This is a genomic window from Afipia sp. GAS231 (assembly GCF_900103365.1).
Lineage (GTDB): Bacteria > Pseudomonadota > Alphaproteobacteria > Rhizobiales > Xanthobacteraceae > Bradyrhizobium.
The window spans coordinates 6,237,042-6,352,384 of the sequence record NZ_LT629703.1 but is presented as its reverse complement, the minus strand read 5'-3'; the positions used below and the strand labels follow the sequence as shown (position 1 = coordinate 6,352,384).

Sequence of the window (115,343 nt, the reverse complement as noted above, 5' to 3'; positions counted from 1 at the left end):
GGCGGCACCGCAAGCACCACGACATCGCCGGCGCCGACCGCGATGGTATCGCCACCGAATTTCAGTTCACCGACCTTGTCGCCGGTGATCGTGAACTCGCGCAGCTCATGCCCGAGCTGGACCGAGCCGCCCTTGTCCTGCAGCAGCTTGATCGCGGGATCGACCAAAACCGAACTAAGCCCATCGCGCGCAATCAGGGGACGGCAGGCCTGTCCGCCCGCCAGCAGCGTTTCGCGCACGATCGCGCCGGCGAGGCCCGCCGAGCCCTCGGGCGGATCGACATTGAGCGCGGCCAGCAGCAGCGGCTGCACCAGCCGCTGGTACAGCGTGCCTTCGCAGGGGATCGCCTTGCCGACCAGTTTGCCGGTCCCTGCCCAGATCAAAGGCATCAATGCCAGGTAATCGAGCAGGCCGGTGTCGGGGACGCGGCGTGCCTCGTCGAACACCCACAGCGGCAGCCGGCCCTCGCCGAGGTCGAGCTGCCAGCGCTGGCCGGTCGAAATGTCGACGAAGGGAAACTGCGCGCGCTTCGGTCCGACCAGGCCCGCCTCGGTGCCGATCGATCGCGCGTAAGCCCGGGCGTGATGGTTGCCCGACAGCAGCAGATGATTGCCGTTGTCGATGGTGAGGTTGGTGGCGGCGTCGAAATAGGACCGGCAGCGGCCACCGGCCTGCTGCGTGGCCTCGTGGACATGCACCGTGTAGCCAGCGTTCGCCAGCCGCACGGCCGCCGAGAGGCCGGAAATGCCGGCGCCGATGATGTGAGCGTTCTTTTGCATCAGATGATCGCGTAACGGAGAAGGATGGCGATCTTCGCCCATTTGTGGACGCGGACCGGCTCGCGCGGAACGGCAAAGCCCCTGATAATCAACAGCTCCAGTATCGCGCGATAATATTTCGACATGATCCGGGGCGCGCGCACGGCGCGTCGCGAATTGCGCTTCATGATCGCGTCGGACTGTTCGAAATGCGACTTCGCCCGCTCGACCAGCGGCACGCACACTTTTGGCAGCGCGCGTTCGGCAATCACCTTCACCGGATCATCGCTGGTGATGCCGGCATGCAGCAGGCCCTCGCGCGGCAAATAGAGACGGCCGAGACCGGCGTCTTCGTCGATGTCGCGCAGGATGTTGGTCAGTTGCAGCGCGCGGCCGAGGTGGTGGGCGAGCAGGATGCCGTCATTCTCGGGCAGACCGAACACGCGCACCGACAACCGCCCCACCGCGCTGGCGACGCGGTCGCAGTAGAGATCGAGGGTTGCCATGTCGGGCGCGCGGATGTCCTGCGGCACGTCCATTTCCATGCCGTCGATGATGGCGAGGAAATCCTCGCGCTTGAGACCAAAGCTCTTCACCGACGACACGTAATCCTTCAGCCGTTCCGGCGGATGGCCCTGGTACAGCGCGTCGATGTCGTCGCGCCATTGCTGGAGCGCCGCCAGCCGCTCCGGCCGCGGTCCGTCGGAGTCTGCAATATCGTCGACCTGCCGGCAGAAACTGTAGATCTGGAACATCGCATCGCGCTGCGCGCGCGGCAGGATGCGCATCGCCGCGTAGAACGAACTACCGGACGCGGTGGTGCCGTAGTCTGCGTTGGCCGCCGCCGTCTCCAGCGTCATGCGCCGGCCGCCGGGTTCGATACCGGCCGGCGACCGGTCGCGCGGCGCGCCATCTCGCCGGCGATGCCGGCAAAGCTCTGCCCCAGCAATTCGAGCGGGGAAAGATGCACCCGCTCGCTGAGGGGATCGCGCACCTTCAGCATGCCGACGATCTTGTCGGCAAAGGCCTGGATCACCGAAATCTCGAGCCCGAGCCGGAAATCCCGCACTTCGGCGCCGAGCGATTTGCTTTCGTCGAGCAGGGTTTCGGTGCGCACCGCGAGCGCCTGCAGGCAAGCCAGCAGCGCCGGCGGCGACTTCGCCTCGCCCAGCATCTCGACGGATGCGCCTGAAGCCGCCAGCGCATCGCGCGGCAGGTAGACGCGGTTCAGGTCTTTATAGTCCTTGGCGCAGTCCTGCAGATGATTGTTGATCTGCAGACCGGCACACAGCGCGTCCGACGCGGCCCAGGTCGAGGTGCTTTCACCGTGGACATCGAGCATGAAGCGGCCGACCGGCATCGCCGAATAGCGGCAATAGTGAATGACGTCGTCCCAGTTCTCGTAGCGCAGCTTGGTGACGTCCATCCGGAACGCGACCAGCACGTCGAGTGCATGGCGCGGCGGCATCGCGCGCTCGGCCAAAGCGCGGCGCAGGTTGACAGCTTCCGGCTGGGTGTCGCCGCCTCCGAGCAATTCCGCTTCCATCAAATCGAGATAGCGCAGCTTCTCGTCGGCCGCCAACGTCGCATGGTCGGCGATGTCGTCGGCGGTCCGGACGAAATTGTAGAAGCTGAGAATAAGCGCCCGGTGACGCGGATGAATGATCCACGACGCGACCGGAAAATTCTCGTCGCGGTGGGTCTTACCCGATCGCAGTTCGCTCGCGCTGGTCATCAAGAAACTGGCTACATTCGTCTGGCTTGGCGGCATGCACCGACGCTTGGCGCATGCGATGAGATCGCGCCCCCATATAGGGGAATACGCCGCCAAAACCAATGCTATCTGGGCCGATCAGCCCCGTCGGCCGCGCCTGCAATCGGGCCGAAATTGGCCCGACGCAACGGTTAACGGGTGTGAGGCGCCGCTTATTGCCCGTGGTTCTTGAGCACCTGATCGCAGGCAGGCGTAATCTTCGGACGATTCTGCTGCAGGCATGCCAAAATGGTGAAATCGCCCTGGTCGATAACCGGGCGGCAGAAACGCTGAACGTCGCGGGCACAGGCCTTCTGCTCGTCCGGCGTGCCGCTGCGCTGCGGCTGCTGGGCGAAGGCGTTCGACGTAACCGAGATCGACAACATGGCGAGTGCCAGGAGAAATTTACGCATCGTATTCCTTCATTTCGGCAGCAAAAATCCTGTTCCCGAATTGCGTTTCGGCAGTGCCGGGCGGATTTGGTGGGATGGCAGGCGCCGCGTAGCGCAGCAACGAACAAAGAACAAGCACTGCTAAATGCGGCCAAATTTACGACGATTTCGGCACATCTTATAACCGGCTGAAATCTAACGTGTATTTCAGCCTTTGCTTTCTTTTGCATTTGGCTGTTGCAGACACGCGCGGCGCAAAGCTAGATGCTGCCGGCGCGGCAGGGCCGGAATGCTTTTCGATTCCGTCCGATAAAGATGCCGTTACGCCTTGCGGTGATCGCCGGCAGTGGCGATTTGTCATTTGAACCTAACATTCCGCGGGAACACTAAACCTTCGATGCGGCGAGACGCGTCCCCCAGGGAACGTCTATTTTGATGGGAAAATTACGATGAAACTGTTCGGTTCCAGCTTGTTCGGTCAGGCACTCACAGCGGCTGGCGTGGGCGCCGCGCTCATGTTGTCGATCAGCGCAAGCCACGCCCAGGCGAGCGGCCCCTTTGCCGGTTTTGACGGAAATTGGAGCGGCGCGGGCACGGTCGCGCTTTCCAACGGCACCACCGAAAACATCCGCTGCAAGGCCGACTACAAGGTCAATGCCTCCGGCCTCGGCCTGAAGCAGAACCTGCATTGCGCCAGCGACAGCTACAAGTTCGATCTCTCCAGCGACGTTACCAGCCAGGGCGACCGTATCTCCGGCAACTGGAGCGAGAAGAGCCGCAATATCTTCGGCAACCTGCAGGGCACCGCGGGCGGCGGCCAGATCGACGTGTTCGTCGAGGCTTCCGGATTCGCAGCCAACCTGAATTTGCGGACCAGCGGCAACAAGCAGGTGGTCCAGATCGACTCGAAGGGCGAAATCCGCGGCGTCAAGATCACGATGACGAAGACCTGACGCACCGCCCGCGTCTGCTTCCAATCGCTTAAAGCGAAACGCCCTCGGATTGCTCCGAGGGCGTTTTCATTTGGGGCGTTTTCGCTGGCGATCCGATGCCGAGAGTCACTCCGCCGGCTTCGCCTGACCCGCGGTGCCGCGGATCTTTTCCGACAGGTTGATCAGGAACATCGAGGTCGGCCGCAGGATGAACAGGTCGGCGACCAGGGCCGCGATCATCGAGAACGCGCTGAGCCAGCCGAACAGGCGCAGCGACGGCAGGTCGGAGAACACCGTCACCACCAGGCCGCAGGCCAGCACCACCGTGGTCAGGATCAGCGCCGGACCGACCAGCACGGTCGCACGCTCCACCGCCAGATCCGCACTGACGCCAGGCTTTCGCTCCAGCCGCAGCCGGTTGAGGAAGTGGATCGTCGCACTGAGGCCGAGGCCGAACGACACCGTCAGCGCCACCACGCTGGCGAATTGCAAGCCCTCACCCATGATCGCCAGCACCGTCCCCGATGCCACCACCGGGAAAATGCCGGGCAGGATGCAGGAGAACATCACCACGACCGAGCGGAACGCCAGCCCGATGAAGACCGCGACCAGCAGGAATTCCACCGTCAGGCCGCGGTTGAGCTTCTCGATCATGTTGGAGCTGTTGCGCGCGGCGATCACAGAAAGGCCGGTGACCGCGATTTCATAGCCCGGATGTTCGGCGCGAACCTTGTCGAGCCCGGCATCGAGCTTGTTCACCACCGGAAGCAGCGCGCTGGAATCGATATCGGGGACGCGGCCCGACACCACCACCGCATCCTGATCGGCCGAGATGAAGCGCCGCACCAGATGTTCGGGGATCACGCTAACATATTCCTTCAGCGTCGCGACGTCATTGCTGCCCGCCTTCTCGGCAAGCCAGCGCCGCAGCGTTTCCAGCGACCAGACGTTGCCGACGCCGGCCGCGGTTTCGACCATGGAATGGACGTCGGCGATCGTCTTCAGCGTCTCCGGCGCGTAGAGCGAGGCACCCTTAGGGAATTCGATCAGGACGTCGACCGGATTGGCGCCGGTGAGCTTGGCATCGAGACGGCTCGACGCCGCCACCGCCTGCCGCTTGTCCGGCACCTGGTCGGCCAGCCGGTAGCGCGGCTGCAGGTTGGCGTAGACGAAACCCATGCTGGCGACGACGAGCACCGCGATCAGGCTGAACAGCCCGGGGCGGCCGACCATCCGCACCGCGATCCAGTAGCAGAAGTTGCGCAGCGCCTGCACGCCGGCGTCGGCGCCCTGGAACTTGACCGCCATGACCTTTTCATTGCGCACGAACAGCACGCCGAACACCGGCACCAGCGACAGCACCGCGACCAGCGCAATGATGGTGGCGGCAAGGCCCGCCTCGCCGAATTTGCGGATCAGTTCGGAATCGGAGAACTGCAGGGCGATGAACGAGATGCCGGCAGTGCCGTGGGTGAGCACGCAGGCCGGACCGACCACCAGCACGGCGTTCTTGAACGCGGTGTACTTGTCCTGGCCCGCGATCAGGCGGTCGCGCGCCGCGAATGTGAGCTGCATCGAATCGGAGAAGCTGATCACCATGATGAGCGGCGTCATCACGTTCAGGAACATGTTCAGATTGAAGTTGGCCCAGCCGAGGCCGCCGAGCGCGAGCAGGATCGCGATGATCGGCGGGAACGCGGCGACGACCATGAACGAGATCTTGCGGAAGAAGATGATCGCGATGATGCAGCCGGCCAGAATGCCGAGGATGTTGTAGGTCAGCCCGTCGCGCTTCACCGCGTTGCGAATTTCGAGCTGCATAACGGGGACGCCGGAGAGCTGGGCATTGAGCCCGCTGCCGGCGAGATCTTCCGCCATGATTTTTCTGATATCGCCGATCGCCTTGGTGAGGTCGTTGCTGGCGACGATGTTCGGCTCCAGCGACAGCACGATCAGCGCCAGCGTGCCGTCTTCCGACAACAGCTTGCCGCGGATGATCTCGTTTGCCTTCACGGTCTCGGCGAACTTGTCGTAGGCCGCGCCTTCCGGCAGTTCCGACGGGAACAGCGCCGCCGGCAGTTTGCCGGGTTCCGGCGCCTGGCGTGCCGAGAACAGCGAGACCAGACCGCGCACGCCGTCGACCAGTTGCAGGTCGGTGACCATGTCGCGGAGCTTTTCGAGGTTTTCGCGCGCCAGCAGCGTCTTGCCTTCGACCACGACGAGCACGTCGAATTCGGTCGCCGGGAAGCGCTTGGTCACGGCCTCGTATTGCTTGTAGTCCTTGGAATTGGAGCGAAACAGCTGGCTCAGCGAGTCGTCGATCTTGATCCGCTCGATCCCGAAGAACGCGGCAATCATCAGTGCGACGAGAACGACGCAGGACATGATCGGCGCCTTGACCGCGATCAGGCCGAGGCGCTCCAGCCCAAAGGCGATGCTCGTACCCTTTACCGGCTCCTCGATCGCTGCGACGTGGACCTGACTTTCGGAATTCTTGTCGAGCATACCCTGTCCAGTTCTCACGTCGGTGTCGGTTGTGAAGCTTGCTTGGGTCGGTGGCGCAATAGCGGCTTTTTCAGCCGTGTCTGATCGGCGCTAGCCCTTGAAATCACGCGGTAAATTAACGTCGCCGTTTTACAGGTCCGAACCCGATCCGGCAAGCGCGCGAGGTGGTGCAAATCGGCACGCAGATGACGAAAATCCGCGTTAAGTCTCTGATTTGTCACACCCGGGCCACTCACAGGGCCGGATCGGCCGCGATCTGCACCGGCAGTCCTGCGCTTTCGTCCTTTAACGCGACGCCGGTGAGTTGCCGCGCGAGCCCTTCACGAACCAGCCACGCGATTTTGAACGCGGCTTCATCGTAACTCAGGCCGGCGCCGTGGATGTTGGAGATGCAATTGCGTTCGGCGTCGGTCAGGCCGATGCGCGGTCCGAACGTCAGATAGGCCCCGAGACTGTCCGGCGCCGACATGCCTGGCCGCTCGCCGATCAACATCACCACCATGCGCGCGCCGAGCACAGCACCGATCTCGTCGCCCAGCGCCACGCGCGCGCCCGACGCAACCACGACCGCGCCTACTCCGATGCCGGCCTCCGCCAGCCGTGCAGCAAGATTGCGAACCAGTTCGACCGCGTGAAGGTTGACCGCAGCCGGCGACAGGCCGTCGCCGATGACGACGGCAAGCTCGCAGCGAGCGCCGCTACGGTCGGCCAGCGAACGCCGCGATCCGGCATCGAGCATGCGGCCGAGGTCGGGACGGCGCAGATAGTCGCGCCGGTCGCGCGCCTGGCTCGAGACCTCAAGCGCGTTCAGGCCAAGGCCGGCCAGTTCCGCCATCAGGCGCGAGGCATCGAAGGCGGCATGGACGGCATCGCGGGCGCGTGCGTGGTCGAGCGTGAAAGCGAGCAACGCCTCGGTCGGCATGCTCGCCCCTGCCCGTCCGAGCGCGACGCGGGCCGGCGTCAACTCGCGCAAACGTTCAATCGAAACTGGTTCAATCGAAACGGGCGCAATCGAACCGGAAGGCGGCGCCGGCGTTTTCATGACGGTTTCCAGGGTTTGCTACTCGGCCGGGACCGAGGCCTCGCGCAGCCGGATCGAATAGTTCGATGCGCTCTGCTGACCGACCGACGCCGCGCGTGCGAACATGATCAGGTGATGCGCGATCATGGACGACGCGATCAGCCCCTCGATGTCGCCGTGCCGCAGCCGTCCCAGCGCGAATTTCCAGAACACCTTCCTGTAATCGCCGAGCACACCGACCTTCCAGAAAATGTTCCGGAGCATGATTAAGGCGCGCTTGATGTTGGCCCAGCTCTTCTGCTCGGGGGTTACCGGCACCTTCAACCGCCGCGCATAGGTGTAGTCGCACTGATACTGGTAGCGCGCGAACAGCTTCTCCGGCGCATAGGCGACTGCCATGCATTTACGCCACGAATCGACCACCTGATCATAGGGCAACAGGAACGCGACATTGGAGTCGCGGCTTTCGTCTTCCTCGAGCAGACGGCCTTCGCGCTCCAGCCGATCCCACAGCGGCGTCTTCGGCAGCGCCTGCAGCAGATTGATCGTCAACAGCGGGATCTGCGATTCGTCGACGAACGCCAGCAGCGCGTCGCCGGTTTCCGGCTTGTCGGTGTCGAGCCCCATGATGATGCCGGAGACGACTTCCATGCCGTAGGAATTGATGGTGTGAACGCCTTCCAGGATCGGGACCATCATGTTGTGGTCCTTGTGCATCGCCTTCAGTGCCTCGGGATCCGGCGTCTCGATGCCGCAAAAGATCGTGACGAAGAAGGCATCGCGCATCTTTTCCAGAATCTCGGGCCGCTTGGCGATGTTAAGCGTCGCCTCGCAGGCGAGCCGCATCACGTAACCGGTCCGCTTCTGCCATTCGACCAGGTGCGGCAGCAGATCCAGCGCCGCCTTGCGGTTGCCGATGAAATTGTCGTCGACGAAATACACCGAGCCAGTGACGCCGCATTCGCGCAACTTGTCGAGCTCGGCGATGATCTGTTCCGGCGATTTCAGCCGCGGGTTGCGGCCATAGAGGCCGGGGATGTCGCAGAACTCGCACTGGTAGGGACAGCCGCTCGAATACTGGATGCTGCCGAGGAAGTATTTCTTGACCTCGGCGAGTTCGTACGCGGGAATCGGGAAATCCGTCATCGCCACGCGATCGACGGTTTTCAGCACCACCTGCTGTTCGGGGCGCGACGGATCGTGCGCCAGCCGCGCGAACAGCTCATTGGTGGCATCGCCGAGTTCGCCGACATGGAGATAATCGAACGAGGGGTAGTAATCCGGGCATGCGCTCACCGACGGCCCGCCGATCGCAACCGAAAGATCGAACGCATGTGCGCGGCGGCAGATGTCGTTCATCTGCTGGCGCTGGATGTGCATGCCGCTGACGAACACCGCCTCCGCCCATTCGAAGTCTTCTTTCGTCGCCGGGCGAATGTTCTCGTCGATGAAACGCACCGGCCAGTTGGCCGGCAGATAGGCCGCGATCAGCAGCAGCCCCTGCGGCGGCATGAACGCCTGGACGCCGTCTGTCAGGGGATAGGCGTGTTCGAACGTACCAAAAGAAGACGTATAGCGCGGAAAGACACACAGGATGCGCCGAACCGTCTCAATGCCTTCAGCTCTCATTCAAACTTCCTCAGCCAACGCCTTAGCAAACCAGAGCTTTGGCAAATCTAAGCACGACATTGAAAGTTGGGCCAGAAATTCTTCAACATTGTGGCAGTCGTCTCAAACGCGCCGGCGGTTCAAAGGTTGCATGAAAACCCGCCGTTCGTTGCCCCCAGGCGGCCCTCAAGCGATCAGCCGTGAGGCAAATTCGGGCAGCAGACCCGCATTGCCCGCAATTCGGAAGTCAGCGCCAGCCAGGCCGGTTCGATGCAGCCAGTCGTCGAACTCCGGCGCCCGTTTCAGGCCAAAGAGGTCGCGGACATAGAGCGCATCATGGAACGAGGTGGACTGATAGTTCAGCATGACGTCGTCGGCGCCCGGCACCCCCATGATGAAGGTCACGCCGGCGGCGGCCAATAGCGTCAGCAGATTGTCCATGTCGTCCTGGTCGGCCTCGGCATGGTTGGTGTAGCAGACATCGACACCGAGCGGCAGCCCGAGCAACTTGCCGCAAAAGTGATCCTCCAGCCCGGCCCGGATGATCTCCTTGCCGTCGTAGAGATATTCGGGGCCGATGAAGCCGACGACGCTGTTGACCAGCAACGGATCGAAGGCGCGCGCCACCGCATAGGCCCGCGCTTCGCAGGTCTGCTGATCGACCCCGTGGTGGGCATTGGCTGACAGCGCCGAGCCCTGCCCGGTTTCGAAATACATGACGTTGTTGCCGACGGTGCCGCGGCGGAGCGACAGCCCGGCCTCCCGCGCCTCCTTCAGGAGTACGAGATCGACACCAAAGCTGCGGTTGGCGGCTTCCGTTCCCGCAATCGACTGGAACACCAGGTCGACCGGAAAACCTTGGCCGATCAGGCCGAGCGTGGTGGTGACATGGGTGAGAACGCAAGCCTGCGTCGGGATCTGCAGCCGCGAAATGACCCCGTCCAGCAGCCGCAACAGGCCGCCGATCACGGCCGGGTCGTCGCTCGCCGGATTGATCCCGATGCAGGCATCGCCCGATCCCAACAGGATGCCGTCGAGGATCGAGGCGGTAATGCCCTTGGTGTCGTCAAAGGGATGATTGGGCTGCAGCCGCACGCTCATCCGCCCGCGCAAGCCGATGGTGTTGCGAAAGGCGGATGTCACCGCGCATTTTTTGGCGACCAGGATCAGATCCTGGTTGCGCATCAGCTTCGAGACCGCCGCGGCCATTTCCGGCGTGACCCCGCGCGCGACTTTTTGTAACGCCTCAGCCGTGGCGGCATCGGACAACAGCCAGTTGCGGAAGCCCCCGACCGTCAGCGACGATATCGCGGCAAAGGCCTGGGCATCATGGCTATCCATGATCAGGCGGGTAACCTCGTCGTCCTCGTAAGGCACGACGGCCTCATTGAGAAATTGCTTGAGCGGAACATTGGCGAGTGCCATCCGCGCCGCGATCATCCGTTCGGCGCTGTCGGCCGCAATCCCCGCAAGGCGATCGCCGGAGCGCGGCGGCGTCGCCTTGGCAAGCAGGTCGCGCAAATCATCGAACAGATAAGAAGTGGCATCGATGGCTTGGCGGTAGACCATGGCGGCTCCGGGCCCGTTTTGGCGTCGATGGGCGGCTGGCAGCCTAGCATCCCGGACATTGCGCCGTGATGGCGCACCACAAATCGCGCCCGGCGGATTTACGCGCTCTGGCATGCCAGGTGCGCGTTCTGGTCGCAGATAGAACTGGCACCGCCATCCGTGGTTTCTGGTATGCCAGAGCAACCATTTGATTTTGTTATATAATAATAACTCAGTTGCAGATTCGTGAATTTCTCGTATTAAGAAATTCTCCACTAAAATTCAGCATAATTTTTATTGGCCGACGGTGCTCTCCGGCCCTCATTTGGAGTGCCGGTATGGTCGAAATTGCAAAATCCCCTCATTCTTTTTCTGGTGGCGCCATGTCATCCCGCCTTTCGCTCGCGGCCAAACTCTACGCAATCTTTGCGCTGTTCGCGGTGCTCGTCGCCGCCATAACCGCGCTGTCCGATTACAACACCCGCCAGAATGCCGCCCTCACCGAGGCGGTCGCGACCGCCAGCCGCGCCGCGCTCAACGTCGAGCGGGTCAATTCGCTGGTCTATGCGGTGGTGATGGAATCCCGCGGCGTCTACATGTCCACCGAACCGGCGGTCGTGAAAAAATACGGCGACGGGCTGCTAAAGTTCAACGAACGCATCCTCGACGTGGTCAAGAACTGGCAGGCGCTGGTCCAGGCCGACGACGCCGAGCAGTTCGCCGTCTTCAAGAAGCGCATCGAGCAGTTCATCGACTTCCGCAAGGAGCTGGTGCGCCGCGGCGTCGAGATCAATGCTGCGGCGGGCCGCGAATGGGGCGACAACGACGCCAACCGCGAAGTGCGCGCGGCGCTGAACAAGGATCTCGAGGCGCTGTCCAAGGTCTATGCCGAACGCAGCAAGAAGCTCGCGCAGCAGACCGATGCGAACCACACCATGGCCTTTGTGCTGACCTGCCTCGGCGGTCTGGCGCTGGTCGTGGTCATCATCGGCGTGCTGATCATCGCCCGTTCGGTCGCGCGGCCGCTCTCGGCCATTACCGACACCATCAAGCGCGTCGCCGAAGGCGCCGAGGGCGTCGAGGTCCCGCATACCGGCCGTGCCGACGAGATCGGCGCGCTGGCGCGCGCGATCCAGATCTTCAAGGAAGCGATGGACCGCAACCGCAACCTCAATTCGCAGGTGCTCGAGGATTCCAAGGCGCGTGACCAGCGCGCCCGCCAGATCGAGGCTTCGGTCGACGCGTTCCGCGAAGCCATCGGCGGCGTGTTGCGTGCCGTTACCGACAACGCGACCTCGATGCGCGGCACCGCCGAGACCATCGCCAGCGTCTCGTCGGATGCGAGCGGACGCGCGGTTGCCGCCTCCAGCGCGACCGAACAGGCATCGCACAATGTTTCCGCTGTGGCGGGAGCCGCCGAAGAACTCTCCACCTCCGTCGAGGAGATCGGCCGCCAGGTCCGGCAATCCGCCGGCGCGGTCGAACAAGCCGGCCTTCGCACCGAAAAATCGATTGCCGAGATCGAGGGGCTGGCGGCAGCTACCCAACGCATCGACGGCGTGCTCAGCCTGATCCAGGCGATCGCCGAACAAACCAACCTGCTGGCGCTGAATGCGACCATCGAGGCCGCGCGCGCCGGCGATGCCGGCCGCGGCTTTGCGGTCGTCGCCCACGAGGTCAAGGCGCTGGCCGAGCAGACCGCCAAGGCAACCGCCGAAATCGGCCAGAACGTCGGCCTGATTCAGACCTCGACCAAGAATTCCGTCGATGCGGTCCGCGAAATCGGCAACGCCGTACGCGAGATCAACGAGGTGACCTCGATCATCGCCAGCGCCATCGGGCAACAGGATGCGGCGACCCGCGAGATTTCCGCCAACGCCCAACTGGCGGCGCAGGGCAATGGCACGCTGGTCGTCAATATCGGCTCGCTCAGCGACGCCATCGGCACGACAAGCACGGCGGCAGCCTCCGTCCTGACCGCCTCCAGCGACCTCACCGCCACCGCCGAGACGCTCTCCCGCGAGGTCGAAAAGTTCTTCCGCGACCTGCGCGCTGAGTCAGCCGAAGCGCCGCGGCGGACGGGGACCTAGGGACCAATCCTACTTTGCATGGGGTTGTTTTCGATATTTTGCGGATTCACTCCACCAGCAGCACGTCCACGGCGACGCTAAGCTTCTGCTTGCGCGAACCGACGATGATGCCGTCGACCGGCGAGACGTCGGAAAAGTCGCGCCCGATCGCCAGAATGATGTGATCGTTCCCGACCAGGAGATCGTTGGTCGGATCGAAACCGATCCAGCCGATCTCGGCGCCGCACCACACCGACACCCAGGCGTGGGTGGCGTCGGCGCCCTGCAGACGCGGCTGGCCCGGCGGCGGGATGGTACGCAGATAGCCGCTGACATAGGCCGCCGGCAGTCCGAGCCCGCGCAGGCCCGCGATCATCACATGGGCAAAATCCTGGCAGACGCCGTGGCGTTTCTCGAACACTTCGGCCAGCGGCGTCGAGATCACGGTCGCCTTGGGGTCGTATCTGAACTCGGTGCGGATCCGGTGCATCAGGTCGACTGAGCCTGCGACGACCCCGCAGCCCGGCGGAAAGCTCGCCGCGGCATAGGCGGTGACCGGCGCCTGCACCGGCACCAGCGAACTGGCAAAGACATAGCCGACCGGCGAGGACGGGCCGAGGCTGGTGGCCTCGAACGCGACGTCGCGGACGTCCTCCCATGCCGGGCTCGGCGCGGTGCGTTCCAGCACCTGCCGCGCGACCTGTACCCGCGAACGGGAATCGATCCGCAGCGTGCGATGCGCGGTCTCGATCAGCACGCTCTCGGTGTGGGTGCCGAAAAAATCACGCCGCGCGGTGCGTTCCACCGGCCGCGGCCGGATCTCGACTGAGTGCGAGACCAGTTGCTGCCCGTCGCCGGTTCGCGGTTCCAGCCGCAGCGAGCAGCGCGCAAAGCTCACCGGGCTTTCGTAAGCGTAGGTCGTGACATGACGGATGTCGTAGATCACGCGAGGCCCGTGAGCTTCTCCGGCCGGCTCGCATTGGGTCCGTGCGGGAAATAGTGCAGGCCGATGGCGTCGGCGAGGTTGAGCAGGTCCTGCTCCAGCGCGAACAGCGCCTTGATATCGAGCGCCGAGGCTTCCGACGTCGTCAGCATGGCCTGCAGCGCCACCGCAAGGCGTTGCGGCCGCTCGATCAGGCCGTGCTCCTTGAGGCTCGGAAGGCTCGCAATGTGCTCGTTGAGCGCCGCGACCTGAAACGCCACCGAGCGCGGGTTATAAGGGTCGAGCACCGCGAGATCGCGCACCGGCGCCAGCGCCGGACCGACCAGGTAGCGCGAGCGATAGGTGATCTGGCAGTCCACCAGCGTCAGCAGCACGTCGAGATCCTCGTCGCCAGCCTCGTCATAACCGAACTGCCGGGCGAACCGCGCGGTATTGATGGCGCGCTCGATGCGGCGGCCCATTTCGAGGAAGCGCCAGCCGGCGGCGCGGTTCATGTTCTCCTGGGCCAGACCGGCAAAGCTCGCCAGCTCCTGCAACGTCAGTTCAGCAGCGCTGACCACCGCGTCGTCGTCATCGACCTGCAAGGCAAGACGTTCCGTCATCTCGGTGATGACCTGCCAGGCGTCCGGCGAAAGCCGCTCCCGCAACGAGGTCGCGGTGCGCTGCGCCGATTTGAGCAACGACAACGCCGAGCCGAATTTCTCCGGATTTTGCAAGGCCTCGGCGACGACCTTTGCAGGGTTCGCGCGCGTCGCCTGCGAGGTCGCGCCCCAGGTCACCAGCAGCCGTTGAATGCGCTCGACCGAAGGCAGCGCCGTGGCCGGCCCGCCCGACGTTCCGGTTGACGTTCCTTTGGCCGGATCACGCGTCGGCACGCCGAGCGCGCGGATCAGCCGCAGCGTCGCCTCGGCGCGCTCGAGATAGCGGCCGAGCCAGAACAGGTTGTCGGCGGCGCGGCTGGGAACGACGCCGGCGATCCGCTTGATCCGCACGGTGTCTGCCGCCGGCAACAGCGTCGAGGTGGCAACCGCCTTGTCGGACACAACCCAGACATCCGCGGAACGCGCGCCGTCGCCCATCGACACGGCGCGGGCATCGGGCTGCTCCGCGATCCGGCAGAAGCCGCCGGGCAGGATGGTCCAGCCTTGCGGGGTCGCCGCGGCAAACACCCGCAGCACGAACGGGCGCGGCGTGATCCGACCGTTTTCCCACACCGGCGTCGTCGACAGCCGCACCAGCTCCTGGCCGACATAATCGATGCCGCGGTCGGCGATCGCGCTTTTGAGCCGGTCGCGATCCGTCGGCGACAACTCGCCGGCCAGCACCGGACCGTGGCCCGGAAAGCCCGGAACCGAGCGGCTGTAGGCGCCTTCAATTGCGAAATCATCGAGCCGGTCCAGCACTTCCTCGCGCGCGGATTTCTGGCCGCACCACCAGGTCGCGATGTGCGGCATCTTGAGGTCTTCGCCGAGGAAACGCCGGCTGAGACTCGGCAGGAAGCCCAATAGCGCCCTCGCCTCCAGCACGCCCGAACCCGGCATGTTGGCGACGACCACGCCGTTTTTGCGCACCACGTCGATCAGGCCGGGCACGCCGAGATGCGAGGACGCATCGAGCTCGAGCGGATCGAGAAAGTTGGAATCGACCCGGCGCAGCAGCACGTCGAGCCGCTTCAAACCGGCGACGGTGCGAATATGGATGCGGTCGCCGCTGACGGCGAGATCGTCGCCTTCGACCAGCAGGAAGCCGAGATAACGCGCCAGCGTGGCATGCTCGAAATAGGTTTCGCTGAAGGCGCCCGGCGTCAGCAAACCGATCCGCGGCTCGTCGCGATCGGCGCCCGATCGAAGCGACTCGCGAAACGCCTCGAAGAACGGCGCCACGCGTTCGACGTTCATCGACTTGTAGAGGTTGGAAAAGGCGCGCGACAGCACCAGGCGATTTTCCAGCGCGTAGCCGGCGCCCGACGGCGCCTGCGTGCGGTCGCCCAGCACCCACCAGCGCCCGTCGGGGCCGCGGCCGACATCGGCGGCATAGAGATGCAGATAGCGGCCGCCCGGCGGTTTGACGCCGCACACCGCGCGCAGATATTCGTTGCTGCCGGCGATGGCGGCGGCGGGGATCGCACCGTCCGCGACCAGACGGCCTTCACCGTAGAGATCGCGCAATACCATTTCGAGAAGCTGCGCGCGTTGCGCGATGCCGGCACTCAACTGCTGCCAGTCGGTTTCGTCGATGATCAGCGGCAGGTGGCTGAGCGGCCACAACCGGTCGGCGGTCTCGCCCGGCGCGCGGTAGGTAACGCCGGCTTCGCGCAGATGCCGGTCGGCGGATGCAAAACGTTTTTCGATGTCGGCCGGCGCCAGCGCGGCAAAGGCATCGAAAAACCGGGTCCAGGCGGCGCGGGGCGCCCCGTCCTGGCCGATATATTCGTCAGGAATTCCGGGCAGCCGGGCATAGTCGCGGGTCCACTGCGCCATCCGGCGCTGGCCCGGACGTGCCTTGCTTTCCTGATTGTTGCCTTGATTGCTGCCTTGGCCGGCCTGTCCCGCCATTTCAATTCCCGCCCTCGCCTCTGACAAGATCAGATTCGAGGTCCCGATTTTATGTCTTTGACGCGTTTTCTTAAGCTCATCCCCGGATCTGTCCGGGGCGGGCGCCGTTGCCCGGAAACGCCAAGAAACCTCAAGAAAACGTCAAGCCAATCAATGCAGGAGCGGCGTCCTCAAGTCGAGGGTCAAAGGGAACTCAATTGTACGTTCCTCCGGCGGCGGATCGATCCTGCCCGGGCTATGGCCGTGATCCTGAAAGCGGGCCAGCCGCCTGGCTTCCGCCTCGTAGGAATTGACCGGCTTGGTGTCGTAGCTGCGGCCGCCGGGATGGGCGACGTGATAGACGCAGCCGCCGAGCGAACGGCCGTTCCAGGTGTCGATCAGGTCAAATGTCAGCGGTGCGTGCACCGGAATGGTCGGATGCAGGCCCGACGCCGGCTGCCAGGCCTTGAACCGGACGGCCGCCACCGCCTCGCCGGAGCGCCCGGTCGCGGTCATCGGCATCCGCCGGCCATTGCAGGTCACGACATGGCGGCCCTCGACGAAACCTTCCGCCTTGATCTGCAGCCGCTCCACCGAACTATCGACATAGCGCACCGTGCCGCCCGCCGAGCCCTCTTCGCCGAGCACATGCCAGGGCTCCAGCGCCTGACGCAGCTCCAGCGCCACGCCGCCATGATGGACGCGGCCGAACACCGGAAAACGAAATTCGAGCTGGGCCGCATACCATTCCGGCGAGAAATCGTAACCGGACTGCCGGAGCTCTGCGAGGACGCCGAGAAAATCCTCCCAGAGGAAATGCGGCAGCATGAAGCGGTCATGCAGCGTGGTGCCCCAGCGCACGAACTTGCCCTGTTGCGGTTCGCGCCAGAGCTTTGCAATCAGCGCGCGGATCAGCAATTGCTGCGCCAGCGACATCCTGGGATCGGGCGGCATTTCGAGCGCGCGGAATTCGACCAGCCCGAGACGGCCGGTCGGGCCGTCGGGCGAATAGAGCTTGTCGATGCAGATTTCGGCGCGGTGGGTATTGCCGGTGATGTCGACCAGGATGTGACGGAACAGCCGGTCGACCAGCCATAGCGGCGCCTGCAGCCCCGCCGGCGGCACATGGGTGAGCGCGACTTCCAGTTCATAGAGGCCGTCATGCCGCGCTTCGTCGAGGCGCGGCGCCTGGCTGGTCGGGCCGATGAACATGCCGGAGAATAGATAGGACAGCGACGGATGGCGCTGCCAGTACAGCACGAGACTCCTGAGCAAATCGGGACGGCGCAGGAACGGCGAAGCTTCCGGCGTACTGCCACCGACCACGACATGGTTGCCGCCGCCGGTGCCGGTGTGGCGGCCGTCGACCAGAAAGCGGTTGGCGCCGAGGCGCGTCTTCGCAGCGTCTTCATAGAGGCCGAAGGTGATATCGACCGCCTCGCGCCAGCTCTGCGCCGGCTGGACGTTGACCTCGATCACGCCGGGATCGGGCGTCACCTTGATCACCTCGACGCGCGGATCGTAAGGCGGCGAATAACCCTCGATGTTCACCCGGACCTGCATTTCCTCGGCGGTGGCTTCGACCACCGCGATCAGCGCCAGATAGTCCTCGACCTTCTCGACCGGCGGCATGAACACGCACAACACGCCGTCGCGGATTTCGACCGACATCGCGGTGCGCACCGGGGTGACCCTGCGCTTCGGCTGCAGCCGCTTCGGTGTCGCGTCGCCGATCTCGGCGTCCTTGTCCTCGACCGCGAGTTCCAGCCGCGGCTCCATCGGATCGCGCTCGACGATGTAGGGATAGTCTTCCGGCGCGATATACGGCAGCGAGCCGATCGGCAGCCGCAGGCCGAGCGGGGAATCGCCGGGCACCAGAAACAGATGGCTGCGCCGCAACTGCCAGTGCTCGCTCATCCAATCCGCGGCGGCTGCGTCCACGCGCTGTACCGGCAGCACAAACCCCCTCGGCGTCGTCAGCCCCCGGTCGAACTCCCGCGCCATGCGTGCGCGCTCTTCCGCGTCGGCAAGCCTGGAATCGCTGGGATCGACATTGACCGGCAGGGCTGCTTCCTTTTGCAGCCAGTGCACGGGATCTTCATAGGCCGGCATCACGTATTCAGGGCCGAGGCCGAGCCGTTTTGCGATGCCTTTCGTCAGCCATTCGGCGTCGTCGACGTCAGCCTCGCCCGGGCTATCAACTTTGGCGATCAGATCGGAATTCTTCCAGATCGGCACGCCGTCCTTGCGCCAGTAGAGCCCGAACGCCCAGCGCGGCAGGGTTTCGCCGGGATACCATTTGCCCTGGCCGTAATGCAGCAGTCCGCCCGGCGCGAAACGCGCGTGCAGTTTGCGAATGAGCTCGTCGGCCAAAGCCCGCTTGGTCGGACCGACGGCGGCGATATTCCACTCCGGCGATTCCAGATCGTCGATCGAGACGAACGTCGGCTCGCCGCCCATGGTCAGGCGGACGTCTTCGGCCTTGAGATCGGCATCGACCTGCTCGCCAAGACTGTCAAGGCGCGCCCAGGATTCGTCGGAGAACGGCCGGGTGATCCGCGGCGCCTCGCGGATGCGCTTGACGCTCATGTCGAACGCAAACTCGACCTCGGCAAAACCGGCGGTGCCCGAGATCGGCGCCGCCGAACGGTAGTGCGGCGTGGCGGCAACCGGAATGTGGCCCTCACCGGTCAGCATCCCCGAGGTGACGTCGAACCCGATCCAGCCCGCGCCCGGCAGGTAGACCTCGGCCCAGGCATGCAGGTCGGTGAAATCGCTTTCGACCTCGCGCGGACCTTCGACCGGATCGATGTCGGGCCGCAACTGGATCAGATAGCCTGAGACGAAACGCGCGGCGAGCCCGAGGTGACGGAAGATGTGGATCAACAGCCACGCCGAGTCGCGGCACGATCCGGAACCGCTGGACAGCGTCTCTTCCGGCGTCTGAATGCCCGGCTCCATCCGGATGACGTAACTGATCTTTTTCTGCAGTTGCGCGTTGAGCGCGACCAGGAAGTCGACGGTGCTGTCGGCCTCGCGCGGAATGTCCTTCAGGTAATCCGCGAACTTCGGCCCCTGGTCCGATGTCGCCAGATAGGGCGCCAGCTCGGTCTTGAGATCGCTGGTGTACTGGAATGGAAAGCTTGACGCGTAACCCTCGACAAAGAAGTCGAACGGATTGACCACGGTCATCTGCGCGGTGAAATCGACCTCGATCTTGAGCTCGGTGGCCTTCTCCGGAAACACGAACCGCGCCAGCCAGTTGCCTTGCGGGTCCTGCTGCCAGTTCACGAAATGGTTTGCCGGGGTGACCTTGAGCGAATAGCTCAGGATCGGTGTCCGCGTATGCGGCGCCGGGCGCAGGCGAATGGTTTGCGGGCCGAGATCGATCGGACGGTCGTATTTGTAGTGCGTAACGTGATGTAGCGCGACGAAGATCGACACAGACCGAACACTCCAGCAGCTTTTTTAAGCAGAACACTGGTTCCGGTACGGATCAAGCACTAACAACGGGCAGCCGTTGCCTACGGGAAGTGCGGCCGTGCTGTCGTTCCTGCGAACGCAGGAACCCATACCGCGTGATCTATCGAAAACGCGTGATGGCTGAGACCCTCCACCCCATTTAAGCCGGTGGCTATGGGTCCCTGCGTTCGCAGGGACGACATAGATCGCGCCCGGCCTACATCGTCGCGCCAAGCACCCAGGGCGCGAACTCGGCGCCACCGAAATCGAAACTCTCGCTCTTGGTCGGCTGGCCCGAGGCGGTCTTCAGCATCAGTTCGAAAATGCGCTGGCCGCATTGCTGCACGCTTTCCTCGCCGTCGAGGATGGTGCCGCAATTGACGTCCATGTCGTCTTCCATGCGCTTGTACATCGCCGTGTTGGTCGCAAGCTTGATCGAGGGCGCGGGCTTGCAGCCGAACACGCTGCCACGGCCGGTGGTGAAGCAGACGAGGTTGGCGCCGCCAGCCACCTGCCCGGTCGCCGCGACCGGGTCGTAGCCGGGCGTGTCCATGAACACGAAGCCTTTCTTGGTGACGGCTTCGGCATAGTTGAGCACGTCGACCAGATTGGTACTGCCGGCCTTGGCCATCGCGCCCAATGATTTCTCGAGAATCGTGGTGAGGCCGCCGGCCTTGTTGCCGGGGCTCGGATTGGCGTTCATCTCGGCGCCTTCGCGCTCGGTGTAGGCTTCCCACCAGCGCATCAGCCCGACCAGCTTTTCGCCGACCTCGCGGCTGACTGCGCGCCGCGTCAACAGATGTTCGGCGCCGTACGTCTCCGGTGTTTCCGACAGGATCACGGTGCCGCCATGACGCACCAAGAGATCACTCGCAGCACCCAGCGCCGGATTGGCCGATACGCCCGAATAACCATCGGAGCCACCGCATTGCAGGGCCACGGTCAACTCGCTCGCCGGCACCGGCTCGCGCTTCACCTTGTTGGCGTCCGTCAACGCCTCGCGCACAAAGGCGACGCCGGCTTCGACGGTTTTGCGGGTGCCGCCGACTTCCTGAATGTCCATCGCGCGCAAACGTCCGGCGAGTTTCTGCTCCTGCATCAGGCCGCCGATCTGGTTGACCTCACAGCCGAGCCCCAGCACGACGACGGCGGAAAAATTCGCATGCCGCGCATAGCCGCCGAGCGTGCGGCGAAGCAGCGCCAGCGGTTCGTCCTGCGTCATGCCGCAGCCGGTCTTGTGCGTCAGCGCCACCACGCCGTCGACGTTCGGAAAATCCGCCAGCGGATTGTCGCCGGTGAACGGGTTCTTCTTGAAGATATCGGCGACCATGCCGGCGACATGGGCGCTGCAATTCACCGAGGTGAGGATGCCGATATAGTTGCGGGTCGCGACACGGCCGTCGGCACGGCGAATGCCGTCGAAGGTCGCAGGCAAATCGAAGTTCGGCGTCGGCGTGACGTCGACGCCATACGCATAGTCCTTGGCGAAGTCGCCCATGCCGCAATTCTGGGTGTGCACATGCTGGCCCGGCGCAATCGGCACCGTCGCAAAGCCGATGATCTGGCCGTAGCGGCGGATCGGTTCGCCCACGGCAATCGGTTTGATCGCGACCTTGTGGCCCGCGGGAATCCGCTCGACGGTGGTGACCCCATCGGACACCACCATGCCCGGCGGCAGGCTCGAGCGCGCAATCAGCACGCCATCGTCAGGATGCAATCGAATGACGGGTGCCGGGGCCATGGGGATCTCCTGTTGGTTTTCTCTCGCCCCGCAGAGTGCGGAGCGAGAGAGATTATCGCTTACGCCTTGCCGGCCGATTCCTTGCGGGTCTGGTTGACCTGCATCTTGGCGTAGGTCTGCATCAGGCCGCTCTCGTTCGACAGCGTCACGAGCTTGAAGCCCATGTTGATCGCGCGCACCGCGCCCTCGGCGCCCGAGCAGTGGATGCCCGGATGCAGGCCGCGCTTGCCGCATTCCTTGACGATCTTCTCGTAGATCTTGAGAATTTCCGGCTCGTCGCGATCGAGCTTCGGCACCAGGCCGTAGGAGAAGCCGAGGTCGGAGGGGCCGACGTAAACGCCGTTGATGCCCTCGACGTCGAGGATCGATTCCATATTCTCGATCGCCGTCTTGGTCTCCATCATCGGCAGCAGCACGATCTCGTCGTTGGCCGTCTGCTGGTAGGCGCCGGCCGAGCCGTACATGCCGGAGCGGATCGGGCCGTTCGAGCGGGTGCCCTTTGGCGGATACTTGGCGTACTGGACCAGGTTTTCCGCTTCCTGCTTGGTGTTGATCATCGGGCAGATCACGCCATAGGCGCCGCCGTCGAGCACCTTGCCGATGATGCCGGGCTCGTTCCAGGGAACGCGGACCATCGGCGTCACCGGGTGGCCGTTCATCGCCTGGAAGCACTGCACCATCGAGAGGTAATCCTGCACGCCGTGCTGCATATCGACGGTGACGCTGTCGAAGCCGCATTGCGCAATCACTTCGGCCGAAAAGCCGGACGGAATCGCGAGCCAGGCATTCACCACGGCCTTGCCCGAGGCCCATACTTTCTTGACGTTGTTGGTAGTCATGGATCGCGTTTCCTCTGTCGTTTCTTTTGATGCCGGACCGGTCTAGCTGACGGCCGCTGGATGCGGGGGCGCACTATCGCCGCCCCGGTATCGTCAGGCAAGGGCAGCGTCTGCCACGCAGACCCGCATTTTCCGCACGATATCGCCCGGCATTGCCGCCTGATCGACGTCGCTTCAGGCGCTGACCTTGCCGTGCCCGCCGAGATAGGCAGCGGCGATGGCTTCATTGCCCCACAATTCGTCGGGCTTGCCGCCGAGCACGATCCGGCCGGTTTCCAGCACGAAGCCGTGGTCGGCGACCGAAAGCCCCATCCGCGCGTTCTGCTCGACCAGCAGCACCGTGGTGTCTTTCCTGATCTGCGAGATGATCCGGAACACCGCTTGCACGATGACGGGCGCCAGCCCCAGCGAGGGCTCGTCCAGCAGCAGCAGGCGCGGCTTCGCCATCAGGCCACGCGCGACCGCGACCATCTGCAACTGGCCGCCGGACAAGGTCCAGCCCAGCGCGTTGGCAAACGAGCGGATGTCCGGAAACAGGTCGAACATCGCGTCGGCTTCGCGCGACAATTGCGACGTCGCGACCCTGCGGTTCGACGCGCCGAGCATGATGTTTTCCTTCACCGTCAGGCCCGGGAATACCCGGCGTCCTTCCGGCACATGCGAAATGCCCATGCGGACGATCGCTTCGGGCCCGAGGCCGGCGATCGATTTGCCGTCGAACAGGATGTCGCCGGCTGCCGGTTTGGCGAGACCTGAAATGGCGCGCAGCGTGGTCGATTTGCCGGCGCCGTTGGCGCCGAGCAAGGTCACTACCTGCCCCTCGTCGACATTGAGGGAGATGCCGCGCAACGCTTCGATTTCGCCGTAGCGGACAACGAGATCGCGAATTTCGAGCAGCGCCATTATTCGGTTCCGAGATAGGCGGAGACGACGTCGGGATGGCGCAGCACCGCCATGGATTCGCCGTCCGCGATGCGGCGTCCGAAATTGAGCACGGTGATGTGCTGTGCCGCTTCGGAGACCAGCGTCATGTCGTGATCGATGATCAGGATGGTCAGCCCCTGCGCCGCGATCCGTTTCAGCAGCTCGTGCAGTTCAAGCTTTTCGGTCGAGTTCAGACCGGCGGCGGGCTCGTCGAGCAGCAGCAGGGTCGGATTGGCGGCCAGCGCGCGCGCGATCTCGATCAACCGCTGATGGCCGTAGGAGAAGCTCGAGATCAACTGGTTGGCGCGGGCACCTAGTCCGACGAAGGTCAACGCCTCCATCGCCCGTTCGGTCAGTGCTGCGTCGCCGCCCTGCCCGATCATGGTATTGCCGGGCCGCTCGGCGCCGATCTCGACATTCTCCAGCGCCGTCATCGAGCGGAACAGCCGGATGTTCTGGAACGTGCGTCCCAGCCCCGCCGCCGTGCGCTGATGCGGCGGCATCGTCGTGATGTCGGTGCCGTCGAGCAAAATCTTGCCTGATGTGGCCTTGTAGAGGCCGGACAGCACGTTGAGCGTCGTGGTCTTGCCGGAACCGTTCGGTCCGATCAGGGCGTGAACCCCGCCGCGCCTCACCTGGATATCGACACCGTCGACCGCCTTGAGGCCGCCGAAATATTTCGAGAGCCCGGTGACTTCGAGCACGATATCGCCGCCGACCTTCGCGGGCTTGAGCTGCAAAGCCGCCGCTGCCGGCGGCGCCTTGGTCTGCGCGCGCCAACGCTCGAAGGCGGTTGCGAAAAAGCCCCAGATACCGTCAGGCATGAAGCGGATGATCAGGATGACGGCGAGCCCGTAGATCGCGAGATACAATCCGGGGATGCTTTTCAGGAACCGCAGCCATTCCGGAATCAGGATCAGCAAACCCGTGCCGATGGCCGAACCGATCGGCGATGCCACGCCGCCGAGCAAGGACATGGTCAGGAACACCACCGACTCGGCGAACGAGAACTGGTCCGGGCTGACATAGGCAAACCCGCCGGCGAAGAGACCGCCGGCCAACCCGCCCAGAACGGCACTCAATGCAAAGGCGGAAACCTTGGTGCGGAACACGTCGACGCCGACGACGCCGGCGGCAAGTTCGTTGTCGCGCACCGCGCGCATCGCCCGCCCGAGCCGCGTATCCGACAGGTGCCAGACCGCGTAGCCGACGATTGCCAGCACCGCGACGCAGAACGCGAGATAACCTTGCGCCGACTGAAACAGATCTGGCCGGCCGATCCGCGAAACGCCGTCCGGACCGTGGGTGAGCCAGGTCGCATTGATCATGACCAGTGTGATGATCTGCTGGAACGAGATCGTCACCATGGCGAGGTAATGGCCGCCAAGCCGCAGCGTCGACATGCCCAATACCGCGCCTGCCGCGAGCGCGACCAGGCATCCCGCCAACAGGCAGAGCCAGTAGCTGATGTGGTAGTCCGCCGTTCCGATGCCGACGGCGTAGGCGCCGAAGCCGAAGAACGCAGCCTGCGCGAGATTGATCTGCCCGCACAGGCCGAGCACGACCGAGAGGCCGAACACCGCGATCGCAAACGTCGTGGCCTGCATCAGGATGTTGTGGACGTAGCCGTCGAACTGGATGTTGCCGGCAAGCGCCACCGCGATCGCCGCGCCGATGAAATACGGCAGGTGACGCAGCAGCAGCGGCTTTGAACGCGGCAACGACGCGGCGATCGGCATATTTTCGGAAGGCGCGCTCATGCTTTCTCCGCGACACGTTCGCCGAAGATGCCCTGCGGCCGGATGATCAAAAACAGCACCAGCGCCAGGAACGCGAAGGCGTCCTTGTAGGGCACGGAGATATAAGCCGCACCGAAAGTCTCGATAATGCCGAGCGAAAGTCCGCCGATGATGGCGCCGGCGACGTCACCGAAGCCGCCGATGATGGTGGCGGCAAAAGCCTTCAGCGCAATCGTCGAGCCCATCTGGATCGAGACGAACAGCACGGGCGCCACGAGGACGCCGGCAAGGCCGCCGAGCACGGCCGAATAGATGAAGGTGATCATGATCATGGCCGAGACGGAAATGCCGAGCAGCGAGGCCATCTCCTTGTCCTGCGACGTCGCCTGCAATTTCTTGCCGAGCATGGTCTTTTCGAAGAACCAGTAGTTGAAGAACACGAGCGCGACGGTCACTGCGATGATCAGCAGGTACTGGCTGTCGAGATAAACCGGCCCAAGCTGGATGCCGGGGGTTTCGAACCAGCCCGGCAGCACCTGCGGCTGCGGGCCGTAGATCGCAAGCACGGAGTTGGCGAGCAGGATCGAGGCGCCGATGGTCGCGATGATGACGGGGAGAAAGGATCGATGACGCAAGGGGTAGTAAACCCCGAGATTGAAGATCACGCCGAGCAGCGCCATGCCGGCCAGCGCGGCCAGAAACGCCAGCCAGTAAGGCGCGCCGAACTCGATGGCGACCACCATCAGATAGGCGGCGACCATCGAGAACTCGCCTTGCGCGAAATTCACTACGTTGGTGGCGCGGAAAATCAGGACGATGCCTAGCGCGACCAGCGCATAGACGGCGCCGATGCCGATGCCGGTAAAGAGCAGTTGTAGGACGAGATCCATGACACGCGATCGGTTGAGAGAAACAGTTCGACAAAAAGGCTCGACAAAAAAGCTTCGGCCTCCCCGGCGAAACCGGAGAGGCCGAACTCACATCAATCGTTGAACTCGATGTGCTTGTCGAAGACGATGTTGCCCTTTTCGTTCTTCACGATGTTGTAGCCGTGAAGCCCGTCGCCGTTCTGGTCGAAATTGTATTCGCCCTCGGCCCCCGGGAACTTCTTGGTGGCCAGGATCGCCTCGCGGATCTTGGTCGCATCGGTGGAGCCGGCCTTGTTGATCGCGGCCGCGAGCACGTTGATTGCGTCGTAGGGCCAGGAGCTCTGGTTGTCGGGCGCGACCTTGACGGCGTCGCGGTAGAGCTTGCCGAACGCCTTCGATCCCTCGCTGGAATCCTCGGCGTAGTCGGCCACGCCATAGGTGTTGTACAGCGCGGGACCGGCGAGCTTCAGCGCCGTGATGTTGACGATCGAGGGCGAACCGACCCAGGGAATATTGACGCCGAGCTGGCGCAACTGCCGGGCAAAGATGCCGAGATCGTTTTCGAAGGTGAAGTAGGAACCGAGAATTTCGGCGCCGGACTGCTTGATCGCGAGCACGACCGGGGTGAAGTCCTGGCTCTGGTTGGCGTAGCCCTGATCCAGAACCGCGGGTGCGCCGAGCTTTTCAAGGGCCGCCGTCAGCGCCTTGCCGCCGGCGGTGCCGAACGCATCGGTCGAATGCAGCACGGCCCACTTCTTCTTGCCCAGCGTGTTGACGCCGTAATCGGCGATCACGCGGCCCGAATAGCTGTCATTGGGGCGGAAACGGAACAGCCACTGATTGCCCATATGGGTCAGGTTCGGATCGGTACCGCCGATCATGACCGGCTTGCCGAGCTTGATGACGTCGGGCGCCATGGCGTGAACCTGGGTCGAGCGGATCGAACCGAGGAAGCCGACGATGTCGGACTGGGCCGCCAGCTTGGAGAACGCCAGCACGATGCCGGGATTGGTGGTCTGGTCGTCCTCGACGATCAGCTCGAGCTGTTTGCCGAGAACGCCGCCGGCCTTGTTGACGGCTTCGAGCGCGAGTTTGGCGCCCTTGATGGCATATCCGCCGGATTCAGCGGCCGGGCCGGTCACCGGCGCGCACATGCCGATCTTGATGGTGGCGCCCTGCGCCCGTGCGCTGGTCAAAATGTGGGGTGCAGCAATACCGGCAACAATGCCGGCCGCGAAATCGCGTCTCGTAAGCTTCATCCAATCCTCCCTGAGGCCGGGCTTCGTCGTCGGCCTTTCTTGGTTTTGGCAGTCCTCACCGGACGCTAACCGGATGCGTACTTACGGATTCTCGCGTCCCGAGTAAATTGATATCGCGGTGAGTACGACTAACAGCCGATATCCATCGCTCAATGCGAGCATCAAAGATGATGAACGCCGCCCGGGCCGGCTTATTCCCTGGTTTCTCTACGGTAGTGGCGGCTTTTACTGCTCAAAGACAGTGCAGCGGGGCAAGCTATGCATCCCGGGGCCCGGCATCATGCAAATTTGTCTTTACTCTTCTTCCTCGCCACCGCCCTCACCTGCGACTTCCATCGCAGCTAAGCTACGCTCCAGCACGCTCAGCATGTCCTGCAGTTCGGCAAGCTTACGGGCGCCAAAGCGATTGGTGATTTCGGCGTAGATCGCTTCGGAGTTCGGCGCCACCGCCTCGATCAACTTCAAACCCTTGGGCGAGATCGACACCACGCCGCGGCGCAGATCGTCCTTTGCGGTACGGCGCTCGATCAGGTGCCGCGCTTCGAGGTCGCGCAGGATTCGCGACAGGCTCGGCCCCAACAGGAAGGCGGTACGCGCGAGTTCGGTGACCTCGATGGTTTCCACCGCGGTCAAGGCGCGCAGGATCCGCCATTGCTGCTCGGTCAGACCATGGTTGCGCAGCGACGGCCGGAACTGCCGCATCACCGCTTCGCGTGCGCGCAGCAACGACATCGGCAGTGACCTGGAGAATTCCCGCATCGGCGCGCGGCGGCTCTCCGCTGCTTCGGTGGAATTCGAACGCGACCCGTTCCGCAATTTCTTGTCTGCCATTGCTAGTCGTCCACCATCGCAAACCGTTGGTCGAGAGAGAAAAAATTTTGCGGTGCAGCAAGCATCAAATCGGTTTGCCTGGATACCCTTAACATGTTAATCAAATTCCAGCACCCCTTTTTGCCGAACGCACGGCGGACGCACATGACCCTTTCCAGAGACCAAATCCGCAGCGCCGCCGAACGACTCGACCATGCCGAGAAGACCCGCACCCAGATCCGCCAGATTTCGCTCGAACACCCCGGCATAACGATCGAGGATTCCTACGCCATTCAGAAGGCGTGGGTCGACATGAAGATTGCCCAGGGCCGAACCGTCAAGGGCCACAAGATCGGCCTGACCTCGAAGGCGATGCAAAGCGCACTCAATATCGGCGAGCCGGATTCCGGCATCCTGCTCGACGACATGTTCTTTGCCGATGGCGGGCTGGTGCCATCAGAACGCTTCATCGCCACCCGCGTCGAGGCCGAACTGGCCTTCGTGATGAAGTCGCGGCTGTCCGGACCCGACTGCACGCTATTCGACGTGCTCAACGCCACCGACTTCGTGGTGCCCGCGCTGGAGATCCTCGACACCAGGGTCGAGCGGGTCGATCCGCAGACCAAGGCCACCCGAAAGATCTTCGATACCATCGCCGACAACGCCGCCAATGCCGGCATCGTGCTCGGCGGCCGCCCGATCCGCCCCGGGGATGCCGACCTGCGCTGGATCGGCGCGCTCTGCTATCGCAACGGCCAGTTGGAAGAAACCGGGCTGGCGGCCGGCGTGCTCAATCATCCTGCGACCGCCGTGGCCTGGCTCGCCAACAAGATCGCCCCCAATGGATTGGCGCTGGAGGCCGGCCAGGTGGTGCTGGCGGGATCGTTCATCCGCCCGATCGAGACCAAGAAGGGCGACACCATCCAGGCCGATTACGGCGCCTACGGCTCGGTGAGCTGCTACTTCGCCTGACACTTTAGCAATCGCGGGAGCACCCCCAACATGCCGCACTTCACGATTGAATATTCAGCCAATCTCGACGGCCGCGTCGACATGGGCGCGGTGGTGGAACTGGTGCGCAAGGAAGCGGTTGCGACCGGGATCTTCCCGCTCGGCGGCATCCGCGTCCGCGCCATCAGATGCGAGCACTATGCGATCGCCGATGGCCGCAGCAACTTCGGCTTTCTCGACATGGTGCTGCGGCTCGGCGAGGGCCGCGACCTCGCTACAAGGCAAAAGGCCGGCGAACATATTTTCAAGGCCTTGTCGGCCTATCTTGATCCGGTGTTTGCGAACTCGAAGTTCGCGCTGTCGTTCGACATGCAGATCAACGGCAAGGAAACCAGCTGGAAACGCAACAACATCCACGAAGCTCTGAAAGTGGAGACCGCCCATGGATAAAGTGACACCGAAGGACGCCTTCAAGGCCAACCGCGACCGCGTCGGCCCCCTGCTCGTCAAATTGGCGGCCGAGGGCATCAACCACATGATCGACGGCAAGAGCGTGCCGTCGGTTTCTGGCCAGACCTTCGAGACCAAGTCCCCGGTCGACGGCACCTCCGCGCTGGCGACCGTCGCCCGCGGCAACGCCGAGGACATCGACCGCGCCGCGACCGCCGCCAGCCGTGCCTTCAAGTCGTGGCGCGACATGCCCGCGACGGCGCGCAAGAAATTGCTGCACCGCGTCGCCGATGCGATCGAGGACAATGCCGACGACATCGCCGTGCTCGAATGCATCGACACCGGCCAGGCCCACCGCTTCATGGCCAAGGCCGCGATCCGGGCCGCCGAGAATTTCCGCTTCTTCGCCGACAAATGCGCCGAGGCGCGCGACGGCCTCAGCACGCCGAGCGACGAGCACTGGAACATCTCGACCCGGGTGCCGATCGGCCCGGTCGGCGTCATCACGCCGTGGAACACGCCGTTCATGCTGTCGACCTGGAAGATCGCCCCGGCGCTGGCGGCCGGTTGCACCGTCGTGCACAAGCCGGCGGAATGGTCGCCGGTGACCGCGGACCTGCTGACAAAGCTCGCCAAGCAGGCCGGCCTGCCCGATGGCGTGCTCAATACCGTGCACGGCTTCGGCGAGGAAGCCGGCAAGGCCTTGACCGAGCACCCCGCGATCAAGGCCATCGGCTTCGTCGGCGAGAGTTCGACGGGTTCGGCGATCATGGCGCAGGGCGCGCCGACCCTGAAGCGGGTGCATTTCGAGCTCGGCGGCAAGAATCCCGTCATCGTGTTCGACGACGCCGATCTCGATCGCGCGCTCGATGCGGTCGTCTTCATGATCTACTCGCTGAACGGCGAGCGCTGCACCTCGTCCAGCCGGTTGCTGGTCCAGCAGGGCATCGCCGACAAATTCATCGAAAAGCTCACCGCACGGGTGAAGGCGCTGAAGGTCGGGCATCCGCTGGATCCCGCCACCGAAATCGGACCGCTGATCCACGAGCGGCATCTGGCCAAGGTCTGCAGCTATTTCGACATCGCCCGCCAGGACGGCGCCACCATCGCCGTCGGCGGCCGACCGCATGACGGCCCCGGCGGCGGGCACTACGTAGAGCCGACGCTGGTCACCGGCGCACATCCGAACATGCGGGTAGCGCAGGAGGAAGTGTTCGGCCCGTTCCTGACCGTGATCCCGTTCAAGGACGAGAACGACGCGATCGAGATCGCCAATGGCGTGCAGTATGGCCTCACCGGTTACGTCTGGACCGGCGACATGGGCCGCGCGCTGCGCGTCGCCGACGCGCTGGAAGCCGGCATGATCTGGCTCAACTCGGAAAACGTCCGCCACCTGCCGACGCCGTTCGGCGGCATGAAATCATCAGGCATCGGCCGCGACGGCGGCGACTACTCGTTCGACTTCTACATGGAAACCAAACACGTCTCGCTGGCGCGCGGGACGCACAAGATTCAGAAACTGGGAATGTAAACGCATCGTCGTTCCGGGGCGCGAAGCGAACTACGATGCGCAATTGCGCATCTGAGAACCTCGAGATTCCGGGTTCGATGCTTCGCATCGCCCCGGAATGACGAAAGCCAAACAAGGGAACGCCTATGCCGGTGCCGACACACATCTTCGATCCCCCCTTCAACATCATCCGCTCGAGCCACGCCGTACTCGATGTCGTCGATCTGGACAAGAGCCGGGCGTTCTACGAGACCACCGTCGGTCTCCACGTCGAGGATCGCGACGACAACGCGGTCTACCTGCGCGGCAGCGAGGAACATCAGCATCACTCACTGGTGCTGCGGAAAGCGCCGGTCGCGGCCTGCAACCGCCTCGGCTTCAAGGTCGGCAACGACGGCGATCTCGACAAGGCCGCCAGCTTCTTCTCCGAGAACGGCATCGCCTACGCCTTCACCGAGCAGCCGTTCCAGGGCCGCACGCTGCAGTTCACCGATCCCTTGGGCTTCCAGCTCGAACTCTATGCCGCGATGGAAAAGCGCCCGCATCTGTTGCGCCGCTACGACCTCTACAAGGGCTGCCACCCGCAGCGGCTCGACCATTTCAACGTGTTCTCGCCTGAAGTGCAGAACACCGTCGACTTCTATGCGCGGCTCGGCTTCCGCTTGACCGAGTACGGCGAGGAAGACGGGCCGAACGGGCGCATCGCCGCCGCCTGGATGCACCGCAAGGGCAATGTGCACGACTTCGCCATCACCAACGGAAAAGGTCCTCGCCTGCACCACTTTGCCTATTGGGTGCCGACGGCGATGAACATCCTGCATCTCTGCGACGTCATGGCCTCCAGCGGCTTTCTGAAGAACATCGAGCGTGGCCCCGGCCGCCACGGCATTTCGAACGCGTTCTTTCTTTATGTCAGGGATCCCGACGGCCACCGCCTCGAGCTCTACACCAGCGATTACTTCACAGGCGATCACGACCACGAGCCGCTGCGCTGGTCGCTGAAGGACCCGCGCCGTCAAACACTGTGGGGCGCGCCCGCGCCGCGCTCCTGGTTCGAAGAGGGTTCGCCGTTCACGGGACAGGCGGTGCGCGAGCCGGCGTTTGTCGCCGATGTCACGATTGCGGACTAGGCTGGGTCTGACCAAAGGAAAAGCGCCGTGACCAGACTGTTGCTGAAACGACTATCTGTCGCACTCTCGGGGATTCTCGCTATGGCGCTCATATCTCCGTTGCAAGCTGCAGAACTCAAAGTGATCGCGGGCGGCTCGCTGACGGCTCTGCTCAACGAACTCACGCCGACTTTCGAGAAGGTCACCGGCCACACGCTTTCGATCCTTTTCGACTCCACGCCCAACATCGTCACGCGGATCAACGCGGGCACGCCGTTCGATGTCGTTGTCGTTCCCGTCGATGTCTTCAAGGATGTCCCCGAAGCCCGCTTCATGCTACCGACCATCGACTTCGCGCATGTCGGCTATGGCGTCGCCATCCGCGCCGGTGCGCCGAAACCCGATATCTCTACACCGGATGCGTTGAAGAAGACCCTGCTCGCCGCGTCTTCGATTGCGTCGGTGCCGGCGAGTGCCGCCGGCGCCTATGTAACAAAAGTGTTCGAGCGCCTCGGCATTGCCGACGAGATGAAGGCCAAGACCAAGGCGCAGGCCGGTCCGCCGCAGATTGCTCCAGCGGTCGCCAACGGCGAGGCCGAGCTCGGCGTATTCCTGACCAACGTCCTGATCGCACCCAGCGTCGAACTCGTGGGGCCGTTCCCGGCCGAATTGCAACAGGAACTGGTGTTCATCGCGGCCCTCGCCGCCGACGTCAAGGAATACGATGCCGCCTATGCCTTCATCGAGTATCTGGCAACTCCCACCGTCACGGCCGCGCTCAAGGCACGCGGCATGAAGCCGGGCTAACTGGACATCCCATGACCTCACATCGTCTCGCCACCTTCTCCGTCAATGGGTCGACCAAATACGGCGCTGTCGTCAAAGCCGGCATCGTCGATCTTTCCGCCCATTTCAGCCGCGACTATCCGACCCTGCGCGAAGCGATCGCGGCCAATGCCCTGCCAAAGTTGATCGAAGATGCCGAAAAGCGCGGGCCGGATTATTCCCTCGACGCGATCACCTGGCAGCCGCCGATCCCGGTGCCGGAAAAGATCATCTGCATCGGCGTCAACTACCCGGACCGCAATGCCGAATACAAGGACGGCCAGGACGCGCCGAGATACCCGAGCATGTTCATGCGCACGCCGCGCTCGTTTGTCGGCCACGAGACGCCGCTGGTCCGCCCGCGCGCGTCGTCGCAGCTCGACTACGAGGGCGAACTGGTGATCGTGATCGGCAAGGCCGGCCGCCACATCAAGGAAAGCGCCGCACTGGATCACATCGCCGCCATCACGCTGTGCAACGAAGGCACGCTCCGCGACTGGGTGCGGCACGCCAAGTTCAACGTCACCCAGGGCAAGAATTTCGACTCCACCGGCAGCCTTGGTCCGTGGCTGGTGCCCTACACCAACGAGGCGCAGATCGCCGACATTCACCTGACCACCAAGGTCAATGGCGAGACCCGGCAGGACGACCGCACCGGTCGCTTGATTTTTGGCTTCCGCTATCTCCTCAGCTACATCTCGACCTTCACCACGCTGGTGCCCGGCGACGTCATCGTGACGGGCACACCCACCGGCGCCGGCGCGCGGTTCGACCCGCCGCGCTACCTCAAGCCCGGCGACGTCATCGAGGTCGAGGCCGAAGGCGTCGGCGTGCTGAAGAACGGCGTCGTCGACGAAACCTGATAATTCCCGTGAGCGATTGGACAATACAATGACTTCAACTTCCGGCGGCGAAGCAATCGTCAATGGCCTCGTCGCGCATGGCGTCGAAACCGTGTTCGGCCTGCCCGGCGCACAGATCTACGGCCTGTTCGACGCCTTCCATCAGGCGCAGCTCAAGGTGATCGGCGCGCGGCATGAGCAGGCCTGCGGCTACATGGCCTATGGGTACGCGCGCTCGACCGGCAAGCCCGGCGTGTTCAGCGTCGTGCCCGGCCCCGGCGTGCTCAACGCCGGCGCCGCGCTGTTGACGGCGTTCGGAGCGAACGAGCCGGTGCTGTGCCTGACCGGCCAGGTGCCGACGCAATTTCTCGGCAAGGGCCGCGGCCATCTGCACGAAATGCCGGACCAGTTGGCAACGCTGAAGACGTTTGTGAAATGGGCCGACAGAATCGAATATCCGGATGTCGCGCCGGCGATGGTGTCGCGCGCGTTCCAGGAGATGCTGTCCGGGCGGCGCGGCCCGGTGTCGCTGGAAATGCCGTGGGACGTGTTCACCCAGCGCGCGGAAGTCGGCCCGGCAACGCCGTTCGACCTGTTTCCGGCGCCGAAGCCCGATCCCGATCGCATCAAGGCCGCCGCGGCGCTGGTCAAGGGAAGCAAGGCGCCGATGATCTTTGTCGGCAGCGGCGCCATTGACGCGGCCGAGGAAATCCTCGAACTGGCGGAAATGATCGACGCACCTGTCGTGGCGTTCCGCAGCGGTCGCGGCATCGTTTCCAATGCCCATGAACTCGGGTTGACCATGGCGGCAGCCTACAAACTGTGGCCGACCACCGATCTGATGATCGGCATCGGCACGCGGCTGGAACTGCCGACGATGTCGCGCTGGCCCTATCGCCCCGACGGCCTGAAATCTGTCCGCATCGACATCGATCCGGTCGAGATGCGGCGCTACACGCCGGATTGCGCCGTGATCGCCGATGCCAAGGCCGGCACGGCCGAGCTCGCCGCCGCCGTGACGAAGGCTGGCTACAGCAAGATCAGCGGCCGGCGCGCCGCGATCCGTGAGGCGACTGCTGCTTCGCATGTGGAGATTCAAAAAATCCAGCCGCAGATGGCGTATCTGAATATCCTGCGCGAAGTGCTGCCGGCCAATGCGATCGTCACCGACGAATTGTCGCAGGTCGGCTTCGCCTCCTGGTACGGCTTTCCGATCTACCAGCCGCGCACCTTCATCACCTCGGGCTATCAGGGCACGCTCGGCTCCGGCTTCCCTACCGCGCTCGGCGCCAAGGTCGCCAATCCGGAGCGGCCGGTGGTCGCGATAACCGGCGACGGCGGCTTCATGTTCGCGGTGCAGGAATTGGCGACCGCCGTGCAGTTCAAGATCGGCGTGGTGACGCTGATCTTCAACAACAACGCCTATGGCAATGTGCGCCGCGACCAGGTGCAGCGCTTCGAAGGCCGCGTGGTCGCCTCCGATCTCGTCAATCCCGATTTCGTCAAGCTGGCGGAATCCTTCGGCGTCGGTGCTGCGCGCGTCACCTCGCCCGATCATTTCCGCCCCGCGCTGGAAAAGGCGCTGGCCGATGGCGGGCCTTATGTGATCGCGATCGAGGTGCCGACGGATTCGGAAGTCACTCCGTGGGAGTTCATTCACCCGGCGAAGAACAACTAGACCGCCAACTTGCGCTGCGCCCGGGATGCTGCGATCACCAGCAACCCGGCGCCGGCGACCGACCAGCACGCTACCGGCGCCCACTGCAACAGCGGTGCGTATTCCGGTAGCTTCTGCAAGCCGCCGGCCACCGCCGCCATCCGCGCAAACGTCGCCAGCGCCAACGCTGAAAATACCAGCCCCACCAGCTTGCCTTCGGTGCCGTTTTCCCCGATCGCCAGCGCCGCCGAGACCGCGGCCATCAGCATGCAGCCCCACGCCGCACCCGCGACGAACTGGGCTGCGATCAGCATGTTCAGGTTGACGGCGAGCTCCGCGCCCAACGCTGCAATCGCGCCGAGCAAACCGGCAGCCCCAATCACGAACAGCCCGCCACGATGCTTGACGACGGTGCTGGCCGGAAACATCGCGATATTGAATCCGATCCAGAACACCGGCAGCAGCCACTGCAGCTGCTCGGGCTTGGCAAAGCGCAGGAAGAACGGCGCGCTGTTGATGCTGAAATGCAACTGGGAACCGAGCGAAAGAATCACCATCGAGGCGATGAACACGATCGGTATCCGGCCGAGCGGTTTGGCTGATACGGCCGGTTCAGACGCAACGGAATCCTGCGCCGCTCCGCGCTCGACCTTCGACAGCGCCAGCGTCGTGATCAGCAGCACCGCGCCGGAGATCAAAAACGGAAGCCGCGGATCCTGGTCGCGCAGCACCACGCCGAGATAGGGCGACACCGCGCCCGCAAGCCCGTAACCCAGCATCGCCAGCGCCGCCAGGAACGGAATCCGCGGCCGTGCGCCGTACTTTCCCAGCAGTGTCAGCGGCGGTGCGCGCAGCGCCGACGAGGTAACGGCCCAGATCACGATCAGAACGATGAGCCAGACCTGTCCGCCCGGACCGGTGCCGGCGACGAACGGCAGCGCGACGAACGCCGCGCAGGAAATCGCGGTCAGGACACCCACGAACAAGCCGATCCGGCCGAACAGCCCCGCGATCCTGTCGGCGGCAATGCCCATGGCGGTATCGCTGATGGTGAAAACCGCCTGATCCAGCATCAGGATCAGAATGACGGTGCCCGGCGCGATCCCGACCAAGCCAGCGAGTTTCGGCAGATAAATGACATAGGTGGTCCAGCCCAGCGTGAACACCAGTTGCAGCACGGCGAGATAGACGCCGGTGCGATTGGCGCTGGCGCTGATGTCGGCGTTGATGTCGGTGGTGGTCATTTCGGGCTCCCGGCGGAGGGAGTGTAGACCAGCGGGAACTTAGATGGAAAGGCACGCGTCCTTCCCTTCTCCCCTTGTGGGAGAAGGTGCCTTCGCGCAGCAAAGGCGGATGAGGGGTCTCTATCCACGGAGACAAACCCCTCACCCGTCTCGAATGAGCTGACGCTCATTCGATCCACCCTCTCCCACAAGGGGAGAGGGAAGTAAGAGCTCTCACCGGGCCTTGCGAAACGTCAGATTGATGCGCTGGCGGCCCATCGCGGCATGTTCGCCGTCGGCGAGCGGCGCCACCCCGTGAAAGAACAGCCGCGACGGCCCGCCCCAGACCACCACGTCGCCATGCTCCAGCCGGTAGCGCTGCGGCTTGTCGGCGCGCTTGGGGCCGCCGAACAGGAACGTCGCGGGCAGTCCCAGCGATACCGACACGATCGGCGCGCCGAAATCGTTTTCGTTGCGGTCCTGATGCAGCGACATCCGCGCGCCGGGCGCGTAGCGGTTGATCAGACAGGCATCAGGCGAAAATCCCTCGAAGCCGCCTTCCCTCGCCGCCGTCTCGGCCAGCGCGCGAAACACCGCCGGCATCGCCGGCCATGGCTGGCCGGAGACCGGATCGATGCCGTCGTAGCGATAGCCGGTGTGATCGGTGACCCAGCCGGCGTTGCCGCAGTTGGTCATCGCCACCGACATCTGGTGGCCGCCGGGCGTGAACATGCGCCGGAACGGCGCCTGCGCGACAATCTCGCGCAGGCTTGCGATCAATTCGCTCTCATAGGGCCTTACGAATCCGCGCAGCAGCACCGCGCCATCCGCCATCGCCTGGCGCGGCGGGCGCACGTCGGGAACGGCAGCGAATAAATCCGTGGTCAATGTTATCAGCACTCATTTCGCATCGTGGAAGATCACACCGACGGTGTGGCGATGGCCGGAGCGGATCCGGCTGACGCCATGGCGCAGATTAACCCGGTAGAACCCGTGCGTCCCCTGCACGGGCCGGTGATGCACAGCAAAGGCCACCGCATCGCCCTGCGCCAGCGGAACCACTTCGGGCCGGGACTGCATCCGCGGCCGTTGTTCGGTCAGCACAAACTCGCCGCCCGTAAAGTCACGACCGGGTTCCGAGAGCAGGATCGCGACCTGCAGCGGGAACACGTGTTCGCCGTACAGGTCCTGGTGCAGGCAATTGTAGTCGCCGGCGCCATATTGCAGCAGCAGCGGTGTCGGCCGGGTCTGACCGGCCTCATGGCAGCGCTTCAAAAACGCCTCGTGGCGATCGGGGTAACGGATATCGATCCCCATCGTCTCGTTCCAGCGATTGGCTGTGCCACACAGCCGCGCATAGAGCGCGGGCCGCAACTGCGCGATCAGGTCAGGCAGCGGATAGGTGAAATACTTGTATTCGCCGCGGCCGAAGCCATGGCGGCCCATCACGACCCGGCTGCGGAAGTTTGTGTCGTCGGGATAGAGCGCGGCGACGGCGGCGCACTCGCCCGGCGACAGCAATCCCTTCAGCACGGCGCAGCCTTGACCGTCGAGATCGGTGGTGGCTTGGGTCCAGTCGAGGCCATCAACGCGAGAGGCGATGTCGGCGGCGGGACGATCGATGGTTTTTGCGTGTGCTTTCATGGGCGGCAGTTTCGCAAAGCGCGCCGGCCGGCGCCACCCGATTTCCGGGCAAATTTCTCTCCGTCATGGCCGGGCTTGTCCCGGCCATCCACGTCTCGCTTTATTGACTGAAGGCGTGGATGCCCGGGACAAGCCCGGGCATGACGACTGAGATTGAATTCTATCCCAGCACCGGCAGCGCAATCACATCATAGCCGTGGCTGATCTTCCGCTTCAGCACGGGATCCTCCAGTTCGAACTCGAACCGGCTGGCCGCGCGGATACCGCCCTTGGCCGCGAAGGTTCCGCCGAACATCGCGCAGCCGTCCGGCAGGCCCTTGCCGCCAAAACCGCGCGCGATCAGGTCTTTCACCGGCAGCATGCCGTCGAGCGTGCCTTCCTGATAGAGCACGCGGACACCGTCGATCACGGCCCACGACCGCAAGATCATCTGGTCCCAGTGGCCGATGACCTCCTCGAGCTCCCACAGCTCGGAGGCGATCGGCTTGTCGCACATCTGCTTGGAAACGGTGACGCTGTAGGCCTCCACCTTGCGGTCGGTATGGTCGGAACCGCAGCCGACGAAGATGCGGCCCTGCCAGCCGATCAGCACGAACTCGACCTCGCCACTGGAATCGCCGCCGGATACCTCGATACGATCTGCCATGGTGATCCGGCACGCGGCGACGCGGTAATAGATCGGCGTCGATGCCGGGCGCGCGATACCGATCGCTTCGAGCTCGGCGATATGCTTGTCGCGCGCGACCGGATCGCGGCCGGTCCAGCCGGCGATGACGGCCTGGTCGATCGCGAGCGTCAGCGGCATGCCGGCGCCCTTGTCCTCGATGGTGAAGGTGAGATCAAACACGGATGATGTTCTCCATTCCCGCCGCAAGCTCGAAAATCCGCCGATCCGATCCGCCCGCGGCGGCCAGCATCAGCCCGACCGGCACCTCGCCGTCGCGATTCGCCGGCAGCGAGATCGCGCAACCGTCGAGCACGTTGATCAGCGTGCAGTTGCGCAGAGCGCGCAAGTTCTGGACCGTGAAGACCTTGTCGTCGGCGAGGTCAGCGATCTTTGGCGGCGTATTCGCCGTGGTCGGCAATACCAGCGCGTCGTAAGGCGCAATGCGTTTATCCGTCCGCGCGATGAACGACCGCCGCGCATTGAGGATATCGATATAGTCGGCGGCGCCGATGCCCTCGCCGCGCAGGATGCGGAGCGAAACGCGGGGATCGTAGACGTCGCCCTTGCTCGTGAGCAGATAACGATGCCAGGCATAGCTTTCGGCCGCGGCAAAGCCGCCCTTGGCATTCATCACGCCGACATCGTGAAATTCCGGCACCTCGATCCGTTCGATCAGGGCACCGGCGCGTGACAGGGTTTCCAGTGCCCGCTCGAATGTCTTCGCCACCACGTCATCAAGATCATCGAGCGCCACGGTCGTCGGCACCGCGAGCCGCATGCCCTTGACCGTGCGCGGCTGCAATGGCTGCACCGGCTCGTCGGCCAGCACGGCGTCCAGCACCGCGCAACAGGCGACGCTGCGCGCCAGCGGCCCAAAACTGTCGAGCGAGAGCGACAACGGCACGCCGCCATCGAGCGGCACGCGGCGTTGCGTCGGCTTGAAGCCGACGATGCCGTTGAAGGCGGCCGGAATCCGGCAGGAGCCGCCGGTGTCGGTGCCGAGCGCGCCGAACGCCATTTGATCGGCGATGGAAACCGCGGCACCGGAGGACGAGCCGCCGGGCACATGGCCGACGCTGCGGTTCCAGGCGCTTTTCGGCGTGCCATAATGCGGATTGATGCCGATGCCGGAATAAGCGAATTCGGTCATGTTGGTTCGGCCGATCACGATGAATCCGGCCCGGCGCAGCCGCGCCACCACGGTCGCGTCAGTTTCCGCGGGCGCGGAATCCTCCAGTGCACGCGAACCGGCGCGGGTCACCTGCCCCTTGATGTCGAAGAGGTCCTTGATCGACACCGGAATGCCCGCGAACGGCGACGGTGCTGCCTTGGCTTTGCGCAGCCGGTCCATGGCGTCGGCAGCGTCAAGGGCTGCGTCCTTGTCGACGCGAATAAAGACACGCTGGCCTTCGCCTGCGGGGTCGGCGATTTTGGCGAGGCACGCCTCGACCAGTCTGCGGGCGGTTGTCGCGCCGGAAGCAAGATCGGCGGCCAGGGAGGCGAGTGTCGGCTTGTCAGGCATGTGATCCCGGTGCTGTCGCGTTTGTTGGCATCACGTGTCTTTTTTTGGCGATGCGGATGACAAATACCCTAGCGCGGGAAATCGCTGGCATACAAGCGCTCTCGTTTGCCGGAATGCGGCCATGCGGCAGCAACGCTGGACCGTTGACGTGGAATGGTCAAATGTCGCATCAAGATCGCAACAATCGGGCGCAAGCCCAAATCCCACGGGGAGGAATTGCCGAATGGCGGAGCCAGCGCGCGCTAAACCGAAACCGACGCCGGAGACCCAGCATTTCTGGGATGGTACTGCGGCCGGTGAGTTGCGCCTGCAGCGCTGCGACGCCTGCGCCAATGTCTATTTCCCGCCGCGCCCGTTCTGTCCGTCCTGCGCCTCGCGCAAGGTCTCGGTGTTCAAGGCGAGCGGCAAGGGTACGCTCTACAGCTACGTCATCAACCACCGTCCCGCCGCGCCCGGCTTCACGCCGCCTTATGCGATCGCGATCGTCGAACTCGCCGAAGGCCCGCGCATGATGAGCAACATCATCGATTGTCCGCAGACACCGGAGGCGCTCGAGCTCGACATGAAGCTCGAAGTCGCGTTCGAGAAACTCGACGACAAGATCACCCTTCCCCAGTTCCGTCCGGCGAAGGGCTAAGCACCATGCGCAGAAACGCAGTCGCCGTCGTCGGCGCCGCCGAAACCACCGAACTCGGCGTCATCCCCAACATGTCGCAGATCCAGCTCCATGCGGATGCGGCGCTCAACGCCATTGCCGATGCCGGACTGAAACTGTCCGACATCGACGGTATCGCTACCGCGGTGGAAACCCCGCAGCAGATCGCGCACTATCTCGGCATTACCCCGACCTGGGTTGATGGCACCTCGGTCGGCGGCTGTTCGTTCATGCTGCACGTCCGCCACGCCGCGGCCGCGATCGAGGCCGGCCTCTGCAAGACCGTGCTGATCACGCATGCGGAAAGCGGCAAGTCGATGATCGGCAAGCAGCCGCGCTCGACGCCGGCAGACAGCCTCAACGGCCAATTCGAGTCACCGTTCGGCGTCTACGGCCCGCCGAGCATGTTTCCGATCCCGGTGCTGCGCTACATGAAGACGCATGGCATCACGCATGAACAAATTGCTTCAGTCGCGGTGGTGCAGCGGGAATGGGCCGCGAAGAATCCGCGCGCCACCATGAAGGACCCGATCACGGTCGCGGACGTCCTGAACTCGCGGATGATCGCCTACCCGTTCCGCATCCTGCAATGCTGCCTCGTCACCGACGGCGGCGGCGCGCTGATCCTGACCTCGGCGGACCGCGCCAAGGACTTTCCGAACAAGCCGGTCTATATCCTCGGCACCGGCGAGAGCGTGGAAACGCCGATGGTCAGCCAGATGAAGACGTTTGACTCATCGCGTGCCTTCAAGGTCGCAGGCCCGACCGCCTTCAGGGAAGCCGGCATCGCCCACAAGGACGTCGATCATCTCATGATCTACGACGCCTTTGCGCATTTGCCGCTCTATGGGCTTGGCGACCTCGGCTTCATGCCGCACGAGGAGACCGGCAAGTTCATCGCCGACGGCAACACCCGCCCCGGCGGCAAGCTGCCACTCAACACCAATGGCGGCGGCCTCAGCTACATGCATTCGGGCATGTACGGCATGTACGCGCTGCAGGAAAGCGTGCGGCAGATGCGCGGCATCGCACCGGCGCAAGTGCCGGGCGCGAAAATCTCGGTCTGCCACGGTGTCGGCGGCATGTTCGCCGCGTCAGGCACGATCATTTTTACGAACGAGAAGTAATCACTCTCGTCATTCCGGGATGGTCCGAAGGACCAGACCCGGAATCTCGAGATTCCGGGTTCGATGCTGCGCATCGCCCCGGAATGACAGACAACAACGGGAGAGCCCCATGGCCAAATCACTGCAAGACAAAGTCATCATCGTCACCGGCGCGGGCCGCGGCATCGGGCGCGAGATCGCGCTGCTGTGCGCCGCCGAAGGCGCCAAGGTCGTTGTCAACGATCCCGGCGGCTCGGCCGACGGCGCCGGCTCGTCGGCTTCGCCGGCCGAGGAAGTGGTCGAGGAGATCAAAAAGCGCGGCGGCACCGCGGTTCCGAACTTCGAGTCGGTGGCGGAAGCGATCCCCGCCAGCAAGATCGTCAAGACGGCGACCGACCATTTCGGACGGCTCGACGCCGTCGTCAACAATGCCGGCATCCTGCGTGACATGATCTTCCACAAGATGAGCGTCGAGGCGTTCGAGGCCGTCATCAAGGTGCACCTGATGGGCTCGTTCTATGTCAGCCACGCCGCAGCGCGGCTGTTCCGCGAACAGGAGAGCGGCTCCTTCGTCCACTTCACCTCGACCTCCGGCCTGATCGGCAATTACGGCCAGGCCAACTACGCCGCCGCCAAGCTCGGCATCGTCGGCCTGTCGAAGTCGATCGCGCTCGACATGGGGCGCTTCAACGTCCGTTCGAACTGCGTCTCGCCGTTCGCCTGGACCCGCATGATCGGCACCATCCCGACCGAGACCGAAGCGGAAAAGGCGCGGGTCGAGAAGATCAAGCAGATGGGCCCGGAAAAGATCGCGCCGATGTGCGCCTTCCTGCTGTCCGACGCCGCCAAGGACGTCACCGGTCAGATCTTCGGCGTCCGCATGAACGAGATTTTCCTGTTCAGCCAGAACCGCCCGCTGCGTTCGGTACAACGCAGCGAGGGCTGGACGCCGCAGACCATCGGCGAACATGCGATTCCGGCACTGAAGTCGTCGTTCCCCAAGCTGGATCGCTCGGGGGACATCTTCACCTGGGATCCGATCTGACGGTTTCATTGCCCGGAACACGGCGATGTCAGGGGCTTAGGCAGCGACGGTTCCGGATAGCGCTGCGCGCCATCCGGGCCCGAGCCTCGCCCGGCACCGGCATCCTCCGGTTGCTTTGTCAAAGCTTGCCCGCTTTATGCCGGATTGCTGGCACATGATTACCTCCCAACAAAAAAATATGGGAGGAAATCATGACAAACCCAGCCAACCACCTCGAACCGTCCGTCGACCCGCGACCCGCCGGGCTCGACCGCCGCAATTTGCTGCGCGGCGCAACGGCGCTTGCCGCAACCGCCGTGACAATGAAAACGGCCTCTGCGGCCTCGGTTGCGCCGCTCGGTCAAACAGGCGCCCCCACGTTATCAACGGAGCCGCTGCCCCTGGGCCCCCTTCCGGGAAGCCGCTATCCGGATTCCCATCTGGAGTCCGCCAAACCCAAGCTATCGTTCGGGCCATCGGATTTCCCGGCCTTCGCCGGCACTATGGCGGTTGAGCGCGTCGCTACCGGGTTTCGCTGGGCTGAAGGCCCGGTTTATTTCGCAGCCGGGCGGTACGTGCTGTTCTCCGACATTCCGAACAATCGCATCATGCGGTTTTCAGAGGACGACGGTCATCTCAGTGTCTATCGCCAGCCGTCGATGAACTCCAACGGCAACACGATCGACCGAGAAGGACGTCTGATCACGTGCGAACATTCCGGCCGGCGCATCACCCGGACCGAACTCGACGGCTCGATTACCATCATCGCCGACAAATATAATGGCAAGAAGCTGAACTCGCCGAACGACGCGGTTGTCGCTTCCGACGGTTCGATCTGGTTCACCGATCCAGTCTACGGTATCGGCGGCTATTACGAGGGCGTCAAAGCCGACCCTGAGCAGGAAAAGAAAAACGTCTATCGAGTAGATCCGAAATCCGGTGACATCAAGGTTGTCGTCGACGACTTCGTGGAGCCGAACGGCATTACCTTCGCGCCCGACGAAAAGAAGCTCTATGTCATCGATACCGGCTTCACGGACGGGCCAGACAACCCGTCGCATATCCGGGTGTTCGACGTCGATATCGGGTCCGGAAAAGTTTCGAGCGGCAAGGTCTTTGCGGAAATACCCAAGCCCAGCATTACCGACGGGATGCGCTGTGACAGCGCCGGGCGTATTTGGTGCTCCGTCGGTTGGGGCGATCCGAAAGAGGACGGCGTGCGCTGCTACACGCCTGACGGCGACCTGCTCGGCAAGATCCACATCCCGGAAACTGTCGCCAATCTGTGCTTCGGCGGCCAGCAACGAAACAGACTTTATATCTGCGGCTCGACGTCGCTTTATGCGGTCTATACCGGCGTGCAGGGCGCAATGAAGCCCTGATCAACTCCACGTCATGGCCGGGCTAGACCCGGCCATCCACGTCTTTGTCATTTGCAGAGAAGTAGTCGTGGATGCCCGGGTCATCTAGCGCGAAGACGCGCTTCGCGCTTTTGCCCGGGCATGACGAGTTACAATAGCCTTGCCCCGCTCCGCAACGCCTCACCCGCTATTGCGCAAGCCCGCCGAGATGCCGTTGATCGTGATCTGAATTCCGCGCAGCACCTGCTCGTCCGGGTTCTGCGCGCGGTGCTCCTTCAACAGCTCCACCTGCACGTGGTTGAGCGGATCGAGATAAGGGAAGCGGTTGCGGATCGAGCGTTCCAGCAGCGGATTGCTCTGCAAAAGCCGCTCCTGACCCATGATCTTCAGCAGCAAATCGATGCAGTCATGCCATTCGCGACGAATGCGCCCGAAGATTTTCTCGCGCAGCTCGACGTCAGGCACCAGCTCCGCGTAGCGCGAGGCGATCGCGATCGAGCTCTTGGCCAGCACCATGTCCATATTCGATAGCAGGGTGCGGAAGAACGGCCATTCGCGGTAAAGCTCCTGCAGGAACGGCATGCCCTTGTCGGGATGTTCCTTGATCCAGGCCTCGACCGCACTGGCGAACCCGTACCAGCCCGGCAACATCAGCCGGCATTGCGCCCAGCTGAACACCCAGGGGATGGCGCGAAGGTCTTCGATCTCGCGGGTCTTCTTGCGCGACGCCGGGCGGCTGCCGATGTTCAGCGTCGCGATCTCGTTGATGACGGTCGAGCCCCAGAAATAATCCGCAAACCCTTCGGTTTCATAGACCAGCCCGCGATAGGCTTTGAAGGCCAGCGCCGACAATTGCTCCATCGCCTTCAGATAGTCGTCCGATGGCGCGCTGTGCTTTGGCTGCAGCAGGCTTGCTTCCAGCGTCGCGGCGGCGAGAATTTCCAGATTGTTGCGGCCGACCTCGCTGTTGGAATATTTGCTGGAAATGATTTCGCCCTGCTCGGTGATGCGGATCTGGCCGTTCACGGCGCCGCCGGGCTGCGCGATGATGGCGTCATAGCTCGGCCCGCCGCCACGGCCGACCGAGCCGCCGCGGCCGTGGAACAGCCGCAGGCGAACATGGTGGCGGTCGAAGACTTCGATCAGGCCGATCTCTGCCTTGTAGAGCTCCCAGCCCGAGGTGACGAAGCCGCCGTCCTTGTTGCTGTCGGAATAGCCGAGCATGACCTCCTGCACCGCTCCGCAGCTATCCACCAGCTTGCGGTAATCGTGAATCGACAGGATCCGGTCCATGATGGCGCTGGAGGCCTGCAGATCCTCGATGGTCTCGAACAGCGGCACGATATTGATCGAACTGCGGCCGGAGGGATGGATCAGGCCGGCCTCTTTCAGAAGCAGCGCCACCTCCAGCATGTCGGAGATCCCCTTGCACATCGAGATGATGCATTGGGGAATCGAGTCCGAACCGAACTTCACATGCGCCTCGGCGGCGGCATGGAACAGCGCGAGTTCGCCGAGCGTCTCCTCGCTGTATTTCACGAACGGCGACGTCAGCGGCCGCGAATTACGCAGCTCGCTGGTGAGAAGCGCCACCCGCGCCTCTTCGTTCAGTGCCAGATAGGACATGCCGGGCGTGGCGGCGTCGATCAGCTCGGCGACGGTGCGTTCATGCACCGCGGAGTTCTGTCTGATGTCGAGGCTTGCGAGGTGAAAGCCGAAACAATCCACCGCGCGGCGCAACTGCCGCAGCCGGCCGCGCGCGATCACGCCGGAATTGTTCGAGACCAGCGAACGATAGAGAATGTCGAGATCGGCCTTGAAGTCCTTTGCGCCGTCATAGGGCGCGGCCTCTCCGACCGGCGGCCGCCTGGTTTCGACATCGAGCTTCAATGCGGTTGCCGCCAGTCGCGCGTAGATACCCGATACCGCGAGCCGATAGGGCTCGCCGATCCGGTGCGGCGACGTGTCGGGTGAACGCTCGGCTAGCGCGCGCAGGTCCTTCGAGACATCGGCAAGATGCGCCGCCATCGACAGTTCGCCGCCGAGCAGATGCAGTTCCTCGAGATAGAAGCGCAGTATGCGGCTCGACTGCAGCTTGAAGGTGCCGCGCATCACATCCGCGGTCACGAACGGGTTGCCGTCGCGATCGCCGCCGATCCAGCTTCCCATCCGCAGGAACGAGGCCAGGTCGCCGTGCGCGCCGCCATTGCCGTCGTTCAACCGATCTTCGAGCGCGCAGTGCAGCCGCGGCACCTCGCGCAGGAAGGTGTAGTCGTAGAACGACAGCCCGTTGCCGACTTCGTCGAGCACGGTCAGCTTGGTCCGGCGCAGCAGGTTGGTTTTCCACAGCGTCAGCACCTCACGGCGCAACTGCTCGTCGTCGGCCTCGATCTCCTGCGGCGTCAACTGGACGCGTTCGCGCCGGTCCAGCAATGCAGCGATCTCCATTTCGCGATCGATCGTGCTCTTGCGGCGAACTTCGGTCGGGTGCGCGGTCAGCACCGGACTGACCAGCGCTTCGGCAAAGAATTTCCGCAAGTCGGCGGCCTTTAAGCCGGCCGCCCGCGCATTCGCCAGCGTTCCCGCCAATGTTCCCTGCGGCGGTGCCCCGCCCGCGGTCGAGCGCGAGCGCATCTGCCGGATGTTGTTCTGGTCCTCGGCGATGTTGGCAAGGTGAGAGAAATAGCTGAAGGCGCGGACAATGCGCAGGGTCTGGCTGATCGACATGCTGTCGAGGATGGCTTCCAGCTCCTGCCGGGCCTGCTTGTCCTCGTCGCGATGGAACCGGATCGAGGTCTGCCGGATGCGCTCGACCAGGTCGAACACGTCGGCGCCTTCCTGATCCCGCACGGTATCGCCGAGAATGCGCCCCAGCAGGCGAATATCGGTCCGCAGCCGGGCATCCTCCGCGTCCTCGACGCGATTCGACCGGATTTCGATCTCGGAAGGCATGGTCTGGGAAGACACGATCTGGGAAGACATTGGGTGGCTACCTCAGAAAATGCCCGGCACTTCCGAGTGTGCAATTTTTTTGCCGCAGCGCAAGATAAAGATGGAGGCGGTGCGAAATCAGATTTGGACCTCATCCTGAGGAGCGGCTTCTTGGCCGCGTCTCGAAGGATGGCTGCACCCGGGCTCTCATGGTTCGAGACGCGCCAAGAGGCGCTCCTCACCATGAGGGTTCGGCTGTTCCGTCTAAATCCTCCGCCCTGCCCGCTCCCAATAGGGGTCACGCAGCCGGCGCTTGAAGATTTTTCCGGAATCCTCCCGCGGCAGGTTGCCCTGGATTTCGACGTGTTTCGGCACTTTGTAGTCGGCCAACGAGGTCTTGAGCTGGGCCCGGACCGAGGCAATATCGAGCGTCACCCCGGCTGCGGCTCGACCACCGCCATCAGCGCTTCGCCGAATTCCTCGTCGGGAATGCCGAATACCGCGCAATCATGAACCCCGGGAATCGCATGCAGCGCCGCCTCGATCTCTGCCGGGTAGATGTTGACGCCGCCCGAAATCACCATGTCGCGCTTGCGGTCGCAGATAAAGACGTAGCCGTCTTCGTCGATATAGCCGACGTCGCCCGAGGTGATGAACCCCTCACGGTCGATCTCGGAGCGCTTCTCCGGCTTGTTGTGATAGGTGAAGTCGGGATTACCAACGATGCGCGAATAGATCTCGCCGATCTCGCCCTGCGGAAGCTCGCGCCCGTCGTCGCCGATGAAGCGCAGCTCGGCGCCGGGCGATATCTTGCCGACGGTGCCGGGCTTCTTCAGCGCGTCCTCGGAATTGGCAAAGGTGACCGCGCCCGATTCGGTCGAGCCGTAGAATTCGTAGATCACCGGCCCCCACCATTCGATCATCGCGCGCTTGACGTCGGCCGGACAGGGCGCGGCGGCGTGGATGATATGGCGCAGCGACGACATGTCGTATTTTTTGCGGACTTCCTCGGGCAGCTTCATCAGCCGGATGAACATGGTCGGCACCATGAAGATGGTGTCGATCTTCTCACGCTCGACAATCCGCAAAAATTCCTCCGGCTCGAACCGCGGCAGGATCACCAGCGCGCCGCCGAGACGGCCGGCGCGCAGGCCGAACGAGTTCGGCGCGGAGTGGTAAAGCGGTCCCGGCAGCAGCGCGCGGGCATTCGGCTTGAGACCGTAAATCATCCCGCGCATCCGCTCGGCGTTGGCGGACTGCTCCGGCGTCGGCGCGTACCGGCGCACGCCCTTGGGGTGGCCCGTGGTGCCCGAGGTGTAGATCATGTTCTGCGGCTGCGGCACCGCCGGCCCGTCATAACGCGGGAATTGTGCCAGCCAGGGTTCGAAATCGAGTGCAAAATCCGCCGTACCGAGATGATCCGGATTTATCTTGTAGTTGGCGAGAATTTCCGGCGGCGTCGGCACAGAGAGCGCGGTGACACCAGACGGGATCGCATCGCGCAACTGATGCAGCATGTCGGCATGCGCGATCAGCACCGACGAGCCGGAATCCTTCAGCACATAATTGATCTCTTCCGGCTTGAAGTGCCAGTTGACCGGCACGCCATAGGCGCCAAGCCGCATCGCGGCATAGGCCGCCTCGATGAAAGCGATGTCGTTGCGCATCAGCACGCACACGCTGTCGCCCTGCTTGACGCCGAGCTTCTGCAGTCCGCTGGCGATGCGGTCGGCGCGCTCGGCGACCTCGTCATGACTGCGCCGGCGCGCGCCGCTGATGATGCCGTGGAACAGGGGTGAGGTTGTCATTGTCGTTTTCCGATCTCGTGCCGGGTATTGCTGTCATTCCGGGGCGCGCGCAGCGCGAACTACGATGCGCAATCGCGCATCTGAGAATCTCGAGATTCCGGGTCTGGTGCTAACGCACCATCCCGGAATGACGGAGTTCGTCACCCCGCTTCCGCAAACCGCGGCGCCCGCTTTTCCATATTGGCAAGGACGGCTTCGGTCTGGTTCGGACTGCCCAGCAGCTTCTGTTGCTCGACCGATTCGGCAAGCAACGCCGGACCGGGATCGACCGACAGCTTGTTCAGCATGCGCTTGTTAGCGCGGATCGCGTCCGGGCTCTTGCCGGCGATCTCGCGCGCCAGCTCCATCGCCGCAGCATGCGGATGGTCGCAGATGCGCGTCGCGAGGCCGTAGCTCATCGCTTCCTGCGCTGAGAAGATGCGCCCCGTGTAAGTCAGCTCACGCAGGATATCGTCACGCACCAGGCTGGCGAGGATCGGCGTGCCGGCCATGTCGGGCACCAGGCCCCATTTGATTTCCATGATCGACATCCGCGCATCCGGCGTCAGGATGCGCATGTCGGCGCCAAGCGCGAGCTGAAAACCGCCGCCGAACGCGACGCCCTGAATCGCGGCAATCACCGGCACCGGCAACTGACGCCAGCCCCATACCGCCTGCTGCGGGAAATTCGCCTGCCCGTGGGTGCGGATCGACAGGTCGCGCTTCTCGCCGCCGGCTACCCCGTTACCGCCGCTCTCCTTCATCGCGGCGAAGCGTCCCATGTCGAGGCCGGCGCAGAACGCGCGGCCCTCGCCGGACAATACTACCGCCCGCACGCCCTTTTCATGCGCCAGCCGCTCGGTCGCAGCCACCAGCGCCTCGAACATCGCGGCATCGAGCGCGTTCATCTTGTCCGCCCGCACCAGCCGCACGTCGGCGACGCCGTCCGCAATCGATATCGAGACGCGTTGCTCCATGAGAATTTTCCTCCGCAGTATTCTTGTTGCCGCTTTACAGAACGGCGTTGTCCGGATTTAGTCAATCGACCAATTAACAGACAATTCCTTTGGGTGGAAACGATGTTCAACGATCAGCTTCTCGCCGGGCGGCGCATTCTCGTCACCGGAGGTGGAACCGGCCTCGGCAAATCGATGGCCGAGCGCTTTCTCAGCCTCGGTGCCGAGGTTCATATCTGCGGCCGCCGCAAGAGCGTGTGCGACGAGACCGCGACCGAATTGATGGACCTGCACGGCGGCCGCGTGGTCAGCCACGGCGTCGACATCCGCAACGCCACGGCGGTCGACGAGATGGTCGAGCAGATCTGGACTGCCGCCGGTCCCCTCACCGATCTCATCAACAACGCCGCCGGCAACTTCATCTCGCGTTCTGAAGAACTCTCGCCGCGCGGCTTCGACGCGGTCGCCAATATCGTGATGCACGGCACCTTCTACGTGACGCATGCGGTGGGGCGGCGCTGGATCGCCGCGAAACTGCCCGGCAACGTGGTGTCGATCACCGTGACCTGGGTGCGCAACGGCTCGCCCTATGTGGTGCCGTCGGCGATGAGCAAGTCCGCGATCCATGCCATGACGATGTCGCTCGCAGTCGAATGGGGCAAATACGGCATCCGCCTCAACACCATCGCCCCGGGCGAAATCCCGACCGAGGGCATGAGCAAGCGCATCAAGCCCGGCGACGAGGCCGGCGCTCGCACCAAGGCGCAGAACCCGATGGGCCGGGTCGGCACCATGGAGGAGTTGCAGAATCTGGCGGTGTTCCTGATCTCCGGCGGCTGCGACTGGATCAACGGCGAGACCATCGCCATGGACGGCGCGCAGGCGCTGGCGATGGGCGGCAACTTCTATCAATTGCGCGACTGGAGCGACGCCGACTGGAACACGGCGCGCGATTCGATCAAGGCGCAGAACGAAAAGGACCGCGCCGCGCGGGGATGATCGCAGTCGTCCCTGCGAACGCAGGGACCCATAACCACCGTTGTTAGTTGTCACGAAGGCAGCTCGCTCCATCGTCTTGCCGATGGGCCGCGGCGTATGGGTCCCTGCGTTCGCAGGGACGACAACGTTAAACGCCGAGGACACGATCCCGTATTGTCTTTGTTGCCGGATGACGCCAAACTCCGCGCAACGAAAATACGACGTTACGGGAGAGACATGTCCACACAGCAACCGGCCAACCTGGCCGAGATGGTGCGCGAGCGCGCCTGCAGCCGCGGTAATGCGCTGGCCTTTGAGTTCGAGGGGCGCCACACTTCTTTCGCCGAATTCGACATCAAGACCAACCGCGTCGCCAACGCGCTTGTAGCGCTCGGCGTCAAACCGCGCGAGCGCATCGCCTATCTCGGCAAGAACAGCGACACCTATTTCGAGCTGCTGATGGGCGCGATCAAGGCCAATGTGGTGATGGCGCCGGTAAACTGGCGCCTCGCCGGACCGGAGGTCGCCTTCATCGTTAGCGACTGCAAGGCGCCGGTTCTGTTCGTCGGACCGGAATTCGTGACGCAAGCCCGTAACCTCAAGCCCCAATTGCCCGAGGTGCGGCATATCATCACCACCGAGGGCGGCGCGCCGGAATGGCAGGATTTTACGGCATGGCGGGATGCTGCGAGTCCGGACGATCCCAACGTCGCGATCAGCCCGAAGGAGATCGCGATCCAGCTCTATACCTCCGGCACGACAGGCAAGCCCAAGGGCGCGATGCTGTCGCACGCCAACTTCCTCAATCTGGTGCAGAGCGGCAACGAGGCCGAGAAGCCCGAATGGAACCGGTGGTCGACCGACGACGTCTCGCTGGTGGCGATGCCGATCTTCCACATCGGCGGCAGCGGCTGGGGCGTGATGGGCCTCTATCACGGCGCCAAGGGCGTGATCGCGCGCGAGTTCGACCCGACCAAGGTGCTGGATTTCTTCGAGCAGTCCGGGATTACGAAACTTTTCATGGTACCGGCCGCGATGCAGTTCGTGGTGCGGCAGCCCCGCGCGCGGCAGGTTGATTTCTCGCGGCTGAAATACATGCTGTACGGCGCTTCGCCGATCCCGGCAGCGCTGTTGAAGGAGTGCATTGAGGTTTTCAAATGCGGCTTCGTGCAGATGTACGGCATGACCGAGACCACAGGCACCATCGTCGCATTGCCGCCCGAGGACCATGTCGAGGGACTTGAACGCATGCGTTCCGCCGGCAAGGCCTTGCCCGGCATCGAGCTTGCGATTATCGACGCCGACGGCAAGCCGCTGCCGCCGCGCCAAGTCGGCGAGATCGCCACCCGCTCGGGCTCGAACATGGCCGGCTACTGGAACCTGCCGGAGGCGACCGCCAGGACGCTTGGTGCCGACGGCTGGCTGCGCACCGGCGATGCCGGCTACATGGACGAGGACGGCTACCTCTATATCCACGACCGCATCAAGGACATGATCATCTCCGGCGGTGAGAACATCTATCCCGCCGAAGTCGAGAGCGCGATCTGCGACCATCCCGATGTGGCCGAAGCCGCCGTGATCGGCATCCCCGACGACAAATGGGGCGAAGCGGTCAAGGCGGTGGTGGTGATGAAGCCGGGCAAGGCGGCGACCGCGACCGACATCATCAACTTCACCCGCGAACGCATCGCGGGGTTCAAGACGCCGAAGTCCGTCGACTTTCTCGAAGCGCTGCCGCGCAATCCGTCGGGGAAGATTTTGCGGCGAAATCTGCGCGATCCGTATTGGGCGGGCAAGGATCGTCAGGTGAATTAGTTCGTCATTGCGAGCGAAGCGACGAAGCAATCCAGGCTTCGTTGCAGCAAGACTGGATTGCTTCGCTGCGCTCGCAATGACGGCGGAGATATCAATGCTTCCCCGCTCCCATATACCCGAACAGGAATCCCGCGACTTTGCGCTTCTGGATTTCCTCGCTGCCTTCGGTGATGCGATAGCGGCGGTGGTGGCGGTAGATGTGCTCGAACGGCTTGTGGCGTGAGTAGCCCATGCCGCCATGCACCTGCATGGCGCGGTCGGCGGCTTCGCAGCACAGACGGTTGGCCCAGAAGTTACACATCGAGACCTTGTCGGACAGCGTGTGCTCGACCTCCGCCTGGGTCAGTTTGTCCATCTCCCATGCCGTCTTGCGGATCAAGAGCCGCAGCATCTCGGCCTGCGTCGCCAGCTCCACCAGCGGCCACTGGATCGCCTGGTTCTCGGCCAGCGCCTTGCCGAACGGTTTTCGCTCGCGCGCATACTTCACGCTTTCGTTGATGCAGTAGACCGCAGCGCCCAGCGAACTCGCCGCCTGCCGGATGCGGTTCTCGTGCACGAAGCACTGCGCCAGCGACAGGCCTCGGCCGACCTCGCCGAACAGCGCGTCATCGGGCACGAACACATCGGTGAAGCTGACGCGCGGGTGATCGGTGGGCATGTTGAAGGTCCACATGTACTCCTCGACCTTCACACCCTCGGCTTTCGCGGGCACCAGCAGGCAAGTGATGCCGCGGGCGTCGCCGCCTTCGCCCGACGTGCGGGCAAACAGCGCGCAATGGGTCGCGACATGCATGCCCGTCGTCCACATCTTCTGGCCGTTGACGATCCAGCCCTTGACGTTGTCGCGCGTCGCCGGGACGGCTCGGGTTTCCATATGGGTCGCATCGGAGCCGTGCTCGGGCTCGGTCAGGCCAAAGGTGATGCGGTACTTGCCGGTGATCGAGCCGTCGATCATCGCTTTCTGTTCGTCGGTGCCGTAGCGGTCGAGCATGGTGACGATCGGCAGGTTGCCGACGATCGAATGCTCGTTCTGCAGGTCGTTGTGCAGGCCAAGGCCTTGTGACGCAAAATGCTCGCGGATCACGGCCATCCAGAGGTTGGAACCGTCCTTGCCGCCGTAACGCTTCGGGATGGCAAAGCGCAGATGGCCGGCGGCGTCGGCGAGATTCTTGGCCTTCCGCAGCAGCGCTTCCCACTCATGCCGCGGCAACCCGCCATTGTCGAAATCGGTGCGCGCCCATTCGCGGCGGTGATCGAAGAAGCGGATGTTGTCATTGGCCGCTTCCAGCGGCTTGATCTCGCTGATGATGAAGCGGTCGAGTTCGTCGAGGTAGGCGACGAGGTCGGCGGGAAGTGCGAAATCCAAGGCGGTCTCTCCCGGAACTGTTGATTTTATGATTTGCGTTTAGGCGCTGCGAGGCGCCTTTGCCTGGATCGATTAAGGTTGGAATACCCGGTCCAAGTCAAGGACAAGTCAAGCGAGCGAATACCGCTTGGCACGCGCGGGCGCGTTGCGTAATTGGATGGTATCATCAGCCGAGCAGGCGCTAGTATCGCGCAATATTCTTCGACACAGAAAATCAACACGGGAGCGAACATGGATCTGAAATTCTCCAAGGTCACGCGCAAGGGACCGATCACGATCATCACGCTGTCGCGCCCGGAAGTGTACAACGCCCTGCATATCGAGGCGCATTTCGAACTCAACAAGGTATTCGACGATTTCTCTGATGATCCCGACCAGTGGGTCGCGATCGTCACCGGCGCCGGCGACAAGGCATTCTGCGCCGGCAACGACCTGAAATGGCAGGCGGCGGGCGGCAAGCGCGGCTGGGACAAGGGCGGCTTCGCCGGCCTCACCTCGCGCTTCGACTGCGACAAGCCGATCATCGCCGCCGTCAACGGGGTGGCGATGGGCGGCGGTTTTGAAATCGCGCTGGCCTGCGACCTCATCATCGCTTCCGACAACGCCACCTTCGCGCTGCCCGAACCGCGCGTCGGCCTCGCCGCTTTGGCCGGCGGCGTGCACCGCCTGCCGCGCCAGATCGGCCTCAAGCGCGCCATGGGCATGATCCTGACCGCGCGCCATGTTTCGGCCAAGGAAGGCCTCGAACTCGGCTTCGTCAACGAAGTGGTGCCGCTGAATGAACTGATGACAACCGCCGAGCGCTGGGCCGAGACCATAGCCAAGAACTCGCCGATGTCGATCCGCGCCTCCAAGCAGGCGATCCAGAAGGGCCTCGAAGTCTCGCTGGAACAGGCAATCGCCGAGCAGCGCGAGTACCCCGCGGTGAAGGCGATGGCGGCCTCGCAGGATTACATCGAGGGGCCGAAGGCGTTTTCAGAGAAGCGCCCGCCGAAGTGGCTGGGGAGGTAGTTTCTCGCCGTCATTGCGAGGAGCGAAGCGACGAAGCAATCCATCTTTCTTTGTGCTGAGAGATGGATTGCTTCGCTTCGCTCGCAATGACGGGGAGAGTTGGTTACCCGCCCTACTTATTCCCCAGCTCCCTTTTATACGACCCGTAGTTCGGCTGATCGACCGCGAGCTTGTCCATCGTGGTCTGCCACAGATGCTCCGACAGCCCCGGCGTCTGCAGATCGACCTCGCCCTTTGCAATTTTGTCGGACAGCGCGCGATTGAGTTCGAGCAGCGAGCCGTCGGCGCCGAGCAACTGCTTCAGTCGGGTGTGTTCCGCCGCGTCGCCATCATCAGCCAGCGTCAGTTGCCGCGTCACGAGATCGAGCGCGTTGATGCCGACGCGGAGCTTGAAGGCGTTGTGGCCCTTGATCGCGGGCGTGATTTCGTTGCGCAGGAAATCGGCGACTGCCTTGAGCAATTCGGTCGGTGTCGGTTCGTCCTGCATCATTTCCTCATCTTTTTTGGGCATGATCTGATCCGAAAACCGGTTCCCACTTTTCGGGATCATGCCCGCGGGGCTAACAGCCGCAACAAATCGATTTCGGTTTCCGACGAGCGCCGGCCGATCATGGCGCGCTCCATCGAATGATCCGGCCCCTGACGAAACCGCTGCATCATGCCGCAGCACATGATGCCCCAGCGCAGCGTGCCCATCACTTCCCAGAACATCACGCGATCGGGATCGCAGGTGCGCCCGGTTTCCTCGTAGCCCGCGAACAGATCCTCGCGCGAACCAAAACCGCCGACCGGCTTGTCGATCTCGCCGAAGCGCCAGGAGTTGACGCAGATCCAGCCCAAATCCTCCATCGGATCGCCGAAATGCGCGAGCTCCCAGTCCAGCACCGCGCGGACGCCGTCGGAGCCGATGATCAGGTTGCCGTGGCGAAAATCGCCATGCACCAGCGTCACTTCTTTTGACGGTCCGGGATCACGTTCCCGCAGCCAGCGTAACGCCAGCTCGAACACCGGCCGCGGCCAGTTGAAGCTGCGGTATTCGCGTTCGAGATCGGCGATCTCTTTGGTCGCCGTCATCTCGCGCAGCTTTGGCAGTTTCGCCGCCGGCAGACCGTGGATGCCGGCAACCACCCTGCCGAGCTGCCGCGCCAGCAGCGGGCGGGCCTTGGCAAATTCCTCATCGCGCAAAATCTTGCGGGCGATGGTCTCGCCTTCGATCCGCTGCATGATGAAGCCGGTGCCGAGTTCGTCTTCTGGGACAAGCACATGCATCACGCGCGGCGACGGCAGGCCCGCATCATGCGCGAGCTGCATCAGCGTCGCCTCGGCGTCGAGCCCGGCAGCGCGCCCCGGCGAGGCGCCATAGCCCGGTGGCGCGCGGCGCAGGATCGCGCCCGACGTGCCGCCGGCATGGACGATGTCGAAGCTCCAGGTCTCCTGGCTGGCGCCGCCGGAAAGTTTTGCGGCGCCAGTGACGCCGGTCGCTCCCGGATAGAACGAGGCGACACAGCGTCCGAGTTGCTGTTCGATCATGTGTCTTGAATCATTTTCCCTTGAATTTCGCGGGGCGCTTTTCGAGGAACGCCGTCACGCCTTCCTTGAAATCTTCCGCGGCGCCCGCGATGCGCTGCGATTCGAATTCGAGGTTAAGCTGCTCCTCGTAGGAATTTTCCGGGCTGTCCCAATAGAGCTTGCGGATCAGCGACAGCGCAATCGTCGGGCCGTTCGCCAGATCATGCGCCATCTTCATGGTTTCTTCCATCAGCGCTGCGTCGTCATGGACGCGGTTGACGAGGCCCCATTCCAGCGCCTTTTCGGCCGGCAGCCGCTCGCCCATCAGCGACAGTTCGACCGACCGCGCCTTGCCGATCATGCGCGGCAACAGCCAAGTCGAGCCGCAATCCGGCACCAGGCCGATGCGGCGGAACGCCTGCAGGAAATAGGACGAGCGTGCGCACAGGATCATGTCGCCCATCAGTGCAAAACTCATCCCGGCGCCGGCGGCGGGACCGTTGACCGCGGTCACGATCGGGCAATGCAGGTTGCGCAGGCGGCGCAGGAATGGGTGGAACGCGGTTTCCAGCGCGGCACCGGCATTGACCTTGCCGGGCTTGGCGTTGCTGCGGCCCTGAAGATTGGCGCCGGTGCAAAACGCGCGTCCGGCGCCTGTCATGACGAGGCAGCGGACTTCGCTGCGCTTCTCCTCGATCGCATCCAGCGCCTCGGCGAGGCCGCCGAGCATGTCGATCGAGACCGCGTTCATGACCTCCTGATGATCGAGTTTGAGGATGGCCACTGAACCATCGAAATCGAGCGTGACGTGCTTGAACTGCATTGTTTCCTCGCGAGTTGTGTTTACGCGCTATTTTTGTGCGCGATCGGCTTCGGCCCATATTTGATTTTCCGGACAGGCTTGTCCATGGTTGCCCCTGAACGTCTGTCCATCATCGGACGCGTATCTAAAGCGCGCCGTACCAAATGGAAACACCCAAAGGATACCGCTATGAGCATCTTCGACCTCACCGGCCGCACGGCGGTCATCACCGGCGGCAACGGCGGCATCGGCCTCGGCATCGCGCAGGCGCTGCACGCGGAAGGCTGCAACGTCTCGATCTGGGGCCGCAACGCCGACAAGAACAAGAACGCGGCGGCCACCATGAGCTCCGGCAAGGGCAAGGTCGCCACGCAAATCTGCGACGTCTCCGATCCGGCTTCGGTGAAGGCTGCGATGAAGGCGACGCTCGACACATTCGGCCGGGTCGACGGCTGCTTCGCCAATGCCGGCATCGGCGGCGGCGGACGGCGCGCCTTCATCGACCGCACCGAGGAAGAATGGCGAAAAATGTTCGCGACCAACCTCGACGGCGTGTTTCACGTGTTCCAAGTAGCCGCCCGCCACATGACCGAGCGCGCCGAAGCCGGCGACAAGTTCGGCCGGCTGGTCGCGACTTCCAGCCTCGCGTCCTTGTTCGGCACCGCGCGCAACGAGCACTACGCCGGCACCAAGGCGGCGCTGAATGCGCTGTGCCGCGCGCTCGCCGTCGAACTGGCGCGCTACGGTGTTACTGCGAACGCGATCCTGCCTGGCTGGATCAAGAGCGACATGACTGCCAACATCATGGCCAACGACAAGTTCGTCGCCAACGTGATGCCGCGCATTCCGGTGCGCCGCTTCGGCGAGCCCACCGATTTCGGCGGCATTGCGGTCTACATCATGAGCAAGGCATCGTCGTACCATACGGCGGATACGTTCGTGATCGACGGCGGCTACACGGCGTTTTGAGGATTGGTTGGAGCGCGGCGCCCTCTCCGCGTCATTGCGAGCGAAGCGAAGCAATCCATTCTTTCTTTGTACGGGAAGATGGATTGCCGCGTCGCTTCGCTCCTCGCAATGTGGGTGGAGATAGTGAGGCCGCCCTGACCATGATGATGGTGGCGTGACTGCCTTGAACAGCACCCTGCCGACCCATAGAATAAGCTCAGACAGGATTCACGCAGGACGCACGCCGCTGTGACGCTGGATATTCTTCGTTCCGGATACGCCGTTCTCCAGGATGAATTGGCCCAGGAAAAGGCCTCGGCCCTTGGGCGGCTCGGGCGCAGGCTCGAGGACGCGCTGGCGGCGCTCGCCGCTTGTCCGCGTGAGGACTCCGATCGCGAAACCCGCCGCAAACTGGTTGAGCAGGCCGGTTATGCGCTCTGGCTGTTCGTCGTGCAGCGCGAGTCCTGCGGCTTCAACGACAGCGTGCGCATGATGCGGCAATACGGCGTGCCGAAAGAGGTTTTTGCCCGCATGGGGCCAATGGTCGCTCGGCAGCCTACCCAATCAGGACGTACCGAATAACCGGCCTGGTCCGCGCGCGGCCTAGCTTACGACAAACTTGTGCGGCCGAAACAGCCGGCCCTTTTCCACCACCAGCACGACGCCAAGCGCGGCCAGCGTGCAGAGGAAGAAGCCGGTCGTGAACGGCACCAGCGTGCCGTCATAATCCTGGCCGATGGTGGCGCCGATACCGATGCCGAGCAGCGTCGTGATCGAGCCATACAGCGACGACGCGGTGCCGGCAATATGGCCCTGCGGCTCCATGGCGAGCGCGGTGAAGTTCGCCATCATCAGGCCGAAGGCGAACATCATCATGGCAGCCAGCGGCATGAACAACCCGAGCGGCAGCATGTTCAGTCGGGTCGCCGCGAACATGATCCCGGCCACGGCGACGAAGATCACCAGCGCGGTATGCGACATCACGCGCATGCCGACCTTGCCGACGATTTTTGCGTTGAGAAAGCCCGCGATCGCGACGCCGACGGCGATCGCCGCGAAGGCCAGCGGAAAGTAATGCCCGAGGTGATAGATCTCGGTGAAAATCTGCTGCGACGAGAACACGAAGGCAAACAGCGAGCCCATCACGCCACCGGCCGCGAGCGCATAACCGAACGTCTGGCGGTTGGTCACGGTCTGGCGGAACGCGCCCAGCACGTCGCGAATGGCGATGGATTTGCGCTCGGAAACCGGCAGCGTCTCCGGCATCCGCAGCGCGCTCCAGACCAGCGCCGCCACGCCATACAGCATCAGCACGATGAAAATGCCGCGCCATTGCGCCAGCAGCATTACCGCCTGGCCGAACGACGGCGCGATCACGGGCACGGCGATGAACACCATCATCGCCAGTGACATCACGCTCGCCATTTTGCGGCCGGCATAGCAGTCGCGCACGATCGAGACGGCGATGACGCGGGTGGCCGAAGTGCCGAGCCCTTGCAGCGCGCGCGCCAGCAGCAAGGTTTCAAAGGACGGCGCCGCAATCGCGAGCAGGCTGGCGACGCAGTAGACCGCCATGCCGCCGAGCAGCACCGGGCGGCGGCCGAACCGGTCGGACAGCGGCCCCATCACGAACTGGCCGACGCCGAAGCCGAGCAGGAAGGTCGACAGCACCATTTGCGGGCGGTTGGCGACGGTGATGTGGAAGGCCGAGCCGATGTTCGGCAGCGCCGGCAGCATCATGTCCATCGCCAGCGGATTGAGCGCCATGATCGAGGCAATGACGACGACGAATTCGGGAAAGCCCATCGGGCGGTGGCCTGAGGATACCCAGGCGTCGGCATTGATATCGGACACTTAAATTCCTTTGCGGGTCAGCCTCCGTTGTACGATTTTTGCTGCATTGCACAAGCGACGTTCGCGAATGGCAGCCCCGCCGAATAATGCTTAATCAACAGTATGTTACCGCCATATTGCCTTTGCCCAAGGCGGTTTGCCCTGCCTGCAGGCAAAACCCGACGACGTGGGATGCGGAGGCCCTGCCAGGGGCCGCACGGGAGTAAAATCTGCTACGCCGCGCGCTTCCGAAAGCCGATCGGTGCTGTTAGCGTCGAATGGCGGCGCCGCTGAAGGGCCGTTTACCCGGCCAGATCAAACGTCCGGGACACCTTACTTGGGGAGGAGACTGAAGAATGTTCTCGCACATCATGATTGGCACCAACGACCTGGACCGGGCCAAGACGTTTTATGACGCGCTGCTCGGCACGCTCGATGTCCGGCCGGCCAAGGTCGACCGCCACCGTATTTTCTACTTCACCAAAACAGGCACGTTCTCGGTGTCGAAGCCGATCAACGGCGCGCCGGCGACCTTTGCCAATGGCGGCACCATCGGCTTCACCGCCAACTCGCCCGAGCAGGCCGACGCCTGGCACGCGGCCGGCGTCGCCCATGGCGCAACGCCTTGCGAAGATCCGCCGGGCATTCGCGAAGGCGCCGGCAACAAACTCTATATCGCCTATTTGCGCGATCCCGATGGCAACAAGATTTGTGCCGTTCATCGGATGACGAGTTGAATCTCGGAATCGTAGGGTGGGTTAGGCGAAGCCGTAACCCACCTCTTTCCCGCCCGTGCAAAATGTTGGTGGGTTACGCGCCGCTAACCCACCCTACGAAGCCAACGGTTCCCCCACTCCCGCAAGCTTTCGCAAATTTAATGCCCGGCGAAGCGCATCCGGAACTGCCGCCCGCAGTGTTCAACACTACATCTTGCAAAGAAGTGATTTGGGACGGAAACGATGAAGCGCGGTTTGACAGTTCTGGCGTGCCTGTGCGCCGTTGTCGGCGCGCAATACTTTGCCATCAGCAAATGGGGCATTCGGCACGAGTCGCTCGATCTGTTCGACGCTGCCCGAAAGCGACCGGTCTCGGTCGACGTTGCCGTGCGCAGGGATTACGAGTGGAAGGCCGATGCCGGCTACTGGAAGCTGCCGGTCGCCATCATCTCGAACGGCAACACCGTCAAGAACACGGAGTACTCGTTCCTGGCCAACGTGTTCGCGGCGCGTGGCTACATGGTCGTCAGCATCCAACAGGATAACCCGGGCGATCCGCCGCTCGTGACCAAGCCGGGGATGCCCTATGTCGGCCGGCTCAACGTCTACAAGAAGGGCGAAGCCAATATCCTGTTTGCCGTCGACCAGTTGAAGAAGCGCGATCCCAACGCGGATTTCGATCACCTGACGCTGGTCGGCCATTCCAATGGCGGCGACACCGCAATGTATTTCGCCAGGCAGCATCCGGACCTGACGAAAAAAGTCGTCACGCTGGACAATCTGCGCGTCCCCTTCGTGCTCAGCGACAAGATGAAAATCCTGTCGTTCCGTTCGGAGGATCCACACTTCCAGACCGACCCCGGCGTGCTGCCGACGCCCGCGCAGGCCAAGGCCGACAATATCGACATCGTACACACCAAATATCAGCACACCTGGATGAGCGACCGCGGCCCGGAAAAGGCCAAGGAAGCGATCCAGGCCGCGCTCGACGCGTTCCTGGGCGACAGCACGGTCAGCGATCTGCAGCCGGTCGATACCAGCAACCTCGTTGGTTTCAACAAGGGAATGCCGCTGCCGTAGCGGCAAAATCGTAGGGTGGGTTAGCGTAGCGTAACCCACCGCTTCTTTTTCCGACGGCTCAAATCAGGATGGTGGGTTACGGCTTCGCCTAACCCACCCTACGCAGCTTTCGACGCTGCGTCGCCGTCGAGGAAACCGGTCAGCCGGCTGCGGATCAACAACTCGGCTTCGGTCATGATGCGATCGATCAATTCCTTGACGGTCGGAATGTCGTTGATCAAGCCGGCGACCATGCCGCAGCTCCAGGCGCCGGCATCCATCTGGCCGTCGATCATGACCTTCGGATAGACGCCCGCGACCTGGTCGTGGATATCGTCGATCTTGAGCTTGGCGCCCTTCTCGCGCTCGATCTCGAGCAAATGGTCGACGGCGGGATTCTTCAACACCCGTTCGGTGTTGCGGATCGCGCGCATGATCAGCCGCGTATCGAGTTCGGAGGCCGCGACCAGCGCCTTCTTGACGTTGTCGTGGATCGGCGCCTCCTTGGTCGCCATGAAACGCGTGCCCATGTTCATGCCCTGCGCGCCCATCGCCAGCACTGCGACCAGGCTGCGCGCATCGGCCATGCCGCCCGAGGCCACGAACGGAATCTTCAACTCATCGGCGGCGCGGGGCAGCAGGATCATGTTCGGGATGTCGTCTTCGCCGGGGTGGCCGCCGCATTCGAAACCGTCGACGCTGACGGCGTCGCAGCCGATCTGTTCGGCCTTGAGCGAGTGACGAACCGAAGTGCATTTGTGAATCACCTTGATGCCGGCAGCCTTCAGCGACGGCATGTATTGCTCGGGGCTGCGGCCGGCGGTTTCGACCGCCTTGACGCCGCCCTCCTTGATCGCCGCGATATATTCCGGATAGGGCGGCGCGGTAAACGCCGGGAGAAAGGTCAGGTTCACGCCGAACGGCTTGTCGGTCATGTCGCGGCATTTGGCGATTTCCTTCGCCAGCAATTCGGGCGTGCGCTGCGTCAGGCCGGTGATGATGCCGAGGCCGCCGGCATTGGCGACCGCGGCGGCGAGCTCGGCGAAACCGACATAATGCATACCGCCCTGAATGATCGGATGCTTGATGTTGAACAATTCAGTGATGGCGGTCTTCATCAGAAATCTCTCCCGTTGCAGTTTATGCCTTCAGCATCGGCTCACAGCTGACCATTCATGCGCCAGCAGGTCGCCTTGGGCTAGGTCCGCGCGCGGCGCGGGCGATCTTTTTTGGATCGTTCCCGATGCGTTCGGCGGGTGGTATTCCACGCCTGTCGGGACCGACGGTCATATTCCCCCAGGAGAAAAATGCGCCGCGCCGCGCGCTTGTACAAGCCCCTCCCCGGCGTCTACATTGCCGGCCAACGAGCCAAGCGCGCGCCCGCAGACAAACGATCTGCGCAAATGGGAGGAATAATCCATGAAACACGCCTACATCCCGCGTACCACGACCTACAACCTCAATCCGGAAGAGGAACTGAACGACCTGCGGATGTCGGAGCAGGTTCGTCCGCTGTACGAGCACGTCAAGAAGTTCATCCGCGAAACCGTCGACCCGATGTCGGTCGAGTTCGCAAAGCTCGGCGAAAACAAGAAGGACCGCTGGAGCTTTACGCCGGAGCAGCTTGCGTGTCTGCAGAAGGCCAAGGACAAGGCCAAGGAAGTCGGCCTCTGGAACTTCTTCCTGCCCGACGATGAGACCGGCCAGGGCCTGAAAAACCTCGACTACGCCTATATCGCGGTCGAGCTTGCGAAGAATCCGATGGCCTCCGAGACCATGAATTGCTCGGCGCCCGATACCGGCAACATGGAAGTGCTGGAGCGCGTCGGAACGAAAGCGCAGAAGGACAAGTGGCTGAAGCCGCTGCTGGCCGGCGAAATCCGCTCCGCCTACGCGATGACCGAGCCGAACGTGGCCTCGTCGGACGCCAAGAACATCTCGACCACCGCGAAACTGGTCGGCGACGAGTGGGTGATCAACGGCGAGAAGTATTACATCTCCGGCGCCGGCGATCCGCGCTGCAAGATTATGATCGTGATGGTGAAGACCAATCCGGACGCTGCGCCGAGCAAGCAGCAGTCGCAGATCCTGGTGCCGATCGACACCCCCGGCGTCGAGATTTTGGGCCCGATGCACGTGTTCGGCCACGACCACGCGCCGCGCGGCCACATGCACCTGCGCTTCAACAATTGCCGGGTGCCGAAGGAAAACATCCTGCTCGGCGAAGGCCGCGGCTTTGAAATCTCGCAGGTGCGGCTCGGACCGGGCCGCATCCATCACTGCATGCGCACGATCGGCAAGGCAGAGAAGGCGCTCGACCTGATGGTGTCGCGCGGCCTCACCCGTGAAGCCTTCGGCAAGAAGATCGCCCATCTCGGCGGTAACATGCAGATCATCGCGCAGGCGCGCTGCGAAATCGAGGCGATGCGATTGATGGTGCTGAAAGCGGCCAAGGCGATGGACGTGCTCGGCAACAAGGAAGCGCGGATCTGGGTCAGCATGGTGAAAGCCATGGTGCCGGAGCGCACCTGCAAGATCATCGACCAGGCGATCCAGATGCACGGTGCCACCGGCATTTCGCATTGGAGCCCGCTCGGCGAGATGTACCAGGACGTCCGCCACCTGCGCTTCGCCGACGGTCCGGATGAAGTGCACTGGATGGTGGTCGGCCGCCATGAACTGAGCATGCCGTAGGGGTAAGGTCGTAGGGCGGGTTAGCCGAAGGCGTAACCCGCCGCTCTGCCTCGCGATCGGCGGATTACGCTTCGCTAATCCGCCCTACGCGCTGCCGTCAGTGGCGAGATGAAAATCCCGGCCAACAGGGAATCCCATGCAATACGCCCCGTCCGACCTAAAACCGCGCGAGCGCTACAAGGTGCTGGCGTCGTTCGTGCTGCCGCGGCCGATCGCATGGGTGACGACGGTGGGTCCATCAGGCGTGGTCAATGCCGCACCGTTCAGTTTCTTCAACGTGTTCTGCGAGGATCCGCCGCTCTGCATGTTCGCCTCAAACCGCCGCCCCGACGGCCGCATCAAGGACACGCAGCTCAATATCGAACGCACAGGCGAATTCGTGGTCAACCTGACCGACGAGCCGCTGGCGGAAGCGATGCATGAATCAAGCGGCGACTTTCCGCCTGACATCGGCGAGCCGGATTACCTCAATCTGAAACTCGCGCCCTCGACCAGGATCGCGGTGCCGCGCCTCACCGACGCGCCGTTTGCGATGGAGTGCAAGACCTGGAAGACCATCGACGTCAATGGCGACCGCATGCTGATCATGGGCGAAGGCATCCAGTTCCACATCCGCGACGACCTGTGGGACCACGACGCGATGCGCGTGCACATGGAGCGCTATCACCCGATCGGCCGCATGTTCGCCGACCGCTATTGCCGCACCGACGACCGCGTGGTGTTTCCGCCGGCCGAGGGGGCGACGAAGTAGAGAATGTAGGGCGGGTTAGCGAAGCGTAACCCGCCACCTTATGTTCGGAAGGGCGGATTACGCTGCGCTAATCCGCCCTACGAAGTCAGACGGTCTCCGGCCGGTGTGCGCGCAGGAACGAGCGGATCTGGCGTACTGCCAGCGGGATCCGCTCCTTCGGTTCTTTCCACGGGAACATACTGACTTCGGCGTTCGGCGCCAGCATCGCGGTCCCCATCGCAACGTCATAGGGATGCGCCGGGACGTCGTCGGGCAGCACCAGCACCGGCGTTTGGCACTGGCGGACGAAATCCCGCGTCACGGTGAACACGAAGTCGGGATCGTTGCGGTACATTTTGGTCAGGAATTTCTCGGCCTGCTCCATCGTCAGATCAGGCCGTTGCGCAATCAACTGCGGCGCCCAGCCCTTGATGTTGTTCTGGTAGAACAGGTCGCGCATTTCGGGACGCGATCCTGACGGCTGCACCAACACGCCGGCCACGATCCGGTCCGGCGCGCGCTTCAAGAGATTCCAGATCAGCGGGCCGCCGATGCAAAAACCCAGCACCATGAACTTGTCGATGCCGAGATGATCCATCAGCGCAAGCTGGTCGTCGGTGTGGGCATCCCAGGGACGATCCACCTCAAGAGGCCCGGTCGATTTTCCGGGAGGCGCGTTGCGCAGGTCGAAGGCGACGCAGCGGTGCTCGGCCTTGAACTCTGCCATGGCGTTGAACGGCGGATAGGCGCCGATGATGCCTTCAATGGTCGAGTTCAATCCGCCGCCCGCGATCAAGAGCAGCGGGAAACCGGAGCCGGCTTCCAGATAATGAATGCGAACGGCGCCGTTTTCGAAAAAGCCCATGGCGGATTTCCTCGTTTTTGTTTTCGTTGCAATCTCTGTAACACGGTCGCAGTGGACACAGAAGACGGCGGCTATTCGATAGAGTCCCCGTGCGGCGCCCCCACCCCGGCCCTCCCCCGCAAGCGGGAGAGGGAGAAGAGCGCGTCCCGTATTGCGCAGCGAGTTCTACAAATTGCAGCAATGAATCCGAGTGCATCAGCAAACGCTGCTGCGCTCCCTCTCCCGCTTGCGGGGGAGGGTTGGGGTGGGGGTGCCTCAGCGCATTCGGACTCGCGGAGAGCCCCCTCACCCGAAGCCTTCGGCCGTAGCCGAGGCTTCGCCCTCGGCGTTCGATAAGAACGGCCGCCAAAGGCGGCCTGCGCTCTCCCCGCAAGCGGGGCGAGGTACGGAAGCATCACGCTTTAGCAGCGGCGGCGTCTAATTTGTCCTGCGTGTTAGTATCGAAATCGGACGCATCATGGCGTTCGTGCAACTGGCTGGCGGGATCACCGAACGGGCGGTTGACCATGCGGCCGCGCTGCACCGCCGGGCGCTTGGCAATCGTGTCGGTCCAGCGCTGCACGTTCTTGTAGTCATCGACGGAAAGAAATTCGCCGGCGCCGTACAGCAGACCCTTGGCAAGGCTGCCGTACCACGGCCAGGTCGCCATGTCGGCGATGGTGTAGTCCTTGCCTGCGAGATATTCGTGGTCGGCGAGATGACGGTCGAGCACGTCGAGCTGGCGCTTCACCTCCATGGCGTAGCGGTCGATGGCGTATTCGATCTTGGTCGGCGCGTAGGCGTAGAAATGACCGAAGCCGCCGCCGAGAAATGGCGCGCTGCCCATTTGCCAGAACAACCAGGACAGGCATTCGGCGCGGGCCTGGCCGCTGGTCGGCATAAACGCGCCAAACTTTTCGGCGAGATGCACCAGGATCGCGCCGGACTCGAACAACCGGATCGGGACAGGCCCGCTGCGGTCCATCAGCGCCGGGATTTTTGAATTCGGATTGATCGAGACAAAGCCGCTGCCGAACTGGTTGCCGTCGATCCGGATCAGCCAGGCATCGTATTCCGCGCCGCTGAAGCCCGCGGCCAGCAACTCCTCGAACATCACGGTGACCTTGACGCCGTTGGGAGTAGCCAGCGAATAAAGCTGGAACGGATGCTTGCCGACCGGCAGCTCCTTGTCATGCGTGGGCCCCGCGATCGGGCGGTTGATGCTGGCGAAGCGGCCGCCGCTCCCCTTGTTCCAGGTCCAGACTTTCGGCGGCACATAGGCGGTGGGGTCGATAACGGGGGCGTCGCTCATTTTTTTGGCTCCAGGCTCTTTCGGCCGTGTCTGGTATTAGACGATCCTGCCGCATGGCGGAATTATGTTGCGTGTGCGGGGCGCACAAGAGGGGGTCACCGGCGCCAGACAAATCGTTGTGGCGGCCAGCGCAGTCTCCATGTTACGGTTTCGTCCAAGCACCGCAACAAGAACAATAATGCGGGCAACATCAGGGGAGGAATGCACCATGCTGCGAGGCAAGTGGTTAGCCGTGTTCTCTGGAATCGTGATGGCGATCGCCGGCTGCGGCCATGCCAGCGCCCAGGCCACCATCAAGGTTGCCTACACCGACCCGCTCTCAGGCCCGTTCGCGCAAGTCGGCGACGCCAACCTGAAGCAGATGCAATACATCATCGACTACATCAATTCGAAGGGAGGCGCGCTCGGCAAGAAATTCGAGCTGGTCCCGTTCGACAACAAGTCGCAGCCTTCGGACGCGTTGATCGCGCTGAAGAGCGCCACCGACCAGAACATGCCCTTCATCATGCAGTGCAGCGGCTCCAACATCGCTGCCGCCCTGATCGACGCCACCAACAAGCATAACGAGCGCAACCCCGACAACCGCATCATCTACCTGAACTGCGGCGCGGTGGCCCCCGAGCTCACCAACGAGCAGTGCAGCTTCTGGCATTTCCGCTTCGACCTCCACGCCGGCATGAAGGCCGAAGTGATGGTCCGAGCGTTGCCCAAGGACACCACCAAGGTCTACCTGATCAACCAGGATTACCTGTTCGGACAATCGGTGCAGCGCGAGGTGAAGAACTATCTCACCAAGCTTCGGCCCGACGTGCAGGTGGTCGGAGACGAACTGATCCCGCTCGGCAAGATCAAGGACTTCTCGCCCTATATTACCAAGATCAAGGCCTCGGGCGCCCAGGCGCTGCTGACCGGCAACTGGGGCCCGGACATGAACCTCTTGATCAAGGCCGGCGTCGATGCCGGCGCTGACCTGCACTACTACACCTTCTATGCCCATCTCGCCGGCGGCCCGACCGCGATCGGCGCCGGCGGCGACAACCGCGTGCTGGCGGTGATGTCGTTCGGCGAAAACGTCGCGCCCGCCATCGGCAACAAGGAAGCCGAAGCCTTTGCCGAAGGTTTCCGCGAAAAGCACAAGTTCGACTTCTCGGCCGCCGGCTTCCGCACCATCTTCGAATATCTGCAGGCGGCGGTGAACAAGGCGGGCTCGGTCGATGCGACCAAGATCGCAACCGCAATGGAAGACCTCTCGCTCAAGGACTTCCTCGGCTTCGACACCAAGATGCGCAAGGATGATCACCAGATCATCAGCGAGTACTTCGTCGGCACCTTCAAGAAGGGCGTCAAATACGACGCCGAAGGCACCGGTCTCGGCTGGGAGAACACGGCGACCATCCTCTCCAAGGACATCGACCAGCCCAATACCTGCAAGATGAAGCGCCCGAGCGGAGCCTGACCGACATACCAGCCGCCCGCTTCCATGATGGAAGCGGGCGTCGCGCTTTGCGGATGGGCCCTGTGTAATGGAAGTCTTCGTCGTCTCGCTTTTGAATGGCCTCGTTTACGGCATGCTGTTGTTCATGCTGGCGAGCGGGCTGACGCTCATCCTCAGCATGATGGGCGTGCTCAACTTCGCGCATGCCAGCGCCTACATGCTGGGCGCGTATTTCGCCTACACCATCAGCGTCTATATCGGCTTCTGGCCCGCGCTGGTGATCGCGCCCCTGCTGTGCGGCCTGGTCGGCGCCGGCATCGAAATGTTCGGGCTGCGACGCGTCCACCGCAACGGCCACATCGCCGAATTGCTGTTCACCTTCGGCCTTGCGCTGCTGATCGAAAAGGGCGTGCAGATGACCTGGGGCCTGCTGCCGGTGCCCTACCGGGTGCCGGAGCTCCTGGATTTCCCGCTGTTCAGGGTTTACGGCACCCAGTTCCCGGCCTACCGCGCCTTCATGCTGGTGATCTCCGGCCTGATGTTCGGCGCGATCTGGCTCGGGCTCACGCGTACGCGCATCGGCCTCGTGATCCAGGCCGCCCTCACCCATCCCGACATGGCCTCGGCACTCGGCCATAACGTGCCACGCATCTTCACCCTCGTGTTCGCCGCCGGTACGGCCCTGGCGGGCCTCGCCGGCGTGATTGGCGGCAACTACCAGGTCACCGAGCCGGCGATGGCCTTCACCATGGGGCCGATCGTGTTCGTCGTGGTGGTGTTCGGCGGGCTCGGTTCGCTGGCCGGCTGCTTCATCGCTTCGATATTGATGGGGCTGATCCAAACCTTTGCCGTCGTGTTCGACGTCTCGCTGGCGGACCTGCTGGCCAAGTTTGGATACACGGTGACGTCGAGCACGCCGTTCGCCGAGGTTCTCAACGTGACCCTGCCGCGGGTCGGCGCGCTGTTGCCGTTCCTGATGCTGGTGCTGATCCTGGTGTTCCGGCCGCGCGGACTGATGGGGACGCGCGATACATGACCCTGCTGCGCCGCCATTGGCCCTGGATTCTCGCTTTCGTCATCCTGCTCGCGATCCCGTTCCTGTTCTACGACTGGGGCAAGGGCCGCCATTCCGGTTTCGTGCTGACCTTGATGAGCGAGATCGGCGTGATGGCGATCTTCGCGCTGTCCTACAACATGCTGATGGGCCAGGCCGGCCTGCTGTCGTTCGGGCACGCCGTGCTGCTCGGCATGGGCGCCTACTGCGCCGCGCATGTCGTGCTTCTCGTCAAGGCCGGCACGATCTGGCTGCCGACCGAACTGGTGCCGCTGGCCGGCGGGCTCGGCGGACTGTTCTTCGGTTACGTGTTCGGCTGGCTGGTCACCAAGCAGCGCGCCACGGCGTTCGCCATGATCACGATGGGGCTCGGCGAACTGGTCTCGGCCGCGGCCCTGATGTTCATGGGTTTCTTCGGCGGCGAAGGCGGCATCAGCGTCGATCGTGTGATGGATACCAGTCTGTTCGGCGTCAGCTACTCCTCGCCGTGGCAGGTCTACTGCCTGGTGCTGGTCTGGGCCTTCATCGCCGCCGTGCTGATGAAGCTGCAAACCCAGACCCCGCTCGGCAGCATCGCCAACGCCACCCGCGACAATTTCGAGCGCGCGCAGTTCGTCGGCTACGATCCGCGCATGGTGCGGCTCTATCAATTCGCACTGTCCGGCTTCTTCGCCGGCATCGGCGGCGGCCTCTATGTGCTGATCTACGAAATCGTCACCTTCGACACGGTGTCGGCGGCGAAATCCGCCAACGCGCTGCTCGCGGTCTATATCGGCGGCGCCGGCGGATTCTTCGGACCGATCCTCGGCACCATCGTGGTGGTGCTGCTGCAGAGCGGCGTCAGCCTGCTCAGCAATGCCTGGCTGCTCTATGTCGGCATTCTCTTCATCGTCATGGTGATGTACGCGCCGGGCGGGCTGATCGGGCTGCTGTTCATGCATATGCCGATCTGGCGCGCCGGACGGATGCGCGAACTGGCGCTACCCTATGCACGGGCTTTTCCGCCGGCACTGATCGTCCTGCTCGGCTTCGTGCTACTGGTGGAACTCGCCTCCTTCACCACGATCGGCGCCGCGCAGGGCAAGACATTCTCGATCGGCGGCCACCTCATCGACACCACGGCGCCGTTGCCCTGGGTGATCGCGCTGGCGGCGCTGGTGCTCGGCACGCTGTGGCTGCGCCGCGAGGCCCGCGGCTTTCGCGAGCGCTGGGACGCCGTGACCGAAAGTATTAAATTGAAGGGGGCGATGTCGTGAGCACGGACGCCCTCCCGCCCGCCATCGAACTGCGCGACGTCTGCAAGCGTTTCGGCCGCACCGAGATCATCCGCGGCGTCAACCTCTCGATCCCGCGCGGCGAACGTCACGCCATCATCGGCCCCAACGGCGCCGGCAAAACCACGTTGTTCAACCTGATCTCGGGGCGCTTTCCGATCAGCTCCGGCTCGATCACCGTCGACGGCCAATCGACCGCCAATCTGGCGCCGCAAGAGATCAACCGGCTCGGCCTGTCGCGCAGTTTCCAGATCACCTCGATCTTCCCGCGCATGACCGTGTTCGAGAACATCCGCTGCGGCCTGTTGTGGTCGCAGGGTTATCGCTACTCGTTCTGGCACCTGCTGGGACGACAGAAGGCGCTGAACGAGGCCGCCGACCAATTGCTGGAACGACTGAAACTGTCCGACCGTCGCAACCTTCAGGCCGGGCTCTTGTCCTACGCCGAGCAGCGCGCGCTGGAGATCGGCATCACCATCGCGGGCGGCGCCGAGATCATTCTGCTGGACGAGCCGACCGCCGGCATGAGCCACAGCGAGACCGACAGCGCGGTGGCGCTGATCCGCAGCGTGTCCGAAGGCAAGACGCTGATCATGGTCGAGCACGACATGAGCGTAGTGTTCGGCCTCGCCGACCGCATCACCGTGCTGGTCTATGGCGAGGTGATCGCGTCCGACGCACCGACCGCCATCCGCGGCAACGCCGCCGTGCAGGAAGCCTATCTCGGGACGGTGGCGGCATGATGCTCGAGGTCCGCGATCTCCATGCCTATTACGGCAAGAGCCACATCCTGCAAGGCGTCGACCTCTCGGTCGATCAGGGCGAGATCGTCAGCCTGCTCGGCCGCAACGGCGTCGGCCGCTCGACCGCCTGCAAGACCATCATGGGGCTGCTGCCACCGGTCGGCAACGTCGCCTTCAAGGGCCGCTCGATCGCGGGGCTGCGGCCCGACCAGATCGCCCATCTCGGCATCGGCTACGTACCCGAAGACCGCCAGGTGTTTCCGGGTCTCACCGTGAAACAGAACCTCGAGCTCGGGATGAAGCGCGCCGGCGTCGAAGGGCGCTGGAAATTCGCCGACGTGTTCGCGCTGTTTCCCAATCTCGCCGCGCGCCAGGACAATCCCGCCGGCGTGCTGTCGGGCGGCGAGCAACAGATGCTGACGATGTGCCGCACCCTGATGGGCGACCCTGATCTGGTCATCATCGACGAGCCGACCGAGGGCCTCGCGCCCAAACTGGTCGAACAGGTCGGCACGCTGCTCGACGAAATCGCCAAGCGCGGCACCGCGATCCTGCTGGTGGAACAGAAGCTCACCATCGCGCTGCGAATTTCCCGCCGCCTCTACGTCATGGGCCACGGCCGTATCGTGTTCGAGGGAACGCCGGCAGAGCTTGCCGCCAATGCCGGCGTGCGCAAGGAGTGGCTGGAGGTTTAGGCCCCGTCGTAGGGTGGGCAAAGGCGCGTTTGCGCCGTGCCCATCATCCATCGGCAGCTTCATTTGGGAATGGTGGGCACGCTTCGCTTTGCCCACCCTACGGGACCGAGCTTACGACGCCGCCGCCTTGCGCGGCTGCTCCACCCCCGCCATCACAAATCCCTCATACCCCTTCGCCGCGACGTCGTTGCAGATCTGCCGGTACGGGCCGACGCCGCCGATATAGGGCATGAAGATCCGCGGCTTGCCGGGCACGTTGGCCCCCATGTACCAGGAATTGGCCTGCGGATAGAGCGTGGCGTAGGCGACCTCGTTGACATGGGCGACCCATTTGTCTTCCGCCTCCACGGCGGCTTCCATGGTGTCGAGCCCGTTGTCGCGCATGTAGCTGACGCAATCGGCGATCCAGTCGACGTGCTGTTCGATCGAGACGATCATGTTCGACAGCACCGACGGGCTGCCGGGCCCGGTGATGACGAAGAGGTTGGGAAAGCCCGCGCTCATCAGGCCCAGATACGTGCGCGGACCCGCGACCCATTTGTCGTTCAGCGTCTGCCCGTCGCGGCCGTGAATATCGATCTTGGCGACCGAACCCGTCATGGCGTCGAAGCCGGTGGCGAGCACCAGCGCGTCGACTTCGTAGTCCTTCGCCCCGGTGCGCACCGCGTTGTCGGTGATCTCCTCGATCGGGGTCGACTTGATGTCGACCAGCGTCACGTTCGGACGGTTGAAGGTTTTGAAATAATCCGTATCGATGCAGATGCGCTTGGAGCCGATCGGATGGTTATTCGGCTGCAGCAGCTTTGCGGTCTGGGGATCCCTAACGATCTCGGCGATCTTCTCGCGGACGAAATTGGCGGCGGTGTCGTTGGCCGCCTGCTCCAGCGCCAGGTTGTTGTAAACAGACATGAAGGTGAGCCCGCCGCTGGCCCAGCGCGCCTCGTATTTCGAGCGGCGCTCGTTGTCGCCGTCGTCGAGCGCGCCACGGTCGGGCATCTCGGTATAGATGCCGTTGCGCGCGACTTCGCGGGCGAACTGCCGGATTTCGGGATAGCGCGACCGGAACGATTGCCGCTCCTCTTCGGTGAGCGCCGCGTTGCGGGCGGGAATCGAGAAATTCGCGGTTCGCTGAAACACGGTGAGCTGGCTGGCCTGCTCGGCAATGATGGGCACCGACTGGATCGCCGACGAACCGGTTCCGATCACACCGACGCGCAGGCCGGTGAAATCGACCTCCTCATGCGGCCAGTGGCCGGTGTGATAAACCTTGCCCTCAAAGCGATCGATCCCCTTGATGTCGGGCATCCTCGCGTTCGACAGGCAGCCGGTCGCGAGCACGAAGAACCTTGCCATCGCGGTGTTGCCGTCTGAGGTCGCAACCGACCAGAGATTGGTCGCCTCGTCGAACACGGCGCGCTCGACTGTTGTGTTGAACTGGATGTCCGGCCGCAGATTGAAACGGTCGGCGACATGGTTGGCGTATTTCAGGATCTCCGGCTGCGGCGCGTAGCGTTCGCTCCAGTCCCATTCCTGCTGCAGTTCTTCCGAGAACGAATAGGAATATTGCATGCTCTCGACGTCGCAGCGCGCGCCGGGATAGCGGTTCCAGTACCAGGTGCCGCCGACGCCACTGCCCTGCTCGTAGACCCGCGCCGTCATTCCCTGCCCACGCAGTCGGTGCAGCATGTACATGCCGGCAAAGCCTGCACCGACCACGACGACGTCGTAGCTCTCGGCAGGTTTGGCGGCGGCGGATGGCATGGCGGACATGGATGCGAACTCCCTGGATTTTTTTCGATTTGGTGGCCAGCATTCTCCGGGCCTCACGAAAGCGCAAGGGCCAAGGATGCAGGGCCGGCCCCGCAATATTGCAAAATGGCGAATTCCGACAATCGGTTACCGCAGGGAGCGCCATCCAGTCCAAGATTTCCGCGGGCCAGCGCCGGTGGGTCCAAGACCCCTTGAATCCGATAGGTATTCTTTGCTGCAATCGGCGGGGGCCCGGTCGTCGGGGCCCGGCTTTGAAAGGCCGCGATGCAGATCAACGTCACATTCGGCGCAAGCGTGAGCAGCGCGCCGGCCCCGTTCAGGAATGACGTCAATTACGCCGTCAGTATCCTGGACGCCGCGTTCACCAACAACGTCACCGTCAACATCAAGGTCGGCTGGGGCGAAGTCGGCGGCAAGCCGCTCAACGCCGGCGACCTCGGCGAGAGCGAAACCGCGACGGCACCGGCCTATGATTTCACCACCATCAAGAATGGCCTGCTCGCCAACGCCAATTCGCCGGTCCAGACCGCGGCCGATGCCACGCTGCCGGCCACCGACGTCACCGGCGGCGACGTCTTCGACATCGGTACGGCGGAAGCGAAGGCGCTGGGGCTGATCGCCGCCAACGCGCCCGGCAATGATGGGTGGGTCGGCTTCGCCACCGATGCAAATTGGTCCTACACGCCCAACGTCAAGGGCGGCCCCAACCAGTACTACTTCATCGGGACTGTCGAGCATGAGATCACCGAAGTGCTCGGCCGGCACTCGATCCTCGGCGGCACCGGCGACCACTATTCCAACGCCTATGGCACCGAGGATCTGTTCCGCTACTCGGCGCCTGGCGTGCGTGAACTTGTGCCCGGCGGCCCGCACTCCACCGGCTATTTCTCGATCGACAATGGCGTCACCAATCTCGGCAACTGGAACAACGATCCCAACAGTGGCGATCTCGGCGACTGGTATTCCGGGTTTGGCCCCGCAGGTGGCGGCCCCGGGCCGGGTGGCAATGACTCGTTCAACGATTTCAGCAATTCCGGTGTCATCGACGCGCTGACCCAATCCGACCTCACGGTGATGAACGTGCTCGGCTGGAATCCGTCCGAGCCCGCCAACATCGTCATCAACGGCGAGACTTACTTCGTCGCCTCGGGCGACACGGTCGGCAATCTCGTGGTGGAAGCCGGCGGCAAGTTGGTGGTCGGCGCCAACGGCCTCAGCGAGGGCGCGTTGCTCGACGGCGGCAACGGGACAGTTTTCCTTGGCGGCGCCGCCAACGACACCACGATCGATGCCGGCAGCACGCTGACGGTCAATTCCGGCGGCACGCTGAACGGTGTTGTCATCAACGGCGGTACGCTGGATCTCGCGGACGGGGCGCTGACCGGCGCCGCTCCGATCGCTTTTCACGGCCCGGGCGGCGTGCTCGACATCGAGGCCGCGACCGCGCCCACCAACGTCATCAGCGGATTTGTCGCCGGTGACACCATCGATTTCATCGGCGCGCCCGTCGGCGCCCATCCGACCGTGCAATTGCTCGCCGGCAATGTGCTCAGCATTTTCGAACACAACAAGACCTACCTGTTCCAGTTCGACCCGTCAGACGATTTTTCCGGACAATCGTTTCATGTCACCGGCGACGGCAGCGGCGGCACCTTGATCTATCTCGATCCCGCGGTGCTGTCGGTGACGACATCAGGCAGTGGCATCACCGCCGGCGCCGGCGATCTCAACGCCGGCCATGTGGTGACGCTGACGCTCAACGCCAACGAGGCTGTTAACGTCGACACGTCAAACGGCACGCCGACGCTGACATTGAACGACGGCGGCATCGCCACCTATACCGGCGGCAGCGGCTCCAGCGCGCTCACCTTCGACTATGCGGTCGCGTCAGGCGAAAATACGCCGGACCTCACGGTGACCTCCGTCAACCTCAACGGCGCCACCGCGCAGGATGCCAACGGCCATGACGCGGTGCTGACTGGCGCGGTTGGCAATCCCGCGGAGGTATTGCAGATCGACACCACGCCGCCGCTTCAGATTGGCATCGACGTTGCGCCATCGAACGGCGTCGCGGCCGCAGGCAGTACGCTCTCCGTCACCCTGGACTTCAACGAACCCGTCGCGGTCACCGGCGGCGCACCGACGTTGACCCTGAACGACGGCGGCTCGGCGGTCTACGACGCCGCCGCCACGCTGGCCCTCGGCAATGCCGACAAATTGGTGTTCGACCAACTGGTGTCGGCCACCACGCACGGAACGCTGGCGCTTGCGGTGAACGGCCTGGACGCCCATGGCGCTGTCATCGCCGACCTTGCCGGTAACCCTGCGGATGTCTCCCATGTCGCGGCAAGCTTTCCGGGGACAGCCGTCAACGTCGGCCTTCCGTACCTGTCCGAAGCGCCCGATCACGCCGCCCCCAGCGCCCAGACGCAAGTACTGCTCGCACCGTCGGACTTTCATCTGCTGTGACAGCGTCGGCCGCTCCACCCTTCCGCGCGCTGATATTTTGCGAGATGGAATGCGTAGAAATACCTGCCGGGAAACCCGCTTGGCTTTCGTAGCCCCGATGGGCTAGCGTCGGACCAACACCGCATATCAAAACCAAAATGAGCGGCTGCCAACGGCCGCCACAGGGAGTGATACCGCCATGAAATCGCCGATCTGCGACATGCTGGGAATTGAGTTCCCGCTGTTCGCCTTCAGCCACTGCCGCGACGTCGTTGCGGCCGTCAGCCGCGCTGGCGGCTTTGGCGTGCTGGGCGCCACCTCGCATTCCCCGGAATCGCTCGAGCAGGAACTGAAATGGATCGACGATCACTGCGACGGCAAGCCTTACGGGCTCGACGTGCTGATCCCGGAAAACATTTCGACATCAGGCGAAAAGGACGTCACCTGGAAGAGCCTGGAGGCGCGGATTTCGCCGCAGCATCGCGACTTCACCCGGAACCTGCTGAAGAAATACGGCATCGAACTGACGACGGCCAACGTCGCCGACAACCAGCCGCAACCGTTCGACGCGCAACGCGCGCTGGAACTGCTGGATGTTTCATTCCAGCATCCGATCAAGCTGATCGCCAATGCGCTGGGCGTGCCGCCGAAGGCGATGATCGACAAAGGCAGGAAGCACGGTGTTCCGGTCGCGGCTTTGGTCGGCGCCAAGGAACATGCGCTGCGCCAGGTCGCGGCCGGCGTCGATATTCTCGTGGTGCAGGGCACCGAGGCCGGCGGCCATTGCGGCGAGGTCTCGACCATGGTGCTGGTGCCCGAGGTGATCAAGGCGATCAAACCGATCCGCGACGTGCCGGTGCTGGCCGCCGGCGGCATCATGACAGGACGCCAGATGGCGGCCTGCATGGCGATGGGCGCCGCCGGCGCCTGGACCGGCTCGGTATGGCTCGCGACCGTCGAATCCGAAACCACCGAGATCTTCCGCGAGAAAATGATCGCGGCCTCCTCCCGCGATGCCATTCGCTCCAAGGGCCGCACCGGCAAGCCCGCGCGGCAGTTGCGCTCGGTGTGGACCGATGCCTGGGATCGCGGCCCCGACAGCCCCGGCGCGCTGCCGATGCCGCTGCAAAGCATCATCAGCCGCGACGCCTTCAACTCGATCGACCGTGCGGCGGCCGCCGGCAATGCGCAGGCGCGCGACCTCGTCAGTTATTTCGTCGGCCAGGGCGTCGGCCTGATCGACAGCGTGAAGTCGGCGGGCGCGGTGGTGCAGGAATTCAAGGAAGATTTTATCGAGGCGGTCGAGCACATGAACGCGTTGATGGAGGAGTGACGGCCTTCCCGTCATTCCGGGGCGATGCGAAGCATCGAACTACGATGCGCAATTGCGCATCTGAGAATCTCGAGATTCCGGGTCTGGTCCTTCGGACCATCCCGGAATGACCGGAATTAGATGACCCGAAAGCAAAGCAAGAAAAAATGTCAAACAACTCCCTCCCCGAAGACCGCATTCCCGTCATCGTCGGCGTCGGCGAAATCGTCGACCGGCCAGCGGATATCGCCGCCGGCCTCGAACCGCTCACGTTGCTCGAAGAGGCGGTGCGGCGCGCCGAAGCCGACAGTGGCGCCAAGCTGATCGGCGAGCTCGGCTCGCTCGACGTCGTCAATTTCCTGAGCTGGCGCTACCGCGATCCCGAAAAATTGCTCGCGGCGCGGCTTGGCGTCAGCCCTGCGCATAACTATTACGGCCCGGTCGGCGGCGAGAGCCCGATCCGCTACATTCACGAAGCAGCGAAGCGCATCGCGCGCGGCGAGTGCAGCGTGGCTGCCGTTTGCGGCGCCGAAGCGCAATCGACCGCGACCAAGGCCGAGCGCGGCGGCATCACGCTGCCGTGGACACCGTTCGCCAGCGACGTCGAGGAGCCAAAGCGCGGCGCCGTGTTCCAGAAGCCGATGGCGGTGAAGCTCGGCGTGTTCCGCCCCATTACGGTGTACCCGCTCTATGAGTCCGCGACCTCGGCGCATTGGGGCCAGACTCCACGCGAAGCGCTGGCGGAATCCGGCGCGCTGTGGTCGACCTATTCGCACGTGGCGTCAAAAAATCCGAACTCGTGGATGAAGAAAGCGCTGGCGCCGGATGAGATCACGACGGCGACGCCGGACAATCGCCTGATCGCGTGGCCCTACACCAAGCTGATGGTCGCCAATCCAACCGTCAACATGGGCGGCGCGGTGCTGCTGACCTCACTGGCGAAAGCCCGCGCGGCCGGCGTGCCCGAGGATCGCCTGGTCTATGTCTGGGGCGGCGCGTCGGCGGAAGAGCCGCGCGACTATCTGCTGCGCGACCAGTTCTACGAAAGCCATCCGCAGAATGCGGTGCTGAAGGCGGTGATGGATCTGGTCGAAGGAGACGGCAAGAAATTCGACGCCATCGAATTGTATAGCTGCTTTCCCTGCGTGCCGAAGATGGCGCGGCGGACACTCGGTCTCGGCCCCGACGTGCAGCCGACCGTGACCGGTGGGCTGACGTTCTTCGGCGCCCCGCTCAACACCTACATGACGCATGCCGCCTGCGCGATGGTGCGGCGCTTGCGCGAGCGCGGCAAGCTCGGCCTGCTCTACGGCCAGGGCGGCTTCGTCACCAAGCATCACGGCGTGGTGCTGTCGCGCGAGGCGCCGAAACAAGCGTTATCGCAGCACACCAGCGTGCAGGCCGAGGCCGACCGGGCCAAGGGTGCGGTGCCGGAATTCGTCACCGAGGCCGCGGGCAAGGGCAAGGCCGAGAGCTTTACCGTGATCTACAAGGGCAAGGGCGAAGTCGAGCACGGCGTGGTGATGCTGCGCACGGAGCAAAATGCCCGCGCGCTGGCGCGCGTGCCCGCCAATGATGCCGCGACGTTGGCACATTTGCTGAACATGGACCGCACGCCGGTGGGGTCGCTGGGCCATGTGATGACGGCCGAGGACGGTGTACTGGAGTGGCGGGTGGGGTGAAGTAGGTTTCACCGTCATGGCCGGGCTTGACCCGGCCATCAACGTCTTTAGCCCGATGGAAAGAAAGTAAGCCGTGGATGGCCGGGTCATCTAGCGCGAAGACGCGCTTCGCGCTTTTGCCCGGCCATGACGAGGGATAGAGAACAGCGCCCCTACCCCTTCACGTCCTGCTTTTCCGAGGCCGTCGGTTTTCCCTTGGCGCCGGGGCCAACCACGCGGACCGGGTCGCCGTCGGCGAGGCCGTCCGGCGGCGCGGTGATGATGCGGTCGTCGACGGTGACGCCCGAGGCCAGTTCGATCTCCTTGCCGAGATCGCGGGCGATCGTCACGGTCTTGAACAACACCTTGTCGTCGGGACCGACGGTCGCGACCCGCAGGCCGTTCTGGTTGAAAATCAGCGCGCTGGAGGGAATGTGCAGCGGCACCGCGTCGCGCTGCAGGTTGAGCCGCACATTGGCGTAACCGCCCGGCATCAGTTCGCCCGCCGAATTGTCCAGCGCCAGCTGCATCCGCGTGGTGCCGGAGGAAATATCGACCGATTGCGACGAAGCTTCGACGGTCGCCGCAAAGGTCCGGTTCGGGTATTCCGGCATGGTCAGCGCGGCCTTGGCGCCGATCTTGATCGCGGGCACGTAGTTCTGCGGCACGTTGACATAGACGCGCAGCTTGGTGATGTCCGACACCACGAACATCGCCGGTCCCGCACCGCCGCCGGCATTGATCAGCGCGCCGACGTCGGTGTCGCGCGCGGTGACGACGCCGTCGAACGGCACCGTGATCTTCTTGTAACCGGCGAGCGCTTCCAGCCGCTCGACATTGGCCTGGCCGGAATTGACGGCGGCCAGCTTGTTGGCGAGGTCGGCGGTGCGCTCGTCGATTTCCTGGGCCGAAACGAAATTCGAGGCGACCAGCGTCTTGCGCCGGTTCAGCGTGGCTTCCGACAGCCGCGCACTCGACTGCTGGCTGACGAGATCGGCTCTGGCCTGCAGCAATTGCTGGTCGAGGTCCGGCGCCTCGATCTCGGCGATCACTTGGCCGGCCTTGACCTGGGCGCCGATATCGGCGCTCCAGCTTTTCAGGTAGCCAGAGACGCGGGCCAGGATCGGCGCCCGCGAATAGGCCTCCAGCCGGCCCGGCAGATCGAGAGTGGGAGTGAGCGCCCGGCCGCTCGGCGGCGCCACGGCGACCGTCGGAACCGCCTGGTTGTCGGTCCATTCCTTCAGCTTGGAACTCGAATCCTCGCGCGCCCGGATACCGGTGGCGACGATCAGCCCGGCCCCGACCACCGCCACCACGCCGAATATGCCCAGTTTCCGGTGCGAGACCGGCGGGCGCTGTTCAGTGGGCGGCATGCGGAATCTCCGATGAGGCGGCGGCTTTGGCGCCTTGCTTCTTGTGTACCATACTAAATACCACGGGAACAAACATCAGGGTCGCGATCGTCGCGAAGATCAATCCGCCGATCACGGCGCGTCCGAGCGGGGCGTTCTGCTCGCCGCCCTCGCCGAGGCCCAGCGCCATCGGCGCCATGCCGATGATCATCGCCAGCGCCGTCATCAGCACCGGCCGGAAGCGGACGAAACCGGCCTCCAGCGCTGCAGCGATGGGATCGCCGAGCTCTTCATAACGCTCGCGGGCGAAGCTGATCACCAGCACGCTGTTGGCGGTCGCCACACCCATGCACATGATGGCGCCGGTCAGCGCCGGCACCGACAGCGTGGTCTGGGTGGTGAACAACATCCAGACGATCCCGGCGAGCGCGGCCGGCAACGCGGTGATGATCACGAACGGGTCGGACCAGGACTGGAAGTTCACCACGATCAGGAAATAGATCAGCACCACCGCGGCCAACAGCCCGAACAGCAGGCCGGAGAATGCGCTGTTCATGGTCTGCACCTGGCCGAGCAGCACTACCGACGAGCCCTTCGGCACGTCCTTGGCCGTATCCGCCATCAGCGCCCTGACGTCGGCGGCGACCGCGCCGAGGTCGCGGCCCTGCGGGGTGGCGTAGATCTGCACCATCGACTGGATGTCGTATTGCGAGACCACGGCGCTCGAGGTCGCGCGCTTGACGTCGGCGATGCCGCCAAGGATCGGCGATTGCGGGTTGCCGGTCGCCGTGATCGGCAGCGCCTGCAGCGCGCTCAGCGAGTCGATCTGGTATTGCGGCGTCTGCATCACGATCGAATAGGAAACGCCGTTGTCCGGGTTGAGGTAGTAGGTCGGCGCGACCTGCGAACTGCCGGCGAGGTTGACGACGAGGCTGTTGGTGACGTCGCGTTCGGTCAGTCCGACATATTGCGCGCGCGTCCGGTCGACGTCGATGTTGAAGGTCGGGTTGTTGGGCGACTGCTGGATCCGCGCGTCCGCGATACCGGGAATTTTGCGGATCCGGCTCAGCAATTTGTTGGCGTAGGCGAAATTCGCTTCGACGTTGGCGCCGCGGACCTGCAGGTCGATTGGCGCCGGCGCGCCGAAATTCAGGATTTGGCTGACGATGTCGGCCGGCAGGAACGAAAAGCTCAAACCTGGAAACAGCCGGGGCAACTGCTCGCGCAGCACCTGGACATAGTCCGCCGTCGGCTTGTGGCCTTCCCGGAGCTTGACCTGGACGTCGGCATCCTGCGGGCCGATCACGCCGGTGTTGTTGTAGGTCATGTTGATGCCCGATATCGGCATGCCGATATTGTCGGCGAGGGTTTCGATCTCACCGGGCGGAATGATCTTGCGGATCGCCTTCTGCACGTCGGCGAGCTGGTTGGCGGTTTCCTCGACGCGGGTGCCGACCTGGGTGCGGACGTGCATCAGGATGTTGCCGGCATCGACCGCGGGAAAGAAGTTGCGGCCGAGAAACGGCACCAGCAGGAACGACAGCGCGACCACGGTAAGAAAGCCGGTCACGAACAGCGGCCGCCGCGAAAGCGCCATCGACAGAATATCATGGTAACCGGCGCGGATCCGCTCGAAGCGGGCCTCGAAGCCGCGCTGAAAACGCAGCAGCGGATTGCGCGTCGGCGGCGGTCCGCCCTCATGATGCACATGCGGCTGCAACAGATATTTCGCCATCGTCGGCACCAGCGTGCGCGACAGGATGAACGACCAGATCATCGCAAACATCACGGCTTCGGCCATCGGCACGAACAGGAAGCGCGCCACGCCGGTCAGGAAGAACATCGGCACGAATACGATGCAGATGCACAACAGCGAGACGAAAGCCGGCGTCACGATCTGGTTGGCGCCGTCCATGATCGACTGCTCGACCGGCTTGCCCTGCTCCAGATGGTAGTTGATGTTCTCGATGGTGACGGTGGCGTCGTCGACGAGAATGCCGACCGCGAGCGCCAGCCCGCCGAGCGTCATGATGTTGAGGGTCTCGCCGATCGCCGACAGCAGGATGATCGCGCCCAGCACCGACAGCGGGATCGAGACCGCGATGATGACGGTGGAGCGCCAGCTGCCGAGAAACAGCAGGATCATCACGCTGGTCAGAAGTGCTGCGATAACGCCTTCGGTGGCGACGCCCTCGATGGCGCCGCGAACGAATACCGACTGGTCGCCGATGAAGCCGATTTTCAGCGCGTCGGGCAGCGAGTCCTTGACGTCGATCACCTTCTGCTTGATGCCGGCGATGATATCGAGCGTCGAGGTCGCGCCCGCCTTCAGCACCATCATCAGCACCGAACGGTTGCCGTCGACATGCACGATATTGGTCTGCGGCGGATTGCCGTCGCGCACGGTGGCAGCGTCACGGACATAGACCATGGCGCCGTTGACGGCCTTGATCGGCAATCCGCCGAGGTCTTCCATCTTCAGCGGCGAGTTGTTGAGCTGAATGGTGTATTCGAACTGGCCGATCTTTTGGGTTCCGACCGGCGTGATCAGGTTCTGCGCCGCCAGCGCGTTGGCGACATCCTGCCCGGACAGGCCGCGGGCCTGCAGTGCGGTCGAATCGAGATCGATCTGGACCTGGCGCTGCTTGCCGCCGAACGGATAGGGAATGGCGGCGCCGGGCACCGTGACCAGCGGCGTGCGCAACTGGTTGATGCCGATGTCGGCGAGGTTCTGTTCGGTGAGGCCCTCGCCCGACAGCGCGACCTGGATGATCGGCACCGTGGACGCGCTGTAGTTCAAAATCAGCGGTGGCGTCGCGCCGGGCGGCATCTGCTTGATCAGGGTCTGCGAGATCGCCGTCACCTGGGCGTTGGCGGTGCGGATATCGACATTCGGCTGGAAGAAGATCTTGATGATGCCGAAGCCGTTATAGGAATTGGCGACGATATGCTCGATGTCGTTGACGGTGGTGGTCAGCGCGCGCTGGAACGGCGTGGTAATGCGTCCCGACATCTGGTCCGGCGGCAGGCCGGTATACTGCCAGACCACCCCGATCACGGGGATCCGGATGTCCGGAAAAATGTCGGTGGGCGTACGCAACGCGGCCAGCGGGCCGATGATCAGGAGCAGCAGCGCCAGCACGACAAAGGTATAGGGCCGGCTCAGCGCAATACGTACCAGTGCGATCATAGAAGAAGTGTTCCCGGAGCCCGCCGCAGGACAGGAATCGGCGCTGCGGGGCCAATTCGTTCGGCCTGATTTAGCCGAAACCCGGCCCACAGGCCAAGAGCAGGCGGCGCAGGTGCCCTTCACTTCCCTGGCATAGCTGCCTCGGGGCGGGCCAGCTCCGGGCAAACGAAAGCCCGGCCGTCCGTGACGACCGGGCTTTGGATCGGCGTCCGCCGCGTATCAGGCCGCCCGGACCGAATTCAGGAACTTGCCGACCTCGAGCTTGAGGCGGTTGCTATCGCCGGACAGCGATTGGGCCGCAGAGAGCACCTGCGTGGACGCCGAGCCGGTCTCGGTGGCGCCGCGCTGTACGTCGGCAATGTTGGAGGAGACCTGCTGGGTGCCCTGGGCTGCCTGCTGCACGTTGCGAGAAATCTCCTGCGTCGCCGCCCCCTGCTCTTCCACAGCGGCGGCAATGGTCGAGGATATTTCCGACAGCCTCTCGATGGTGCCGCTGATCTCCCTGATCGCGTCAACCGATTGCTGGGTCGCGGCCTGGATGCCTGAAATCTGCTGGCCGATCTCACCGGTGGCTTTCGCGGTCTGTTCGGCCAACGCCTTCACTTCCGACGCGACGACGGCAAAACCGCGGCCGGCTTCGCCCGCGCGCGCGGCCTCGATGGTGGCGTTGAGCGCCAAGAGGTTGGTCTGGCCGGCGATGGTGTTGATCAACTCGACGACGTCGCCGATGCGGCTGGCGGCCTTCGAGAGTTCGCTCACACGATCGTTGGTGGTGCGGGCCTGGTCGACAGCTTCATTGGCCATCCGCGCCGATTGCTGCACCTGACGGCTGATCTCGTTGACGGAAGACGACATCTCCTCGGTCGCCGAGGCCACCGACTGCACGTTGGTCGAGGCTTCCTCGGAGGCCGCCGCAACGGTGGTCGCGAGTTCCTCGGCGCGTTCCGCCGTCGAGGTGAGCGTACCGGCGGAGAGTTCGAGCTGGGTCGATGCCGACGACACCGCTTCGACGATCTGGCCTACCGCGGCCTCGAAATCATCGGCCATCCTGTTCATGTCCGCCTTGCGGCCCGCGACGACGCGGGTCTCCGCCTCCCGCTGCTCGCCCTCGAGAGCCTGACGGGCAATGGCATTGCTCTTGAACACCTCGACCGCCTTGGCCATCTCGCCGACTTCGTCACTGCGTCCCACACCCGGCACTTCAACGTCGAGGTTGCCGCTCGCGAGGTCGTTCATCGTCACGGTCATGCGCTGCAGCGGCGCCGTGATGCGCCTGGCGACGAAGATCGAGACCGCGAGCGTGAACAGCAGGATCAATCCGGCGAAGATCAGGGAACGCTGGGTCGAAACCCAGGTCTGCGCCTTGAGGTCGTCGATGTAGACACCGGTGCCGATCACCCAGTTCCAGGGCGCAAAGCCGACCACATAGGACAGTTTCGGCTGCGGCTTGTCGAAACCCGGCTTGGGCCACTCATAGGGGACAAAGCCGGCGCCGTCTTTTTTGACGGTCTCGACGAAATCGACGAACAGGAACTTGCCGTTCGGATCCTTGTAGTTCGAGAGGTCGTTGCCGACCATTTCCGGCTTGATCGGATGCATGACCATGCGCGGAAGCATGTCGTTGATCCAGAAATAATCGTTGCTGCCATATCGCAGCGCCGCGAGCCGGGCCATCGCCCGCTTCTGCGCGTCGGCCGGGGCAATCTCACCCTTCTGCGCGGCGGCATGCTCTTCCTTGACGATGCCGAGCGCCAGCTCGCCGAGGTGCTTCAGTTCGATCTGCTTTTGCTGGTTGAGGCTAGATGCCAGTTCGCGCGAGTCGAGTACTGCGATGCCAAGCAGGCCGACGAAGCTGAGGCTGATAAGGGCATAAATCTTCCGGCCAACCGTCAGCTTCGGCCAATGTTTCACTGCAAACGACATTCTCGATCTCCATGCGGTCGCGATGGCTGGCCGGTTCCGCCGCACGGAATAGTAGGGGTCGGGCGCTCGCTTCCCGTTAATGCATACTCCGTAGATATACCTAGTTTTTTACCTTACGCCGCCCGAACCGAATTGAGGAACTTGCCAACCTCGAGCTTGAGGCGGTTGCTATCGCCCGACAGCGACTGCGCCGCCGACAACACTTGCGAGGAAGCCGAGCCGGTCTCCGAGGCGCCGCGCTGCACGTCGGTGATGTTGGAAGAGACCTGCTGAGTGCCCTGGGCCGCCTGCTGCACGTTGCGAGAGATCTCCTGCGTCGCCGCGCCCTGCTCTTCTACGGCAGCCGCGATGGTCGAGGAAATCTCCGACAGCTTTTCGATGGTGCTGCTGATCTCCTTGATCGCGCTGACCGAGTCCTGGGTCGCCGCCTGGATGCCCGAAATCTGCTGGCCGATCTCGCCGGTCGCCTTCGAGGTCTGCTCGGCGAGTGCCTTTACTTCCGACGCCACGACCGCAAAACCGCGGCCGGCATCGCCGGCGCGCGCGGCTTCGATGGTGGCGTTGAGCGCCAGCAGGTTGGTCTGCTCGGCGATGGTATTGATCAGTTCGACCACGTCGCCGATGCGGCTCGCCGCCTTCGACAATTCGCTGACGCGATCGTTGGTGGCGCGCGCCTGTCCAACCGCTTCGTTGGCCATCCGCGCCGATTCCTGCACCTGGCGGCTGATCTCGTTGACGGACGACGCCATCTCCTCGGTCGCCGACGCCACCGACTGCACGTTGGTGGAGGCCTCCTCAGAAGCCGCCGCCACCATGGTCGTCAGTTGCTGGGCCCGTTCGGCGGTCGACGTCAGCGTGCCGGCGGAGGCTTCGAGTTCGGTCGACGCCGACGAGACGGTCTCGACGATCTCGCCGACTGCGCCCTCGAAATCGTCGGCGAGCTTGATCATCTCGGCCTTGCGCTGCTCCGCCGCGACCTGGTCCTGCCTGATCTTGGCTTCGGCTTCATCGCGGGCCTTCCGCTCGGCATTCTCCCGGATAACGACGACCGTCTTGGCAAGGTCGCCGATTTCATCGCCCCGGCCGGCGCCGGGGATCACGACATCGAGGTTGCCGCCGGCCATCTCGCCCAGCGCCCCGTTGAGGCGCGTCATCGGGCGTGCGATGCCGAGGAAGGAGAAGGCCATCGATGCGATCAGCGACCCGATGACGATAATGGTCATGACCAGGTTGATGCGGTTGCCCTGCCCCATCTCCGCCGTCACCTCTTCCCGGGAATTCTTCGAATTCTTCTGCGCGACGTCCACGACCAGCTCCATCAGGTCGGCGGCATCCGAAACCGCCTTCGTGGTGCGATTGGCGACGATGTCGCTCTTCAATTGTTCGGTCTTGATGACGTCTTCATTGGCGGCCAGGAAGCGCTTGACGACGGAGGACAGCGAACTGATCACGGTCAGCAGATCGCGATCGTCGGCCTCACCGCGCAGCTTGTTGAAAACGTCCTTCAGCGAGGCCTCGGTCTTCGTCATCGCCGCGATCATGCTGGTATCGCCGGTGGCTCCGAGCCGCCAGACCATGGCCCGCAAGGAATTCACCTTCGCGTCGGCCTGATACAGCAGCCTTTCGATCTCACCGCGATTGTCCAGCTTGGCCAGCGCCGGCGAAGTCAGTTCGGCCTCGAGCGCCTTGGTCCATTCGGCCGATATCGCCTGGCGCTTGTCGATCTGCGCGAGCAGCGTGGTTTGCGCCTGCGCCAGCTCTTCCACCGCCGCAGCAAAACCCTCCATCACGGACTTGATCTTCTGTATCCGTTCTTTGGTCTCCGGCTTCTGCGCCGTCGCCAGTGCGATTTCCAGTTGCTTCACTTCGGATGCCTTGAACCGCTGCAGCTCGGCGACCGTCTTTTCGACGTCGGCAGCCGTCCGCGCCAATCTGATGTCGCGGGCGGTGAGCTGCACCTTACGCAGGTCGAGATGCGCCGCGAGCGAGCTGTCGGCCACTCGCTGCGACCGGCCCGCGCGCTCGGTGCTGTCGGTTACTGTGGCTTCCGTCATCATCTGGTTGGCTGCCATGCCGATCGCCAGCACGACGCCGATCGCGCCAGCCAGTCCCAGCTTGTACCCGATACGATTGAGCTTGCTCATGTCCGTGCCCCACACTTCCCCGGAAAACGGCCATTTGCGACGGCAAGTGAAAGCCGGCGATCAGCGCGCGGATTGAGAGGATATCGGGCTTCGGATCAGGTCTGGTTAATTTTGGTTCAGTGGAACTACTGAACACTTATTCCGATTCCGCGGCAAAAGTTCGCGCACCACGCGAAAAAGCCCGGCTCCTCAGGGGCCGGGCCGTTGTCTGTCGTCCGGCGGTCGTCAGGCTGCCCGGACCGAGTCCAGGAACTTGCCGACTTCGAGCTTGAGGCGGTTGCTGTCGCCCGACAGCGACTGCGCAGCCGAAAGCACCTGCGAGGAAGCCGAGCCGGTCTCAGAGGCGCCGCGCTGCACGTCGGTGATGTTGGCGGAGACCTGCTGGGTACCTTGCGCCGCCTGCTGCACGTTGCGGGAAATCTCCTGCGTCGCGGCACCCTGCTCTTCCACGGCGGCTGCGATGGTCGAGGAGATCTCCGACAGCCGTTCGATGGTGCCGCTGATTTCCTTGATCGCGGTCACCGACTCCTGGGTCGCGGCCTGAATGCCGGTGATCTGCTGGCCGATTTCACCAGTCGCCTTCGCGGTCTGTTCGGCGAGGGCCTTCACTTCCGACGCCACGACCGCGAAGCCGCGACCGGCCTCACCGGCGCGCGCCGCCTCGATGGTGGCGTTGAGCGCCAGGAGGTTGGTCTGGCCGGCGATGGTGTTGATCAGTTCGACGACGTCGCCGATGCGGCTTGCCGCCTTCGACAGTTCGCTGACACGGTCGTTGGTGACGCGGGCCTGTCCGACGGCATCGGTCGCCATCCGCGCCGATTCCTGCACCTGGCGGCTGATCTCGTTGACCGAGGACGACAACTCTTCGGTCGCCGAGGCCACCGATTGCACGTTGGTGGAAGCTTCCTCGGAAGCGGCTGCCACCGCGGTGGTCAGCGTCTGCGAACGTTCGGCGGTTGCGCTCAAGGTCGACGCCGAAGCTTCGAGTTCGCTGGACGCCGACGACACCGTCTCGACAATCTTGCCGACCGCGCCTTCGAAATCATCGGCGAGCCGGATCATGTCCGCCTTGCGCCGTTGCGCCCCGATCTGGTCCTGCGTCGCCTTGGCTTCGGCTTCGTCGCGGGCTTTTTGCTCGGCATTTTCCCGGATGACGACGACCGTCTTGGCGAGATCGCCGATCTCGTCGCCGCGGTCGGCGCCGGGGATCACGACATCGAGCTTGCCGCCGGCCATCTCGCCCAGCGCCCCGTTGAGCCGCGTCATCGGACGCGCGATGCCGAGGAAGGAGAACACGACCGAGACGATCAGGGATATCATCACAATGATGGCCATCGCCATGCTGATCTGGCTCGCCCAGGCGATCTGGACCGCGGCTTCTTCCTTCGAGGCCTTGTTATTGGCCTGCGCGGTGGAAACCGCGGCTTCCATCAGATCGCCGGCCTCGTTGACGAATTTGAGCATGCGGTTCTGGACGATCTCCTCCTTCAGCGCTTCCGTCTTGACGGACTCGTCGTTGGCGGCCAGAAAGCGCCTGACGACGGAATCCAGCGCCCCGACCATCGCCTGGAATTCCTTGTCGTCGTCCCGTCCTTTGACCTGGTTCAGGATTTCTTCGAGTCCCGCCCGGGTTTGGCTGACCTGCTGCGGGATACCGGCCTCGCCGGTGGCGCCGAATCGCCAGAGCAGCGCCCGCAAGGTGCTCACCTTGGCGTCGGCCTGGTGCAGCAGGCTCTGCATGTCGGCGAAGTCGTCGAACCGGGCCAATATCTGCGAGTTCAGCGTCTTGCCGATCGCCTTGGTCCACTCGGCCGAGATACCGTTGCGCTTCTCGATCAGCGCCAGCAGGTTGCGTTGGGCGGTTGCGAGTTCCTCGATACCGGCGATGAAGCTCGTCATCAGCGACTGGATCTTCTGCAATCGCTCCCGGCTTTCCGGACGGAGTGCGGCGGCAAGGGCGGCATCGATATCAGCCGCTTCGGCCGTGGCGGCCTTGCGCATATCGGCAAGACTCTTGTCGATCTCCGCCGGCGTCCGTGCCAGCCTGAGGTTACGGCCGGCCAATTGGACCTGACGCACATCCGCTTGCGCGGCCAGCGCCCCTTCCGTAACGCGCTGGGCGCGATCGGCGCGGTCGTTCACGCCGGCGACGCTGGATTCCGTCAACATCTGGTTGGCGACCATGCCGATCGACAGCAACACGCCGACGGCACCGGCAAGACCGAGCTTGTATCCGATACGATTGAATTTGAGCATGCCGTCGCCCCTTGAAGCTTTTGAATTCGCGCAGACGAATCGCGCGACATGGTTGTCATTCGACCCCTACCGCGCACGTCCATAGATCAGGTTAATTTTGCTGCGGGAGGGACATGAGCCGCTCAAATTTTTGCAGGCTCACGAACGAAAAAGCCCGGCTCCTGTTCGGAGCCGGGCTTTCGTCTGTTATCGGCCGAGTGTCAGGCTGCCCGAACCGAATCCAGGAACTTGCCGACTTCGAGCTTGAGGCGGTTGCTGTCGCCCGACAGCGACTGCGCAGCCGAAAGCACCTGCGAGGAAGCCGAGCCGGTCTCAGAGGCGCCGCGCTGCACGTCGGTGATGTTGGCGGAGACCTGCTGGGTACCTTGCGCCGCCTGCTGCACGTTGCGGGAAATCTCCTGCGTCGCGGCACCCTGCTCTTCCACGGCGGCTGCGATGGTCGAGGAGATCTCCGACAGCCGTTCGATGGTGCCGCTGATTTCCTTGATCGCGGTCACCGAATCCTGGGTCGCGGCCTGGATACCGGTAATCTGCTGGCCGATTTCACCGGTCGCCTTCGCGGTCTGTTCGGCGAGGGCCTTCACTTCCGACGCCACGACCGCGAAGCCGCGACCGGCCTCACCGGCGCGCGCCGCCTCGATGGTGGCGTTGAGCGCCAGGAGGTTGGTCTGGCCGGCGATGGTGTTGATCAGTTCGACGACGTCGCCGATGCGGCTTGCCGCCTTCGACAGTTCGCTGACACGGTCGTTGGTGACGCGGGCCTGTCCGACGGCATCGGTCGCCATCCGCGCCGATTCCTGCACCTGGCGGCTGATCTCGTTGACCGAGGACGACAACTCTTCGGTCGCCGAGGCCACCGATTGCACGTTGGTGGAAGCTTCCTCGGAAGCGGCTGCCACCGCGGTGGTCAGCGTCTGCGAACGTTCGGCAGTCGCCGACAGCGTGCTGGCGGAAGCCTCCAACTGGGTCGAGGCCGACGAAACGGTCTGCACGATCTCGCCGATCATGGATTCGAAATTGCGGGTGATGCTGTCGACGCGGCGGCCGCGCTCGATCTTGGCTTCGGCGTCGGCGGCAGCGGCTTCGTCGGCGGCCTTCTTGGCGATCAGCGCCTGCTTGAATACCTGCAGCACGTCTGCCATCGCGCCGATTTCGGTCTTCTCGCCCTGATGCGGCACTTCCGCGCCGAGGTCGCCCTTGCCCAGCGCCTGCATCGGAGTGACGATCGAATTGATGCCGGTCGAGACGTCGCGAACCAGGTAGAAGCTCACGCCGATACCGATGATGACGGCTGCGCCGAGGATTACCGCAAGCATCATGAAGGCAGACGCATAATTGTCGGCGGCATCCCTGGCGGCGGCGTCGGCACCCTTGTTGTTGAGATCGATGTCTTTCCTCAGGATCTCGTCGGACTCGAGGCCGATCTTGTTCACGGTCTTGGAGTTGAGTTCATGAGCCTCGTGAGGGACCTTGCCGGCCTCCTTGCGCGACAGCGCCATGACTTCCTCGGTCCCCTTCTTGTACTCCGTCCACTTCTCGCCCCACTGGTTGTACAGCGCGCGCTCTTCCGCCGACGTGATCATCGGCTCGTAGGCCGCGCGGATCTTGGTGTTGCTCTCGACGACGGTCGCCAGGGTCTTTTCCGCCGCCTGCTTTTCCTCAAGCGTCTCGGCCAGCATGTGCTCGCGGATCACGTTGCGGTAGGTGATGACGCCGGCGCGCAATTCGCCCAGCACTTTGACGCTCGGCATCCAGTTGGTCACGATATCGACCGTGTTGGCGTTGATTGCCCGCATGTTCTTGACCGCGAGCAGGCCCATGCCGGTCATCGCGACCAGCAGGAAGGCAACGACGCTGATGATCTTGGTTCGAATCGAGTACTTGGCGAGCATGGCGGGGATTCTCTTGATCTTGGGCGGGGGCTGCCGATTGTGACGAGGCGGTGAAGGCGAATCGTGAGAAAGCCTTGCGGGTATCAAGCCCGACGCCTCCTCAGGTTGCGTTAATTTGTCGTTCCGTAAAATTACGGTACGCGACAGACCTCACCAGGGAATGAATGCAGCGAAGCGATCAGCGCATCAGCTTCAGCGCATCGGAGAAAAATTCCGCGCCACCGAAATTGCCTGATTTAAGTGCAAGCAACATCGCACCGTCTTTTGCGCCGACCGCGCGCAAAACCGGCACGCCTGCAGCGATTTCCGTGCCAACGAGGAAACCGGGAATACCCAAGCGATCGACGACAGCGCCTGAAGTTTCACCACCCGCGACCACCAATCGCCGCACGCCGGATCGCACCAGACCTTCGGCGATATCTGCCATCGCTTGCTCGATGGCATGTCCGGCTGCATCGCGGCCATGACGTGATTGCAGAGCTTGGACCTGATCCGGTGTCGAGCTGCTCGCGATCAGGACCGGACCTTTACCGATTCGCTCGCTCGCCCAGGCCAGCGCGCGCTTTGCTTCATCGGGCCCTGCGATGACCTGCTCGGGATCGAGATGCAGCACGGCCATGGTCTTTTCGGCGTTCGCAATCTGCTGCAGCGTCGCCTGCGAACAACTGCCCGCAAGGCATGCCGCCGGTCCGCCGATCGCCGATTCCGATTCCGCGGCCACCGCGTCCGATTTGACCTTGCCGGACGCGACCAGCGCCCGGGCAAGGCCAAGCCCGATGCCGGAAGCGCCGACCGACAGGTGATGATCGAGCGCGACGCCACCGATGGTCTCCAAGTCGCGGTCGAACACGGCGTCGATCACGGCGGCGCCAAAGCCCTTCGACACCAGATCGGCGAGGCGTCCGCGAACGGCATCGGCACTTCTCGCCAAAGTTGCAAGGTCAACGAGCCCGATCTTGGTCTTGCTCTGTCGCGCCAGCACCCGCACCAGGTTGGAATCGTGCATCGGGTTGAGCGGGTGGTCCTTCAGCGGGCTTTCGTTCAGCGGCACGCCGCCTACGAACAGATTGCCCATGTAGACGGTGCGGCCGGTTTCCGGGAAAGCCGGCGTTACCAGCACGATCGCGTCGCCGGAATCAGCGCGCAGTGCATCCATCACCGGGCCGATATTGCCGGCATCGGTGGAATCGAAGGTCGAGCAGATCTTGAACAGGACATGGCCGGCGCCGCGCCCGCGCAGCCATTTTTCGGCCGCCCGCGACCGCGTCACGGCCAGATTAGCCTCGATCGAGCGGCTCTTGAGCGACACCACGACGGCATCGACCTCAGGCAACGTCAGATCGTCCGCGGGCACGCCGATGGTCTGCACCGTGCGCAGGCCCTGGCGGGTCAGCGTGTTGGCGAGGTCGGAGGCGCCGGTGTAGTCGTCGGCGATGCAGCCAAGAGACAGTTTCACGGTTTCACTCCGGCATAGGACTTGAACCAGCCGAGGCCGTCGGTGGTTTTTCCGCGCGGATTGTATTCGCAGCCGACGAAGCCGCCATAGCCGAGCCGATCGAGCTCGGCGAACAGGAAGGGATAGTTCAGTTCCTCGCCGTCGGGCTCGTTGCGCGAGGGAATGCTGGCGATCTGGATATGGCCGATGATCGGCATCATCTCGCGCAGCCGCATGGTGACGTCGCCATGAATGATCTGGCAGTGATAGATGTCGAACTGCAGCTTCAGGTTCGGAATTTTCAGCTCAACGATCAGATCGCGGGCGAAAAGAAAGTCGTTGAGGAAATATCCGGGCACATTGCGCGGGTTGATCGGCTCGATCACGACGTCGAGGCCGTGGGGCGCGAAGAACTCCGCTGCCACCGCCACCGATCTGTAAAACGCCTCGACCGCTTTGGAATCGCTGCGATTGGCGATGCCCGCCATCAGATGCACGCGCTTGACGCCGGTCGCCTTGGCGTAAGGCAACGCCGTCTCGAGGCTCTTCTTCAGATCGTCGAAGCGCGCAGGCAGCGCGGCAAAACCTTTCTCGCCCGCTTCCCAGTTGCCCGGCGGCAGGTTGAACAGCGCCTGCGTCAGGCCGTTGCGATGCAGCCGCTCGCCGACGGCGTCGGCCGGATGATCGTAGGGAAACAGGAATTCGACGGCCGTGAAACCGGCTTTCGCCGCGGCATCAAAACGGTCGAGGAACGGGACCTCGTTGAACATCATGGAGAGGTTGGCGGCAAAACGGGGCATCGAATGTCCTCTTGTGGTTTGCTTCTACTTGTCGCCCGGCAGATGCGTGCCGGTGACGCGGGCATACATCCGCGCCACCGAGGCGTCGTCGTCGCGACCCATGCCGGCGCCCGCCGTCATCAAAAACATCTGCAGCGCCGCAGCCGCAACCGGCACCGGGAATTTCGCCGAGCGCGCCATGTCCTGGATGATGCCAAGGTCTTTCACAAAGATCTCCACCGCGCTGCGCGGCGTATAATCGCCGTCGAGCACATGCGGCATCCGGTTCTCGAACATCCAGGAATTGCCGGCGGAGGCCGTGATCACCTCATAGACCTTCCGGATGTCGAGCCCCTGCTTGGCGGCAAACGCAATTGCCTCCGAAGCGGCTGCGATATGGACACCGGCCAACAACTGGTTGATCATCTTGAACGCGGCGCCCTGCCCCGCGGCATCGCCGAGCTCGTAGAGTTTTGCCGCCATTGCATCGAGCGCCGGCCGTGCCTTGGCGAAGGCGGCCGGACTGCCCGACGCCAGAATGGTGAGTTCGCCCTGCGCCGCGCGCTGTGCGCCGCCCGAGATCGGTGCGTCCAGATAATGTCGGCCGCTCGATTCCAGTTGCTTCGCCAGCCGCCGCGCCACATCAGGATCCATGGTGGCGGACGAGATGAACACCGCACCCTCAGCGAGAGTTTCGGCTACGCCGTTAGCCCCGAACAGAATGGTCTCGGTCTGGGCCGCATTGACGACCACGCTGACAACGATATCCGCTGTCTTCGCGGCTTCCGCGGGCGTTTTGGCGCCGTTGCCGCCGTCGGCCTCGAACCGCGCCACGGAATCGGCCGAGACGTCGCAGCCGGTGACCTCGAGGCCCTTGCGGCGCAGCGAGGTCGCCATGCCGAACCCCATCGAGCCGAGCCCGATGACGGCAACGCGCGGTTTGGCTGATACAGGCATGCGGCGGTTCCTCGATGGTTTCTGGTTGGCGGCTTTGCCTCTGGGTAACACGGCTTGGCCGCGCTGCCAAAGCGTGAGACAAGGCTGAAAATGAGGAAACCGGGATGAGCGATAGCCGACTGCGTGAGGAAATCTGCCGTCTCGGCCGCTCGCTGTTCGAGCGCGGGCTGACGCCGGGTTCCTCCGGCAATATCAGCGTCAAACTCGACGACGGCGGCTATCTGGTGACGCCGACCAATGCCTCGCTGGGCTTCCTCGATCCGGCGCGGCTGTCGCGGCTCGGCGCCGACGGCAAGCTCGTCACCGGTGACGCCCCGACCAAGGAAGTGCCGCTGCACACCGCGCTCTATCAGACCCGCGGCACCGCGCGCGGCGTGGTGCATCTGCACTCCACCCATTCGGTGGCGCTGTCGATGCTGCCGGAGATCGACCCGCGCGCCGCACTGCCGCCGATGACGCCGTATTACCTGATGAAATGCGGCCACACCGCGCTCGTGCCCTACTACCGCCCCGGCGACCCCGCGGTGGCCGACGCCATCAAGGGACTCGCCGGCAAATACTCGTCGGTGCTGCTCGCCAATCACGGCCCGGTGGTGTCAGGCGACACGCTGGAGGCCGCGGTGTTCGCGATCGAGGAACTGGAAGAGACCGCGAAACTGTATCTGCTGCTGCGCGGGCTGAACCCGAGGTATCTGTCGCCGGAGCAGGTTGCGGATTTGACCAAAGTGTTTGGGCTGGTGTTGCCGGAGCATGGGCACGACTAGTCCCTCACCGTCATTGCGAGCGCAGCGAAGCAATCCAGCTTGCTGCAAAGGAAGTCTGGATTGCTTCGTCGCTTAAGCTCCTCGCAATGACGCGGAGAGGCCGTCGCCTCAATCACATCCCCAGATACGCCCTGCGCACGTCCGGATTGGCGCTGATCTCCGCCGCACTGCCCTGCATCAGCACGCGGCCGGTTTGCAGGATGTAGGCGCGGTCGGCGATTTCCAAACACTCCGACATCCGCTGCTCGACGATCAGCACGGTCATCCCAGCGTCGCGGATGCGTTTTACCGCCTGGAAGATTTCATCGACCAGTTTCGGCATGATGCCCTGCGACGGCTCGTCGAGCATCAACAGCCGCGGCCGCGTCATCAGCGCGCGGCCGATCGCCAGCATCTGCTGCTCGCCACCGCTCAGCGTTTCGGCCCGCTGATCCAGCCGCTCCGACAGGCGCGGAAACAGGTTGAACACCAGATCGAGCGGTCCCTCGCGGTCGGCCTCGCCACGGTAGAGATAGCTGCCGAGCCGAAGATTGTCGCGCACGGACAGTCGAGGAAACAAGCGGCGGTTTTCCGGCACATAGGCGATGCCGCGCGAGGTGATGACATGCTGCGCCATGCCGTCGATGCGGGTGCCGTCGAACGACACCGTGCCGGAGCGCGGGCGCTCGGCGCCGGCGATCGACTTCAGCAGCGTCGACTTGCCGGCCCCGTTGGCGCCGGCGACGCAGACGATCTCGCCTTTTGCAACTTCGATCGAGATCGCCGAGATCGCGACCAGGCCCTGATAGGCGGTGGTGACTTCATGCACCGACAGCATGACGGTCCCCCAGATAGGCGCTGATGACTTTCGGATCGCGAACGACCTCGGTGGGCTTGCCTTCGACCAGCACCTTGCCGAGGTCGAGCACGATGGCGCGATCGACCAGCGGCATTACGATTTCCATGACGTGCTCCACCATCAGCACGGTAACGCCGGTCTCGCGCACCTTGCGCACCAGTTCGACGCCGGTCTTGGCTTCCACCGGCGTCAGACCGGTGAGCACCTCGTCGAGCAGCAGCAGCTTCGGCTCAGTCGCGAGCGCCCGCGCGACCTCGAGCCGGCGCTTTTCGGACGGCACCAGGTCGCTTGCCAGTACGCCAGCGCGCGGGCCGAGGCCGCAGAAGTCCAGCACTTCATGGGCCTTGCGGCGGGCGTCGCGCATCACGGTGTTGCGGATCAGCGCGCCGACGATGACGTTGTCGATGACGGTCATGGTCTCGAAGCTTTTGACGACCTGAAACGTACGTCCGACGCCACGCTGGCAACGCACGGCGGCCGGCAATGCGGTGACGTCCTCGCCGTCGAACATGATCGAGCCCTGGGTCGGCGGCAGCACGCCCGCGATCAGGTTGAACAATGTCGACTTGCCGGCGCCGTTGGGGCCGATCAGGCCGACGATTTCGCCACGGCCGACCGAAATCGAGACATCACTATTGGCAACAAGTCCGCCGAAGCGCTGCCAGACGCCGCGGGTTTCCAAAAGAGGCGTCGTCATCGTGCCGCCTCCTTGCGCTTGGGTGCGAACAGCCCGATCAGCCCTTGCGGTCGCGCCAGCGAGATCGCCACGATCAGCCCGCCATAGACGATCAGGTCGACACCGCGGCCGGAGCCGCCGATGAAGGAGCGCGTCAGCTCGGTGAGCGGAATCAGAATGACAGCGCCCAGCATCGGGCCCCACAGCGTGCCGATGCCGCCGAGCACGGCCGGCAGCGCCATCAGCAGCGAGAACTGGAATCCCATCACGCTTTCAGGATCGATATAGGAGACGAACTGCGCGTAGAAACTGCCCCCGATCGCGACCAGAAAGGCCGACACCGCCGCCGCCCCCATCTTGGAATTGAACACGACGACGCCGAGGCTTTCGGCCGCCTCCGGATTGTCCTTCACCGCGCGCCACCAGTAGCCCCACTTGGAATCTTCCAGCCACCAGGTGACGAACCAGGCGACGCAGGCGAGCCCCAGCGCGAAGTAGAAGTATGGCAGCTTGCTGCGCGTGAACTGGAATTTCAGCCAGCTATCGCCGCGCACGGGGATGTCGATACCGAGCGCCGCCCCGGCCCAGTCCCAGTTGTGGAACAGCAACAGCCCGATCTCGGCGATGACGATGGTGGCGATGACGAAGTAATGGCCGCGCAGGCGGAAGCAGGGATAGCCGAGCGCCATCGCGATGACGGCCGAGATCAATCCGCCGCCGAGCATGCCGAACCACGGCAGCACGCCGAGCTTTGTGAACAGCAAGGTGGTGGTGTAGGCGCCGAGCCCGAAATAGAGCGCATGGCCGAGCGAGATCTGTCCGCAATAGCCGGACAGGATGTTCCAGCTCTGCGACAGCGCGCCCCACATCAGCGTCAGCACCATGATGTTCTGGACGTAGACGTCCTTGACGAACAGCGGCACGGTGGCGGCGATCGCGGCCAGACAGAAGGCGGTGATCAGTTCGCGGCGGCGGCGTTTTGCGAATTCGCTATCCATCAGATCGATCCGAACAGGCCGCGCGGCCGGACGAAGACCACCAGCAGATAGACCGCGTAGATGCCGACCGACTTCAGCGACGGCGGCAGGATCATCGCCGTGGTGGCTTCGACGAGGCCGACAATGATGCCGCCGGCAAAGGCGCCGAACACACTGCCGAAACCGCCGAGCGCGACGGTGACATAGGCGATCAGCGCAAACGACGCGCCGACATCGGGGTAGATGTAGAAGAAGATCGACATGATGGCGCCGGCAAGTCCCACCAGCGCCGCGCCGAGGCCCCAGCCCAGCGCGAACACACGGTTCTTGTCGATGCCGACCAGCGCCACCGCGCCGGCGTCCTCTCGCGTGGCTTCGAGCGCACGGCCGAAGTCGGTGCGGTTGATGAAGAAATAGAGCGCGCCGAACGCCGCGATCGAGACCGCGGCACCGACCAGTTGCGGCTCCGGCAGGAAGATTCCGCCAAGCGAGACGGTTTTGCCGCCGAGCCACGAATGGGGAACGCTGCGATAGTCCGGCGTGAAGAAGAACTGCGCCAGCCCGCGCATCACGATGGCAAGCCCGAAGGTGGAGAATATCTGCACCATGCCGGCATTGGCTTTCGCTCTCACCGCAAACCGCACGATGAACAGATAGATCACCGCCCCGAACACGAACAGCGCAGCCGCGACCAGCGGCGCCGCCAGCAGCGGATCGATCGCAAAGAACGTGAACAGGAAGAACGTCACATACATCGCGATCATCAGGAATTCGCCGTGGGCGAAATTGACGACGTCCATCAGGCCGAAGATCAGCGCGAGCCCTACGGCAATCAGCCCGTAGAGCAGCCCCATCAACAGGCCGCTCGCCAGACTTTGGATGATGGTCTCGGCGGTCATTGGTATGCCCCTATCTCTCGTCGTCCCTGCGAACGCAGGGACCCATAACCACCGGAGTCGCGTTTGGAAAAAGGACGTGAGGCCACGATGAAATCGATAGTCCCGGGCGTATGGGTCCCTGCGTTCGCAGGGACGACGCAATGCTTGTGGTTGGACCTCGCGACAGGCACCGATTACTTCATCGGCCAGACGGCGTCCGCGACGGCGGCTTGCGGCGGCGAGATGGTGACGAACTTGCCGCCGATATATTGCAGCAGCACCGGATCGGCGTCGTTGTTCTGGCCCATGTCGTCGAACTTGATGCGCTTCCACGGCATGATGGTCTGTTCGCCGGGAATGTCGGTCGCGGCCAGCGCGTCGCGGATCTTCTCGCCGTCGGTGGACTTGGCGCGGCTGATGGCCTCCGCCATCACGATCAGGCCCATGAACTGCCGCGACGTCAGGTCGTTGAAGTCCTTGCCCGACTTCTCCTTGAACATGGCGTTGACCTTGCCGACCATCGGCCGCTTGGCGGCGAGATCGAGCGAGAAGGTGCCGCGCGAGATCACGCCTTCGAGCTTGTCGCCGACGGCGTCATACAGCGCCTTTTCGGAGAAGCCGGCGTCCTGCGCCACGATGGCGTTGGGCTTGTAGCCGAGCTCGGCCATGGTCTTGACCAGCAGGATGCCGTCGGTGGTGTAGCTCGAGGGCATCAGCACGTCGGCATTGGCAGCCTTGAGCTGCTGCACTTCCGACGACAGCGACGGCGAGTTCGAGCGATACTTGATGTCGGCGACGATCTTGTAGCCGCGCTCGCCGGCGAGCTTGGTCTGCGCGTTGGCGGAGTCGGTTCCGAAGATGGTGTCCTCGTGGAACAGCGCCAGCGTTTCGATCTTGGTGCCCTTCTTCTTCAGGGTGTCGAAGAAATCGAACATCGCCTGCGAATACATCTCGTCATGGGGTGCGGCGCGGAAATAATATTTGAGACCGCGGCGATGCAGGCTCGGGGAAGAGTTGTCGGCCGAGATGAACGGGGTCTGGTAGCGCTCGCAGACCTGGCTGACGGTCACCGCGACCGCGCTCTGGTAGGTACCGATGACGGCGCAGACTTTTTCCTGCGTGATCAGACGTTCGGTCTCGGCGCGGCCCTTCTGCGGATCGGACTGGTGGTCGGCGAACACGAGCTTGATCTTGGCGCCGCCGAGGCCGGGCAGGCCCTCACCTTTCGCCAGCGGCAGGTCGAAGTCGTAATCCTTGTTGATGATCTCAAGCGCGGTCTCGTAGGCCTTCTGCGCGTCGACGCCCTGCTGGGCGCTGGCGCCGGAGAACGGATAGATGATGCCGATCACCACTTCGGAAGCTTGCGCGCGGCTCGCGATCGGCGCCAGCGCGGCGGCGGCAGTGGCTCCAAGCAACACATTACGGCGCGTGATGTTCATAACAAAATCCTCTGTTGGCCCGATGTTATCGATGAAACGGTTGACGGTTACGGTAAAGCCTCAATGCGCGGCATGGACTGCATCAAAGCACGGCAAGGTGCTTGTTCAGCAGATCGGTCACCAGCATCAATCCGGGCGCATGCGTGATCGCAAACGGCAGCTTGGCGGCCGCGATGACCGATTGCGGCGTCACGCCGCAGGCCCAGAACACCGGGATCTCGTCGGCGGCGACCGGAACCGGATCGCCGTAGTCGGGCTTGGCAATGTCGGCAATGCCGATCGACGAGGGATGGCCGAGATGCACCGGCGCGCCGTGCACGGAGGGAAAGCGCGAGGTGATCTGCACCGCGCGGATCGCATCCGCCGGCTTCAACGGTCGCATCGACACCACCATCGGACCCGCGAACGGTCCCGAAGGTTGGCAGGCGATGTTGGTGCGGAACATCGGCACCCGCGTGCCGCGCTCGATGTGGCGGATCGGCAGGCCGTCCGCCAGCAGCGCCTCCTCGAACGAATACGAACAGCCGATCACGAAGGCGACGAGATCATCGCGCCAGTGCGCCATGATGTCGGTCGGTTCTTCCACCACCTCGCCGTCGCGCCAGACCCGGTAGCGCGGCAAATCGGTGCGGATGTCGAGGTCGAGGCCGAGGGCGGGAATGCGGGGATCGCCGACGTCGGACATACCGATGATCGGGCACGGTTTGGGATTGAGCTGGCAGAACCGGTGAAACGCGCTGGCGAGCTTCTCCGGCATGATGGCGAGATTGCCCTGGACGAAGCCGTCGGCGACGCCGGCCGTGCTGGAAGCCATACCGGTGCGGCAGGCGTGCCGGGCCAAAACGCTCGGCGATAAATTGGATGCATCGTCGGCGGGTCGTTCGGTTCTCGCCAAGCTGGTCATCGTTGCAACAGCTCCAATTGGGTCGACATCTACTCCCGCATATGGCTATGATAATGTCTAATCTTGTTTTTTAATCAAGATCGATAAATCAAATTTATCGACTTGTAGGCAGAGTAAGCATGGCTGATTTCAAGGCAATTGAGACCTTCATGTGGGTGGTGACCCTCGGCAGCTTCCGCGGCGCCGCCCACAAGCTCAACACCACCCAGCCGGCAATCTCGCAGCGGATCGCCCAACTCGAACGCGAAGTGGGGGTGCGGCTGCTGCAGCGCGACCGCCGCATGGTGCTGCCGACGCCGAGCGGCCGGCAAATGATGGTCTATGCCGAGAAGCTGATCGGGCTGCGCTCGGAAATGCTGGCGGTGGTCGGCGACCGCTCGGCGATGCGCGGCGTGCTGCGGCTCGGGGTCGCCGAGACCATCGTGCACACCTGGCTGTCGCAGTTGATCAAGAGCGTCAACCACGCCTACCCCAACCTCACGCTCGAAATCGAGGTCGACATCACCTCGAACCTGCGCTCGCGCCTGCTGGCGCAGGAAATCGAACTGGCATTTCTGCTCGGACCATTGACCGCGCCGACCGTCAGCAACCGGGTGCTGTGCGATTATCCGGTCGGCTTTCTGGCAAGCCCGGCGCTCGGGCTCGGCGACCGCAAGCTGACCGTGCACGACCTGGCGAAATTCCCGATCATCACCTTTCCGCGCAAGACCCCGCCCTATGAGCTGGTGCGATCGCTATTCAACCGCCCGGACCTGCCGCCGATGCGCCTCCACGCCAGCGCTTCGCTCGCAACCGTCATTCACATGGCGATCGAAGGGCTCGGCATTGCCGTGATCCCGACCGCGATCGTCGAAAACGAGCTGGCCGACGGCCGGCTGCAACTGCTGACCACCGACCAGCAGATGCCGCTGTTGACGTTTTCGGCGAGTTGGCTGGCCTCCCCCGACACCGTCGCGGTGGAACGCGTGGCCGAACTCGCCGCCAAGCTCGCACAGGGCAGCGCCGTTGTTGACGCGCCGCGACGGGCGCGTCATTGAAAATACCCGCGTGTGCGTATCGTCTGATCCCCGGAATGACCTCATGACAAAAACCGCCTCCAACCTGCAAATCGATTCAGCCCGGCTGTGGGGCACCATCCACGAAACCGCGAAATTCGGCGCCACGCCGAAAGGCGGCGTGCGACGGCTTACACTGGGGCCCGAGGACAAGCAGGTGCGCGACTGGTTCCGCAAAGCCTGCGAGGCCGCCGGCCTCGAAGTCCATGTCGACACGCTCGGCTCGATGTTCGGCCTGCGCCGCGGCCGCGACATGTCGAAGGCGCCGGTCGGGCTCGGCTCCCATCTCGATACCCAGCCCACCGGCGGCAAGTATGACGGCGTGCTCGGCACCTTGGCAGCGCTTGAAGTGGTCCGCACCCTCAACGATGCCGGGATCGAAACCGAAACGCCGATCTGCATCTGCAACTGGACCAACGAGGAAGGCTCGCGCTTCGCGCCGGCGATGATGGCCTCTGCCGCCTATGTCGGCGATTTCACCACCGACGATATTCTGTCGCGCAGGGATATCGACGGCGTCACGGTCGGCGAAGCGCTGGACAGTATCGGCTATCGCGGCGAAAGCCCGGTCGGAAAGCAGAAGTTCTCCGGCTTCGTCGAACTGCACATCGAACAGGGCCCGATCCTCGAAGCCGAGAACAAGACCATCGGCGTGGTCGATTCTGGCCAGGGCGTGCTGTGGTACGACGGCAAGATCACCGGCTTCGAAAGCCATGCCGGCTCGACGCCGATGCCGCTGCGGCGCGACGCGCTGGCGACGTTGTCGGAGATCGTGCTGGCGATGGAAGCCGCGGCGAAGAAGCATGGCCCGAAGGCGGTCGGCACCATCGGCGAAGCCGTGATCGCCAACCCCTCGCGCAATGTCATTCCCGGCGAAATCGCCTTCACCGTGGACTGCCGCAGCGCTGAGGCCGCCATCATGGACACGCTCGACAAGGATTTGCGCGCCGCAATCGCCGAGATCTCGGCGCGGCGCAAGGTCGACGTCAAGCTCGACCTGGTCTGGCGCAAGCCGCCGACGCATTTCGATCCCAAGCTGGTGGATGCCGTAGAAAGTGCGGCGACGATGCTCGGCTATTCGCATCGCCGCATCACCTCCGGCGCCGGCCATGATGCCTGCAACCTCAACACCAAAATTCCGGCGGCGATGGTGTTCGTGCCCTGCAAGGACGGCATCAGCCACAACGAACTCGAGGACGCCACGCAAGGCGATTGCGCGGCGGGCGCCAACGTGTTGATGCATACCGTGCTGGCGCTGGCCGGCGTCGCATCCTGATAAAATAACAAAGGGGAAGTGCCGTGCGTGGAGTTTTTGTCGACGCCAATGAATCGCTGGCCGTGATCTTCGAGCGGCTGCACAAAGCAGGCGATCCCGAAGTGCGGATCAACCGCAACCCCGATATCAAGCCGGAAGACTATCCAAAAATACTCGACGGCGCCGAAATCGCGATCGTCGATCACACCGCATTGCCGACCGAGATCGCCAAGCAATGCAAGGGGCTGAAGCACGTCGTGTTCCTCGGCACCGGCGCGCGCAGCTACATGAATCCGGAAGAGCTCGCCGAGCTCGGCATCTCCGTGCACCTGATCAAGGGCTATGGCGACACCGCGGTGGCGGAATGCGCGATTGCGCTGATGTGGGAAGCCGCGCGGGGACTAGCGAAGATGGACCGCGGCAACCGCGCCGGCAACTGGCTGCGCGACGACGGCATGCAGTTGACCGGCAAGACACTCGGCCTGATCGGTTTCGGCGGCATCGCGGCCGAAGTCGCGCGGATCGCGCTCGGCAGCGGCATGCGCGTGATCGCCTGGAACCGGTCGCCGAAGAAATTTCCGAAGGTCGAATTCGTCGAGTACGAGGAATTGCTGACTGACAGCGACGTGATCTCGATCCACCTGCTGCTGAATGACGAGACCCGCGGAATGGTGTCGCGCGCCTGCTTCGAGGCGATGAAGGTCGGCGCCATCCTCGTCAACACCGCACGCGGCGCCATCGTCGACGAGGAAGCCATGATCGACGCGCTGAAATCCGGCCAGCTCCGCCACGCCGGCCTCGACGTCTTCAACACCGAGCCGCTGCCGGCCGATCATCCGCTGACCAAGCTGCCGAACGTGACGCTGTCGGCGCATTCGGCGTTTCGCACGCCCGAGGCGAGCGAGAATTTGATGTCCGCGGCGTGGGTGCATTGTCGTAGGATTGCGAAGTAGCGTCGTCCCGCTTTTCTTCCCTTCTCCCCTTGTGGGAGAAGGTGGATCGCTGACGCGAAGCGGCAGCGAGACGGATGAGGGGTCTGTCTCCGCGGATAGAGACCCCTCATCCGCCTTCGCTGCGCGAAGGCACCTTCTCCCACAAGGGGAGAAGGGAAGAAGGCTAGTCCACCATCTCCGCGACAGCCTTGCCGCATGCCGTCGTGTCGGCATTGCCGCCGAGATCGCGCGTCCGCAGCGTGCGCTCACCCAGCGTGCGCTCGATCGCGGCGACGATCGAATCCGCCGCCTGCTTCTCGCCGAGATGCTCTAGCATCATCGCACCCGACCAGATCATGCCGATCGGGTTGGCGATGCCCTGCCCCGCAATATCCGGTGCCGAGCCGTGCACCGGCTCGAACACCGATGGAAACAGCCCGGGCGGATTGATGTTACCGGATGGCGCGATGCCGATGGTGCCGGTGCAGGCCGGACCGAGATCCGACAGAATGTCGCCGAACAGGTTGGAGCCGACCACGACATCGAACCAGTCCGGGTGCAGCACGAAGTTCGCGGTGAGGATGTCGATGTGGTACTTGTCCCACTTCACCTTGGGAAAATTCTTTGCCATCGCCTCCACGCGCTCGTCCCAATAGGGCATCGTGATCGAGATGCCGTTGGACTTGGTGGCCGAGGTCAGGTGCTGCTTCGGCCGCGACTGTGCCAGTTCGAACGCGAACTTGAGAATGCGGTCGACGCCGATCCGCGTCATCACGGTCTGCTGGGTGACGAATTCGCGGTCGGTATCGGGGAACATGCGGCCGCCGACGGAGGAATATTCCCCCTCGGTGTTTTCGCGCACCACCCAGAAATCGATATCGCCGGGCTTGCGGTTGGCAAGCGGCGACGGCACGCCGGGCATCAGCCGCACCGGGCGCAGGTTGACGTACTGATCGAACTCCCTGCGGAACTTGATCAGCGATCCCCACAACGAAATGTGATCGGGGATTTTCGCGGGCCAGCCGACCGCGCCGAAATAGATCGCATCGTGCTTGCCGATCTTGGCCTTCCAGTCCTCCGGCATCATCTCGCCGTGCTTTTCGTAATAGTCCCAGGACGCGAAGTCGAAATGATCGAAATGCACGGCGACGCCATGCTTTTTCGCCGCCGCTTCCAGCACGCGCAGGCCTTCCGGCACCACTTCCTTGCCGATGCCGTCGCCGGGAATGACCGCGATCCGATAGGTTTTCTTGCTCATCCTCAGGATTCCTTGCGTCTCTGCCGGGTCCGGAACACGGCCTTTTTTGATCGCCTTGCAATGGACCAAACCGCGCCACGGCGCAACGCTGCAGTGCAATGTTGACCGGCATGCCTGCCACCGCCTACCAATTCCCAGCCTTCCAATCTCATTGGCTTTTCCCTCCGACGTTCCCCCAAGCAAGCGAGAATTCCCATGGATCTGCATCTGCGCGGCAAGCGCGTCCTGATCACCGGCGCCTCCAAGGGCATTGGCGCGGCCGCCGCCGAAGCCTTTGCCGAGGAAGGCTGCGACGTCATGCTCGCCGCCCGTAACGGCGAACAATTGAAGGCCCTGTGCGAGCGCCTGCGCTCCGCTCACCAGATCGGCGCGTCAGCCCATGTCGTCGACCTCCGCAAGCCCGAAGATATCGCAAAGCTCGTCAAGGATGCCGCCGACATCGATATCCTCGTCAACAATGCCGGCGACATTCCGGGCGGCTCGATCGACAAGATCGACGAGGCGACCTGGCGGCATGCCTGGGAGCTGAAAGTGTTCGGCTATATCAATCTTACCCGCGCGATCTACGCCCAGATGAAGGCGCGCGGCCACGGTGTCATCGTCAACGACATTGGTGCGGCCGGTGAAAAGTTCGACGCCAACTATATCTGCGGCAGCGCCGGCAACGCCGCCTTGATGGCCTTCACCCGCGCGCTCGGCGGCAAGAGCCTTGCGGACAACATCCGCGTGGTCGGTATCAATCCCGGCCCTGTTGGTACCGACCGCCACGTCACGCTGTTGAAGACCCGCGCCAAGAACCAGTTTGGCGACGAGAACCGCTACAAGGAATTCCAGAAGAACATGCCGCTCGGCCGCCCCGCCCACGCCCGCGAGATCGGCGACCTGATGGCGTTCCTGGCGTCGGACCGCTCCGGCTATACGTCGGGGGTGATCGTGACGGTGGACGGCGGGCACACGTCGGGGTGGAGTTAGCTGCTACTGTCATTCCGGGGCGATGCAAAGCATCGAACCCGGAATCTCGAGATTCCGGGTCTGGTCCTTCGGACCATCCCGGAATGACAAAGCAGCTACGTCCGCTCGAACAACTGCCGGATCAGCGTCGTGATCCTCCCCTTCGGCGACATCATTTCATCCATGATGGTGAAATGATTGGCGCCGGGGATTTCCTCGTAGGTCACCGGCAAGCCAAATCGCGCACGATGCCCGGCAAAATCCGAAGTCTGCTTGCGCAGCAGCGGCAGTTCCGCGCTGCCGACCACCAGCGACAGCGGCTTCGACGGACCGCCCGCCTGCATCATCGGCGAATTGCGGTGCACGGTCGGCCCATCCGCCCTGAGTTTTTCGTTCAGATAGGAATGGCGGATCGGATCGAGGTCGTAGATGCCTGATATCGCCATCCCTGCCCGCACTTTCGGATGCGACAGCGCCATCGAGGTGAGATGGCCGCCGGCGGACCAGCCGGACACCACGATGCCTAGATCGGCGGCGCCGAGCGCCGGCAATTGTCCGGTGAAGAAATCAATGCCGGCATGGATTTCGGCGACGATCTCATCCAGCGTCGCATCCGGCGCCAGCGTGTAGCCGATCAGCGCGACATTGATGCCATGCGCCATCGGGCCCTCGGCCACTACCGTGAACACTTCCTTGGCACGCGCCTGCCAATAGCCGCCGTGAATGAACAGCAGTGTCGGCGCCTTGTCGGCGGCTTTGAGAAAATCGATCCGGTTGCGTTCGCGCGGGCCGTAGCGGAGGTCGATATGAGCAGGAAAGCGCTGGCGCAGTTCGCCGGAGCGGCGTTCCCAACCGGCCACCATCTCGACGCTGCCGGGGACATGTTCGCCATTGTTGAGGCCGCGATCGCGCTCCTGCTGGCTCATGCTGCGCCAGTCAAGCGCCGAAAACGGGGTCGTCATGCCTGCTATCTCCATCCAGCAACTTCAGTGCGTTCCACTTTGCCGGAAAATGTTCTACAGCACCATGCACGCGAAAGAAACGAAGCGGGAGAAACGCGAATGGCCGATCAGGGGCTGATAAAAGAGACAGCGGTTGCCGTGGTCGGCAAGCTCAGGTCGGGTGAAGTCACGCCGCTCGATCTGCTCGACGTGCTGGAAAAGCGCATCGCCCAAGTCGACGGCAAGGTCAATGCGCTGCCGACGCTCTGCTTCGACCGCGCCCGCAACGCTGCCAAGGCGCTGATGAAGAAGCCGGCCTCCGAGCGCGGCCTGCTCGCGGGCCTGCCGGTGCCGATCAAGGACCTGACCGCGGTCGCCGGCGTGCTGACGACGCAGGGCTCGCCGATCTACAAAGATAACGTCCCGGCCAAATCCGACATCCTGGTCGAGCATCTCGAAAACAACGGCGGCGTGATCTACGCCAAATCCAACACGCCGGAATTCGGCGCCGGCGCCAACACCTTTAACGAAGTATTCGGCGCGACCCGCAATCCCTGGGACACGTCGCGCTCGGCGGCGGGCTCCTCAGGCGGCGCCGCGGTGGCGCTCGCCACCGGCACCGCGTGGCTGGCGCATGGTTCCGACATGGGCGGCAGCTTGCGTAATCCGGCGAGCTTCTGCGGCATCGTCGGCCTGCGTCCGAGCATCGGTCGGGTGGCGCATACGCCGGTGGCCGCGATCGATCGCAATCTCGGCGTCCAGGGCCCGATGGCCCGCAATGTCGAGGATCTCGCGCTGCTGCTCGACGCCATGAGCGGCGAGCATCCCGGCGATCCGCTGTCGCTGCCGCGGCTGCCGAACTCGTTTCTCTCCGCCGCGCGCTCCGGCACCAAGCCCAAACGAATTGCCTATTCGCCGGACCTCGGCATCACGCCGGTCGATCCGGAAGTCGCCGCCATCACCCGCAAGGCCGCGCAGCGTTTTGCAGAGGCCGGGGTCATCGTCGAGGAAGCCCATCCCGACCTGCGCGAGGCCCATGAATGTTTCCATGTGCTGCGTGCGTTCGATTTCGCGCTCTCCAAGGCGGCGCTGCTGCGTTCCAAGCGCGACCAGCTCAAGCCGGAGGTGATCTGGAATATCGAGGAGGGCCTGAAGCTTTCGGTCGAGCAGCTTGAACGCGCCGAGGCGCAGCGCGTCGCCATGACGGCGCGCACGCTGGAGTTCTTCGAGAAATACGACCTGCTGCTGGCGCCCGCGACCATCGTGCCACCGTTCCCGGTCGAGAACCGCTACGTCGCCGAATGCGCCGGCAAGAAGTTCGACAACTATGTCGAATGGCTCGGCATCGTCTACGCGATCACGCTGGTATGCTGCCCCGCTTTGTCGCTGCCCTGCGGGTTTACCGCCTCCGGCCTGCCGGTCGGATTGCAGGTGGTCGCGCCGAACCGCGGCGAGGCGCAACTGCTCGCAGGCGCCAAGGTGCTGGAAGATATTCTGGGCGTTCGCGGCACCACGCCGATTGATCCGCGGGGACCGAAGTAGAGGGCGCCGCAGTAGTAGTCCCTCATCGTGAGGAGCGCGTCTTCGCGCGTCTCGAACCATGAGGCCCCAGTCGGGCCTACATCCTTCGAGACGCCGCTGCGCGGCTCCTCAGGATGAGGATCTAGGATTTGTGCACCCGCGAACACTGGCCGCGCGAGATTGCGGTTCGAGTGCCCGGAGAATACAACGTCACAACAGATCATTCGCGGAGGAAACACATGACCGATCAAGCCATCAAACCCGCGGACGATCACCTCGACATCCGCGATGTCGAACGCCGGATCAAGGCGATCTTCATCGGCTCGGTCGGCAACCTGGTCGAATGGTACGATTTCTACGCCTATACCGCGTTCGCGCTGTATTTCGCGCCGGCGTTCTTCCCGAACAGCGATCCCGTCGTGCAGCAGCTCAACGCGGCGGTGCTGTTCGCCGCGACCTTCCTGATGCGGCCGCTCGGCGGCTGGCTGTTCGGCTTCATCGCCGACCGCCATGGCCGGCGGCTGTCGCTGACGCTGTCGGTGGTCTGCATGTGCTTCGGCTCGCTGATCATCGCGGTGACGCCGACCTATGCCTCGATCGGCATCGCCGCGCCCGCCATTCTCGCTTTGGCACGCATCATCGAGGGCCTCAGCCTCGGCGGCGAATACGGTGCCAGCGCCACCTATCTCAGCGAAGTCGCCGATCCCAGGCACCGAGGCTTCTATTCGAGCTTCCAGTACGTCACCCTGATCGGCGGTCAGCTCACTGCGATCATCGTGCTGTTGCTGCTGCAGAAGGTGTTTCTGACGCCTGAAGAGCTGCGCGCCTGGGGCTGGCGGATTCCATTCGTGATCGGCGCCGCGCTTGCGATCTTCGCCGCGGTGATGCGGCGTAACCTGCACGAGACCGAAGCGTTCGAGGAAGCCAAGAAGCTGACAAAGCCGTCGGGCTCGATCGCCGGCCTGCTGAAATATCCGCGTGAGCTGTTGCTGGTGGTCGGCCTCACCGCCGGCGGCACCGCGGCGTTCTACACCTTCACGACCTACATGCAGACCTTTGTGAAACTGTCGGTCGGCCTCACCGAAGACCAGACCACGTTCGTGATCTTCGGCTCGCTGATCTTCGCGACGCTGCTGCAACCGCTCTACGGCGCGCTGTCCGACCGGATCGGCCGCAAGCCGCTCTTGATCTTCTTCGGTGTCGTCGGCACGCTGGCGACGGTGCCGATCCTGACCACGCTGAAGGAGACCAAATCGCCGTTCACGGCGTTCCTGCTGATCTGCGCCGCCTGGATCTTCGTCGCCGGTTACACCTCGATCAACGCAATCGTGAAGGCGGAATTGTTCCCGACCAATGTCCGCGCGCTTGGTGTCGGCCTGCCCTATGCTATCACCGTGTCGATCTTCGGCGGTACCGCGCCCGCGGTCGCGCTCTACTTCAAGAGTCTCGGGCACGAGGACTGGTTCTACTACTATCTCAGCGGCATGATCTGCCTGTCGCTGATCATCTATTCCACCATGCGCGACACCAAGCATGACTCGGCGATGCATCGTCACGAGTGACGACAAGGAGATAGCCCGTGCCCACGGAACGCTTTCAATTCGCGGGAGAAGGCGGCCATCAGCTTGCCGCCGCGCTGGACCTGCCGGACGGGCCGGTCACGGCCTATGCGCTGTTCGCGCATTGCTTCACCTGTGGCAAGGACGTGCTGGCGGCCAAACGCATTGCGACCGCGCTTGCGGCCAAAGGCATCGCGGTGCTGCGGTTCGACTTTACGGGCTTGGGCTCCAGCGAAGGTGATTTCGCCAACTCGACCTTCTCGTCGAACGTCGCCGATCTCGTCCACGCCGCCGATCATTTGCGCGAAACACGCGGCGTTCCCGCGATCCTGATCGGCCACAGCCTGGGCGGCGCTGCGATCCTGGCTGCGGCCGGCCGAATTCCGGATGCGAAAGCGGTCGTGACGGTCGCCGCGCCCTCCGATCCTGCCCATGTCACGCACCTCTTCAAGGACAAGATCGAGGACATCCGCACCCAGGGCGAAGTCGAGGTTCAGCTCGCCGGCCGGCCGTTCAACATCAAACGCGAATTCCTCGACGACATCGCCGAGCATAGCCTGATGGCTGATGTCGCCAAGCTGCACAAGGCGCTGCTGGTCATGCATTCGCCGACCGACGACACCGTCGGCATCGACAATGCCACCAACATCTTCCTGGCCGCCAAACACCCCAAGAGCTTTGTTTCGCTGTCGGGCGCGGATCATCTGCTCTCGGCGAAGCGCGACAGCGCCTACGTCGCCGACGTCATCGCGGCCTGGGCCGAACGTTACGTCGAGCCCGTCGCCGCACCGGTCGCCGTGGCGGCGGAAGGGCCGCGCAACGTCGTGGTGCGCGAGACCCGCGCCGGCAAATTCCAGCAGACGGTGACATCAGGCCCGCATCAGATGCTGGCCGACGAACCCGTCGCCGCCGGCGGCGAGGATAGCGGCCCCGGTCCCTATGATCTGCTGCTGTCGGCGCTCGGCGCCTGCACCTCGATGACGATGCGGATGTATGCCGACCGCAAATCGCTGCCGGTGGAGCGCATCACCGTGACGCTGAAGCACAACAAGATCCACGCCGAAGACTGCGCCGAATGCGAAACCAAGGAAGGCCTGATCGATCAGATCGACCGGGTGATTTCGGTCGAGGGCGCGCTCGATGCCGATCAGCGCAAGCGGTTGATGGAAATCGCCGACAAATGCCCGGTGCATCGCACGCTCACGTCGGAGGTGCGGATTTTGACCAAGGCAGCGGACTAGGCCGTTGCCAGCGGCCGCACACGCAGAGCGCCGCGCAGGGCGGCGGCGGTGCCGAGCATGATTCCGGCGACGGCAACCAGCGACGCCAGCGCCAGCGTAGAAACACCTGTCAGCCCCTGCCCGACCGAGCAGCCAAACGCCATCACACCGCCCACGCCCATCAGCGCAGCGCCGCCGGCCGAGCGCAGCATGTGGCGCGGCGATTGATAGCCTTCGAGGTGAAAACGCCCGGTCAGCAGCGCGGTGACGAAGCTGCCGGCGAACACACCGAACACCGTGACGATGCCGAAATTCAGCGTCGATCCCGTCGACAGCATGACATATTGCAGCGCGTCCGCGATCGGCGCGATGAAGGTCAGCGAGGTCACCGGCGTCGGGTTGAAGTCGTCGGCGCCGAGATAACCGGTCGCGTACCAGCCGGCCGCGACGAGTGCGCCCACCACAAGGCCCGCGGCAATCTGGCCCGGCGAACGCCGGAACGCCGGATGCACAAAGGCGAAGATCATCAGCGCCGAAGATATCACCCAACCCGTCAGCATGTGCGCCGTCATTTCGCTCAAACCCGCGGCAGCCAGCAGTGCCGGAATCGAATTCGCTTTTACCGTGGCCTGCGAGGCGCCGACCATGGCGATCCGCCCCGGCGCGATCAGACCTTTCAGCGTCATCTGGGCAAAGATCGCCAGCACGACCACGACGACGAAGGAACGCAGATTGCCGCGCCCGAGCAGCACCAGCGCGCGCGAGCCGCAGCCGTTCGACAGCACCATGCCGTAGCCGAACAACAGCCCACCGAAGAACATCAGCGGCGCCGAGAACGACGGCTGCAGATAGATCGACTTGCCGATGTCAACGAAGCCGCCCGCCACCAGCCATTGTGTCGCGGCGACCGCGACCCCGATCGCCAGCGCATAGGTGCGCACCAGCCGGTCGTCGCCCTCCGCCCACCAGCCGCGCAGGCTCGACATCATGCAGAACCCGGACAGCAGCCCGACCGCACCGTAGATCAGGCCGATCACGAGGGCGGAGAGGATCACGATTTGAGCGGAGTCCATGGGTTATTCCCTAAGTATCAACCCCGTCATTGCGAGGAGCGAAGCGACGAAGCAATCCAGACTTGTTTTGCCGAACCATGGATTGCTTCGCTGCGCTCGCAATGACGGAGGAAACTTTACGGCTTCAAAATCACGCGATCCCGCGACGAACCGGCGACCGCGACGAAGGCCGCCTTGGCCTCCTCCAGCGGATAGATCGCGTTCGGCTTGATAGGAAACGGTTTGAGATGCCCGCTGGCGAAGCCGGAGCCTAACTCTTTGAGCACAGCGCCGGTTGCGATCGACGTTAGACCAAGCGTGTCGATGCCGACATAGGTGTGCTGACCGCGATAGAACTCGAGAATGTTGAACTGCACGATGCGGTCGACGGCGGCGATCAGGATCTGCCGCCCGCGCAGCGCCAGCGATTTATGCGCGGCCTCGAAATAAGGATCGCCGACCGTATTGAACACGATGTCGGCGCCCTTGCCGCCGGTGAGTTCGCGGACGCGCGCCGCGACATCGGTGGTGGACGCGTCGATCACCTCGACCTTCGAATTGGCGTGGCCTTCATACGGCTCGCTCCTGCGGACGACGCCGATCACGCGCGCGCCGTGCCAGGTCGCGATTTGCGTCGCGGCCTGACCGACCTTGCCGTTGACGCCCATCACCAGCACGGTCTCGCCGCTCTTCGGGATACCGGCGCGGCGTAGGCCTTCCATCGCGGTGACGAAGGGCACGCCGATGCCGGCGGCTTCTTCCCACGAAAGCCCCTTCGGCTTCTCCACCACGGCATCGGCCTCGACAACAAAGTGCGTGGCGTGGGTGCCGTCGCGACGGATACCGAGATCGCCTGATGAGCCGAACACCTCGCGGCCGATCCAGCCCTGCGGGCCATCGATCACGACACCCGCATAGTCGCGGCCGGGCGTGCGGGGAAACACCGCATAGGGCATCAGCCCGGTCGCAGCCTTCACATCCGACGGATTGACGGCGGCCGCCTTGACCTCGATCAGCAGCTCATTATCGGCCCGCGACAACGCGTGCGTCTCGACCACCGGCGCCAGCGAAGCTGCATCGGCGCCTTTGGCGGAGAGCCGGACACAGCGTGCCTGGACCGTCATCGGCCGAACATCTGGCTTTGGGGCAACCGGCATCAAGGAATTTCCCGACCTCTTGTTCGCGAGGAGGAACGGTTACCCTTTCGGCCGCTTGTCGTAAACCCGTTTCGCCTTGCCGAGCGAACGTTCCAGCGTATTC

92 protein-coding genes and 1 pseudogene (2 of these 93 cut by a window edge) are annotated in these 115,343 nt (G+C 63.7%); 38 read left to right on the top strand and 55 right to left on the bottom strand.

The genetic code is table 11. From position 1 onward, the window contains the following. The 4 genes from hpnE to BLS26_RS29855 form a co-directional block, all read right to left on the bottom strand. A protein-coding gene (hpnE, locus tag BLS26_RS29870) for a hydroxysqualene dehydroxylase HpnE (protein WP_092516079.1) crosses the window boundary here: on the bottom strand, positions 1-779 show its 5' portion. 481 nt of this gene lie to the left of the window's left edge; 779 of the gene's 1,260 nt are visible here — the first part of the coding sequence; it begins with the start codon at positions 777-779; its stop codon lies off the left edge, out of view. Continuing rightward, positions 779-1,618: a presqualene diphosphate synthase HpnD gene (gene hpnD / locus BLS26_RS29865; RefSeq protein WP_092516078.1), complete on the bottom strand. Its 840-nt coding sequence runs from the start codon at positions 1,616-1,618 to the stop codon at positions 779-781. Before hpnD ends, hpnE begins: the two co-directional genes overlap by 1 nt. Beyond that, complete coding sequence (gene hpnC, locus BLS26_RS29860; RefSeq protein ID WP_092516077.1) at positions 1,615-2,493, bottom strand: squalene synthase HpnC; 879 nt, start codon at positions 2,491-2,493, stop codon at positions 1,615-1,617. Before hpnC ends, hpnD begins: the two co-directional genes overlap by 4 nt. A 191-nt stretch (positions 2,494-2,684) precedes the next feature. Then, positions 2,685-2,924, bottom strand: a complete 240-nt coding sequence (locus tag BLS26_RS29855) for a hypothetical protein (protein ID WP_092516076.1) — start codon at positions 2,922-2,924, stop codon at positions 2,685-2,687. A 428-nt stretch (positions 2,925-3,352) separates the two neighbouring features. Here BLS26_RS29855 and BLS26_RS29850 point away from each other — a divergent pair, with 428 nt between their 5' ends. Continuing rightward, positions 3,353-3,856 carry a hypothetical protein gene (locus BLS26_RS29850; RefSeq protein ID WP_092516075.1) on the top strand — a complete coding sequence of 168 codons (504 nt, stop codon included), beginning with the start codon at positions 3,353-3,355 and terminating at the stop codon, positions 3,854-3,856. 105 nt (positions 3,857-3,961) lie between these two features. Here BLS26_RS29850 and BLS26_RS29845 read toward each other — a convergent pair whose 3' ends face one another. The 4 genes from BLS26_RS29845 to BLS26_RS29830 all read right to left on the bottom strand — a co-directional run bounded on the left by BLS26_RS29845 (position 3,962) and on the right by BLS26_RS29830 (position 10,538). Beyond that, on the bottom strand, positions 3,962-6,340 hold the full coding sequence (locus BLS26_RS29845) for an RND family transporter (protein WP_092516074.1): 2,379 nt from the start codon (positions 6,338-6,340) through the stop codon (positions 3,962-3,964). Between the two features lie 232 nt (positions 6,341-6,572). Further along, positions 6,573-7,382 (bottom strand): ethanolamine ammonia-lyase subunit EutC, encoded by an 810-nt coding sequence (eutC, locus tag BLS26_RS29840; protein ID WP_092516073.1) that lies wholly within the window; start codon positions 7,380-7,382, stop codon positions 6,573-6,575. A gap of 18 nt (positions 7,383-7,400) precedes the next feature. Further along, complete coding sequence (locus tag BLS26_RS29835; protein WP_092516072.1) at positions 7,401-8,990, bottom strand: B12-binding domain-containing radical SAM protein; 1,590 nt, start codon at positions 8,988-8,990, stop codon at positions 7,401-7,403. Positions 8,991-9,155: 165 nt separating this feature from the next. Beyond that, entirely contained in the window at positions 9,156-10,538 is a 1,383-nt protein-coding gene (locus BLS26_RS29830; protein WP_092516071.1) for an ethanolamine ammonia-lyase subunit EutB, read from the bottom strand. A gap of 362 nt (positions 10,539-10,900) precedes the next feature. Between BLS26_RS29830 and BLS26_RS29825 the strand changes: the two genes are divergently transcribed. Continuing rightward, entirely contained in the window at positions 10,901-12,607 is a 1,707-nt protein-coding gene (locus BLS26_RS29825) for a methyl-accepting chemotaxis protein (protein WP_092516070.1), read from the top strand. A gap of 46 nt (positions 12,608-12,653) precedes the next feature. On the opposite strand, the gene BLS26_RS29820 is transcribed toward BLS26_RS29825, so the two are convergent. From BLS26_RS29820 to hpaR, 10 genes are all read right to left on the bottom strand, one after another. Continuing rightward, positions 12,654-13,532 carry a transglutaminase family protein gene (locus tag BLS26_RS29820; RefSeq protein WP_092516069.1) on the bottom strand — a complete coding sequence of 293 codons (879 nt, stop codon included), beginning with the start codon at positions 13,530-13,532 and terminating at the stop codon, positions 12,654-12,656. After that, positions 13,529-16,084 (bottom strand): circularly permuted type 2 ATP-grasp protein, encoded by a 2,556-nt coding sequence (locus tag BLS26_RS29815; RefSeq protein WP_092516068.1) that lies wholly within the window; start codon positions 16,082-16,084, stop codon positions 13,529-13,531. The genes BLS26_RS29820 and BLS26_RS29815 overlap by 4 nt, the downstream gene beginning before the upstream one ends. A gap of 150 nt (positions 16,085-16,234) precedes the next feature. Continuing rightward, the gene (locus BLS26_RS29810; RefSeq protein ID WP_092516067.1) at positions 16,235-19,507 is read right to left on the bottom strand and encodes a DUF2126 domain-containing protein; all 3,273 of its coding nucleotides are present in this window, start codon (positions 19,505-19,507) and stop codon (positions 16,235-16,237) included. A gap of 235 nt (positions 19,508-19,742) precedes the next feature. After that, a complete protein-coding gene (locus BLS26_RS29805) occupies positions 19,743-21,266 on the bottom strand; it encodes a UxaA family hydrolase (RefSeq protein ID WP_092516066.1) in 1,524 nt (507 codons plus the stop codon). A gap of 59 nt (positions 21,267-21,325) precedes the next feature. Then, positions 21,326-22,105: an HpcH/HpaI aldolase/citrate lyase family protein gene (locus tag BLS26_RS29800; protein WP_092516065.1), complete on the bottom strand. Its 780-nt coding sequence runs from the start codon at positions 22,103-22,105 to the stop codon at positions 21,326-21,328. 174 nt (positions 22,106-22,279) lie between these two features. Further along, positions 22,280-23,008 carry an ABC transporter ATP-binding protein gene (locus BLS26_RS29795; protein ID WP_092516064.1) on the bottom strand — a complete coding sequence of 243 codons (729 nt, stop codon included), beginning with the start codon at positions 23,006-23,008 and terminating at the stop codon, positions 22,280-22,282. Continuing rightward, the gene (locus BLS26_RS29790; protein WP_092516063.1) at positions 23,008-24,789 is read right to left on the bottom strand and encodes an ATP-binding cassette domain-containing protein; all 1,782 of its coding nucleotides are present in this window, start codon (positions 24,787-24,789) and stop codon (positions 23,008-23,010) included. Before BLS26_RS29790 ends, BLS26_RS29795 begins: the two co-directional genes overlap by 1 nt. Further along, positions 24,786-25,658 (bottom strand): branched-chain amino acid ABC transporter permease, encoded by an 873-nt coding sequence (locus BLS26_RS29785; RefSeq protein WP_092516062.1) that lies wholly within the window; start codon positions 25,656-25,658, stop codon positions 24,786-24,788. Before BLS26_RS29785 ends, BLS26_RS29790 begins: the two co-directional genes overlap by 4 nt. A 92-nt stretch (positions 25,659-25,750) precedes the next feature. Further along, on the bottom strand, positions 25,751-26,896 hold the full coding sequence (locus BLS26_RS29780) for an ABC transporter substrate-binding protein (protein WP_092516061.1): 1,146 nt from the start codon (positions 26,894-26,896) through the stop codon (positions 25,751-25,753). A gap of 294 nt (positions 26,897-27,190) precedes the next feature. Further along, entirely contained in the window at positions 27,191-27,655 is a 465-nt protein-coding gene (gene hpaR, locus BLS26_RS29775) for a homoprotocatechuate degradation operon regulator HpaR (protein ID WP_371361046.1), read from the bottom strand. 216 nt (positions 27,656-27,871) lie between these two features. On the opposite strand from hpaR, the gene hpaH reads away from it, so the two are divergent. From hpaH to BLS26_RS29740, 7 genes are all read left to right on the top strand, one after another. After that, positions 27,872-28,678 carry a 2-oxo-hept-4-ene-1,7-dioate hydratase gene (gene hpaH, locus BLS26_RS29770; RefSeq protein WP_092518770.1) on the top strand — a complete coding sequence of 269 codons (807 nt, stop codon included), beginning with the start codon at positions 27,872-27,874 and terminating at the stop codon, positions 28,676-28,678. Positions 28,679-28,708: 30 nt separating this feature from the next. Next, positions 28,709-29,107, top strand: a complete 399-nt coding sequence (locus BLS26_RS29765) for a 5-carboxymethyl-2-hydroxymuconate Delta-isomerase (protein ID WP_092516059.1) — start codon at positions 28,709-28,711, stop codon at positions 29,105-29,107. After that, a complete protein-coding gene (gene hpaE, locus BLS26_RS29760) occupies positions 29,100-30,638 on the top strand; it encodes a 5-carboxymethyl-2-hydroxymuconate semialdehyde dehydrogenase (protein ID WP_092516058.1) in 1,539 nt (512 codons plus the stop codon). The genes BLS26_RS29765 and hpaE overlap by 8 nt, the downstream gene beginning before the upstream one ends. Positions 30,639-30,763: 125 nt before the next feature. Continuing rightward, positions 30,764-31,747, top strand: a complete 984-nt coding sequence (hpaD, locus tag BLS26_RS29755; protein WP_092516057.1) for a 3,4-dihydroxyphenylacetate 2,3-dioxygenase — start codon at positions 30,764-30,766, stop codon at positions 31,745-31,747. Between the two features lie 81 nt (positions 31,748-31,828). Further along, positions 31,829-32,533: a substrate-binding domain-containing protein gene (locus BLS26_RS29750; RefSeq protein ID WP_092516056.1), complete on the top strand. Its 705-nt coding sequence runs from the start codon at positions 31,829-31,831 to the stop codon at positions 32,531-32,533. Between the two features lie 11 nt (positions 32,534-32,544). Next, complete coding sequence (locus BLS26_RS29745) at positions 32,545-33,414, top strand: fumarylacetoacetate hydrolase family protein (protein ID WP_092516055.1); 870 nt, start codon at positions 32,545-32,547, stop codon at positions 33,412-33,414. Positions 33,415-33,442: 28 nt separating this feature from the next. Continuing rightward, on the top strand, positions 33,443-35,071 hold the full coding sequence (locus BLS26_RS29740; protein WP_092516054.1) for a thiamine pyrophosphate-dependent enzyme: 1,629 nt from the start codon (positions 33,443-33,445) through the stop codon (positions 35,069-35,071). Here the strand turns inward: BLS26_RS29740 and BLS26_RS29735 are convergent. The 5 genes from BLS26_RS29735 to BLS26_RS29715 all read right to left on the bottom strand — a co-directional run bounded on the left by BLS26_RS29735 (position 35,068) and on the right by BLS26_RS29715 (position 40,106). Next, entirely contained in the window at positions 35,068-36,294 is a 1,227-nt protein-coding gene (locus BLS26_RS29735; RefSeq protein WP_092516053.1) for an MFS transporter, read from the bottom strand. The two genes, BLS26_RS29740 and BLS26_RS29735, sit on opposite strands and share 4 nt — an antisense overlap. A 213-nt stretch (positions 36,295-36,507) precedes the next feature. Further along, positions 36,508-37,161 (bottom strand): DNA oxidative demethylase AlkB, encoded by a 654-nt coding sequence (alkB, locus tag BLS26_RS29730; protein ID WP_092516052.1) that lies wholly within the window; start codon positions 37,159-37,161, stop codon positions 36,508-36,510. A gap of 12 nt (positions 37,162-37,173) precedes the next feature. Beyond that, positions 37,174-37,917 carry a 2OG-Fe(II) oxygenase gene (locus BLS26_RS29725; RefSeq protein ID WP_092516051.1) on the bottom strand — a complete coding sequence of 248 codons (744 nt, stop codon included), beginning with the start codon at positions 37,915-37,917 and terminating at the stop codon, positions 37,174-37,176. A gap of 160 nt (positions 37,918-38,077) precedes the next feature. After that, positions 38,078-38,764: a DUF2848 domain-containing protein gene (locus BLS26_RS29720; protein ID WP_092516050.1), complete on the bottom strand. Its 687-nt coding sequence runs from the start codon at positions 38,762-38,764 to the stop codon at positions 38,078-38,080. Beyond that, positions 38,757-40,106, bottom strand: coding sequence for an amidase (locus BLS26_RS29715; RefSeq protein WP_092516049.1), 1,350 nt, complete (start codon positions 40,104-40,106; stop codon positions 38,757-38,759). Before BLS26_RS29715 ends, BLS26_RS29720 begins: the two co-directional genes overlap by 8 nt. 223 nt (positions 40,107-40,329) lie before the next feature. On the opposite strand from BLS26_RS29715, the gene BLS26_RS29710 reads away from it, so the two are divergent. The 4 genes from BLS26_RS29710 (at position 40,330) to BLS26_RS29695 (ending at position 44,273) form a co-directional block, all read left to right on the top strand. Beyond that, positions 40,330-40,743: a Zn-ribbon domain-containing OB-fold protein gene (locus BLS26_RS29710; protein WP_092516048.1), complete on the top strand. Its 414-nt coding sequence runs from the start codon at positions 40,330-40,332 to the stop codon at positions 40,741-40,743. Between the two features lie 5 nt (positions 40,744-40,748). Then, positions 40,749-41,888, top strand: coding sequence for a thiolase (locus BLS26_RS29705; protein WP_092516047.1), 1,140 nt, complete (start codon positions 40,749-40,751; stop codon positions 41,886-41,888). Positions 41,889-41,997: 109 nt separating this feature from the next. Beyond that, entirely contained in the window at positions 41,998-42,912 is a 915-nt protein-coding gene (locus tag BLS26_RS29700) for an SDR family oxidoreductase (protein ID WP_092516046.1), read from the top strand. A 191-nt stretch (positions 42,913-43,103) separates the two neighbouring features. Continuing rightward, complete coding sequence (locus BLS26_RS29695) at positions 43,104-44,273, top strand: SMP-30/gluconolactonase/LRE family protein (RefSeq protein WP_092516045.1); 1,170 nt, start codon at positions 43,104-43,106, stop codon at positions 44,271-44,273. A 159-nt stretch (positions 44,274-44,432) separates the two neighbouring features. On the opposite strand, the gene ppc is transcribed toward BLS26_RS29695, so the two are convergent. From ppc to BLS26_RS29680, 3 genes and pseudogenes are all read right to left on the bottom strand, one after another. Next, positions 44,433-47,219, bottom strand: a complete 2,787-nt coding sequence (gene ppc, locus BLS26_RS29690) for a phosphoenolpyruvate carboxylase (protein ID WP_092518769.1) — start codon at positions 47,217-47,219, stop codon at positions 44,433-44,435. 228 nt (positions 47,220-47,447) lie between these two features. Continuing rightward, positions 47,448-48,991, bottom strand: a pseudogene (locus BLS26_RS29685) (acyl-CoA synthetase). A gap of 140 nt (positions 48,992-49,131) precedes the next feature. Continuing rightward, the gene (locus BLS26_RS29680; RefSeq protein WP_092516044.1) at positions 49,132-49,947 is read right to left on the bottom strand and encodes a crotonase/enoyl-CoA hydratase family protein; all 816 of its coding nucleotides are present in this window, start codon (positions 49,945-49,947) and stop codon (positions 49,132-49,134) included. Positions 49,948-50,049: 102 nt separating this feature from the next. Between BLS26_RS29680 and BLS26_RS29675 the strand changes: the two genes are divergently transcribed. After that, positions 50,050-50,925: an SDR family oxidoreductase gene (locus BLS26_RS29675; RefSeq protein ID WP_092516043.1), complete on the top strand. Its 876-nt coding sequence runs from the start codon at positions 50,050-50,052 to the stop codon at positions 50,923-50,925. 216 nt (positions 50,926-51,141) lie between these two features. Next, positions 51,142-52,719, top strand: coding sequence for a fatty acid--CoA ligase (locus BLS26_RS29670; protein WP_092516042.1), 1,578 nt, complete (start codon positions 51,142-51,144; stop codon positions 52,717-52,719). A 91-nt stretch (positions 52,720-52,810) separates the two neighbouring features. Here the strand turns inward: BLS26_RS29670 and BLS26_RS29665 are convergent, their stop codons facing one another. Then, on the bottom strand, positions 52,811-54,085 hold the full coding sequence (locus BLS26_RS29665; protein ID WP_092516041.1) for an acyl-CoA dehydrogenase family protein: 1,275 nt from the start codon (positions 54,083-54,085) through the stop codon (positions 52,811-52,813). 231 nt (positions 54,086-54,316) lie between these two features. Here BLS26_RS29665 and BLS26_RS29660 point away from each other — a divergent pair, with 231 nt between their 5' ends. Further along, positions 54,317-55,096: an enoyl-CoA hydratase-related protein gene (locus BLS26_RS29660; RefSeq protein WP_092516040.1), complete on the top strand. Its 780-nt coding sequence runs from the start codon at positions 54,317-54,319 to the stop codon at positions 55,094-55,096. Positions 55,097-55,208: 112 nt separating this feature from the next. Here the strand turns inward: BLS26_RS29660 and BLS26_RS29655 are convergent, their stop codons facing one another. From BLS26_RS29655 to BLS26_RS29645, 3 genes are read right to left on the bottom strand one after another with little or no spacing between them, the layout of a single operon-like run. After that, positions 55,209-55,583 carry a DUF6285 domain-containing protein gene (locus BLS26_RS29655; protein ID WP_092518768.1) on the bottom strand — a complete coding sequence of 125 codons (375 nt, stop codon included), beginning with the start codon at positions 55,581-55,583 and terminating at the stop codon, positions 55,209-55,211. A 59-nt stretch (positions 55,584-55,642) separates the two neighbouring features. Further along, on the bottom strand, positions 55,643-56,626 hold the full coding sequence (locus tag BLS26_RS29650) for a phosphotransferase family protein (RefSeq protein ID WP_092516039.1): 984 nt from the start codon (positions 56,624-56,626) through the stop codon (positions 55,643-55,645). A gap of 10 nt (positions 56,627-56,636) precedes the next feature. Then, the gene (locus BLS26_RS29645; protein WP_092516038.1) at positions 56,637-57,428 is read right to left on the bottom strand and encodes an enoyl-CoA hydratase/isomerase; all 792 of its coding nucleotides are present in this window, start codon (positions 57,426-57,428) and stop codon (positions 56,637-56,639) included. A 168-nt stretch (positions 57,429-57,596) separates the two neighbouring features. On the opposite strand from BLS26_RS29645, the gene BLS26_RS29640 reads away from it, so the two are divergent. Together BLS26_RS29640 and BLS26_RS29635 are read left to right on the top strand one after the other, a co-directional pair. Further along, positions 57,597-58,376, top strand: coding sequence for an SDR family NAD(P)-dependent oxidoreductase (locus BLS26_RS29640; RefSeq protein ID WP_092516037.1), 780 nt, complete (start codon positions 57,597-57,599; stop codon positions 58,374-58,376). 228 nt (positions 58,377-58,604) lie between these two features. Beyond that, positions 58,605-58,937 (top strand): DUF6665 family protein, encoded by a 333-nt coding sequence (locus BLS26_RS29635; protein WP_244541729.1) that lies wholly within the window; start codon positions 58,605-58,607, stop codon positions 58,935-58,937. A 21-nt stretch (positions 58,938-58,958) separates the two neighbouring features. Here BLS26_RS29635 and BLS26_RS29630 read toward each other — a convergent pair whose 3' ends face one another. Beyond that, positions 58,959-60,209 (bottom strand): multidrug effflux MFS transporter, encoded by a 1,251-nt coding sequence (locus tag BLS26_RS29630; protein ID WP_092516036.1) that lies wholly within the window; start codon positions 60,207-60,209, stop codon positions 58,959-58,961. A 335-nt stretch (positions 60,210-60,544) separates the two neighbouring features. Here BLS26_RS29630 and BLS26_RS29625 point away from each other — a divergent pair, with 335 nt between their 5' ends. Both BLS26_RS29625 and BLS26_RS29620 read left to right on the top strand, forming a co-directional pair. Then, positions 60,545-60,925, top strand: coding sequence for a VOC family protein (locus BLS26_RS29625; protein WP_092516035.1), 381 nt, complete (start codon positions 60,545-60,547; stop codon positions 60,923-60,925). A 222-nt stretch (positions 60,926-61,147) separates the two neighbouring features. Then, on the top strand, positions 61,148-61,984 hold the full coding sequence (locus tag BLS26_RS29620) for an alpha/beta hydrolase (RefSeq protein WP_092516034.1): 837 nt from the start codon (positions 61,148-61,150) through the stop codon (positions 61,982-61,984). A gap of 98 nt (positions 61,985-62,082) precedes the next feature. On the opposite strand, the gene BLS26_RS29615 is transcribed toward BLS26_RS29620, so the two are convergent. Further along, entirely contained in the window at positions 62,083-63,081 is a 999-nt protein-coding gene (locus BLS26_RS29615) for a nitronate monooxygenase family protein (protein WP_092516033.1), read from the bottom strand. A gap of 301 nt (positions 63,082-63,382) precedes the next feature. Between BLS26_RS29615 and BLS26_RS29610 the strand changes: the two genes are divergently transcribed. Continuing rightward, entirely contained in the window at positions 63,383-64,657 is a 1,275-nt protein-coding gene (locus BLS26_RS29610) for an acyl-CoA dehydrogenase family protein (RefSeq protein WP_092516032.1), read from the top strand. Between the two features lie 136 nt (positions 64,658-64,793). Further along, the gene (locus BLS26_RS29605; RefSeq protein WP_092516031.1) at positions 64,794-65,408 is read left to right on the top strand and encodes a flavin reductase family protein; all 615 of its coding nucleotides are present in this window, start codon (positions 64,794-64,796) and stop codon (positions 65,406-65,408) included. An 85-nt stretch (positions 65,409-65,493) separates the two neighbouring features. Here BLS26_RS29605 and BLS26_RS29600 read toward each other — a convergent pair whose 3' ends face one another. Next, a complete protein-coding gene (locus tag BLS26_RS29600) occupies positions 65,494-66,252 on the bottom strand; it encodes an alpha/beta fold hydrolase (protein WP_092516030.1) in 759 nt (252 codons plus the stop codon). A 394-nt stretch (positions 66,253-66,646) separates the two neighbouring features. Then, on the bottom strand, positions 66,647-67,543 hold the full coding sequence (gene yghU, locus BLS26_RS29595; protein ID WP_092516029.1) for a glutathione-dependent disulfide-bond oxidoreductase: 897 nt from the start codon (positions 67,541-67,543) through the stop codon (positions 66,647-66,649). A 208-nt stretch (positions 67,544-67,751) separates the two neighbouring features. Between yghU and BLS26_RS29590 the strand changes: the two genes are divergently transcribed. The 5 genes from BLS26_RS29590 (at position 67,752) to BLS26_RS29570 (ending at position 72,744) form a co-directional block, all read left to right on the top strand. Continuing rightward, positions 67,752-68,999 carry a branched-chain amino acid ABC transporter substrate-binding protein gene (locus BLS26_RS29590; RefSeq protein WP_157676616.1) on the top strand — a complete coding sequence of 416 codons (1,248 nt, stop codon included), beginning with the start codon at positions 67,752-67,754 and terminating at the stop codon, positions 68,997-68,999. Positions 69,000-69,066: 67 nt separating this feature from the next. Then, positions 69,067-70,014, top strand: a complete 948-nt coding sequence (locus BLS26_RS29585) for a branched-chain amino acid ABC transporter permease (RefSeq protein ID WP_092516027.1) — start codon at positions 69,067-69,069, stop codon at positions 70,012-70,014. Next, entirely contained in the window at positions 70,011-71,288 is a 1,278-nt protein-coding gene (locus BLS26_RS29580) for a branched-chain amino acid ABC transporter permease (RefSeq protein ID WP_092516026.1), read from the top strand. Before BLS26_RS29585 ends, BLS26_RS29580 begins: the two co-directional genes overlap by 4 nt. Continuing rightward, a complete protein-coding gene (locus BLS26_RS29575) occupies positions 71,285-72,049 on the top strand; it encodes an ABC transporter ATP-binding protein (RefSeq protein WP_092516025.1) in 765 nt (254 codons plus the stop codon). Before BLS26_RS29580 ends, BLS26_RS29575 begins: the two co-directional genes overlap by 4 nt. Beyond that, entirely contained in the window at positions 72,049-72,744 is a 696-nt protein-coding gene (locus tag BLS26_RS29570; RefSeq protein ID WP_092518765.1) for an ABC transporter ATP-binding protein, read from the top strand. Before BLS26_RS29575 ends, BLS26_RS29570 begins: the two co-directional genes overlap by 1 nt. 111 nt (positions 72,745-72,855) lie before the next feature. Here the strand turns inward: BLS26_RS29570 and BLS26_RS29565 are convergent, their stop codons facing one another. Continuing rightward, positions 72,856-74,514, bottom strand: a complete 1,659-nt coding sequence (locus BLS26_RS29565; RefSeq protein WP_092516024.1) for an NAD(P)/FAD-dependent oxidoreductase — start codon at positions 74,512-74,514, stop codon at positions 72,856-72,858. A 264-nt stretch (positions 74,515-74,778) separates the two neighbouring features. Between BLS26_RS29565 and BLS26_RS29560 the strand changes: the two genes are divergently transcribed. The 3 genes from BLS26_RS29560 (at position 74,779) to BLS26_RS29550 (ending at position 79,956) form a co-directional block, all read left to right on the top strand. Then, on the top strand, positions 74,779-76,983 hold the full coding sequence (locus tag BLS26_RS29560) for an NF038122 family metalloprotease (RefSeq protein WP_092516023.1): 2,205 nt from the start codon (positions 74,779-74,781) through the stop codon (positions 76,981-76,983). A gap of 178 nt (positions 76,984-77,161) precedes the next feature. After that, the gene (locus BLS26_RS29555; RefSeq protein ID WP_092516022.1) at positions 77,162-78,295 is read left to right on the top strand and encodes a nitronate monooxygenase; all 1,134 of its coding nucleotides are present in this window, start codon (positions 77,162-77,164) and stop codon (positions 78,293-78,295) included. A 146-nt stretch (positions 78,296-78,441) separates the two neighbouring features. After that, positions 78,442-79,956 carry an acetyl-CoA acetyltransferase gene (locus BLS26_RS29550; protein ID WP_092516021.1) on the top strand — a complete coding sequence of 505 codons (1,515 nt, stop codon included), beginning with the start codon at positions 78,442-78,444 and terminating at the stop codon, positions 79,954-79,956. Between the two features lie 152 nt (positions 79,957-80,108). Here the strand turns inward: BLS26_RS29550 and BLS26_RS29545 are convergent, their stop codons facing one another. The 9 genes from BLS26_RS29545 to ltnD form a co-directional block, all read right to left on the bottom strand. Next, positions 80,109-81,308 carry an efflux RND transporter periplasmic adaptor subunit gene (locus tag BLS26_RS29545; RefSeq protein ID WP_092516020.1) on the bottom strand — a complete coding sequence of 400 codons (1,200 nt, stop codon included), beginning with the start codon at positions 81,306-81,308 and terminating at the stop codon, positions 80,109-80,111. Beyond that, positions 81,295-84,477: an efflux RND transporter permease subunit gene (locus BLS26_RS29540; RefSeq protein WP_092516019.1), complete on the bottom strand. Its 3,183-nt coding sequence runs from the start codon at positions 84,475-84,477 to the stop codon at positions 81,295-81,297. Before BLS26_RS29540 ends, BLS26_RS29545 begins: the two co-directional genes overlap by 14 nt. 219 nt (positions 84,478-84,696) lie before the next feature. Continuing rightward, the gene (locus BLS26_RS29535) at positions 84,697-86,400 is read right to left on the bottom strand and encodes a methyl-accepting chemotaxis protein (RefSeq protein WP_092516018.1); all 1,704 of its coding nucleotides are present in this window, start codon (positions 86,398-86,400) and stop codon (positions 84,697-84,699) included. Between the two features lie 113 nt (positions 86,401-86,513). Beyond that, the gene (locus tag BLS26_RS29530) at positions 86,514-88,544 is read right to left on the bottom strand and encodes a methyl-accepting chemotaxis protein (protein ID WP_092516017.1); all 2,031 of its coding nucleotides are present in this window, start codon (positions 88,542-88,544) and stop codon (positions 86,514-86,516) included. A 225-nt stretch (positions 88,545-88,769) separates the two neighbouring features. Then, on the bottom strand, positions 88,770-90,800 hold the full coding sequence (locus tag BLS26_RS29525) for a methyl-accepting chemotaxis protein (protein WP_092516016.1): 2,031 nt from the start codon (positions 90,798-90,800) through the stop codon (positions 88,770-88,772). A 200-nt stretch (positions 90,801-91,000) separates the two neighbouring features. Beyond that, on the bottom strand, positions 91,001-92,692 hold the full coding sequence (locus tag BLS26_RS29520) for a methyl-accepting chemotaxis protein (RefSeq protein ID WP_092516015.1): 1,692 nt from the start codon (positions 92,690-92,692) through the stop codon (positions 91,001-91,003). Positions 92,693-92,870: 178 nt separating this feature from the next. Beyond that, positions 92,871-94,148, bottom strand: coding sequence for a 3-oxo-tetronate kinase (otnK, locus tag BLS26_RS29515; protein ID WP_092516014.1), 1,278 nt, complete (start codon positions 94,146-94,148; stop codon positions 92,871-92,873). Beyond that, positions 94,145-94,927, bottom strand: a complete 783-nt coding sequence (gene otnI / locus BLS26_RS29510; RefSeq protein ID WP_092516013.1) for a 2-oxo-tetronate isomerase — start codon at positions 94,925-94,927, stop codon at positions 94,145-94,147. The genes otnK and otnI overlap by 4 nt, the downstream gene beginning before the upstream one ends. A 24-nt stretch (positions 94,928-94,951) precedes the next feature. Continuing rightward, entirely contained in the window at positions 94,952-95,863 is a 912-nt protein-coding gene (gene ltnD, locus BLS26_RS29505) for an L-threonate dehydrogenase (RefSeq protein ID WP_092516012.1), read from the bottom strand. A 104-nt stretch (positions 95,864-95,967) separates the two neighbouring features. Here ltnD and BLS26_RS29500 point away from each other — a divergent pair, with 104 nt between their 5' ends. Further along, positions 95,968-96,627, top strand: a complete 660-nt coding sequence (locus BLS26_RS29500; protein ID WP_092516011.1) for an aldolase — start codon at positions 95,968-95,970, stop codon at positions 96,625-96,627. Between the two features lie 112 nt (positions 96,628-96,739). Here the strand turns inward: BLS26_RS29500 and BLS26_RS29495 are convergent, their stop codons facing one another. The 6 genes from BLS26_RS29495 to BLS26_RS29470 form a co-directional block, all read right to left on the bottom strand. Further along, positions 96,740-97,444, bottom strand: a complete 705-nt coding sequence (locus BLS26_RS29495) for an ABC transporter ATP-binding protein (protein WP_092516010.1) — start codon at positions 97,442-97,444, stop codon at positions 96,740-96,742. Then, positions 97,428-98,162 carry an ABC transporter ATP-binding protein gene (locus BLS26_RS29490; protein WP_092516009.1) on the bottom strand — a complete coding sequence of 245 codons (735 nt, stop codon included), beginning with the start codon at positions 98,160-98,162 and terminating at the stop codon, positions 97,428-97,430. Before BLS26_RS29490 ends, BLS26_RS29495 begins: the two co-directional genes overlap by 17 nt. Continuing rightward, complete coding sequence (locus BLS26_RS29485; RefSeq protein ID WP_092516008.1) at positions 98,159-99,139, bottom strand: branched-chain amino acid ABC transporter permease; 981 nt, start codon at positions 99,137-99,139, stop codon at positions 98,159-98,161. The genes BLS26_RS29490 and BLS26_RS29485 overlap by 4 nt, the downstream gene beginning before the upstream one ends. After that, positions 99,139-100,017, bottom strand: a complete 879-nt coding sequence (locus tag BLS26_RS29480; RefSeq protein WP_092516007.1) for a branched-chain amino acid ABC transporter permease — start codon at positions 100,015-100,017, stop codon at positions 99,139-99,141. The genes BLS26_RS29485 and BLS26_RS29480 overlap by 1 nt, the downstream gene beginning before the upstream one ends. 173 nt (positions 100,018-100,190) lie before the next feature. Continuing rightward, a complete protein-coding gene (locus tag BLS26_RS29475; protein ID WP_092516006.1) occupies positions 100,191-101,435 on the bottom strand; it encodes an ABC transporter substrate-binding protein in 1,245 nt (414 codons plus the stop codon). Positions 101,436-101,517: 82 nt separating this feature from the next. Next, entirely contained in the window at positions 101,518-102,339 is an 822-nt protein-coding gene (locus BLS26_RS29470) for a putative hydro-lyase (protein ID WP_092516005.1), read from the bottom strand. 119 nt (positions 102,340-102,458) lie between these two features. Here BLS26_RS29470 and BLS26_RS29465 point away from each other — a divergent pair, with 119 nt between their 5' ends. Genes BLS26_RS29465 through BLS26_RS29455 form a run of 3 tightly spaced genes read left to right on the top strand, consistent with a single transcriptional unit; the run spans position 102,459 to position 105,602 of the window. Beyond that, positions 102,459-103,376 (top strand): LysR family transcriptional regulator, encoded by a 918-nt coding sequence (locus BLS26_RS29465; protein ID WP_092516004.1) that lies wholly within the window; start codon positions 102,459-102,461, stop codon positions 103,374-103,376. 43 nt (positions 103,377-103,419) lie between these two features. Further along, the gene (locus BLS26_RS29460) at positions 103,420-104,670 is read left to right on the top strand and encodes a Zn-dependent hydrolase (protein ID WP_092516003.1); all 1,251 of its coding nucleotides are present in this window, start codon (positions 103,420-103,422) and stop codon (positions 104,668-104,670) included. A gap of 23 nt (positions 104,671-104,693) precedes the next feature. Next, positions 104,694-105,602 (top strand): NAD(P)-dependent oxidoreductase, encoded by a 909-nt coding sequence (locus BLS26_RS29455; RefSeq protein ID WP_092516002.1) that lies wholly within the window; start codon positions 104,694-104,696, stop codon positions 105,600-105,602. Between the two features lie 163 nt (positions 105,603-105,765). On the opposite strand, the gene BLS26_RS29450 is transcribed toward BLS26_RS29455, so the two are convergent. Then, positions 105,766-106,839: a tartrate dehydrogenase gene (locus BLS26_RS29450; protein ID WP_092516001.1), complete on the bottom strand. Its 1,074-nt coding sequence runs from the start codon at positions 106,837-106,839 to the stop codon at positions 105,766-105,768. Between the two features lie 195 nt (positions 106,840-107,034). On the opposite strand from BLS26_RS29450, the gene BLS26_RS29445 reads away from it, so the two are divergent. Continuing rightward, positions 107,035-107,811 carry an SDR family oxidoreductase gene (locus BLS26_RS29445; protein ID WP_092516000.1) on the top strand — a complete coding sequence of 259 codons (777 nt, stop codon included), beginning with the start codon at positions 107,035-107,037 and terminating at the stop codon, positions 107,809-107,811. A gap of 95 nt (positions 107,812-107,906) precedes the next feature. Here the strand turns inward: BLS26_RS29445 and BLS26_RS29440 are convergent, their stop codons facing one another. Further along, positions 107,907-108,752 carry an alpha/beta hydrolase gene (locus BLS26_RS29440; RefSeq protein WP_092518763.1) on the bottom strand — a complete coding sequence of 282 codons (846 nt, stop codon included), beginning with the start codon at positions 108,750-108,752 and terminating at the stop codon, positions 107,907-107,909. A gap of 99 nt (positions 108,753-108,851) precedes the next feature. Here BLS26_RS29440 and BLS26_RS29435 point away from each other — a divergent pair, with 99 nt between their 5' ends. From BLS26_RS29435 to BLS26_RS29425, 3 genes are all read left to right on the top strand, one after another. After that, positions 108,852-110,273 (top strand): amidase, encoded by a 1,422-nt coding sequence (locus BLS26_RS29435; protein WP_092515999.1) that lies wholly within the window; start codon positions 108,852-108,854, stop codon positions 110,271-110,273. Between the two features lie 218 nt (positions 110,274-110,491). After that, positions 110,492-111,814, top strand: a complete 1,323-nt coding sequence (locus tag BLS26_RS29430; protein WP_092515998.1) for an MFS transporter — start codon at positions 110,492-110,494, stop codon at positions 111,812-111,814. A 17-nt stretch (positions 111,815-111,831) separates the two neighbouring features. Further along, positions 111,832-113,052: a bifunctional alpha/beta hydrolase/OsmC family protein gene (locus BLS26_RS29425; protein WP_092515997.1), complete on the top strand. Its 1,221-nt coding sequence runs from the start codon at positions 111,832-111,834 to the stop codon at positions 113,050-113,052. Here the strand turns inward: BLS26_RS29425 and BLS26_RS29420 are convergent. The 3 genes from BLS26_RS29420 to paaK all read right to left on the bottom strand — a co-directional run. Next, a complete protein-coding gene (locus tag BLS26_RS29420; RefSeq protein WP_092515996.1) occupies positions 113,049-114,104 on the bottom strand; it encodes a YeeE/YedE family protein in 1,056 nt (351 codons plus the stop codon). The genes BLS26_RS29425 and BLS26_RS29420 overlap by 4 nt on opposite strands. 116 nt (positions 114,105-114,220) lie before the next feature. Then, positions 114,221-115,240: a zinc-binding alcohol dehydrogenase family protein gene (locus tag BLS26_RS29415; protein ID WP_244541728.1), complete on the bottom strand. Its 1,020-nt coding sequence runs from the start codon at positions 115,238-115,240 to the stop codon at positions 114,221-114,223. Positions 115,241-115,279: 39 nt separating this feature from the next. Then, a protein-coding gene (gene paaK / locus BLS26_RS29410) for a phenylacetate--CoA ligase PaaK (RefSeq protein WP_172804726.1) crosses the window boundary here: on the bottom strand, positions 115,280-115,343 show its 3' end. The gene runs 1,268 nt beyond the window's last position; 64 of the gene's 1,332 nt are visible here — the last part of the coding sequence; the start codon falls outside the window, past its right edge; its stop codon occupies positions 115,280-115,282.

Bases quoted from the DNA above. Each gene is read 5' to 3' on its own strand.
- BLS26_RS29540 (WP_092516019.1), bottom strand. From the start codon at position 84,477: ATGATCGCACTGGTACGTATTGCGCTGAGCCGGCCCTATACCTTTGTC.
- BLS26_RS29750 (WP_092516056.1), top strand. From the start codon at position 31,829: ATGGCGCTCATATCTCCGTTGCAAGCTGCAGAACTCAAAGTGATCGCG.
- BLS26_RS29525 (WP_092516016.1), bottom strand. From the start codon at position 90,800: ATGCTCAAATTCAATCGTATCGGATACAAGCTCGGTCTTGCCGGTGCC.
- BLS26_RS29615 (WP_092516033.1), bottom strand. From the start codon at position 63,081: ATGAAGACCGCCATCACTGAATTGTTCAACATCAAGCATCCGATCATT.
- BLS26_RS29495 (WP_092516010.1), bottom strand. From the start codon at position 97,444: ATGCTGTCGGTGCATGAAGTCACCACCGCCTATCAGGGCCTGGTCGCG.
- BLS26_RS29465 (WP_092516004.1), top strand. From the start codon at position 102,459: ATGGCTGATTTCAAGGCAATTGAGACCTTCATGTGGGTGGTGACCCTC.
- BLS26_RS29785 (WP_092516062.1), bottom strand. From the start codon at position 25,658: ATGGATCTCGTCCTACAACTGCTCTTTACCGGCATCGGCATCGGCGCC.
- BLS26_RS29740 (WP_092516054.1), top strand. From the start codon at position 33,443: ATGACTTCAACTTCCGGCGGCGAAGCAATCGTCAATGGCCTCGTCGCG.
- BLS26_RS29480 (WP_092516007.1), bottom strand. From the start codon at position 100,017: ATGACCGCCGAGACCATCATCCAAAGTCTGGCGAGCGGCCTGTTGATG.
- BLS26_RS29445 (WP_092516000.1), top strand. From the start codon at position 107,035: ATGGATCTGCATCTGCGCGGCAAGCGCGTCCTGATCACCGGCGCCTCC.
- BLS26_RS29475 (WP_092516006.1), bottom strand. From the start codon at position 101,435: ATGAACATCACGCGCCGTAATGTGTTGCTTGGAGCCACTGCCGCCGCC.
- BLS26_RS29580 (WP_092516026.1), top strand. From the start codon at position 70,011: ATGACCCTGCTGCGCCGCCATTGGCCCTGGATTCTCGCTTTCGTCATC.
- ltnD (WP_092516012.1), bottom strand. From the start codon at position 95,863: ATGCCTGTATCAGCCAAACCGCGCGTTGCCGTCATCGGGCTCGGCTCG.
- BLS26_RS29570 (WP_092518765.1), top strand. From the start codon at position 72,049: ATGCTCGAGGTCCGCGATCTCCATGCCTATTACGGCAAGAGCCACATC.
- hpnC (WP_092516077.1), bottom strand. From the start codon at position 2,493: ATGACCAGCGCGAGCGAACTGCGATCGGGTAAGACCCACCGCGACGAG.
- BLS26_RS29660 (WP_092516040.1), top strand. From the start codon at position 54,317: ATGGATCTGAAATTCTCCAAGGTCACGCGCAAGGGACCGATCACGATC.
- BLS26_RS29530 (WP_092516017.1), bottom strand. From the start codon at position 88,544: ATGAGCAAGCTCAATCGTATCGGGTACAAGCTGGGACTGGCTGGCGCG.
- BLS26_RS29800 (WP_092516065.1), bottom strand. From the start codon at position 22,105: ATGACTACCAACAACGTCAAGAAAGTATGGGCCTCGGGCAAGGCCGTG.
- BLS26_RS29435 (WP_092515999.1), top strand. From the start codon at position 108,852: ATGGCCGATCAGGGGCTGATAAAAGAGACAGCGGTTGCCGTGGTCGGC.
- BLS26_RS29725 (WP_092516051.1), bottom strand. From the start codon at position 37,917: ATGAAAGCACACGCAAAAACCATCGATCGTCCCGCCGCCGACATCGCC.
- BLS26_RS29460 (WP_092516003.1), top strand. From the start codon at position 103,420: ATGACAAAAACCGCCTCCAACCTGCAAATCGATTCAGCCCGGCTGTGG.
- BLS26_RS29555 (WP_092516022.1), top strand. From the start codon at position 77,162: ATGAAATCGCCGATCTGCGACATGCTGGGAATTGAGTTCCCGCTGTTC.
- BLS26_RS29500 (WP_092516011.1), top strand. From the start codon at position 95,968: ATGAGCGATAGCCGACTGCGTGAGGAAATCTGCCGTCTCGGCCGCTCG.
- BLS26_RS29710 (WP_092516048.1), top strand. From the start codon at position 40,330: ATGGCGGAGCCAGCGCGCGCTAAACCGAAACCGACGCCGGAGACCCAG.
- BLS26_RS29520 (WP_092516015.1), bottom strand. From the start codon at position 92,692: ATGCTCGCCAAGTACTCGATTCGAACCAAGATCATCAGCGTCGTTGCC.
- BLS26_RS29830 (WP_092516071.1), bottom strand. From the start codon at position 10,538: ATGGTCTACCGCCAAGCCATCGATGCCACTTCTTATCTGTTCGATGAT.
- BLS26_RS29605 (WP_092516031.1), top strand. From the start codon at position 64,794: ATGCAATACGCCCCGTCCGACCTAAAACCGCGCGAGCGCTACAAGGTG.
- BLS26_RS29625 (WP_092516035.1), top strand. From the start codon at position 60,545: ATGTTCTCGCACATCATGATTGGCACCAACGACCTGGACCGGGCCAAG.
- BLS26_RS29835 (WP_092516072.1), bottom strand. From the start codon at position 8,990: ATGAGAGCTGAAGGCATTGAGACGGTTCGGCGCATCCTGTGTGTCTTT.
- BLS26_RS29790 (WP_092516063.1), bottom strand. From the start codon at position 24,789: ATGAGCGCGCCTTCCGAAAATATGCCGATCGCCGCGTCGTTGCCGCGT.
- BLS26_RS29590 (WP_157676616.1), top strand. From the start codon at position 67,752: ATGCTGCGAGGCAAGTGGTTAGCCGTGTTCTCTGGAATCGTGATGGCG.
- BLS26_RS29695 (WP_092516045.1), top strand. From the start codon at position 43,104: ATGACAAACCCAGCCAACCACCTCGAACCGTCCGTCGACCCGCGACCC.
- BLS26_RS29645 (WP_092516038.1), bottom strand. From the start codon at position 57,428: ATGCAGTTCAAGCACGTCACGCTCGATTTCGATGGTTCAGTGGCCATC.
- hpaR (WP_371361046.1), bottom strand. From the start codon at position 27,655: ATGCGGGAATTCTCCAGGTCACTGCCGATGTCGTTGCTGCGCGCACGC.
- BLS26_RS29780 (WP_092516061.1), bottom strand. From the start codon at position 26,896: ATGAAGCTTACGAGACGCGATTTCGCGGCCGGCATTGTTGCCGGTATT.
- hpaH (WP_092518770.1), top strand. From the start codon at position 27,872: ATGACCCTTTCCAGAGACCAAATCCGCAGCGCCGCCGAACGACTCGAC.
- BLS26_RS29585 (WP_092516027.1), top strand. From the start codon at position 69,067: ATGGAAGTCTTCGTCGTCTCGCTTTTGAATGGCCTCGTTTACGGCATG.
- BLS26_RS29670 (WP_092516042.1), top strand. From the start codon at position 51,142: ATGTCCACACAGCAACCGGCCAACCTGGCCGAGATGGTGCGCGAGCGC.
- BLS26_RS29545 (WP_092516020.1), bottom strand. From the start codon at position 81,308: ATGCCGCCCACTGAACAGCGCCCGCCGGTCTCGCACCGGAAACTGGGC.
- BLS26_RS29680 (WP_092516044.1), bottom strand. From the start codon at position 49,947: ATGGAGCAACGCGTCTCGATATCGATTGCGGACGGCGTCGCCGACGTG.
- BLS26_RS29745 (WP_092516055.1), top strand. From the start codon at position 32,545: ATGACCTCACATCGTCTCGCCACCTTCTCCGTCAATGGGTCGACCAAA.
- BLS26_RS29825 (WP_092516070.1), top strand. From the start codon at position 10,901: ATGTCATCCCGCCTTTCGCTCGCGGCCAAACTCTACGCAATCTTTGCG.
- BLS26_RS29610 (WP_092516032.1), top strand. From the start codon at position 63,383: ATGAAACACGCCTACATCCCGCGTACCACGACCTACAACCTCAATCCG.
- BLS26_RS29450 (WP_092516001.1), bottom strand. From the start codon at position 106,839: ATGAGCAAGAAAACCTATCGGATCGCGGTCATTCCCGGCGACGGCATC.
- BLS26_RS29765 (WP_092516059.1), top strand. From the start codon at position 28,709: ATGCCGCACTTCACGATTGAATATTCAGCCAATCTCGACGGCCGCGTC.
- hpaD (WP_092516057.1), top strand. From the start codon at position 30,764: ATGCCGGTGCCGACACACATCTTCGATCCCCCCTTCAACATCATCCGC.
- BLS26_RS29705 (WP_092516047.1), top strand. From the start codon at position 40,749: ATGCGCAGAAACGCAGTCGCCGTCGTCGGCGCCGCCGAAACCACCGAA.
- BLS26_RS29420 (WP_092515996.1), bottom strand. From the start codon at position 114,104: ATGGACTCCGCTCAAATCGTGATCCTCTCCGCCCTCGTGATCGGCCTG.
- BLS26_RS29565 (WP_092516024.1), bottom strand. From the start codon at position 74,514: ATGTCCGCCATGCCATCCGCCGCCGCCAAACCTGCCGAGAGCTACGAC.
- BLS26_RS29855 (WP_092516076.1), bottom strand. From the start codon at position 2,924: ATGCGTAAATTTCTCCTGGCACTCGCCATGTTGTCGATCTCGGTTACG.
- BLS26_RS29795 (WP_092516064.1), bottom strand. From the start codon at position 23,008: ATGGCGCTGCTCGAAATTCGCGATCTCGTTGTCCGCTACGGCGAAATC.
- BLS26_RS29675 (WP_092516043.1), top strand. From the start codon at position 50,050: ATGTTCAACGATCAGCTTCTCGCCGGGCGGCGCATTCTCGTCACCGGA.
- BLS26_RS29470 (WP_092516005.1), bottom strand. From the start codon at position 102,339: ATGACCAGCTTGGCGAGAACCGAACGACCCGCCGACGATGCATCCAAT.
- eutC (WP_092516073.1), bottom strand. From the start codon at position 7,382: ATGAAAACGCCGGCGCCGCCTTCCGGTTCGATTGCGCCCGTTTCGATT.
- BLS26_RS29560 (WP_092516023.1), top strand. From the start codon at position 74,779: ATGCAGATCAACGTCACATTCGGCGCAAGCGTGAGCAGCGCGCCGGCC.
- otnI (WP_092516013.1), bottom strand. From the start codon at position 94,927: ATGCCCCGTTTTGCCGCCAACCTCTCCATGATGTTCAACGAGGTCCCG.
- BLS26_RS29430 (WP_092515998.1), top strand. From the start codon at position 110,492: ATGACCGATCAAGCCATCAAACCCGCGGACGATCACCTCGACATCCGC.
- BLS26_RS29650 (WP_092516039.1), bottom strand. From the start codon at position 56,626: ATGATCGAACAGCAACTCGGACGCTGTGTCGCCTCGTTCTATCCGGGA.
- hpaE (WP_092516058.1), top strand. From the start codon at position 29,100: ATGGATAAAGTGACACCGAAGGACGCCTTCAAGGCCAACCGCGACCGC.
- BLS26_RS29485 (WP_092516008.1), bottom strand. From the start codon at position 99,139: ATGGATAGCGAATTCGCAAAACGCCGCCGCCGCGAACTGATCACCGCC.
- BLS26_RS29655 (WP_092518768.1), bottom strand. From the start codon at position 55,583: ATGCAGGACGAACCGACACCGACCGAATTGCTCAAGGCAGTCGCCGAT.
- BLS26_RS29735 (WP_092516053.1), bottom strand. From the start codon at position 36,294: ATGACCACCACCGACATCAACGCCGACATCAGCGCCAGCGCCAATCGC.
- BLS26_RS29805 (WP_092516066.1), bottom strand. From the start codon at position 21,266: ATGGCCCCGGCACCCGTCATTCGATTGCATCCTGACGATGGCGTGCTG.
- BLS26_RS29845 (WP_092516074.1), bottom strand. From the start codon at position 6,340: ATGCTCGACAAGAATTCCGAAAGTCAGGTCCACGTCGCAGCGATCGAG.
- BLS26_RS29815 (WP_092516068.1), bottom strand. From the start codon at position 16,084: ATGGCGGGACAGGCCGGCCAAGGCAGCAATCAAGGCAACAATCAGGAA.
- yghU (WP_092516029.1), bottom strand. From the start codon at position 67,543: ATGAGCGACGCCCCCGTTATCGACCCCACCGCCTATGTGCCGCCGAAA.
- BLS26_RS29700 (WP_092516046.1), top strand. From the start codon at position 41,998: ATGGCCAAATCACTGCAAGACAAAGTCATCATCGTCACCGGCGCGGGC.
- hpnD (WP_092516078.1), bottom strand. From the start codon at position 1,618: ATGACGCTGGAGACGGCGGCGGCCAACGCAGACTACGGCACCACCGCG.
- BLS26_RS29600 (WP_092516030.1), bottom strand. From the start codon at position 66,252: ATGGGCTTTTTCGAAAACGGCGCCGTTCGCATTCATTATCTGGAAGCC.
- BLS26_RS29715 (WP_092516049.1), bottom strand. From the start codon at position 40,106: ATGCCTGACAAGCCGACACTCGCCTCCCTGGCCGCCGATCTTGCTTCC.
- BLS26_RS29415 (WP_244541728.1), bottom strand. From the start codon at position 115,240: ATGCCGGTTGCCCCAAAGCCAGATGTTCGGCCGATGACGGTCCAGGCA.
- BLS26_RS29620 (WP_092516034.1), top strand. From the start codon at position 61,148: ATGAAGCGCGGTTTGACAGTTCTGGCGTGCCTGTGCGCCGTTGTCGGC.
- BLS26_RS29550 (WP_092516021.1), top strand. From the start codon at position 78,442: ATGTCAAACAACTCCCTCCCCGAAGACCGCATTCCCGTCATCGTCGGC.
- BLS26_RS29490 (WP_092516009.1), bottom strand. From the start codon at position 98,162: ATGACGACGCCTCTTTTGGAAACCCGCGGCGTCTGGCAGCGCTTCGGC.
- BLS26_RS29535 (WP_092516018.1), bottom strand. From the start codon at position 86,400: ATGTCGTTTGCAGTGAAACATTGGCCGAAGCTGACGGTTGGCCGGAAG.
- BLS26_RS29440 (WP_092518763.1), bottom strand. From the start codon at position 108,752: ATGACGACCCCGTTTTCGGCGCTTGACTGGCGCAGCATGAGCCAGCAG.
- BLS26_RS29640 (WP_092516037.1), top strand. From the start codon at position 57,597: ATGAGCATCTTCGACCTCACCGGCCGCACGGCGGTCATCACCGGCGGC.
- BLS26_RS29850 (WP_092516075.1), top strand. From the start codon at position 3,353: ATGAAACTGTTCGGTTCCAGCTTGTTCGGTCAGGCACTCACAGCGGCT.